At 67.2% G+C, this 110,938-nt stretch carries 113 protein-coding genes, 2 tRNA genes, 1 pseudogene and 2 riboswitches (2 of these 118 cut by a window edge); of the genes and pseudogenes, 58 read left to right on the forward strand and 58 right to left on the reverse strand.

The window, feature by feature from the left end; genetic code table 11:
- The 11 genes from BW41_RS00535 to BW41_RS00585 all read left to right on the forward strand — a co-directional run.
- On the forward strand, positions 1–638 hold the 3' portion of the coding sequence (locus BW41_RS00535) for a hypothetical protein (protein WP_037530264.1). The gene continues 349 nt to the left of window position 1, outside the view; the window shows 638 of its 987 coding nt (coding positions 350–987); the start codon falls outside the window, past its left edge; its stop codon occupies positions 636–638.
- Positions 639–691: 53 nt separating this feature from the next.
- A complete protein-coding gene (locus BW41_RS00540) occupies positions 692–1,036 on the forward strand; it encodes a hypothetical protein (RefSeq protein ID WP_037530267.1) in 345 nt (114 codons plus the stop codon).
- Positions 1,037–1,046: 10 nt separating this feature from the next.
- Positions 1,047–1,580: a hypothetical protein gene (locus BW41_RS00545; RefSeq protein ID WP_037530270.1), complete on the forward strand. Its 534-nt coding sequence runs from the start codon at positions 1,047–1,049 to the stop codon at positions 1,578–1,580.
- 20 nt (positions 1,581–1,600) lie between these two features.
- Positions 1,601–1,984, forward strand: coding sequence for a hypothetical protein (locus tag BW41_RS00550; RefSeq protein WP_081792815.1), 384 nt, complete (start codon positions 1,601–1,603; stop codon positions 1,982–1,984).
- A gap of 136 nt (positions 1,985–2,120) precedes the next feature.
- On the forward strand, positions 2,121–2,762 hold the full coding sequence (locus BW41_RS00555; RefSeq protein ID WP_051583141.1) for a hypothetical protein: 642 nt from the start codon (positions 2,121–2,123) through the stop codon (positions 2,760–2,762).
- Positions 2,763–2,882: 120 nt separating this feature from the next.
- Positions 2,883–3,257, forward strand: coding sequence for a hypothetical protein (locus BW41_RS00560; protein ID WP_037530272.1), 375 nt, complete (start codon positions 2,883–2,885; stop codon positions 3,255–3,257).
- A complete protein-coding gene (locus tag BW41_RS00565) occupies positions 3,254–3,493 on the forward strand; it encodes a hypothetical protein (protein WP_037530274.1) in 240 nt (79 codons plus the stop codon). The genes BW41_RS00560 and BW41_RS00565 overlap by 4 nt, the downstream gene beginning before the upstream one ends.
- Before the next feature lie 27 nt (positions 3,494–3,520).
- Positions 3,521–4,078, forward strand: a complete 558-nt coding sequence (locus tag BW41_RS19880) for a hypothetical protein (RefSeq protein ID WP_152542015.1) — start codon at positions 3,521–3,523, stop codon at positions 4,076–4,078.
- A gap of 18 nt (positions 4,079–4,096) precedes the next feature.
- Positions 4,097–5,572, forward strand: coding sequence for a hypothetical protein (locus BW41_RS00575; protein ID WP_152542017.1), 1,476 nt, complete (start codon positions 4,097–4,099; stop codon positions 5,570–5,572).
- A 24-nt stretch (positions 5,573–5,596) separates the two neighbouring features.
- The gene (locus BW41_RS00580) at positions 5,597–5,968 is read left to right on the forward strand and encodes a hypothetical protein (protein WP_037530278.1); all 372 of its coding nucleotides are present in this window, start codon (positions 5,597–5,599) and stop codon (positions 5,966–5,968) included.
- Positions 5,965–6,222: a hypothetical protein gene (locus BW41_RS00585; protein ID WP_037530280.1), complete on the forward strand. Its 258-nt coding sequence runs from the start codon at positions 5,965–5,967 to the stop codon at positions 6,220–6,222. Before BW41_RS00580 ends, BW41_RS00585 begins: the two co-directional genes overlap by 4 nt.
- Here BW41_RS00585 and BW41_RS00590 read toward each other — a convergent pair.
- From BW41_RS00590 to BW41_RS20760, 7 genes are all read right to left on the reverse strand, one after another.
- Entirely contained in the window at positions 6,212–6,397 is a 186-nt protein-coding gene (locus BW41_RS00590; RefSeq protein WP_037530282.1) for a hypothetical protein, read from the reverse strand. The two genes, BW41_RS00585 and BW41_RS00590, sit on opposite strands and share 11 nt — an antisense overlap.
- Positions 6,394–6,660 carry a hypothetical protein gene (locus BW41_RS00595; protein WP_037530283.1) on the reverse strand — a complete coding sequence of 89 codons (267 nt, stop codon included), beginning with the start codon at positions 6,658–6,660 and terminating at the stop codon, positions 6,394–6,396. Before BW41_RS00595 ends, BW41_RS00590 begins: the two co-directional genes overlap by 4 nt.
- Positions 6,657–6,929, reverse strand: coding sequence for a hypothetical protein (locus BW41_RS00600; RefSeq protein WP_037530284.1), 273 nt, complete (start codon positions 6,927–6,929; stop codon positions 6,657–6,659). Before BW41_RS00600 ends, BW41_RS00595 begins: the two co-directional genes overlap by 4 nt.
- Positions 6,914–7,135: a hypothetical protein gene (locus BW41_RS00605; RefSeq protein WP_037530286.1), complete on the reverse strand. Its 222-nt coding sequence runs from the start codon at positions 7,133–7,135 to the stop codon at positions 6,914–6,916. Before BW41_RS00605 ends, BW41_RS00600 begins: the two co-directional genes overlap by 16 nt.
- Positions 7,136–7,286: 151 nt before the next feature.
- On the reverse strand, positions 7,287–7,955 hold the full coding sequence (locus BW41_RS20755) for a hypothetical protein (protein WP_152542019.1): 669 nt from the start codon (positions 7,953–7,955) through the stop codon (positions 7,287–7,289).
- Between the two features lie 274 nt (positions 7,956–8,229).
- Positions 8,230–8,982 carry a hypothetical protein gene (locus BW41_RS00615; RefSeq protein ID WP_152542021.1) on the reverse strand — a complete coding sequence of 251 codons (753 nt, stop codon included), beginning with the start codon at positions 8,980–8,982 and terminating at the stop codon, positions 8,230–8,232.
- Positions 8,983–9,251: 269 nt separating this feature from the next.
- Complete coding sequence (locus BW41_RS20760; RefSeq protein WP_152542022.1) at positions 9,252–10,103, reverse strand: hypothetical protein; 852 nt, start codon at positions 10,101–10,103, stop codon at positions 9,252–9,254.
- A gap of 284 nt (positions 10,104–10,387) precedes the next feature.
- Between BW41_RS20760 and BW41_RS00620 the strand changes: the two genes are divergently transcribed.
- A complete protein-coding gene (locus BW41_RS00620; RefSeq protein WP_037530292.1) occupies positions 10,388–11,167 on the forward strand; it encodes a hypothetical protein in 780 nt (259 codons plus the stop codon).
- 26 nt (positions 11,168–11,193) lie between these two features.
- Here BW41_RS00620 and BW41_RS20765 read toward each other — a convergent pair whose 3' ends face one another.
- Both BW41_RS20765 and BW41_RS20770 read right to left on the reverse strand, forming a co-directional pair.
- Positions 11,194–12,060 carry a hypothetical protein gene (locus tag BW41_RS20765; RefSeq protein WP_152542024.1) on the reverse strand — a complete coding sequence of 289 codons (867 nt, stop codon included), beginning with the start codon at positions 12,058–12,060 and terminating at the stop codon, positions 11,194–11,196.
- 56 nt (positions 12,061–12,116) lie between these two features.
- Positions 12,117–13,337 carry a DUF6161 domain-containing protein gene (locus tag BW41_RS20770; protein ID WP_152542026.1) on the reverse strand — a complete coding sequence of 407 codons (1,221 nt, stop codon included), beginning with the start codon at positions 13,335–13,337 and terminating at the stop codon, positions 12,117–12,119.
- A gap of 311 nt (positions 13,338–13,648) precedes the next feature.
- Between BW41_RS20770 and BW41_RS19890 the strand changes: the two genes are divergently transcribed.
- Both BW41_RS19890 and BW41_RS00635 read left to right on the forward strand, forming a co-directional pair.
- A complete protein-coding gene (locus tag BW41_RS19890; protein WP_152542028.1) occupies positions 13,649–14,209 on the forward strand; it encodes a hypothetical protein in 561 nt (186 codons plus the stop codon).
- A gap of 333 nt (positions 14,210–14,542) precedes the next feature.
- Positions 14,543–15,976, forward strand: a complete 1,434-nt coding sequence (locus BW41_RS00635) for an NAD-dependent succinate-semialdehyde dehydrogenase (RefSeq protein ID WP_037530296.1) — start codon at positions 14,543–14,545, stop codon at positions 15,974–15,976.
- A gap of 37 nt (positions 15,977–16,013) precedes the next feature.
- Here BW41_RS00635 and BW41_RS00640 read toward each other — a convergent pair whose 3' ends face one another.
- From BW41_RS00640 to BW41_RS00655, 4 genes and pseudogenes are all read right to left on the reverse strand, one after another.
- Positions 16,014–16,406, reverse strand: coding sequence for an MAPEG family protein (locus BW41_RS00640; protein WP_037530298.1), 393 nt, complete (start codon positions 16,404–16,406; stop codon positions 16,014–16,016).
- A gap of 69 nt (positions 16,407–16,475) precedes the next feature.
- A complete protein-coding gene (locus tag BW41_RS00645; protein WP_037530299.1) occupies positions 16,476–17,477 on the reverse strand; it encodes an inorganic phosphate transporter in 1,002 nt (333 codons plus the stop codon).
- Positions 17,478–17,480: 3 nt separating this feature from the next.
- Positions 17,481–18,140 (reverse strand): annotated as a pseudogene (locus BW41_RS00650) (DUF47 domain-containing protein); the annotation flags it as partial.
- Between the two features lie 237 nt (positions 18,141–18,377).
- A complete protein-coding gene (locus BW41_RS00655; protein ID WP_037530303.1) occupies positions 18,378–20,510 on the reverse strand; it encodes a histidine kinase dimerization/phosphoacceptor domain -containing protein in 2,133 nt (710 codons plus the stop codon).
- 165 nt (positions 20,511–20,675) lie between these two features.
- On the opposite strand from BW41_RS00655, the gene BW41_RS00660 reads away from it, so the two are divergent.
- Positions 20,676–21,458 carry a metallophosphoesterase family protein gene (locus BW41_RS00660; protein WP_037530304.1) on the forward strand — a complete coding sequence of 261 codons (783 nt, stop codon included), beginning with the start codon at positions 20,676–20,678 and terminating at the stop codon, positions 21,456–21,458.
- A 12-nt stretch (positions 21,459–21,470) separates the two neighbouring features.
- On the opposite strand, the gene BW41_RS00665 is transcribed toward BW41_RS00660, so the two are convergent.
- The 3 genes from BW41_RS00665 to rpoB all read right to left on the reverse strand — a co-directional run bounded on the left by BW41_RS00665 (position 21,471) and on the right by rpoB (position 30,681).
- Complete coding sequence (locus BW41_RS00665) at positions 21,471–21,662, reverse strand: hypothetical protein (protein WP_152542030.1); 192 nt, start codon at positions 21,660–21,662, stop codon at positions 21,471–21,473.
- A 396-nt stretch (positions 21,663–22,058) separates the two neighbouring features.
- On the reverse strand, positions 22,059–26,348 hold the full coding sequence (rpoC, locus tag BW41_RS00670) for a DNA-directed RNA polymerase subunit beta' (RefSeq protein WP_037530308.1): 4,290 nt from the start codon (positions 26,346–26,348) through the stop codon (positions 22,059–22,061).
- A gap of 178 nt (positions 26,349–26,526) precedes the next feature.
- The gene (rpoB, locus tag BW41_RS00675; protein WP_037530310.1) at positions 26,527–30,681 is read right to left on the reverse strand and encodes a DNA-directed RNA polymerase subunit beta; all 4,155 of its coding nucleotides are present in this window, start codon (positions 30,679–30,681) and stop codon (positions 26,527–26,529) included.
- A 378-nt stretch (positions 30,682–31,059) separates the two neighbouring features.
- Here rpoB and BW41_RS21685 point away from each other — a divergent pair, with 378 nt between their 5' ends.
- Both BW41_RS21685 and BW41_RS00690 read left to right on the forward strand, forming a co-directional pair.
- Positions 31,060–32,235: a hypothetical protein gene (locus tag BW41_RS21685; protein WP_235199442.1), complete on the forward strand. Its 1,176-nt coding sequence runs from the start codon at positions 31,060–31,062 to the stop codon at positions 32,233–32,235.
- Positions 32,236–32,318: 83 nt separating this feature from the next.
- Positions 32,319–33,299 (forward strand): methyl-accepting chemotaxis protein, encoded by a 981-nt coding sequence (locus tag BW41_RS00690; RefSeq protein ID WP_037530313.1) that lies wholly within the window; start codon positions 32,319–32,321, stop codon positions 33,297–33,299.
- A 91-nt stretch (positions 33,300–33,390) separates the two neighbouring features.
- Here the strand turns inward: BW41_RS00690 and rplL are convergent, their stop codons facing one another.
- Both rplL and rplJ read right to left on the reverse strand, forming a co-directional pair.
- Positions 33,391–33,771: a 50S ribosomal protein L7/L12 gene (gene rplL, locus BW41_RS00695; RefSeq protein ID WP_037530315.1), complete on the reverse strand. Its 381-nt coding sequence runs from the start codon at positions 33,769–33,771 to the stop codon at positions 33,391–33,393.
- Between the two features lie 76 nt (positions 33,772–33,847).
- Positions 33,848–34,363, reverse strand: a complete 516-nt coding sequence (gene rplJ, locus BW41_RS00700; protein WP_037530318.1) for a 50S ribosomal protein L10 — start codon at positions 34,361–34,363, stop codon at positions 33,848–33,850.
- 411 nt (positions 34,364–34,774) lie between these two features.
- Here rplJ and BW41_RS00705 point away from each other — a divergent pair, with 411 nt between their 5' ends.
- Entirely contained in the window at positions 34,775–35,287 is a 513-nt protein-coding gene (locus BW41_RS00705; protein WP_037530321.1) for a PilZ domain-containing protein, read from the forward strand.
- Positions 35,288–35,356: 69 nt separating this feature from the next.
- Positions 35,357–36,202 (forward strand): oxidoreductase, encoded by an 846-nt coding sequence (locus BW41_RS00710; protein ID WP_037530324.1) that lies wholly within the window; start codon positions 35,357–35,359, stop codon positions 36,200–36,202.
- A gap of 566 nt (positions 36,203–36,768) precedes the next feature.
- On the opposite strand, the gene rplA is transcribed toward BW41_RS00710, so the two are convergent.
- Together rplA and rplK are read right to left on the reverse strand one after the other, a co-directional pair.
- Complete coding sequence (gene rplA, locus BW41_RS00715) at positions 36,769–37,461, reverse strand: 50S ribosomal protein L1 (RefSeq protein ID WP_037530327.1); 693 nt, start codon at positions 37,459–37,461, stop codon at positions 36,769–36,771.
- Between the two features lie 3 nt (positions 37,462–37,464).
- Positions 37,465–37,896, reverse strand: coding sequence for a 50S ribosomal protein L11 (rplK, locus tag BW41_RS00720; RefSeq protein ID WP_037530328.1), 432 nt, complete (start codon positions 37,894–37,896; stop codon positions 37,465–37,467).
- Between the two features lie 197 nt (positions 37,897–38,093).
- On the opposite strand from rplK, the gene BW41_RS00725 reads away from it, so the two are divergent.
- Entirely contained in the window at positions 38,094–40,340 is a 2,247-nt protein-coding gene (locus tag BW41_RS00725) for a S9 family peptidase (RefSeq protein ID WP_037530816.1), read from the forward strand.
- A 33-nt stretch (positions 40,341–40,373) separates the two neighbouring features.
- Here BW41_RS00725 and dinB read toward each other — a convergent pair whose 3' ends face one another.
- Positions 40,374–41,465, reverse strand: coding sequence for a DNA polymerase IV (dinB, locus tag BW41_RS00730; RefSeq protein WP_037530330.1), 1,092 nt, complete (start codon positions 41,463–41,465; stop codon positions 40,374–40,376).
- Between the two features lie 68 nt (positions 41,466–41,533).
- Here dinB and BW41_RS00735 point away from each other — a divergent pair, with 68 nt between their 5' ends.
- A complete protein-coding gene (locus BW41_RS00735) occupies positions 41,534–42,196 on the forward strand; it encodes a cysteine hydrolase family protein (protein ID WP_081792816.1) in 663 nt (220 codons plus the stop codon).
- Between the two features lie 101 nt (positions 42,197–42,297).
- Here the strand turns inward: BW41_RS00735 and BW41_RS00740 are convergent, their stop codons facing one another.
- The 3 genes from BW41_RS00740 to BW41_RS19900 all read right to left on the reverse strand — a co-directional run bounded on the left by BW41_RS00740 (position 42,298) and on the right by BW41_RS19900 (position 43,610).
- On the reverse strand, positions 42,298–42,750 hold the full coding sequence (locus BW41_RS00740; protein ID WP_235199443.1) for a hypothetical protein: 453 nt from the start codon (positions 42,748–42,750) through the stop codon (positions 42,298–42,300).
- Positions 42,751–42,774: 24 nt separating this feature from the next.
- Positions 42,775–42,851, reverse strand: a tRNA-Arg gene (locus BW41_RS00745).
- 120 nt (positions 42,852–42,971) lie between these two features.
- The gene (locus BW41_RS19900) at positions 42,972–43,610 is read right to left on the reverse strand and encodes an acyltransferase (RefSeq protein ID WP_051583146.1); all 639 of its coding nucleotides are present in this window, start codon (positions 43,608–43,610) and stop codon (positions 42,972–42,974) included.
- A 292-nt stretch (positions 43,611–43,902) separates the two neighbouring features.
- Between BW41_RS19900 and BW41_RS00755 the strand changes: the two genes are divergently transcribed.
- Complete coding sequence (locus BW41_RS00755; protein ID WP_152542032.1) at positions 43,903–44,142, forward strand: hypothetical protein; 240 nt, start codon at positions 43,903–43,905, stop codon at positions 44,140–44,142.
- Positions 44,143–44,259: 117 nt separating this feature from the next.
- Entirely contained in the window at positions 44,260–44,844 is a 585-nt protein-coding gene (locus BW41_RS00760; RefSeq protein WP_235199444.1) for a hypothetical protein, read from the forward strand.
- 173 nt (positions 44,845–45,017) lie between these two features.
- On the opposite strand, the gene BW41_RS00765 is transcribed toward BW41_RS00760, so the two are convergent.
- Positions 45,018–45,094: transfer RNA gene (locus tag BW41_RS00765), tRNA-Pro, on the reverse strand.
- Positions 45,095–45,235: 141 nt separating this feature from the next.
- Here BW41_RS00765 and pnuC point away from each other — a divergent pair.
- Positions 45,236–45,808: a nicotinamide riboside transporter PnuC gene (gene pnuC / locus BW41_RS00770; RefSeq protein WP_235199462.1), complete on the forward strand. Its 573-nt coding sequence runs from the start codon at positions 45,236–45,238 to the stop codon at positions 45,806–45,808.
- A complete protein-coding gene (locus tag BW41_RS00775; protein WP_037530335.1) occupies positions 45,805–46,329 on the forward strand; it encodes an AAA family ATPase in 525 nt (174 codons plus the stop codon). Before pnuC ends, BW41_RS00775 begins: the two co-directional genes overlap by 4 nt.
- 32 nt (positions 46,330–46,361) lie before the next feature.
- On the opposite strand, the gene BW41_RS00780 is transcribed toward BW41_RS00775, so the two are convergent.
- Positions 46,362–47,267: a CsgG/HfaB family protein gene (locus BW41_RS00780; protein WP_235199445.1), complete on the reverse strand. Its 906-nt coding sequence runs from the start codon at positions 47,265–47,267 to the stop codon at positions 46,362–46,364.
- Positions 47,268–47,439: 172 nt separating this feature from the next.
- On the opposite strand from BW41_RS00780, the gene lepA reads away from it, so the two are divergent.
- The gene (lepA, locus tag BW41_RS00785) at positions 47,440–49,263 is read left to right on the forward strand and encodes a translation elongation factor 4 (protein ID WP_037530336.1); all 1,824 of its coding nucleotides are present in this window, start codon (positions 47,440–47,442) and stop codon (positions 49,261–49,263) included.
- A gap of 261 nt (positions 49,264–49,524) precedes the next feature.
- Here the strand turns inward: lepA and BW41_RS00790 are convergent, their stop codons facing one another.
- From BW41_RS00790 to BW41_RS00805, 4 genes are all read right to left on the reverse strand, one after another.
- Positions 49,525–49,944: a hypothetical protein gene (locus BW41_RS00790; protein ID WP_037530338.1), complete on the reverse strand. Its 420-nt coding sequence runs from the start codon at positions 49,942–49,944 to the stop codon at positions 49,525–49,527.
- Between the two features lie 208 nt (positions 49,945–50,152).
- Entirely contained in the window at positions 50,153–50,443 is a 291-nt protein-coding gene (locus BW41_RS00795) for a hypothetical protein (protein WP_037530340.1), read from the reverse strand.
- Positions 50,444–50,535: 92 nt separating this feature from the next.
- A complete protein-coding gene (locus BW41_RS00800; RefSeq protein WP_037530342.1) occupies positions 50,536–50,988 on the reverse strand; it encodes a YaiI/YqxD family protein in 453 nt (150 codons plus the stop codon).
- Between the two features lie 6 nt (positions 50,989–50,994).
- Positions 50,995–52,743 carry a DEAD/DEAH box helicase gene (locus BW41_RS00805; RefSeq protein WP_037530344.1) on the reverse strand — a complete coding sequence of 583 codons (1,749 nt, stop codon included), beginning with the start codon at positions 52,741–52,743 and terminating at the stop codon, positions 50,995–50,997.
- Positions 52,744–53,153: 410 nt separating this feature from the next.
- Here BW41_RS00805 and BW41_RS00810 point away from each other — a divergent pair, with 410 nt between their 5' ends.
- The 7 genes from BW41_RS00810 to mtnP all read left to right on the forward strand — a co-directional run bounded on the left by BW41_RS00810 (position 53,154) and on the right by mtnP (position 60,223).
- Positions 53,154–54,410: an MFS transporter gene (locus BW41_RS00810; protein ID WP_037530345.1), complete on the forward strand. Its 1,257-nt coding sequence runs from the start codon at positions 53,154–53,156 to the stop codon at positions 54,408–54,410.
- Positions 54,411–54,669: 259 nt separating this feature from the next.
- Entirely contained in the window at positions 54,670–55,908 is a 1,239-nt protein-coding gene (locus tag BW41_RS00815) for an arsenic transporter (RefSeq protein ID WP_037530347.1), read from the forward strand.
- A 63-nt stretch (positions 55,909–55,971) separates the two neighbouring features.
- The gene (gene erpA, locus BW41_RS00820) at positions 55,972–56,307 is read left to right on the forward strand and encodes an iron-sulfur cluster insertion protein ErpA (RefSeq protein WP_037530349.1); all 336 of its coding nucleotides are present in this window, start codon (positions 55,972–55,974) and stop codon (positions 56,305–56,307) included.
- Between the two features lie 3 nt (positions 56,308–56,310).
- Positions 56,311–57,081 carry an exodeoxyribonuclease III gene (gene xth, locus BW41_RS00825; RefSeq protein WP_037530352.1) on the forward strand — a complete coding sequence of 257 codons (771 nt, stop codon included), beginning with the start codon at positions 56,311–56,313 and terminating at the stop codon, positions 57,079–57,081.
- A complete protein-coding gene (locus tag BW41_RS00830) occupies positions 57,078–57,875 on the forward strand; it encodes a transporter (protein ID WP_037530355.1) in 798 nt (265 codons plus the stop codon). Before xth ends, BW41_RS00830 begins: the two co-directional genes overlap by 4 nt.
- 90 nt (positions 57,876–57,965) lie before the next feature.
- Positions 57,966–59,360, forward strand: coding sequence for an amino acid permease (locus tag BW41_RS00835; RefSeq protein WP_037530357.1), 1,395 nt, complete (start codon positions 57,966–57,968; stop codon positions 59,358–59,360).
- Positions 59,357–60,223 (forward strand): S-methyl-5'-thioadenosine phosphorylase, encoded by an 867-nt coding sequence (gene mtnP, locus BW41_RS00840; protein WP_037530358.1) that lies wholly within the window; start codon positions 59,357–59,359, stop codon positions 60,221–60,223. The genes BW41_RS00835 and mtnP overlap by 4 nt, the downstream gene beginning before the upstream one ends.
- A gap of 4 nt (positions 60,224–60,227) precedes the next feature.
- On the opposite strand, the gene BW41_RS00845 is transcribed toward mtnP, so the two are convergent.
- The 3 genes from BW41_RS00845 to BW41_RS00855 form a co-directional block, all read right to left on the reverse strand.
- Positions 60,228–60,680 (reverse strand): DUF2141 domain-containing protein, encoded by a 453-nt coding sequence (locus BW41_RS00845; RefSeq protein WP_161773106.1) that lies wholly within the window; start codon positions 60,678–60,680, stop codon positions 60,228–60,230.
- Positions 60,681–60,851: 171 nt separating this feature from the next.
- Complete coding sequence (gene acnA / locus BW41_RS00850; protein WP_037530364.1) at positions 60,852–63,536, reverse strand: aconitate hydratase AcnA; 2,685 nt, start codon at positions 63,534–63,536, stop codon at positions 60,852–60,854.
- Positions 63,537–63,695: 159 nt separating this feature from the next.
- Entirely contained in the window at positions 63,696–64,328 is a 633-nt protein-coding gene (locus BW41_RS00855; RefSeq protein ID WP_235199446.1) for a L,D-transpeptidase family protein, read from the reverse strand.
- A gap of 205 nt (positions 64,329–64,533) precedes the next feature.
- Here BW41_RS00855 and BW41_RS00860 point away from each other — a divergent pair, with 205 nt between their 5' ends.
- The 6 genes from BW41_RS00860 to BW41_RS00885 all read left to right on the forward strand — a co-directional run bounded on the left by BW41_RS00860 (position 64,534) and on the right by BW41_RS00885 (position 67,543).
- Complete coding sequence (locus tag BW41_RS00860; protein ID WP_037530366.1) at positions 64,534–65,085, forward strand: hypothetical protein; 552 nt, start codon at positions 64,534–64,536, stop codon at positions 65,083–65,085.
- 79 nt (positions 65,086–65,164) lie between these two features.
- Positions 65,165–65,443 (forward strand): hypothetical protein, encoded by a 279-nt coding sequence (locus BW41_RS00865; RefSeq protein WP_235199447.1) that lies wholly within the window; start codon positions 65,165–65,167, stop codon positions 65,441–65,443.
- 165 nt (positions 65,444–65,608) lie between these two features.
- Positions 65,609–66,151 carry a helix-turn-helix domain-containing protein gene (locus BW41_RS00870; protein ID WP_081792818.1) on the forward strand — a complete coding sequence of 181 codons (543 nt, stop codon included), beginning with the start codon at positions 65,609–65,611 and terminating at the stop codon, positions 66,149–66,151.
- Positions 66,152–66,197: 46 nt separating this feature from the next.
- Positions 66,198–66,563 (forward strand): hypothetical protein, encoded by a 366-nt coding sequence (locus BW41_RS00875; protein WP_037530368.1) that lies wholly within the window; start codon positions 66,198–66,200, stop codon positions 66,561–66,563.
- A gap of 45 nt (positions 66,564–66,608) precedes the next feature.
- Positions 66,609–67,076, forward strand: coding sequence for a hypothetical protein (locus tag BW41_RS00880; protein ID WP_037530370.1), 468 nt, complete (start codon positions 66,609–66,611; stop codon positions 67,074–67,076).
- Positions 67,073–67,543: a hypothetical protein gene (locus BW41_RS00885; RefSeq protein WP_235199448.1), complete on the forward strand. Its 471-nt coding sequence runs from the start codon at positions 67,073–67,075 to the stop codon at positions 67,541–67,543. The genes BW41_RS00880 and BW41_RS00885 overlap by 4 nt, the downstream gene beginning before the upstream one ends.
- 26 nt (positions 67,544–67,569) lie before the next feature.
- On the opposite strand, the gene BW41_RS00890 is transcribed toward BW41_RS00885, so the two are convergent.
- A complete protein-coding gene (locus BW41_RS00890) occupies positions 67,570–67,755 on the reverse strand; it encodes a hypothetical protein (protein ID WP_037530372.1) in 186 nt (61 codons plus the stop codon).
- A gap of 137 nt (positions 67,756–67,892) precedes the next feature.
- Between BW41_RS00890 and BW41_RS00895 the strand changes: the two genes are divergently transcribed.
- The gene (locus BW41_RS00895; protein ID WP_051583150.1) at positions 67,893–68,294 is read left to right on the forward strand and encodes a phasin family protein; all 402 of its coding nucleotides are present in this window, start codon (positions 67,893–67,895) and stop codon (positions 68,292–68,294) included.
- A 135-nt stretch (positions 68,295–68,429) separates the two neighbouring features.
- On the opposite strand, the gene BW41_RS00900 is transcribed toward BW41_RS00895, so the two are convergent.
- From BW41_RS00900 to BW41_RS00915, 4 genes are all read right to left on the reverse strand, one after another.
- Positions 68,430–68,933 carry a GNAT family N-acetyltransferase gene (locus BW41_RS00900; RefSeq protein WP_037530377.1) on the reverse strand — a complete coding sequence of 168 codons (504 nt, stop codon included), beginning with the start codon at positions 68,931–68,933 and terminating at the stop codon, positions 68,430–68,432.
- A gap of 85 nt (positions 68,934–69,018) precedes the next feature.
- Positions 69,019–70,593, reverse strand: coding sequence for an efflux transporter outer membrane subunit (locus BW41_RS00905; protein ID WP_037530380.1), 1,575 nt, complete (start codon positions 70,591–70,593; stop codon positions 69,019–69,021).
- A complete protein-coding gene (locus BW41_RS00910) occupies positions 70,590–73,835 on the reverse strand; it encodes an efflux RND transporter permease subunit (protein ID WP_037530382.1) in 3,246 nt (1,081 codons plus the stop codon). Before BW41_RS00910 ends, BW41_RS00905 begins: the two co-directional genes overlap by 4 nt.
- A gap of 4 nt (positions 73,836–73,839) precedes the next feature.
- Positions 73,840–75,075: an efflux RND transporter periplasmic adaptor subunit gene (locus BW41_RS00915; protein WP_443027632.1), complete on the reverse strand. Its 1,236-nt coding sequence runs from the start codon at positions 75,073–75,075 to the stop codon at positions 73,840–73,842.
- Between the two features lie 171 nt (positions 75,076–75,246).
- On the opposite strand from BW41_RS00915, the gene rpiA reads away from it, so the two are divergent.
- The 6 genes from rpiA to BW41_RS00945 all read left to right on the forward strand — a co-directional run bounded on the left by rpiA (position 75,247) and on the right by BW41_RS00945 (position 81,964).
- Positions 75,247–75,927 carry a ribose-5-phosphate isomerase RpiA gene (gene rpiA / locus BW41_RS00920; protein ID WP_037530386.1) on the forward strand — a complete coding sequence of 227 codons (681 nt, stop codon included), beginning with the start codon at positions 75,247–75,249 and terminating at the stop codon, positions 75,925–75,927.
- Positions 75,928–75,998: 71 nt separating this feature from the next.
- Entirely contained in the window at positions 75,999–78,074 is a 2,076-nt protein-coding gene (gene tkt, locus BW41_RS00925; protein ID WP_037530388.1) for a transketolase, read from the forward strand.
- Positions 78,067–79,191: a transaldolase gene (gene tal / locus BW41_RS00930; protein ID WP_037530391.1), complete on the forward strand. Its 1,125-nt coding sequence runs from the start codon at positions 78,067–78,069 to the stop codon at positions 79,189–79,191. The genes tkt and tal overlap by 8 nt, the downstream gene beginning before the upstream one ends.
- A gap of 219 nt (positions 79,192–79,410) precedes the next feature.
- The gene (gene gnd, locus BW41_RS00935; RefSeq protein ID WP_037530394.1) at positions 79,411–80,394 is read left to right on the forward strand and encodes a phosphogluconate dehydrogenase (NAD(+)-dependent, decarboxylating); all 984 of its coding nucleotides are present in this window, start codon (positions 79,411–79,413) and stop codon (positions 80,392–80,394) included.
- On the forward strand, positions 80,391–81,221 hold the full coding sequence (locus tag BW41_RS00940) for a Cof-type HAD-IIB family hydrolase (protein WP_037530396.1): 831 nt from the start codon (positions 80,391–80,393) through the stop codon (positions 81,219–81,221). Before gnd ends, BW41_RS00940 begins: the two co-directional genes overlap by 4 nt.
- Positions 81,218–81,964, forward strand: coding sequence for an HAD-IIB family hydrolase (locus BW41_RS00945; RefSeq protein ID WP_037530399.1), 747 nt, complete (start codon positions 81,218–81,220; stop codon positions 81,962–81,964). The genes BW41_RS00940 and BW41_RS00945 overlap by 4 nt, the downstream gene beginning before the upstream one ends.
- A gap of 16 nt (positions 81,965–81,980) precedes the next feature.
- On the opposite strand, the gene BW41_RS00950 is transcribed toward BW41_RS00945, so the two are convergent.
- The 8 genes from BW41_RS00950 to aroQ all read right to left on the reverse strand — a co-directional run bounded on the left by BW41_RS00950 (position 81,981) and on the right by aroQ (position 89,009).
- Positions 81,981–82,712 (reverse strand): hypothetical protein, encoded by a 732-nt coding sequence (locus BW41_RS00950; protein ID WP_051583151.1) that lies wholly within the window; start codon positions 82,710–82,712, stop codon positions 81,981–81,983.
- 125 nt (positions 82,713–82,837) lie between these two features.
- On the reverse strand, positions 82,838–84,190 hold the full coding sequence (locus tag BW41_RS00955; protein ID WP_037530402.1) for a glycoside hydrolase family 27 protein: 1,353 nt from the start codon (positions 84,188–84,190) through the stop codon (positions 82,838–82,840).
- Between the two features lie 123 nt (positions 84,191–84,313).
- Positions 84,314–85,726: a type I glutamate--ammonia ligase gene (gene glnA, locus BW41_RS00960; RefSeq protein WP_037530403.1), complete on the reverse strand. Its 1,413-nt coding sequence runs from the start codon at positions 85,724–85,726 to the stop codon at positions 84,314–84,316.
- 106 nt (positions 85,727–85,832) lie between these two features.
- Complete coding sequence (locus BW41_RS00965; RefSeq protein ID WP_037530405.1) at positions 85,833–86,171, reverse strand: P-II family nitrogen regulator; 339 nt, start codon at positions 86,169–86,171, stop codon at positions 85,833–85,835.
- Positions 86,172–86,330: 159 nt separating this feature from the next.
- Positions 86,331–86,672, reverse strand: a complete 342-nt coding sequence (locus tag BW41_RS00970; RefSeq protein WP_037530407.1) for an arsenate reductase family protein — start codon at positions 86,670–86,672, stop codon at positions 86,331–86,333.
- A gap of 28 nt (positions 86,673–86,700) precedes the next feature.
- Positions 86,701–88,053, reverse strand: a complete 1,353-nt coding sequence (gene accC, locus BW41_RS00975; protein WP_037530410.1) for an acetyl-CoA carboxylase biotin carboxylase subunit — start codon at positions 88,051–88,053, stop codon at positions 86,701–86,703.
- A 3-nt stretch (positions 88,054–88,056) separates the two neighbouring features.
- The gene (accB, locus tag BW41_RS00980) at positions 88,057–88,560 is read right to left on the reverse strand and encodes an acetyl-CoA carboxylase biotin carboxyl carrier protein (RefSeq protein ID WP_037530412.1); all 504 of its coding nucleotides are present in this window, start codon (positions 88,558–88,560) and stop codon (positions 88,057–88,059) included.
- A 14-nt stretch (positions 88,561–88,574) separates the two neighbouring features.
- Positions 88,575–89,009 carry a type II 3-dehydroquinate dehydratase gene (gene aroQ, locus BW41_RS00985; RefSeq protein ID WP_037530413.1) on the reverse strand — a complete coding sequence of 145 codons (435 nt, stop codon included), beginning with the start codon at positions 89,007–89,009 and terminating at the stop codon, positions 88,575–88,577.
- Positions 89,010–89,188: 179 nt separating this feature from the next.
- Between aroQ and thiS the strand changes: the two genes are divergently transcribed.
- The 5 genes from thiS (at position 89,189) to BW41_RS01010 (ending at position 91,970) form a co-directional block, all read left to right on the forward strand.
- Positions 89,189–90,196 carry a sulfur carrier protein ThiS gene (thiS, locus tag BW41_RS00990; protein WP_081792819.1) on the forward strand — a complete coding sequence of 336 codons (1,008 nt, stop codon included), beginning with the start codon at positions 89,189–89,191 and terminating at the stop codon, positions 90,194–90,196.
- 106 nt (positions 90,197–90,302) lie between these two features.
- Positions 90,303–90,485: a CsbD family protein gene (locus tag BW41_RS00995; protein WP_037530415.1), complete on the forward strand. Its 183-nt coding sequence runs from the start codon at positions 90,303–90,305 to the stop codon at positions 90,483–90,485.
- Between the two features lie 78 nt (positions 90,486–90,563).
- Positions 90,564–90,848 (forward strand): hypothetical protein, encoded by a 285-nt coding sequence (locus tag BW41_RS01000; RefSeq protein ID WP_037530418.1) that lies wholly within the window; start codon positions 90,564–90,566, stop codon positions 90,846–90,848.
- 69 nt (positions 90,849–90,917) lie between these two features.
- Entirely contained in the window at positions 90,918–91,109 is a 192-nt protein-coding gene (locus BW41_RS01005; RefSeq protein WP_037530421.1) for a hypothetical protein, read from the forward strand.
- Positions 91,110–91,970, forward strand: a complete 861-nt coding sequence (locus BW41_RS01010; protein ID WP_037530423.1) for a type 1 glutamine amidotransferase — start codon at positions 91,110–91,112, stop codon at positions 91,968–91,970. It abuts the gene before it with no gap.
- Here the strand turns inward: BW41_RS01010 and BW41_RS01015 are convergent.
- The 9 genes from BW41_RS01015 to BW41_RS01055 form a co-directional block, all read right to left on the reverse strand.
- Positions 91,967–93,625, reverse strand: coding sequence for a thiamine pyrophosphate-binding protein (locus BW41_RS01015; RefSeq protein WP_037530426.1), 1,659 nt, complete (start codon positions 93,623–93,625; stop codon positions 91,967–91,969). The genes BW41_RS01010 and BW41_RS01015 overlap by 4 nt on opposite strands.
- A gap of 56 nt (positions 93,626–93,681) precedes the next feature.
- The gene (locus BW41_RS01020; RefSeq protein ID WP_037530429.1) at positions 93,682–94,071 is read right to left on the reverse strand and encodes a hypothetical protein; all 390 of its coding nucleotides are present in this window, start codon (positions 94,069–94,071) and stop codon (positions 93,682–93,684) included.
- 260 nt (positions 94,072–94,331) lie between these two features.
- Positions 94,332–95,315, reverse strand: coding sequence for a type II secretion system F family protein (locus BW41_RS01025; protein WP_200870314.1), 984 nt, complete (start codon positions 95,313–95,315; stop codon positions 94,332–94,334).
- 24 nt (positions 95,316–95,339) lie between these two features.
- Positions 95,340–96,314, reverse strand: coding sequence for a type II secretion system F family protein (locus BW41_RS01030; protein WP_037530432.1), 975 nt, complete (start codon positions 96,312–96,314; stop codon positions 95,340–95,342).
- Between the two features lie 10 nt (positions 96,315–96,324).
- A complete protein-coding gene (locus tag BW41_RS01035) occupies positions 96,325–97,599 on the reverse strand; it encodes an AAA family ATPase (RefSeq protein WP_037530436.1) in 1,275 nt (424 codons plus the stop codon).
- Positions 97,599–98,228, reverse strand: a complete 630-nt coding sequence (locus tag BW41_RS01040) for a CpaD family pilus assembly protein (RefSeq protein ID WP_037530437.1) — start codon at positions 98,226–98,228, stop codon at positions 97,599–97,601. Before BW41_RS01040 ends, BW41_RS01035 begins: the two co-directional genes overlap by 1 nt.
- Before the next feature lie 50 nt (positions 98,229–98,278).
- On the reverse strand, positions 98,279–99,850 hold the full coding sequence (locus tag BW41_RS01045; protein ID WP_037530439.1) for a type II and III secretion system protein family protein: 1,572 nt from the start codon (positions 99,848–99,850) through the stop codon (positions 98,279–98,281).
- Positions 99,850–100,869 carry a Flp pilus assembly protein CpaB gene (gene cpaB / locus BW41_RS01050; protein ID WP_037530441.1) on the reverse strand — a complete coding sequence of 340 codons (1,020 nt, stop codon included), beginning with the start codon at positions 100,867–100,869 and terminating at the stop codon, positions 99,850–99,852. The genes BW41_RS01045 and cpaB overlap by 1 nt, the downstream gene beginning before the upstream one ends.
- A gap of 77 nt (positions 100,870–100,946) precedes the next feature.
- A complete protein-coding gene (locus tag BW41_RS01055; RefSeq protein ID WP_443027633.1) occupies positions 100,947–101,375 on the reverse strand; it encodes an A24 family peptidase in 429 nt (142 codons plus the stop codon).
- A 90-nt stretch (positions 101,376–101,465) separates the two neighbouring features.
- Between BW41_RS01055 and BW41_RS01060 the strand changes: the two genes are divergently transcribed.
- Both BW41_RS01060 and BW41_RS01065 read left to right on the forward strand, forming a co-directional pair.
- Entirely contained in the window at positions 101,466–102,398 is a 933-nt protein-coding gene (locus BW41_RS01060; RefSeq protein ID WP_037530843.1) for an alpha/beta fold hydrolase, read from the forward strand.
- Positions 102,395–103,480, forward strand: coding sequence for an NAD(P)/FAD-dependent oxidoreductase (locus tag BW41_RS01065; protein ID WP_037530443.1), 1,086 nt, complete (start codon positions 102,395–102,397; stop codon positions 103,478–103,480). Before BW41_RS01060 ends, BW41_RS01065 begins: the two co-directional genes overlap by 4 nt.
- A 353-nt stretch (positions 103,481–103,833) precedes the next feature.
- Here the strand turns inward: BW41_RS01065 and rnhA are convergent, their stop codons facing one another.
- The 3 genes from rnhA to ispH are packed head-to-tail and all read right to left on the reverse strand — an operon-like array spanning position 103,834 to position 106,273.
- The gene (gene rnhA, locus BW41_RS01070) at positions 103,834–104,298 is read right to left on the reverse strand and encodes a ribonuclease HI (protein ID WP_037530445.1); all 465 of its coding nucleotides are present in this window, start codon (positions 104,296–104,298) and stop codon (positions 103,834–103,836) included.
- Positions 104,295–105,248, reverse strand: a complete 954-nt coding sequence (thrB, locus tag BW41_RS01075) for a homoserine kinase (protein ID WP_037530447.1) — start codon at positions 105,246–105,248, stop codon at positions 104,295–104,297. Before thrB ends, rnhA begins: the two co-directional genes overlap by 4 nt.
- Positions 105,249–105,301: 53 nt before the next feature.
- Positions 105,302–106,273: a 4-hydroxy-3-methylbut-2-enyl diphosphate reductase gene (gene ispH / locus BW41_RS01080; protein WP_037530449.1), complete on the reverse strand. Its 972-nt coding sequence runs from the start codon at positions 106,271–106,273 to the stop codon at positions 105,302–105,304.
- A gap of 116 nt (positions 106,274–106,389) precedes the next feature.
- Here ispH and BW41_RS01085 point away from each other — a divergent pair, with 116 nt between their 5' ends.
- The 5 genes from BW41_RS01085 to gcvPB form a co-directional block, all read left to right on the forward strand.
- Entirely contained in the window at positions 106,390–107,025 is a 636-nt protein-coding gene (locus tag BW41_RS01085; protein WP_235199449.1) for a hypothetical protein, read from the forward strand.
- 84 nt (positions 107,026–107,109) lie between these two features.
- Positions 107,110–107,202: riboswitch (glycine riboswitch) on the forward strand.
- Positions 107,203–107,310, forward strand: a riboswitch (glycine riboswitch).
- A 59-nt stretch (positions 107,311–107,369) separates the two neighbouring features.
- Entirely contained in the window at positions 107,370–108,575 is a 1,206-nt protein-coding gene (gene gcvT, locus BW41_RS01090; protein ID WP_051583153.1) for a glycine cleavage system aminomethyltransferase GcvT, read from the forward strand.
- A complete protein-coding gene (gene gcvH / locus BW41_RS01095) occupies positions 108,575–108,946 on the forward strand; it encodes a glycine cleavage system protein GcvH (RefSeq protein WP_037530452.1) in 372 nt (123 codons plus the stop codon). The genes gcvT and gcvH overlap by 1 nt, the downstream gene beginning before the upstream one ends.
- A gap of 49 nt (positions 108,947–108,995) precedes the next feature.
- The gene (gene gcvPA / locus BW41_RS01100) at positions 108,996–110,354 is read left to right on the forward strand and encodes an aminomethyl-transferring glycine dehydrogenase subunit GcvPA (protein ID WP_037530848.1); all 1,359 of its coding nucleotides are present in this window, start codon (positions 108,996–108,998) and stop codon (positions 110,352–110,354) included.
- Positions 110,351–110,938, forward strand: partial view of an aminomethyl-transferring glycine dehydrogenase subunit GcvPB gene (gcvPB, locus tag BW41_RS01105; RefSeq protein WP_037530455.1) — the 5' portion only. Its footprint extends 990 nt past the window's final position; the window shows 588 of its 1,578 coding nt (coding positions 1–588); its start codon is at positions 110,351–110,353; its stop codon lies off the right edge, out of view. The genes gcvPA and gcvPB overlap by 4 nt, the downstream gene beginning before the upstream one ends.

The following is a 110,938-nucleotide window of genomic DNA, read 5'->3' on the forward strand; positions in this document are numbered from 1 at the left end:
GCCTGTTCGGCTGGCACATGATCGCCAAAGGGACCGCGAGTGGTGCATCCGGCGAAGCCCCGTTCTTCGTACCGCATGATCCCGGCAAGCCGCCCCTGATCGCCATCGCAGGCACTGTCGTAATCGGCATCCTGAGTATCACGGCGGTGTCGGGTGGCAGCAACATCAAGCTCGTCGGCGGTGGTGGCGGCGTTGTGAATTGGTACGCCTTCGCGGAGTGCCGCACGGCGTCTAACTTCTCTCGCATCGCTGGCTGCCGCTGGTGGATCAACGGGCAGCTAGCGGGCGACACCTCGATCCCCTCGCTCCAGATCGTCACGGCCAACATCGTCTATTCGGGCGGTGGCTTCTCGAACGGGAATAATGGTGGCGATCAAGTAATGGAGATCGCCACGATCCCGTCTGGCCGGAAGTACGCTGCTATTATCAGCGACCCCGGCTTTCACTTCGACAGTAGCGGCAACGGCCAGGGTAACGGCCAGACGACGACGAAGATGGTCGCCGTCTACACCCAGGACAACAAGATGTACGCCAAGGGGACGGTCTACTCGACCACACCTGGCGGTGGTGCTTCTCCGACCATCAACGCACCCGGCCGCGTGCACGTCATCGACGTGACGGGCTTCGACCAGTTCTGAGTCACCCGCGCCGCGGATCGGCGCTCCTCCATCACCAGCAAAGGAACAAGACGATGGCTTTCACCGAAGCTGATCAGAAGAAGCTCGACGATCTCACCTACCGCAAGGCGTCGTCGGAATGGGCGACGCGCGAGGATGCTCGCAAGGCGAAGCTCGCCGCGGTCGGCGCGCTCGGGGATGTCTTTACGAAGGCGACCGTTCAGCCGTTCGTCGACGCGGCGAACGCTGCCCGCCCGCTGCTCGCCGCCAGCGACCCGACGATTGCAGACATGCTCGGCAACATCGTCACCGTCATGGGCTTCAGCGGCCTTCAGGTCGCGCAGTTTGTCGAGCAGCTCAGCGTCGCCGAGCCGGAGCCGACTGCGCCGGCTGACGCGCCTGCCACGTCCAGCGATTAACGGAGGCATCATGGCCAACAGCAGCTTCGCGGCACAGGCGGTCGCGAAAGGGCCGATGACGGCCGCCCCGCCGAGCTTCGATGGCCATGGCTGGCTCGTCGTGCTCAACCTCGCAGCGGCGACCTTCGCCTGCGTCGTCGCGATCATGTTCGCCGTCGACGCGGTGCGGGGGATCGTCCGCAACTGGGGGCGGGATCGGCCGAGCCATCCGGTCAGCATCTGGCGCTACGCCGGTCTATGCTTCGCGCTTGGCATCGGCATGACACGCGGGGGCACGGCGCTCGTGTTGTGGAACTGGAACCCGCGCGATCCGGCAGGGACCGGCTGGTGTCTGACGTTCCAGCGCTTCCTCGACATTCCGGCCATGTGCTTCGGCATTCTCGGCCTCGGCATCCTCTATCTCACCTCGCGCGGCATGGTGCCGCAGCTGCGCCGTCGGCCGCTGCCGATCCAGCTATGGGCCTCGCTGCCCATGCTGCGCCGACCGGCCGGCATTGCCCTCCTCAGCCTGATCGCGGCGATTGGTGTGGTGTCGACGCGATGATCTGGAAAACGGGGGCTTTGATGGGGGCATTACTTCCCGTCGCCGCGGCAGCGCTGGCGGCTGACAAGAGCGCGGTGCTCAGCCCGGCCGGGCCGTCGATCTGGTATTTCTTCGGCTATCCGTTCGAGGCTGGCAGCATGATCGCCGCGATCTGCGCCTGCATCGCCGTGCGGCTCTACGTTGCTCAGAAGGAGCGCGCGGACCATCGTTGGAACATCGATCTGCCGGTGTCCGCGCTGACGCTAATGACCACCGCGACGGCAGTCATCCGCCTGCGCCCCGACCCGGCACTCGCGCTGATCTACGGCACCGGCATCGGCGCTCTAGGCGTCGGCCTCATCACCATCGCGCTCAACTTCGTGCAATCGAAGCTGCCGGGGGGCGAGGAAAAGCCGACCCCTTAAGGTTCGGCACCTCGCCTCGCACGGGGAGGACGACAAGCGAGGTGCCGGCCGTCTCGCTCCGACGGCACCGCTCATCTGCGCCATGCGCGCCAGCCGGTCCAACCGGCATCTCGACTATCTCTGAAAGGAATATCCGATGACGACGGCTCCTGCGCCGGCGGCCGCACTCGTGTGCGCGCTCGCCAAGCCGAAGGCGTTCTTCGATCGCATCCGCCCGCTGTTCCTCGGCGGAACGATCAACGCGGCGCAGCTCGCGGGCATCCAGTGCAAGCTCGACGCCTTCGGCACGGCCGGCGCGCCGCTCGCTTATGTCGCATACGGCCTCGGTACGTCGTTCTGGGAAACGGGGCAGAAGATGCAGCCTGTCCGCGAGATCGGCCGCGGCAAGGGCAAGGCCTATGGCCGCCCCGGGCGCAACGGTGCGCAGATCCCTTACGGGCGCGGCGACGTGCAGCTGACCTGGGACGACAATTACGAGCGCGCGGATGATGAGCTTGGTCTGAAGGGCTCGCTCATCGCAAACTACGACCGCGCTCTCGAGACGGAAATCAGCGCTCGGATCATGGTCCGGGGAATGCTGGAGGGCTGGTTCACCGGCAAGAAGCTGTCGAGCTATCTGCCGACGTCGGGCTTCGCCAGTGCGGCGGACTTCCGACAGGCCCGCCGCATCATCAACGGGACCGATCGCGCCGAGGAGATCGCCACGATCGCCGGGACATTCCAGAACGCGCTGGCGGACGGCGGATGGGCGCGTCTTGTGCCTCCGCCGCGCGCCTGAGTCGCCGCCACACCGTCACCAACCATCTCGCCAGCCGAATCATGTCGGGCGTCTAGCCGCGCCGGGCTCGCTGTCGGCTGAACCAACCCGTCACCACACGTTCACGCAAGGATCGACCCCATGAAGATCAAGTTCCCCGCCTTCATCGCAAAGCTGTTCCGTTCCTCGCCCGCTCAGGAGGTCGCCGACATCGTCATCACCGAAGCGCAGCAGGTGATCGCGTTGTTGATGGCGCTGCCGATTGCCGCGGTGGTGAGAGACGACATCCGCACGATCGCGAACGACAGCCTGAGCGGACAGCAGAAGTTCGACGTCGTGCTCGGCCGGACGTTGCCGGTGCTGCTCGATCTGCTGACTGCGAAGGGTCTCAACGTCGCTGCCAAGGATATCGAAGACATCGGCCGCGGCTTCGTCCAGGCGGTCTACAACGAGTTCGCCTCCACCCGCGCCGGCACCATCGCCAAGCTCATCCTGAAGCTGTTCAACTTCGCATGAGTGGCCCCGGCCGCGTCGTCGACGTAGACGCCGGCACGGTCCCCAACACCAACGAGGCGGCTCGGCGGGTGCTGGTCGACCGCTCGACCGGCGAGTGCCTCCTCTTCTACGTGCCGATCGGCAACGATCCGCCGATTGGCAGCCTGATCGACTGGAGCGCTCGACATGCTTGGTGGCCCGGCCACCGCGTCGACAAGCTCAGCAACGAGCTCGATCCGAACCAACCCCTCCGCTGATCGTCAGTCTTCTCACAAGGAACCACCATGCCCCAACTCTCCACCGCTATCCGCAACGCCATGGGCAATGCGATCGAGGCGACGATCGGCGCGTCACCCGTCCTCGAATATCGGACCGGCCTGCCGCCGGCGTCGCCAGCCGCGGCCTCGACCGGCACCCTGCTCATGTCGGGCACGCTTGCTGCGGATTGGGCGCCAGATGCCGCCAACGGTGTGAAGTCGTTCAATGCCAACATGAAGGCCGATGCGGCTGTCGCCGCTGGCTATGCCGGCCATTTCCGGATCAAGGCGGCCGACGGCACCTATCACATGCAAGGCCTCGTGTCGGAGGCGTGGACGGCGTCCAAGCCGTATGTCGTCGGCATGCAGGTGAACCTGGGGGGCAACGTCTACCGCGCCACGGCCGCCGGCACCTCCGCCGCGAACGGCGGCCCGGCCGGCACCGGCGCGGCCATCGTCGATAACGGTGTGACGTGGGCGTATGTCGGCCCGCAGGACATGGTGCTGACCAACACCAACATCGCGCTCGGTCAGGATGGCATCACCCTCAACAGTTACCAGCTGACGATGCCGACCGGGAACTGAGCGGCTAGGAGCTAAGCAATGGCGAGGCGGCTATGGACCCCGGCCGATATGGTCGGGGTCGCGAACCATGAATATACCGACACCACCAAGGGGATCACGACGGCAGACGGCACCTTCGTTGCCGGCTCGATCGTCAACCGGCAGGACTATCAGCTGGTCGGCAGCGGGACGCCGGACTATATCTCGGCGTTCCGCGACGACTTCCGGCCGGCGCTCGACGCCATCAACGGTCAGCAGGCGATCAAGTGGGATACCGCCACTCGCCAGATGGACATCTCAAAGACCAACCTTCCACAGGGGGATGGCGATAAGTTCTGGTGGACGGTCGACGTCATCGACGAGACCCGGACGGATGATCGCTACATTTGGGGATATGGCGGCAGCAATGGTTCGTCGGTCGCTTACAAGATGCGGCAAGGTGGCGTGCCGTATTCCGACATCGGTTCGGTAGGCTATGCGATCGGCACCGCTCCCGTGAAGGCGGGCGAACTGTCGATCATCACCGAGCAATACACCAAGGCCGACACGACCAGCAAAGCGTCCTACAACGGCGGAGCTTGGTCGACTTACAAGCGAGCCCGCAACACCGCCATTTCGAACGCAGCTCGATACGGTCATTGGGCGGTCTACGGCAACGGCAGCGCGCATCGCTCGCGCTTTCGGGGCCATGGATACGGTACGCCTACCGAGGATGACTGGCAGCGGCTGCGGGGCTGGGCTTCCTGGGCTGCCGGTGCGAACGGCGCCAACCTCGTCGACGGCCATCCGTACAAGGATGCGCCGCCCTACGTCGACGAGGGCGGCGCCGGCGTGACGGCATCCGGTGGCGCCGTGCTGGGCGCGATTGGGGCGGCGGCCGGCGCCGCGCTGATGATTGCGAGCAGCGCCGCGCTTGCGCTGGCTCCGCTGTCGGTTGCTGGCGGTGGCGGCGCGGCGATCACCAGCGCCGGTGCGCAGGTGCTGGCGCCGGGCGCTGCCACAGGGGCAGGAGCAGCGACGGCCGCGGTCGCAAGCTCCGGCGCTCCGACGCTTGCGCCGATCGTCGGCGGGGGCACCGGCAGTGCTGCGCAAATCGTCAGCGCGCAGGGCAACGCTACGCTTGCCGGCTTGTCGGCCACGGGCTTCGGCTTCGCACCGGTCGCCGGCAGCGCGATCGTCGCGCTTGCTCGCGTCGCGGGCGCGGGTGTGGGCGCGGTGGGAACCGGCGCAGCCTCGACGTCGCTGCTCAGGCCGCTCACAGCGGCCGGGCTGTCATCTGCGCCGATCGTCGGTCGGGGCGGTCGCGAGCTGCTTGCGCCGTCGCCGGTGGCGCGGGCGTCGTCGCCGATCGGCGGCACCGGCGCGGCGTCCCTCGCGCCCATCGTCGGTGCCGGCACCGGCTCACCGCCGGCACCGCCGATCGTCGTCCCGCCGTCTCGGCGCTTCACGCTGGCTTCCGCGGGCAGCCGGCGGGCGACGCTCGCCAGCTCTGGCTCCCGCCGCCTCACAATCTGACATCGTCCGAGGAGGACAAACCGCATGCCACTACCGCCGAACGCCAAGGCGCTCACGCAGGCGATGGACCCCTCGGACGTCGAGGTGTTCGAGCTGACGATCGACCAGGGCGACGACAAGACGCTGATGACGGGCGAGGGTGTCGCCGACTTCAACTTCGCCGTGACAGCCGAGGCCGCCGCGGCCGGGTTGAGGATCATGGAGGAGGATGGCCGACGGCCGACCCTCACCGGCCTGCTGCTGCGCTTCTGGCTCGCGGTCGATCCGGCCCTATTCGGTGCAGCGGCCTTCTCAGGAGAGGGTATCTCGCTGGGTCTGGAGCTGACGCTGAAGACCGACTCGGTGCCCTATCGAACCAAGCAGAAAACCATCGTCGTAAAGGTAGCTCAGCAATGACCGAACAGATCACCGGGACCGTCGACAACGGCGGCCGGGCGACCGCCGATCTCGGCTTCTACAAGGGGCCGGTCGGCACCCGCACCCGCACCGGGTCCGACCTTATCGAGGTCGCCTACCGCGGCGAGATCGCGATGCCGCGGTTGCCGGCGAAAGGCACGTTGGACGGGGACGCCGTCGAGGTGCTCTCGCTGAAGCGCAGCGAGATCGACCGGCAGTTGATGCTGGCGACCGTCCGGCCAGTCAGCACGTAAGCGCCTGGCGCGCCGCGACCGCAAGTTCGCGAAACGCTGCCTGCCATGTCGCGCCGGCCTCGCTCCACGGGATATGCTCCTCGATGTTCGCGATGCGGCTATCCCATAGCTTCTCGGCGAGGTGCTCGTTGACGGCTTCAACGTCGTTGCTGGTGCAGAGGCGGCAGCGGCTCATCGTGGCTTCACCAAATCCGGATGTGGGTGGGGCTCGTCGACGTTCCACTTGCCGACGCGGGTATAGGGGGCGTCAACCAGATCGGGCTGGAGGATCACCGACTCGCTCTCTGGCTCGCCCATGATGCGAAGGACGAGATCGTCCGTCACCTCTTCGCGGGTCTGCTCGACGAGCACGTTAAGCGCTCGCTTCTGGAACGGCTTGAGGACGGTAAGGGCGACCCAGACCTGTGTCCGCAGCTGCTGGCGGGTGAGCAGCCTCACGGCTGGTCTGCCCACAGGTCGCGGATGCCAAGAGCCCGCTCCGTCAAACCGAAATAGTCGGCGAGCCGACGGTGCTCGTCGGGGCGCAAAGCGCGCGGTATGCCGTCGGTGACGAAGCGTCGCAGATAGTGCGGCGGCCGATCGAGCATGCGCGACAAGGCGGCGTAGCTGTCTCGGCTTCCATCAATTACCTTTGCGAGCGCCTCGCGCGGGTCGGGGGTGCCTTGACGGGGGCGGGCAGTGCCGGCGAGCGTCACGACGCCAGCCATGCGCTCTCCGCATCCTCCAGCGCCTCCCAATCATCGCCGCTGGCGCGTTGCGCCTGCATCCACTTGCGGGCGTCTTCAAAGGTGCCGGTGCGAGGGAAGGTGCGATCCTTGGCTGCACTATCTGCCAGCTGCCCGACGAAACCGCCGCTGCCACCTTGCTTCATCAGCCAACGGCCGAACGGCTCCCTCTCGTCTTCGTCGTGCATCGTATCCTCCGGTGACTCGCGTCATTGGCAAGATAGATGTTCTTTTTCTGTTCCGCTAGGCGGTCGGTTCGTCGAGCTGGATGACATCAAGATTAGAGGGGTCCGCAGTCCGCTCGCCCGGCAGCTGGGTGAGGTCACGTTCAAGGCGAGGTTATTTCCACTCTAGCCCGGCTGTGTCGAAGACAAATTGCTGACGCCCTTGGTGGAAAAACTCAGCCTCGATGATGGTTCTCTTGGCCTTGCGCAATCCGGCTAAGACACGACCTTCATTCGTGAAAAAGGCCGTTTCGTTGGAGCCGTCGCTTGCCCCTGTGCAGCGCATTTTTTGGATAGGGCCGTTATCAAATTTCACCGAGATTGTAGTGTTGGTATAGGAAGAGCACATAATCTGCCCCTTGCCGACTCCAAACATAACATTCAGTCCATCACTATTGCGACGTACCGTGATCGTCCCTTGTTGCTCTCCGTAAGGAAAATCCAAATCGACCGTATTATTGCTGATTAGGGTGGCATAGCGAGAGGTTGATCCCCGCATCTCATCTTTGTCTGATGAGTATTGCCACTTACTTGCTGGTGAATCTTCGTGGGCCGAGGTGGTCGAATCGGTTTGCAGGTTAGAAGGCGTCGTACCGGTAGCCGCATCGGCAGAGTTGCTATCAACGTTCGACGTCTGCTGGTCTGACTTGGGCACGACTATCATCATCAAGATGAATGTGCCGACAGCGATGCCGGCAAATTGCTTGCGCGACAGAGCGGCCACATACGGCTTTATGATGCCGACCAAAGCGGCCAGAAATATCAACGTCAGAACAGCGAACATGAACGATCCCCCCGGTTACGGACAGCTTACCTGTCCAATCGGCCTATTCAAGCCGGTCTGTTGATAAACCGTGAAGCATTCTGGCGTGCTGAGATGCGGCATGTGGGGGTGGGTGTTCGTTGCCCCCGTCACGTTAAGCCATTGATCTCCAATGATCGCGCTTCGAACGATGTTGCGGCAACCATCATTGATAACAATGGATTTTACGGCTCCACGGCTAAAGCTTCAGTTGGACCTCGACGTTGGATGCTGCCGGTCCTCGAACCCCCTTCGCCTAGAAGGGAACGTCGTCATCTAGATCTTCGTGAGAAAAACCATATCCGCCCCCGTAGCCGCCGGTTGATGATGGTGCCTGCTTAGGCGCCGCAATGGCTAGCGGAGGAGGTGCAAGCCGAGCGATCTCCGCGTCTTCTTGCTCCTTGTCTTGGCCGACCAGTGAGATGATGAAGCTAATCCCCGCCGGGATTTTTGGCGACGCAGCGATTGCCCCGGCGGTGCCCCCGATCGTGCCCATGATCGACGCCGCGATCGCCATCGTTTTGGCAAAACTGAGCCGGCGATGTTCGAGTTCGGCAAGTAATTCGTCGAGCTTGTCGTTAAGCGCTGCCCGCTTGGCAGGTGTCAGATCGGCCTCGTCGACGTATGTCCTTAACTGTTCTACCTCTTGCCGTATTTTGGCTCGTGTCACACGTCCAAGCGCTACCGAGTGGGGTTTGGCGAGGACATCGCTGCGCAGACGCGTTTTTGCCACGATGCCCGCGAGAATAACTTGGAAGCGTGTATAGTCACCGTACTCGATGGTTGGTCGTATCTCGCTCAAGCCGGTAACGCCGAGTGCTTCCGCGATGCCTTGAATGGTAGCCATAAACTGACTGCGTAACTCGTCCGAAAAGTCGCGCGCGTTTGAGTCGTCCAGCATGCGCTGGAGATTGGACTGAGCTGTCCGGACGAGCGTTACGAACTTATCTGCGTCCTCCTCCGGCAGGTTGGCGTACGTCTCTTCCGGAATAAGGTCATAGGCCGACACACTGGTCTCCTCATCAAGGTTCGGGAATAGTGCGGGACTCGTGGGTCCCATCGTTTCCTGTTTGGTCCCTTCCGGTCCGCGAAACGCCCGCCTGCCCACCCCGAAAATCGCGGTATTAGGCGGGTCTCCCGAGAGGGGGCGATTAGCTCAGTTGGTAGAGCGTCTCGTTTACACCATTGACCTCCGCTGCTCCTGTCGTACCCGTTGGCGCGGCTAAATAATAAAGTGTGCTTCGGCTTTTGGCGGCATCGTAGATGTTTCTGCGCAGCTTAAATTCGACCAAATAATTTTTGCAATTCGAGAGACCGTCGCAAATCAGCATTGTCTAAAACGACGTTGGGGACGTTCTTCTTCCACCGTGCTCCGACCATTTCGACAATCCAGATAAGTAACACTGCGCCCAAAATAAATCCGACAACGCCGGCGGGGATAATTAGCCCGGACCGCCAGCCGCTTTTCAGCCACATAGCTGTACTGCCCGCCACTAAGGTTGTCACCATCGCAGCTATGAATGCTTTATCTATTTTATCAGAGCTTAGTAACTTTTTGCCTGCTGGATTGAAGAATTTCAAGCCTTCTGGGAGTCCGATGAGCGTACCGGTAATCCGAAGATCACCATGCGTGCCGGTGTGCAAAGCCCTTATGATGATAGCATCTTTAGGCTCTAAAAAATCAAAACTTACAAGAAATTCTTTATTGTTCGTGAATTTTATTTGCGCGCCAATGACAGTGCGAGATGTGCCGTCAATTGTAACCTGTAGAAATGAACCATTGGTCAAGCGCAGTTTTAGGGGGTCTTTGTCGGCGATGTCGTTTCTGCGAAAAATGGTCGTGCCATTATTCCATATCGCAATAACCGAACTAGTAACCTGCGGAACGGCAAGCCCATTAAACGAGATTTCAAGCTGACTTTCTATTGTCGCGTGAGCAGGAGCAACCAACACAATGCTCTTGGCAGAGGTGACTACGCTAGGAACCGTCTTTTGGCGCCTATAGAAGATCCAGCCTGCGTAAAGGCCCGCAACGCCTATCACGACTGTAATAAGTAGGCCAAACCAAGGTGAATTAAGCATTGGCCAAAGTACGGAATTTCCGTCAGCCTGGGTGGGTGTCGAGCTCATTGCGTTATTCTGCGTCGCATCGGCGGTCTCAACAAGCGCATTTCACACGGAGAGCGGACGTCTGCCAATACGGCGAAATCAGTATACGAACAGGCAAGGGGCCTTCTAGGCTTGATATGCCTTGGATTGATGTCTCCGATCTCGGCACCATCGGTAAGTGACGACCGATGCGAGACCGTAGGAGCGGGAACGGGTACTGAAAACAAATGGTTTTCCAGCTTCACGGCTAAAGCAGGGTTGTTGGCACGCTTCCTTTACCGCAGGGAGTGGAGCATGCCTCTGGCATGGCTTTGATGATCGACACCAGGGAGGAGCAATTCGCGAGCGATCTCGACTTCCTCCTTCACTTCCAGAATGTCCTGCTTCGAGCAGTCGAAGGTGCACGGGACGCAGCGATCGACCAAGAATATCGCGCAATGCGCGCAGCCCTAATAGCTGATCCAAAGTATGAGCAACTAGTTCCCGAATTCGTCAACCGCCACCACGACCTTGGTAGTCTGTGGCCAACCCTCAAGAGCTTCTCTCCGCAATGGGAACCCCGCCGGGTCGAGGTGCGTCGACAGTTTAAGCCATCGATCGCCCAAGCTGACCGAGCCGACCCGTTCGCGTCGACGGCGCAGCAACAATGGCTAGGAGACCCTCCCTACGATTCGACGGCGTGGACGGGAGGGGTGACGACTGCATCGCGCTTGGCATCTGCAAAGACTTTGCTTCCCGTCGCACGCGCGGCAGTTGAGCGCCTGATCGAGAGCCTAGATGAGCCGCGGCACAACGGCGGCCCGCCTCTCGATGAGACCGTAGAAGCTATTCAATCGCTCCGTGCCCTCCACTCTTTGCTCGGCGAGATTATCGACGCTGCCGATGACGGGGCGCTCGACAGAGCGTACAACGAGGGGATGGTCGCCGAGGCTTGCCGATACGCAAAGCGCGCGGCGAAAAAGCTGCGAGATGATCCCATGCCATACGCCATGTCGGCTCTGTTGCTTGCCGTGTTCACTGCCTGTGGCTTTCCTGGCGTCGGCGGCTATCTCGGCGGTGTCGCGGCTAACGTACACCGGAAGTGATTTTCATCTTGGGTATCCTGGCAGGGTTAACTGGACGCAAAATAGGTCGCGCCCGGGAAATACTTACCAACGTTGCCGATATCACCCATATCAAACCCTAGGATTTGGTACTCGAACCGTTGCTGAGTTAAAAGGCTGGGCCCGATTTGAGGGAATGGATTGGCCATTTCAAATGTAATTGGGCGAAGCCCAGGGCGTAACTCCACGCCACTCGGCGTGGCCACCGCGAACTGCTGGAACCCAGAAACACTGGGTACGTCTGGGTCGTTCATCACCTGCCGTAAAATTTCGAGAGGGTTGACAATGGCTGGGGTCGCCTCGGTCGCCGCTTCCACGATTTTATCTAGTATTTCCGTGACTTTTGATCCGCCTGATCCCAAGGCGGCTAGCCCACCGCGTGTCACCTGAGTGAGCTCAATCGCGCTACCGACCGCGATCCCAGTCTCATCTAGATCGACGCGGATCTCGTACGCTTGAGCCGGCGCTTCCGGCCTATCTCTCCCGAAGACCAGACCATCAAACAAATGTTGATCGCTCCCGTCCCATTTGCGACGTTCGTTTACAACGATTGCTGCGCATCGCGCATAGAGCTCGGCCACTTCTACAACCGTTGGTCCATCGTCAAATTCACCGTGCACAAGCAGGTTTTGGAGACATGTGCTAGCCAACCCGTTGGCAGTCTGCCCTGCAAAGACATTCCCAGCAAACGCGAAACCCATACTGGGTAGCCGGTGCTTGTTGGTTTCAATCAACTTGCCGTGTTTGTTGAGGATAATTGGAACGCTAAAAATCTTCGGTCCAGCCTCACCAACGGTCCTCATCGCTGATCCGAAGCGCGTGTCCGCCACTACAGCGATGCCTTCCACGGTTTGCCAAGCCAGAACAAGAGTCATGAAGTCGCTTTCACTTACCTAAATTTCCGAATGCAAGATTCCAAGAGAGAAGCATTCTACTTGGATAATGCCTTTGCAAGAAGGCCTTGGAGGCCGATATCTGCTGGTCCGTCCTCTTTCACTATCCCGTCGGGCGTGGATCGGAAAAGCGCATTAAGAATTATTTGCCGGTCCGCTTCTCCAGCCGCGTTCTCACCTGTCAGCGCTAGGTAGGTCGTCGTCATCGTTGCGCGCTCTTCGGCGTCATTGCGCAGGTGGTGCTCGCTTAGGTACAACTTCGTCAGGAGCCGACCGATCCAAAACGAGAGCGTTGAAAGGAGCAGAAGCCCACCGGACACAACGACGTAGAGGGCTACAGGCGACTTCGAGTCTTTTGTATCGGGGTGATTTAGCAAAAAATAACCGGACGCGATAAAGACTACGCCAAGCACCAAAATCGTAACTGGAAAATACCAGAATAATAGATTTCTCGCGGCGGCCTCTCTGCCGGCATGCTCTGCGGCTTTACCATCCCAATACTCGACCGGAGCCTTTAAGCTCATAAACTCTCGATAAGACGCCTCGGTGGTTTGAATGCTTGAGATCGCGGCGATACTGCGGCTCTCAAAAGTTGCGACACTCTCATCAGCTGCTAGTTGCCAGCCGGACTGCGTATCGCTCCATTTACGTCGGCGTACATCAAAAATGCGGCGAGCGATGCCTCGAAGCCTATTGGTGATCTCAAGATTTGATCTTTCCCGACGCTCCATTTCCTCCTCAAGCTTCTCTTGGAGGCTCCGCGTTGCCATGCGAAAGTTAGTTCTCTCCCGCTTTAGTCGTTCGCTCCAATCAGACGAATTCCTGATATCGGGAAGCGCGCTTAAAAGCAGGCCAACAATTTCCTCCCGCGTCGTCATGTGCTGTGTGGTCAGGCGTTGTTTTATGAAGCCGTAAGCTGCGACGGCGGCGACATCTCCCGAGGTTTCTTTTATATCTAAGACCAACGATCCGTCATTCGTTGTTGATATGAGAATAAGGCTGCTGGACAGTGGTATCAAATACTCACGAGCGAATTCTAGGGACTGTCCCTGCGTTTTCAGTGACTGGATGTTTTCCAGTAGGCCGTTCCAATTGCTCTGCAATTCTGAAGCTAAGCCCCACCGATCGGTCCGTTGGTCACCTGGGACCATCCACGCCCACCGACTGCGTTCTTTTTCAATCCACCTTATCAGATCATCGTAGGACCGAACGGTGACGTCGCCATCAATGCCGATCGAGAATGTCAGCGGCTCCGACATAATCCCTCCTTGTTCGATCTGCAGGCCTAAGCTCGTCGGGTTACCATACTGCCAAGCATGTCAAATTTCGGTACCTGTGCTATCGGTCATACAGTTGCCATCAAAAACTTACGTTTGTGCCGTGTTCCCTTCACCCGCTCCATTCCCGTATCCCTGAGCGCACGCACGGTTCAGGCCCCGGCTCGAGCGCCCGCCGATGTTCGCCGTGGAGGCGAAGGCCATGCATGACAGCGCCTTAGCGGAGCGCTCATCGCACTAATTTCGTTGCCCGATCGCGGGAACCCCAGGCCGCCTCGCGGGTCGCACCGTGCATGAACCTCGTCGCGCCCGCGTTCGCCACCCTTGCCATCTCCCGTGTCATGCGGCCCGGGCACGAACAGGCGTTCGAGCCGTGGGCGGATCGCTGCGTCGCCGCGGCGCAGGCCCAGCCGCGGTTCCGCTGCGCGGTGCGGCTGGCGCAGGCGGGCGGGCTGCATCATCTGCTGCTGCAATTCGGCGACCGGACGGCGCTTGACGCCTGGACGGGGCAGGACGGCTATCGCGCGCTGTCCGACGAGGCGGACGATTTCTCGGTCGGGCTCGACCAGTCCGATGCCGGCACGCTGCTCGCCTTCACGCTGCCGAGCGAGGCGGCGGCGCGCAAGTGGAAGACGGCCTGCGTCACCTGGATCGGCGTCGTGCCGACCCTGCTGATCGTCAGCGCGGTGATCGGCTGGCTGCTGCCCGGTGCGCCCAAGGTGGTGCAGCAGATCCTGTCGTCGGTGATCCTTACCGCGGCGCTGACCTGGCTGATTCTGCCCAAGGTGCGCGGCTGGTCGCGTTTCTGGATGCTGCAGGACGAGCGCGGCCAGTTGTTGCGCAACGCCGAGTGACTCATCGTCGGCGCGCGATCACGCTCATTGTCAGCGTCTCGCCCAGCCGACGGGGATGATCGGCAGGACGGGTCTGGACGGTCGCGAGGTCTGCGTCCGCGGCGAGGGCGCCGGATCGATGCTGCCGCAGCTCGCGACCGTCGTCATGGCAAGACGGCGCCGGTCGCCATGACGAACGCCACAAGCATCCGTCGGTTGACCAAGTACGCCGGCAAGCCGCCCGCGCGCCGCTTTGCGCGGGCGCGCCGGGGCGGTAGAGGGGCCGACAGCGCCAGGGCCGCTGCCCCGTCGGCGATTGGCCCGGCGCGCTCTAGCTGACGAAAGCGAGCTGTTATGACCGACACTTCCTACGATACGCGCCTCGGCCTGTTGATCGACGGCGAGTGGATCACCGATCGCGAGACGCAACCGGTGCTCGATCCCGCCACCGGGGCGACGCTGGCGCAGGTGCCGCTGGCCACCGCCGCCGATCTCGATCGCGCGCTCGATGCCGCGGACCGCGCCTTCAAGAGCTGGCGCGCGGTCGCGCCGCAGGAGCGGGCGGCGGTCCTGTCACGGACCGCGGCGCTGGTCCGCGAGCGCGCCGACCGGCTCGCCCGCCTCGCGACGCTGGAAGAAGGCAAGCCGCTCGCCGAGGCGAAGGGCGAGGTGATGGCGACCGCCGCGCTGCTCGACTTCCACGCCGGCGAGGCGGTGCGCATCTACGGCCGGGTGCTGCCGCGCCCGGTGGGGACGCGCTCGCTGGTGCTGCATCAGCCGGTCGGCCCGGTCGCAGCCTTCTGCGCCTGGAACTTCCCGGTGATGAACCCGGTGCGCAAGCTGTCGCCGGCGATCGCCGCGGGCTGTTCGGTGATCCTCAAGCCGAGCGAGGAGACGCCGGGTGCGGCGGTCGAGATCCTGCGCTGCTTCGAGGATGCCGGCCTGCCCGCCGGGGTGGCGCAGCTCGTCTTCGGCGTGCCCGATGCGGTGTCGCGCCAGCTGCTCGCCTCGCCGGTGACGCGCAAGCTCAGCTTCACCGGCTCGGTGCCGGTCGGCAAGCATCTGCTCAAGCTCGCCGCCGATACGGTGATGAAGACGACGATGGAGCTGGGCGGGCACGGCCCGGTGCTGGTGTTCGACGATTGCGACCTCGATCGCACGCTCGACATCCTCGTCCAGCACAAGTTCCGCAACGCCGGACAGGTCTGCGTCGCGCCGACCCGCTTCCACGTCCAGCAGGGCATCTATGAGCGGTTCGCACAGGGCTTCGCCGAGCGCACCCGCGCGCTCAAGCTCGGCAACGGGCTCGAGGCGGGGACGCAGATGGGGCCGATGGCCAATCCGCGCCGGCCGGAGGCGATCGCCGGGCTGGTCGACGATGCGGTCGGCGCCGGCGCGCGGTTGCTCACCGGCGGCACGCGCGCGGAGGGGGAGGGGTTCTTCTTCGCCCCGACGGTGCTCGCCGACGTGCCGCTCGCCAGCCATGCGATGAACGAGGAGCCGTTCGGCCCGGTCGCGCTGATCGGCGCCTTCGCCACCGCCGATGACGCGATCGCGGAGGCGAACCGGTTGCCCTATGGCCTCGGCGCCTATTGCTTCACCGAAAACGGCCGGCTCCAGAACCGGCTCGGCGACGAGATCGAGGCCGGCATGGTGGCGATCAACACGGTGCGGCTGAGCTGGGGCGATGCGCCGTTCGGCGGGGTCAAGGACAGCGGCTTCGGTTCGGAAGACGGGCCGGAGGGGATCGCCGCGCATTGCATTACCAAGGCGGTGCATATCGCCTGACGGGGGCGGGGGCTGCCGCGCAGGCGGCCCCCGTCGCTCAGACGAAGCGGATCAGCATCAGCAGCAGGCCGAGCATCGCCACCACCCAGACGAGGCTGCGCACATAGGGCACGCCGAGCAGATAGAGCGGAATGTAGACGATCCGCGCGATCAGCCAGACCAGCGCACCGATCGCGCCGAGTCCGCCGGTCTGCCCCGTCGCCGCCAGCCCGAGCGCCAGCGCGAGGAAGGCGGGATAGGTCTCCTGGAAATTGGCGAGCGCACGGGCGGCGCGACCGGCGAGCACGCCGAGCGGTTTGACGTCGCCTTCGTCACGCGGTCCGGCGTTCCAGGCGAGGCCGCGATCATGCGTCGCGGTCTGGCCCTGCAGCATGATATGCACGACGAGCAGCACGATCGACGCCGCCAGCACGATCATCTCGGTCGCCATCACCCACACTCCCTCGTCATCCGCCGCAGCCAACGAGGCAGCGCGGCGAAGGCTCCGTGCAGCGCGAGACTAGCGCGACAGCAGCGCCGCGCCTTCGTAGCAGAGCGCGCCGATCAGCCCCGCCGCCGGCAGCGTCACCACCCAGGCGACGACGATCCGGCTCGCGACGTTCCAGCGCACCGCGGACAGCCGCCGTGCCGAGCCGACGCCGACGATCGCGCCGGTGATCGTGTGGGTCGAGGAGACCGGGATGCCGCCGACGGTCGCCATGAACAGGGTGATCGCGCCGCCGGTCTCGGCGCAGAATCCCTGCGCCGGGGTCAGCCGGGTGATCTTCGACCCCATCGTATGGACGATCTTCCACCCGCCCGACATCGTGCCGATCGCCATCGCCGCCTGGCACGACAGCACCACCCAGAAGGGGACGTGGAAGGCGCCGGTCAGCAGGCCCTGCGAATAGAGCAGGACGGTGATGATCCCCATCGTCTTCTGCGCGTCATTGGCGCCGTGGCCGAGGCTGTAGAGCGCGGCCGAGACGAGCTGGAGCTTGCGATAGCGCCGATCGACCCCCATCGGCGTCAGCCGCAGCGAGCTCCAGGCGACGACGAGCACGAGCAGCAGCGCGAGGATCATGCCGATCGTCGGCGACAGGAAGATCGCGCCGACCGTCTTGCCGACGCCCGCCCAGACGACGCTGTCGAACCCCGCCTTGCTGATCCCGGCGCCGAGCAGGCCGCCGATCAGCGCATGGCTGGAGCTGGACGGAATGCCATAGCGCCAGGTGATGACGTTCCAGACGATCGCACCCATCAGCGCGCCGAAGATCACCTGCGGATCGATGACGGTGGCACTGACGATGCCCTTGCCGACCGTCTGCGCGACATTGTGGTCGAAGACGGCGAAGGCGATGAAGTTGAAGAAGGCGGCCCAGATCACCGCATGATGCGGCTTGAGCACGCGCGTCGAGACCACCGTCGCGATCGAATTGGCGGCGTCGTGCAGTCCGTTGAGAAAGTCGAACAGCAGCGCGACGCCGATCAGCGCGACAAGCAGCGTGAAGGAGATGGTCATGACTCAGGCGTGATCGATGACGAGACCCTGGATCTCGTTGGCGATGTCCTCGAACCGGTCGGCGATGCGTTCGAGATGGCTGTAGATCTCGCGCTCGACAATGAAGCGCATCGTCTGGCTGTCGTCGCAGGATTTGAACAGGGCGTGCAGGCCGCGGGCGTGATGGTCGTCGACCTGCCCCTCAAGCTGCACCAGCCGGGCCGTGAGGTCGTGCAGCCGCGCGGCGTTGGTGTCGAGCTTGCGGAGCAGCGGAATGGCTTCGGCGGTGACCCGCGCCGCCTCGACGACGAGGTCGACCATCGCGCGCATGTCGGGCGCGAACTGATTGACCTCGTAGAGCGCGATCGTCGTCGCGGTCTGGTTCATCTGGTCGATCGAATCGTCCATCACCCCGATCAGGTCGGTGATCGCCGAACGGTCGAACGGCGTGACGAACACGCGGCGGACGTCCTGCAACACCTCACGCGTGATATCGTCCGCCTCATGCTCGCGATCGACGATCTCGGCGATATGCACCGGGATCGCGCCGTCGCCGCTGAACAGCTTCTGCAAGGCGTCCGCACCCGCGACCAGCGTCGCGGCATGGGCTTCGAATTGTTCGAAGAACCGACCTTGCTTCGGCATCAGCGCCTGGAACCAGGCTACCATAAGAGACCTTTCGTTGGTGGCGGGGGGCGCATGGGGCGGCGCGGCGCGCGAGGCAAGCCGAAATTGCGCACTGCACCATCGGGGGACGCCGCCGCACGCGCGCCGATCCCGCCGGCGGCGGTCGGTCGACGGGGGCGCGCGCAGGCCATGAGGCTATGCTATCACATTGCCGGCAAAAGGCTATCGCATCACGAGCAAGGCTTCCGCCGGGATCGTCGGGAGCGATCGATCCGGATCGCACCCGATGCAAAATTATATTTCGTCGATCGGCGCGGTCATGATCGCACGCAGGCCGGGATGATTGTCGCCATATTCGATCACGCCCGACAGGCGCTGGACCATCGCGTCCATCATCCGGCTGCCGAATCCCTCGCCGTCGCCCTTGCCGCGGCCGTCGTCGGCGACGATCAGCCGCAGCTTGCCGCCATGCTGTTCGAGCGCGATCGCCAGCGGTCCGGCCGCGCCGCCATAGGCATATTTGGTCGCGTTGATCACCAGCTCGGTCAGGATCAGGCCGATATTCACCGCCCGGTCGGTCGGCACCAGCACCGGCGCGAGGTCGAGCTTGATATGCCGCCCCCATTCGGCGCCGAGCGACGTCCGCATATCGGCGATCAGCTCGTCGACATAGCGGGCGAGATCGACGCTTTCGACCTGATCGTCACGATACAGGCGGCGGTGGACCAGCGCCACCGCGGCGAGTCGCGCCTGCGCCTCGGCGAGGTGATCGGCGACGACGGGGCTGTTGGCGGTCTTGGCCTGGAGGCGGAGGAACGAGGCGACCAGCTGCAGGCTGTTCTGCACGCGATGATTGACCTCCTTCATCAGGACGTCCTTCTGCGCGAGCAGCGCATCCTTCTCGCTCAGCGCGCGGGCATATTCGCGGTTGAGCGTGCGGACCTGAAGGTGCTGGCGCGCCTCATGGAAGCGGCGGCGCAGGCGATGCGCGGCCTCGATCTGTTCGAGCGTCCAGCGCTGCGAACAGCCGCGGACCGTCTCGCTATAGCTGGCGAAGGAGGTGCGCGGCGTCAGCGTCTCGCCGGGCGTGACCGCGACCGACTTGTGGGGATTGCCTGCCCATTCGATCGTCTCGACCGTCTCGGCACGCAGCCACAGCAGGATCGCATCCTCGTCGAACAGCGGCAGTGCGAGCAGGCCGCTCATCATGGTCTCATGCGCGCGCGCCATCGGGAAGAGCGCACCCAGTTCGTGCGTCGCGAGCGGCTCGCCACCGCGTTCGCGCACCCACCGGGCGATACCGGCGAGCACATTGTCGTCGGGGCAGCGGCCCGAGCGTTCGATCTGGTTGCCCGCGACCATGGCAAAGCCGTCGGCGTGCAGCATCGCGCGCAATTCGTCCTTCACCGCGATGATCGAGGCGCGCAGCGGCTCCTCGCTGTTGAGGCGCGGCACCATATGGTCCTCGTCGGCGCGCAGCGTCAGGCGCTCGCGATAGGCGGCGGCCTCCTCCTTGGCGCGAATCTGCCGGGCGAGGCCGCTGGCCAGCGTCGCCGCGGTGTTGCGGACGTCGGGCGGCAGCACGCGCGGGCTGTTGTGGTGACAGGCGATCAGCCCCCACAGCAAGCCGTCCTTGACGATCGAGATCGACGCCGACGCCTCCACCCCCATATTGCGGAGATATTGCAGGTGGATCGGCGAGACATGGCGCACCGCGACGTCGCTGAGGTCGATATGGTCAAAGGCGGCCGGGCGCAGCGGCGCCGGGTCATAGTCGACCGTCGGGATCGTCCGCGTGCGGTTGCGCACATAGAGCGCGCGCGCCTGCCGCGGAATGTCGGAGGCGGGGAAGCGATGGTTGCGGAAGGTGGCCAGCGACGGATCGCGATCCTCCGCCACCACCTGTCCGGCGTCGTCGTCGAGGAAGCGGTAGATCATCACCCGATCGAAGCCGGTGAGCATCCGGAACGCACCGGCAGCGCGGTCGTACAGCGTCTGGAGATCGGCGGCGCGCTCGAAACTCGCCGCGACCGCGTCGAGCCAGGCCAGCGTCGTCGATACCGACGCCGGCGCGCCCGCGACCGGCTCGAGCTCGACGAGCAGATGCGTGCCGCCACGATGCACCGTCGCCACGAACGATTCGCCGATTCCCGGCACGACGATCTGGCTGGTCGCGTCCAGCCCGCCCGGCAGATGGTGGAGCAGCGCTTGGATATCTTGGCCGAGCAGATCGGCGAGCGGCCGGCCCTGCCAGTGCGTCGCCAGCCGCGCCTCGATCGCCCCCGCGCCGGCGATCACCGCATGACCGGGGCCGGCTTCGGCGACCAGCAGCAGCCCGTGCGGCTGGATGGCGCCTGGGATATGAATGGGTTCGCGATCACAGGCCGTCAGGTCGAGACTCGGATCTGTTTCGAGGGGGATCGCCATTGTCACCGTATGCAACTCGTCCAGTCCAGCATGGCCTGACCCGTATGGCTTTACAAATGAACCCGTGCTGATCCAAATCAATATGTTGGCAAGTCGAGCACCCACTTGCGGCCGCCCGGATCGGCGCATTAGCAGCTTTCCGGCAGCAGCAGCGTTCGGAAAGCCATGATCACTCTATTCCACGTCAGCGATGTCCATTTCGGCGCAGAGGACCCACAGGCGATCGCCTGGTTCGGCGAACGCGTTACCGCGGAACGCCCCGATGCGGTGATCATGACCGGCGACCTGACGATGCGCGCGACGCGATCCGAGTTCGAGCGGGGCGGGGCGTGGCTGCGCAGCCTCGGCGTGCCGGTGACGCTGGAGATCGGCAACCACGACATCCCTTATTACTGGGATCCGTTTCGCCGCCTGTTCGCGCCCTATCAGCGCTATGCCGCGGTGGAGAAGATGATCGAGCGCGAGCTCGACCTGCCCGGCGTGACGATCGTCCCGCTCAAGACGATCGCGCGGGCGCAATGGCGCTGGAATTGGTCGAAGGGCCGGGTAGGGGCGGGTTCCTTACGCCGCGCGCTGGCGATGATCGACGCGGCGCCCAAGGACCGGCTGATCTTCGTCGCCGCGCATCACCCTCTTATCGAAGGCCCGACCAAGGGCACGGCCAGCACGCGCAATGGCGACGGGGCGCTGACCGCGCTGGCGGAGGCGGGGGCGCATGCGGTGCTGTCGGGCCATGTCCATGACCCCTTCGACGTTCCGGTCGCGCGCGCGGGGCGGACGATAAGGATGATCGGTGCCGGAACGCTGTCGAAGCGGACGCGCCATTCGCCGCCGGCGTTCAATGAGATCCGCGTCCATAACGGTGGCTTCGAAACGATCGCCCGGACGATGGGCGGAGACGCCGCGGTGATCGGCGATGCGACGGCCGATGTCGGGCGCCTGTCCTAGCGGCGCGGCGGCTCAGTTGAGTAGCGACATCGTCCCCCAGGATTGCCACAGCGGGTTGGAATTGGAGGATTCGCGAGCGATCATAAGCGCTTCCTCGATGCGGATCGCAGCGAGGTCGAGCCCGACCGCATCGGCGATCTGACAGGCCTCGACCAACAGCGTCTCCAGAGTCTCAAGCGGCTGCGACTGCGACGACATATTCATCATTTCATATCCCACGAGGCCAAATGCCCCGCCCCCGTGCTGATATACGGTATATGCCCGTTATCGCCAATGTGGTGCAAGTTTTAATTGTGCTCGGCAAACAGCCCGTGCCGCAATTCCCAATATCCAGTCGCGCGCGAGACACAGTTCCTGTCGCGAGTGGTTATCATCAGCAAAATACCGTCATCCCCTCCAAAGATCAGACGGAAAAGCCACCCAATCACGTCCGTTTCTTGATTTGTATCAAGAGGGACGGAGCGGCGGGCATCATTCGGTGAAATTTTTTTAAGGTGGCGTTGCGGTGCGCGCGCGGGGCCGCTGCCGGCATACGCCCAAAACAAAACCGCCGCCCGGTCACCCGGACGGCGGTTTCGTGTGCTCGGCAAGAGGCCAGGATCACTCCTGGTTGAGATACTCACCCGCGGCGGCATCGCTGCCGTCGCCCGAGGGCACGACCTCGGCGAGCGGGTCAGGACCCGTGCCGGCATCGTCGCGCACCGTGCGCTGCTGCTCCGCGGCCCGCTGTTCCGCGGCCGAGATCGGGGCGACGATCGCCGCCGACAGCGCCCGCTGCTGTGCCCGCAGCGCCGCGTCGCGCGACGAAGCGGCGACCCGCAGCCGGTTCATGCCCGCGCCGGTACCCGCCGGGATCAGCCGGCCGACGATGACATTCTCCTTCAGACCCATCAGCGTGTCCTGCTTGCCCTGGACCGCCGCCTCGGTGAGGACGCGGGTGGTCTCCTGGAACGACGCCGCCGAGATGAAGCTGCGGGTCTGCAGCGACGCCTTGGTGATGCCGAGCAGCACCGGCTTGCCCTGCGCGGGCTGCTGGTTCTTCTCGAGCTTCTCGTTCGTCGCGTCCATTTCCTCGCGATCGACCTGCTCGCCCTTGAGCAGCGTGGTGTCGCCGCCGTCGGTGATCTCGACCTTCTGCAGCATCTGACGAACGATCGTCTCGATGTGCTTGTCGTTGATCTTGACGCCCTGCAGTCGATAGACTTCCTGGATTTCGCTGACCAGATATTCGGCCAGCGGCTCGATGCCCATCGTCTCCAGGATGTCATGCGGGTTGGGCGAACCACCGATCAGGTTGTCGCCACGCTTGACGTAGTCGCCTTCCTGAACGTCGATCACCTTCGACTTCGGCACCAGATATTCGACGACCTCGCCGCCATCCTCGGGCTGGATGCCGATCTTGCGCTTCGCCTTATAGTCCTTGCCGAACACGACCCGGCCGGAGACCTTGGCGATGATCGCCGCCTCCTTGGGGATGCGCGCCTCGAACAGTTCGGCGACGCGCGGCAGACCGCCGGTGATGTCGCGGGTCTTGGCGGACTCGCGGCTGACACGGGCGAGCACGTCGCCCGCCTGCACCTCGGCATTGTCGTCGACCGACAGCACCGCACCGGCAGCGAGCATGTAGCGCGCCGCTTCGCCGTCTTCCGACGTCGTCAGGGTCAGACGCGGACGCAGATCCTCCTTCGACTTGGACGAGGTGCGATATTCGATCACCACGCGCTGCGCGATGCCGGTCGCTTCGTCGGTCTGCTCGGTGAGCGTCTTGCCCTCGATCAGATCCTGATACTTCACGATGCCCGAATTCTCGGTGATCACCGGCATGGTGAACGGATCCCACTCCGCCATGCGATCGCCCTTCGACAGCATGTGGCCGTCGTCGAACATCACATAGGCGCCATAGGGGATACGGTGCGTCGACAGTTCGCGGCCGTCCATGTCGACGATCGCGATCTCGCCCGAACGCGACAGCGTCACCCGCCGCCCGCGCTGATCGACGATCAGGCGCAGGTCGCGGAACTGGGCGGTGCCGTCGACCGGCGCCTCCAGGTTCGACTGTTCGTTGAGCTGCGCCGCGCCGCCGATGTGGAAGGTGCGCATCGTCAGCTGCGTACCCGGCTCGCCGATCGACTGCGCCGCGATCACGCCGACCGCCTCGCCGATGTTGACCGGCGTACCGCGGGCGAGGTCGCGCCCGTAGCACTTGCCGCACACGCCGATCTTGCTTTCGCAGACCAGCGGCGAGCGGATCTTCATCCCCTGGATGCCGATCTTCTCGATCTGCGCGATCATCGCCTCGTCGAGCAACGTGCCCGTCGGGATGATGACCTCACCGCTCTTGGCGTCGACCACGTCCTCCGCCGTCGTGCGGCCGAGGATGCGCTCGCCGAGCGAGGCGATGGTCGAACCGCCCTGCACGATCGCCTTCATCTCCAGCGCGCGCTCGGTGCCGCAATCCTCCTCGACGATGACGCAATCCTGCGACACGTCGACGAGGCGGCGGGTGAGATAACCCGAGTTGGCGGTTTTCAACGCGGTGTCCGCGAGGCCCTTACGAGCACCGTGGGTCGAGTTGAAATATTCGAGGACGGTCAGGCCTTCCTTGAAGTTCGAGATGATCGGCGTCTCGATGATCTCGCCCGACGGCTTGGCCATCAGCCCGCGCATGCCGGCAAGCTGCTTGATCTGCGCCTGCGAGCCACGGGCACCCGAGTGGGCCATCATGTAGATCGAGTTGATGTCCTTCTCGCGGCCCTTCATCGGCCCGTCCTCATAGTGACGGACGGCCTTGATCTCGTTCATCATCGAGTTCGCCACCTGATCGCCGCAGCGGCTCCAGGCGTCGATCACCTTGTTGTACTTTTCCTGCTGCGTGATCAGGCCGTCCTGATACTGCTGCTCGAAGTCCTTCACCTGATCGCGCGTCTCGTCGACCAGCTTGTCCTTGTCCGGCGCGATGATCATGTCGTCCTTGCCGAACGAAATGCCGGCGCGGAACGCGTGACGGAAGCCCAGTGCCATGATCGCATCGGCGAACAGCACGGTCTCCTTCTGGCCGGTGTGACGATAGACCTCGTCGATCACGTCGCCGACGTCCTTCTTGGTGAGCAGGCGGTTGACGGTCTCGAACGGCACCTTGTGGCTGTGCGGCAGGGTTTCACCCAGCAGCATGCGGCCCGGGGTCGTCTCGTAGCGCTTGAGGTACTGCTTGCCGTTCTCGTCGGTCTGCGGAACGCGGCTGACGATCTTGGTGTGCAGCGTCACCGCACCCGCGTTGAGCGCCTGATGCACCTCGGCCATGTCGCCGAGCAGCATGCCTTCGCCCGGCTCGCCTTCCTTCATCATCGACAGATAATAGAGACCCAGCACCATGTCCTGCGACGGCACGATGATCGGCTTGCCGTTGGCGGGCGACAGGATGTTGTTGGTCGACATCATCAGGACGCGCGCTTCCAGCTGCGCCTCGAGGCTCAGCGGCACGTGCACGGCCATCTGGTCGCCGTCGAAGTCGGCGTTGAACGCCGAGCAGACCAGCGGGTGGAGCTGGATCGCCTTGCCCTCGATCAGCACCGGCTCGAACGCCTGGATGCCGAGCCGGTGGAGCGTCGGTGCGCGGTTGAGCATCACCGGATGCTCGCGGATCACCTCATCCAGGATGTCCCAGACTTCCTTGCGCTCCTTCTCGACCCACTTCTTCGCCTGCTTGAGCGTCATGCTCAGGCCCTTGGCGTCGAGGCGGGCGTAGATGAACGGCTTGAACAGCTCGAGCGCCATCTTCTTGGGCAGGCCGCACTGGTGCAGCTTCAATTCCGGGCCGGTCACGATCACCGAACGACCCGAATAGTCGACGCGCTTGCCGAGAAGGTTCTGCCGGAAGCGGCCCTGCTTGCCCTTGAGCATGTCGGACAGCGACTTCAGCGGACGCTTGTTGGCGCCGGTGATCGTCCGGCCGCGGCGGCCGTTGTCGAACAGAGCGTCGACCGCTTCCTGCAACATGCGCTTTTCGTTGCGGACGATGATGTCCGGCGCACGCAGCTCCATCAGGCGCTTCAACCGGTTGTTGCGGTTGATGACGCGGCGGTACAGGTCGTTGAGATCCGACGTCGCGAAGCGGCCACCGTCGAGCGGCACCAGCGGGCGCAGTTCGGGCGGGATGACCGGCACGACTTCGAGGATCATCCATTCGGGACGGTTGCCCGATTCGAGGAAGCTCTCGACGACCTTGAGCCGCTTGATGATCTTCTTCGGCTTCAGCTCCGACTTGGTCGTCGCCAGCTCTTCGAGCAGCTGCGTCTTCTCGCCCTCGAGATCGAGGCTTTCGAGCATGATGCGCACGGCCTCGGCGCCGATCCCGGCGGAGAAGGCGTCCTCACCATATTGGTCCTGCGCCTCGAGCAGCTCGTCCTCGGTCATCAGCTGGAACTTCTCCAGCGGCGTCAGGCCCGGCTCGATGACGATATAGGCCTCGAAATACAGCACGCGCTCGAGCTGCTTGAGCTGCATGTCGAGCAGCAGGCCGATGCGCGACGGCAGCGACTTGAGGAACCAGATGTGCGCGACCGGGGCGGCGAGCTCGATATGGCCCATCCGCTCGCGGCGGACCTTCGACACGGTGACTTCGACGCCGCATTTCTCGCAGACGATGCCCTTGTACTTCATACGCTTGTACTTGCCGCACAGGCATTCGTAATCCTTGATCGGACCGAAGATGCGTGCGCAGAACAGGCCGTCACGCTCGGGCTTGAACGTGCGGTAGTTGATGGTTTCGGGCTTCTTGATCTCGCCGAACGACCACGAGCGGATCTTGTCAGGCGAGGCGATGCCGATCTGGATCTGGTCGAAGGTTTCGGGCTTGGCGATCGGGTTCGCGAAGTTGGTCAGTTCGTTCATGAACCTGTCCTCTTAAAATCTCTGTCTCCTCTCCCCTTGTGGGAGAGGAAGGGGCCCGCTGCCGAAGGCAGTGGGAAGGTGAGGGGGAAGCGATGCGGCTGCCGTGCCGCACTGCCCCTCACCCCGCGCCGCGTTCCGCGGCTTGCCCCTCTCCCACAGGGGGAGAGGGGACTTGAGGTCACTCCGCGGCGATCGCGATGCCGTCCTCGTCGACCTGGTCCTGCATCGTCTTCAAGTCGACGTTGAGGCCCAGCGAGCGCATTTCCTTGACGAGCACGTTGAAGCTCTCGGGGATGCCGGCCTCGAACGTGTCGTCACCCTTGACGATCGCCTCATAGACCTTGGTGCGGCCGACCACGTCGTCGGACTTCACCGTCAGCATCTCCTGCAAGGTGTAGGCGGCGCCATAGGCCTGCAAGGCCCAGACCTCCATCTCGCCGAAGCGCTGGCCGCCGAACTGCGCCTTGCCGCCCAGCGGCTGCTGGGTGACGAGCGAGTAGGGCCCGATCGAACGCGCGTGGATCTTGTCGTCCACCAGATGGTGCAGCTTGAGCATGTAGATGATGCCCACCGTCACCTTGCGGTCGAACTTGTCGCCGGTGCGTCCGTCGAACAGCTCCGACTGGCCCGACGTGTCGAGACCCGCCAGCTCCAGCATCGCCGACACGTCGCTTTCGCGGGCGCCGTCGAACACCGGGGTGCCCATCGGAATGCCGGTCCGGATGTTCTGGACCAGCTCGGCGATCTCTTCCGGCTCGCGGCTCTGGATGTCGTCGGCATAATGATCGCCATAGACCTCGACGAGGCGCGAACGGACCGCGTCGGGCATCTCGCCCGCCTTGGCGTCCGGATTCGCCTCGCGCCAATCCTCGAGCGCGGTCGCAACCTGCATGCCCAGGTTACGGGCAGCCCAGCCGAGATGCGTTTCGAAGATCTGCCCGACATTCATGCGCGACGGCACGCCCAGCGGGTTGAGCACCAGATCGACCGGCGTCCCGTCGGCGAGGAACGGCATGTCCTCCTGCGGCAGGATGCGGCTGATCACGCCCTTGTTGCCGTGACGGCCGGCCATCTTGTCGCCCGGCTGCAGCTTGCGCTTCACCGCGACGAACACCTTGACCATCTTGAGCACGCCCGGCGGCAGCTCGTCGCCACGCTCCAGCTTCTCGCGGCGGTCATGGAACTTGTCCGTGATCCGCTTGGCCGCCTCGTCATACTGCTGCTTGACGGCTTCGAGATTGGCCTGGACCGCATCGTCCTGCACCGCGAACTTCCACCACTCGTGGCGGTCGACGCTGTCGAGCAGGTCCATGTCGATCGTCGAGCCCTTCTTGAGGCCCTTCGGAACGGCGGTGGCGACCTGGTCGAGCAGCATTTCGCGCAGGCGGCTCCACGTCGCCCGGTTGAGGATCGTGCGCTCGTCGTCCGAGTCCTTCTTGAGGCGCTCGATCTCCTCGCGCTCGATCGCCATCGCGCGCTCGTCCTTGTCGATGCCGTGGCGATTGAAGACGCGCACGTCGACGATCGTCCCGGCGACGCCCGGCGGCAGGCGCAGCGAGGTGTCGCGCACGTCGCTCGCCTTCTCACCGAAGATCGCGCGGAGCAGCTTTTCTTCCGGCGTCATCGGGCTTTCGCCCTTCGGCGTGATCTTGCCGACGAGGATGTCGCCCGGCTCGACCTCGGCACCGACGTAGACGATGCCCGCCTCGTCGAGGTTGCGCAATGCTTCCTCGCCGACGTTGGGGATGTCGCGCGTGATGTCCTCGGGCCCGAGCTTGGTGTCGCGGGCCATCACCTCGAACTCGTCGATGTGGATCGACGTGAACACGTCGTCCTTCACGATCCGCTCGGAGATGAGGATCGAGTCCTCGTAGTTGTAGCCGTTCCACGGCATGAACGCGACGAGCGCGTTGCGGCCGAGCGCCAGCTCGCCGAACTCGGTCGACGGACCGTCGGCGATGACGTCGCCGGCGTTGACCACGTCGCCCACCTTCACCAGCGGACGCTGGTTGATGCAGGTCGACTGGTTCGAGCGCTGGAACTTCATCAGCGTGTAGATGTCGACACCCGACTTGGCCGAATCGACCTCACCGGTGGCGCGCACGACGATGCGGCTGGCATCGACCTGGTCGACGATGCCGGCACGCTTGGCGGCGATCGCGGCGCCCGAATCGCGCGCCACGGTCTCTTCCATGCCGGTGCCGACGAACGGCGCCTCGGCCTTGACCAGCGGCACCGCCTGGCGCTGCATGTTCGAGCCCATCAGCGCGCGGTTGGCGTCGTCGTTCTCGAGGAACGGGATCAGCGACGCGGCGACCGACACCAGCTGCTTGGGGCTGACGTCCATCAGCGTGATCGTCTCGGGCAGCGCCATCAGGAACTCGCCCGCCTGACGGGCCGACACCAGCTCCTCGGCGAAGCTGCCGTCGTCCTTCAGCTCGGCCGAGGCCTGCGCGATCGTATGCTTGGCCTCTTCCATCGCCGACAGATAGACGACGTCGTCAGTGACCTTGCCGTCGACGATCTTGCGGTACGGCGTCTCGATGAAGCCGTATTTGTTGACCCGGCTGAACGAGGCGAGGCTGTTGATCAGACCGATGTTCGGGCCTTCCGGCGTCTCGATCGGGCAGATGCGGCCATAATGCGTCGGGTGGACGTCGCGGACTTCGAAGCCCGCGCGTTCCCGCGTCAGACCGCCCGGCCCGAGCGCCGAGACACGACGCTTGTGCGTCACTTCCGACAGCGGGTTGGTCTGGTCCATGAACTGCGACAGCTGCGACGAGCCGAAGAATTCCCGCACCGCGGCGACCGCCGGCTTGGCGTTGATCAGGTCGTTCGGCATCACTGTCGACACGTCGACAGAGGACATGCGCTCCTTGACCGCACGCTCCATGCGCAGCAGGCCGACGCGATACTGGTTCTCGAGCAGCTCGCCGACCGAGCGGACGCGGCGGTTGCCGAGATTGTCGATGTCGTCGATCTCGCCCTTGCCGTCCTTGAGGTCGACCAGCGTCTTGACCACGGCGAGGATATCCTCGGTGCGCAGCGTCGTCACCGTATCCGGGCAGTCGAGGTCGAGGCGCATGTTGAGCTTGACGCGGCCGACCGCCGACAGGTCGTAGCGGTCCGGATCGAAGAACAGGCCGGCGAACAGCGCTTCCGCAGTCTCCAGCGTCGGCGGCTCGCCGGGGCGCATGACGCGATAGATGTCGCTCAGCGCCTGCTCGCGCTCCTCGGCCTTGTCGGCCTTGAGCGTGTTGCGGATCCAGGCACCAGTCGAGACGTGATCGATGTCGAGCAGCTCGATCGTGTCGATGCCGGCCTTGTCGAGCGCCTCGAGATTCTCGGCGCCGATCTCATCGCCCGCCTCGACGTAGATCTCGCCGGTCTGCTCGTTGATCAGGTCATAGGCCGAATAGCGGCCGAAGATCTCTTCGGTCGGGATCAGCAGCTGGGTGAGGCCGTCCTTGGCCGCCTTGTTGGCCGCGCGCGGGCTGATCTTCTGCTGCGCGGCGAACACGACTTCGCCCGACGAGGCGTCGACGATGTCGAACAGCGGCTTGACGCCACGCCAGTTCTCTGGCGCGAACGGGATGATCCAGCCGCCTTGGCCGCGCACATAGGTGACGCGGTTGTAGAAGTGGTTGAGGATGTCCTCGCTGGTCATGCCGAGCGCATAGAGCAGCGCCGTCACCGGCAGCTTGCGCTTACGGTCGATGCGGACGTTGACGATGTCCTTGGCGTCGAACTCGAAGTCGAGCCACGAGCCGCGATACGGAATGACGCGGGCGGCGAACAGATACTTGCCCGACGCATGCGTCTTGCCGCGATCGTGATCGAACAGCACGCCCGGCGAGCGGTGCATCTGGCTGACGATGACGCGCTCGGTGCCGTTGATGAAGAAGGTGCCGTTCTCGGTCATGAGCGGCATGTCGCCCATGTAGACGTCCTGCTCCTTGATATCGATGACCGACTTGGCCTCGGTATCCGGATCGACCTCGAACGCGGTCAGGCGCAGCGTGACACGCATCGGCGCGGCATAGGTGATGCCGCGCTGGCGGCATTCCTCGACGTCGAACTTCGGCGGTTCGAGGACGTAATCGTCGAAGTCGAGATAGGCGGTGCCGGCGAAATCCTGGATCGGGAACACGCTGCGCAGCGTCTTCTCGAGTCCCGAGACGTGGCCGATGCTCTTGTCCGAACGGAGGAACTGCTCGTAGCTCTCGCGCTGAACCTCGATCAGGTTCGGCATCTGGATGACTTCGTGGATGTCCCCGAAGATCTTGCGGATGCGCCGCTTCGCGGTGCTGCCCTGGATCGCTTTGCTGGCCATGGTGTTATGCCCTCAGTCGTGGCCCGCCAGCGGACACTGGCGACGGCCGGAATATCGTGCCCGGGAACCCCCGGAGCGGGACGCGAGGTGCGACGCAAAAAAGCCGATCGCATCCAAGTGCGTCGGCCTTCAGCGTCTTTGAAACCAGAACCCTCTATCCGTACGGGGCGCTGCGCGACGGCGCCCCATGTCCCGAAAGCTTTGGTGAACCGCCGATATAGGCGGCTTGCCCCGCCGTGTCAAAGGGGTGGCGGCGGCGGGCGGCGCGGCCGTGCCGTTCGCTCCGTCGCCATAGCGGGGCAGTTCGTCGCAGCGGGGGTGGCGGTCGTCAACCGTTCACTAAGGAGCGCGCAAGGGTTTTGGGTGAGATCAGAGTACATGACCATGATGCGGGGCGCGCGGCTGGGCGCGATCGCCCTTTCGGCGGCGGCTCTGGCGGGGACGCCGGGGCTCGCGCAGTCCAATACGAGCGCGCCGCAGACGATCCCGGGGCTCGACAATTTCAGCCTGTCGCCGTCGCGCCCGGCCACCCCCGCGCCGGTCGTTCCCGAGCCGACGCCTGCACCCAGCCCGACGCCGGCTCCGACCCCGACTCCGCGTGCAGTCCCGACCCCGCGGACTACGCCCACGCCGCGCGCCACACCGACGCCGCGTGCGACGCCGACCCCGGCCGCGACGCCCACCGTCGCACCCGCGCCCAGCATCGCGCCGCAGCCCGCCGCAACGGCGCCGACGACGCCGGCGGCGCTGCCGACGGACGAACCGTCCGCCACCCCGCTCGCGACGCCGAGCCCGACCCCCACACCGGTGGCTGCACCCGCGGCTGCCGGGGACGGATCGAATCTCTGGTGGCTGATCGCGGTCGCGGTGATCGCAGCGGGCTTGGGCGGTTGGTGGTGGCTACGCCGTCGCTCGCGCGAGGCGGTCGATGAAGCGCCTGCGGTCGCGCCGGTTGCGCCACCGCCACCGGCGCCACCTATGCAGGATCGTTTGCCCACGCCAGCGGCAACGCCGACGACGGCCCCGACCCCGGCGATGTTCGAGCCGCCCGCGGCGCGCGCCCGGCTCGCGCTCGCGCTGCATCCGCGCCGCGCCGGGCTCAACCTGCTCAGCGCCACGGTCGAGGCGGAACTCGACGTCCGCAATGCCGGGACGGCGCCGGCACAGGCGATCCGCATCGCCGCGACGCTGACCGGCGCCGGACCGGGGCAGGAGGGTGATGTCGCCGCCATCTATGCCGCGCCGCCGGGACGCACCGCGGTGCCACCCTTCGCGCTGGCGCCGGGGGAGTCACGCCGCGTCCGCGTCGTCGTCGCCCTGTCGCGCACGGAGATCCGCCCGCTCGAGGCGGCGGGGCGGCCGATGTTCGTGCCCGTCGTCGTCGTCAACGTCGTCTATGATGCCGGTGGCGGCGAGGGGCAGGTCGGCAACGCCTTCGCGGTCGGCGTCGAGCGCGTCGACTCGGCGAAACTGGTGCCGTTCTGGCTCGATCAGCCCGCGCGGATGTACGATGTGCTCGGCGTCCGCCCCTATGCCGCTGCCGTGGAGCGGTGAGCGGCGCAATTCGCGCTTGATCCGCATCGCAGGTTGTCGCTAACCGTGTCCAAAGTGGTCCTTTCTCGGGGCCGGGAGACCCCATGGCAGGCGAACGTCACGGTGCCGCGATCTGGGCGGCGATCTGCCGCACGACCAATGTCGCGCATTTCGATGCCGCCGGCCATGTCGTGTGGGCGAGCGAGCGCTATTGCACGACCTTCGGCTATCAGCTCGAAGACCTGCTCGGCATGCCGCACCGCGCCTTCTGCTCGCCGGAGGTGCGGGCGTCGGCCGACTATCGGCAATTGTGGCTCGACCTCGCGCTCGGCCGCGCCGTCTCGCTCGATTGCACGCGGATCGGCCGGGACGGACGCGAGCTGCGGCTGCACGCCGATTACGATCCGCTGCTCGACGATGACGGCGCGGTCTGCGGCTTCGTCAAGGTCGCCAGCGAACGGACCGCGCCACCGTCCGATGACGAGACGCGCGACGCCCGCCTCGTCGCGCTCGACCGCAGCCATGCGGTCATCGACTTCACGCCGGACGGGATCATCCTCGACGCCAATGCGCGGTTCCTCGCGCTCACCGGCTATGACCGCGACGATCTGATCGGCCGCCACCATCGCATCCTGTGCGATCCGGTCGATGCCGGTGCGCTGGCCTATACCGCCCTCTGGGCGAGGCTCGCCGCCGGCGAGAGCGAGGCGGGGGTCCTGGCGTGGATCGACAGCAAGGGGGCGCCGTTATGGCTGCAGGCAAGCTATACGCCGGTCGCCGACGCGGACGGCACGCCGCAGCGCATCGTCGCCATCGCCACCGACGTCACCCGCCGCGTCCGCCTCGACCATGATGTCGCCGCGCGCCACGACGAGGTGCGCCGCCACCAGGCGGCGATCGCCGACAAGACGGGGGAGATGCAGGCGACGATGACGCAGCTCGCCGCGCTGGTCGACGCGATGACCGCGATGAGCCGGCAGACCGAGCTGATGGCGATCAACGCCGCGATCGACGCGGCGCGTGCCGGCGAGCCGCCGGCGACGGTGATCCGGCCCGAGTCCTGGCGTCCCGCACGCCGGCGGTGACGCATAACGAAAGGGGCGACCTCCTCGCGAAGGCCGCCCCATCCGTTGCACGATCCGCCCGACGCCGTGACGCCGGACGGTTCGGACCAGCTTACTTAAGTTCGACGGTCGCGCCGGCGTCTTCAAGCTGCTTCTTGACCTTCTCGGCCTCGTCCTTGTTCACGCCTTCCTTGACGGCCTTCGGCGCGCCTTCGACGAGCGCCTTGGCTTCGGTCAGGCCGAGACCGGTGATGGCGCGGACTTCCTTGATGACGTTGATCTTCTTGCCACCGTCGCCGGTGAGGATCACGTCGAACTCGGTCTTCTCTTCCGCGGCCGGGGCACCGGCGCCCGCGCCACCGGCGGCGGGAGCCGCGGCGACGGCAGCGGCGGCCGAAACGCCCCACTTCTCTTCGAGCATCTTCGAGAGCTCGGCGGCCTCGAGGACGGTCAGTTCGCTCAGCTGGTCAACCAGCGCGTTCAGGTCTGCCATGATACTTCCTTCATATGCCGGGGCGGAACGCCCCTAAGTGTCAGTTGAAAATCGCTTGTCCGAAAGCGCCTGAAGCTCAGGCGGCTTCCTTCTCGGCGTAGGCCGACAGCACGCGCGCGATCTGCGCCGCGGGAGCCTGGGTGATGGTCGCGAGCTTCGTTGCCGGGGCAACGATGAGGCCGACGATCTTCGCCCGGAGTTCATCCAGCGAGGGCAGGGTGGCGAGCGCTTGCACGCCGGCAACGTCGAGAGAGGTCGCACCCATCGCACCGCCGACGATTTCGAACTTGTCGTTCGTCTTCGCGAATTCGACCGCTACCTTGGCAGCGGCGACGGGGTCGATCGAGGTGGCAAGGCCGACCGGGCCGGTGAGCAGGTCGCCCACAGAGCCGTAATCGGTGCCATCGAGTGCGATCTTGGCAAGCTTGTTCTTCGAGACCTTGTAGGTCGCGCCGGCGTCCCGCATCGCGTTGCGCAGTCGGGTCGACTGGGCAACCGTCATTCCGTTGTTGCGGGTGACGACCACCACGCCGACCTCGGAAAAGGTGCGATTCAACTCGGCAACGGCCGCGGCCTTTTGAGCACGATCCATGCCATTCTCCACGTTTTGAGAGCGCCGCACGAAGCGACCCTCCCGGTTACAAACCGGAGGGGAAAACCCCGCCGGGGTTGTCCATCGATGGGGAAGGCACCCGTGAAGGGCGGCAGACCGGCGCGACGGAGCGCTCCGATCGTTCGAAATCCTGTCCCCGTCTCGGCAGGGCATTAAGCCGTGGCAAATCCGCGGCACCTGCTGTCTTGGACGGATGCGCGGCGGGCGGACCCACCGGCAAGCGCGGGCCTTTACCGCAGTTACGTGCGAAGTCAACCATGCCCTTCGGTGCGCGGCGGCAAGCACCGGAATTATGTCAGAAACTGATACGTCTATTACGGACGTTTAACATTTGCGTGGTAGGGCAGCGATGATGTCCGACCTTTTCTCCGCGCCCGACCGGCCCGCCCGATGAAAAAGCGCGAACCCCGCGTCAAGGTGCTGGTGCGCGCGCGCATGCGGGCGGGATCGGAATGGACCGACGTGGTGATCCACAACATGTCGTCGCGCGGCCTGCTCGCCACCGCCGAGCCCGCCTGCCGGCCGGGAACGGTGATCGAGATCCGCCGGATCCATCATGTCGTCGTCGGCCGCGTCGTCTGGCAGAACGGCGCCTTCTTCGGCGTGCGGACGCAGGACCCGATCGACATCGACGGCATCGTCTCGGCCAAGCCGCCCGCGCACAAGCCGCAGCGCGGCGACGCGCCGGGCGCGGATCGGCGCGCCGAACGCCGCGTGCCCCCCGCCGAGCGCGAGGCGCAGAGCCGTCGCTTTGCCGCCGCCTTCCAGTTCGTCGCGCTGCTCGTCGCGATCGGCGTCGTCGGCATCTTTGCCGCCCGTCACGTCGGCGCGATCCTGTCGCGGCCGCTCGCCTCGGTCGGCGCCGCGCTCGACGGCAGCGCAGGGGCGACGCCGCCGAAGTGATGTCAGCGCGGAACCCGGCTCGCGCTGCCGCATTGCTCCGGTTTGCTCCCGATCGCACCGAGGTTCCCGATGACACTGCCTTCCGCCCCCGTCTGGTTCATCACCGGTTGCTCGACCGGTTTCGGTCGCGATCTGGCAAAGCTGGTGCTGGCGCGCGGCTGGCGTGTCGTCGTCACCGCGCGGGATGCGGAGCGCGTCGCCGATCTGGCGGCGGAGGCGGAGGACCGCGCGCTGGCACTGGCGCTCGACGTCAACGATGCCGGTCAGGTGGCGGCGGCGGTCGCGGCGGCGGAGTCGCGTTTCGGCCGCATCGACGTGCTCGTCAACAATGCCGGCTATGGCTATCAGGCGAGCATCGAGGAAGGCGAAGAGGCGGCGATCCGCGCGCAGTTCGATACCAACGTCTTCGGCCTGTTCGCGCTGACCCGCGCGGTGCTGCCGCTGATGCGCGCGCAGCGATCGGGTCACGTTATCAATTTCACCTCGGTCGCGGGGCTGATCGGCTTTCCGGGCTCGGGCTATTATGCCGCGTCCAAACATGCGGTCGAGGGCTGGTCGGACAGCCTGCTCGCCGAGGTCGCGCCGCTCGGCATCGCCGTCACCTGCGTCGAGCCGGGGCCGTTCCGCACCGACTGGGCCGGTCGTTCGCTCCAGCAGACGCCGGTACGGATCGCCGACTATGCCGACACCGCAGGCAAGCGGATGGAGTCGACCAGGCAGATCAGCGGCGAGCAGGCGGGCGATCCGGTCCGCGCCGGCCAGGCGATCATCGCCGCCGCCGAGGCGGAGACGCCGCCGCGGCATCTGGTGCTCGGCAAGTTCGGCTATGAGGCGGTGACGGCCAAGTTGCGGGAGCGGCTGGCGGAAATCGAAGGCCTGCGCGACGCCGCGCTGGGGGCGGACTTTCCGGAATAGCCGTCGCGGTCCGTGTTTGGGGTGAGGCAAGCGGCGGCGTTCGCGCTCCACCGGAGTGTTGGCGTGACGCGAGGATGATCGCGCGAAGACGCGAAGACGCGAAGATGTTGCGATCCGGCACCGGTCCGGCCTTACTCGAGAGCACGGCAAGGCGAAGTGCCTCTGTCCATATAGTCTCTCCGCGCCTCCGCGCCTCCGCGTGAACGCTCTTCCTCGCGGCTTCGCGCCTTCGCGTGAATCATCATCGCACGGGCCGCCCGAGGATTTGCGTTCGCGCGGAGGCGCGGAGGCGCGGAGGGTTGTCGAGGCGATCAGTCCTCCGTGACCTGAAGGTGAAGGTCTCCCGGCGAGGCGATGACTTTCGACGAAGTCGCCCAGCGCTCCGCAAAACACCAGTAGTCTCGCGCAGGCGGGAATTTAGTGGCCAGGCAGAACAGCGGCCTGCGGCGAAAAGAAAACTGGACTTCCGCCTCCGCGGGAGCATTGTCTAGGCCGGAGTAGCACCCATAGAAAAAGGGCCGGGATCGCTCCTGGCCCTTCTCCTATTCACTGCAAGCGGGCGACGCTTACGCGCCGGCCACCTCGGCGGTGTCGACGCGGATGCCCGGGCCCATCGTCGAGCTGACGGCGACCTTGCGGACATACTTGCCCTTGGCGCCCGACGGCTTGGCCTTGACCACCGCATCGACCAGCGCGTCGAAGTTGCGACGCAGGTCTTCCTGCGTGAACGACGCCTTGCCGATCCCTGAGTGGATGATGCCGGCCTTCTCGACGCGATACTCGACCTGACCGCCCTTGGCGGCCTTGACCGCTTCGGCGACGTTCATCGTCACGGTGCCGAGCTTCGGGTTCGGCATCAGGCCCTTGGGACCCAGCACCTTACCGAGGCGGCCGACGACGCCCATCATGTCCGGGGTCGCGATGCAGCGATCGAATTCGATCGTGCCGCCCTGGATCGTCTCCATCAGGTCTTCCGCACCGACGACATCGGCGCCGGCGGCGCGCGCTTCGTCAGCCTTGGGGCCGCGGGCAAAGACGCCGACGCGCACCGTCTTGCCGGTGCCGGCGGGCAGCGTCACGACACCGCGGACCATCTGGTCGGCGTGGCGCGGATCGACGCCGAGGTTGAGCGCGACCTCGATCGTCTCGTCGAACTTGGCGGTGGCGTTCTGCTTGGCGAGCGCGATCGCCTGGTCGACGCCGTGCAGCGTCTCCGACGAGATGGTGTTCGCCTTCTGCTTCTTAGTCAGCTTGGCCATCTATCAGCCCTCCGTCACTTCGAGGCCCATCGCGCGGGCGGAGCCTTCGATGATCTTGGTCGCAGCCTCGATGTCGTTGGCGTTCAGATCCTTCATCTTGGTCTGGGCGATCTCGGTCAGCTTGCTGCGCGCGATCTTGCCCGCGACGACCTTGCCCGGCTCCTTCGAACCCGACTTCAGGCCGGCGGCCTTCTTGATCAGGAACGACGCCGGCGGCGTCTTGATCTCGAAGCTGAACGAACGATCGGCATAGACGGTGATCTTGGTGGGCAGCGGCGTGCCCTTGTCCATGTCGGTGGTCTGCGCGTTGAACGCCTTGCAGAATTCCATGATGTTGACGCCGCGCTGACCCAGGGCCGGGCCGATCGGCGGGGCGGGCTTGGCGTCGCCTGCAGGAACCTGCAGGTTGATGTAACCTGTGATCTTCTTTGCCATGTCACTCTCGTTTCAAGTTTAGCGGTCCCAGCGGGCGTCTCCGCCCTCCCGCAAGCATCCAGCCGAGGCGTGGAAGCGGCGGCCGTTAGCGGAAAGCGCAAGCCGAAGCAAGCGACCGCCATCCGGCGAGGAGCGTATACGATCGGCCGGAGGTGATATAAGCAGGCGGTTCCTGGAGGAGGGTTGATTTGAAGACGATGCGCAGCGCCCTGATGTTCGCCGGTCTCGCGGCTCTGGTTCAGCCCGGCCTCGCCGCCGGACAGTCCGCGCCGCTCACCGTGGAGCGCATCTTCGGCAGCAATCCGATCCCGACCGATACCGTCGAAGGCGGGGAATGGACCGCGGACGGCAAGGGCTTCGACGCGATCGAACGGTCGTCGGCGATCGCCGGCGGCACCGACCTCGTCCGCTACGACGTCGCGCGGAACGGGCGCACCGTGCTGGTCGCGGCACGCGATCTCGTCGTGCCGGCGACGGGCAAGCCGGTCGAGATCCAGCATTACGCCTGGTCCGCCGACGGCAAGCGGCTGCTGATCCTGACCAACGGCCAGCGCTTCCGCCGCACGCGCGCGCTCGGCGACTATTGGCTGTTCGACCTGACGACGCGCAAGCTGCGGCGGATCGGCGGCGATGCCCCGGCCGCCAGCCTGCTCTATGCCGAATTCTCGCCCGACGGCAGCCGCATCGCCTATGTCCGCGGCAACAACCTCTATGTCGAGCCGACCGCCGGTGACGCGCCGCCGCGCCAGTTGACCCGTGACGGCAACGACCTGATCGTCAACGGGCTCGGCGACTGGGTGTACGAAGAGGAATTCTCGCTGCGCAAGGCGTGGTCGTGGAGCCCGGATTCGAAGACGATCGCCTTCTGGCGCTTCGATACCGCCGGCGTCGGCACCTTCTACCTCATCACCAACACTGTCGGCCAATATTCGCGGCCGATCCCGCTGCAATATCCCAAGGTCGGCACGACCAATTCGGCGGTGCGGGTCGGCACCGTCGACGTCGCCAGCGGCGCGACGCACTGGATCACGCTCGCCGGCGATCCGCGCCAGAATTACGTGCCGCAGATGAGCTGGGCCGGCAGCAGCGGCAAGGTCTTCCTGCAATATGCCAACCGCCTGCAGAACAGCTATCAGCTGCTGCTCGCCGATCCGGCGACCGGTACGACGCGACCCGTGTTCACCGAGCGCGACGCCGCCTGGGTCGAGGCGAATGACGATCCGACCTGGCTCGACGATGGCAAGCGCTTCACCTGGCTGAGCGAGCGTGATGGCTGGCGGCACCTCTATATCGCTTCCGCCGACGGCAAGACGATGGACCTGCGCACCCCGGGTAAGTTCGATGTCGTCAGCCTGCTGCGGGTCGACGCGGCGCAAAACGCCGCCTGGTTCATCGCCTCGCCCGACAATCCGACGCAGCGCTACCTGTATCGCGCGACGCTGACCGGCGCGCCGCACGTCGAGCGGGTGACGCCGGCGGGGCAGGCGGGGACGCACAGCTACGACATCGCGCCCGGCGCGCATTGGGCGCGGCATACCGTCTCGGCATTCGATCGGCCGCCGGTGACCGAGATGATCGACCTGACCACGCAGGCGCCGGTGCGCGTGCTGGCGCGCAACGCCGCGCTCGCCGACGAAGTGGCGCACGAGCCGCTCGCGCCGGTCGAGTTCACCCGGCTCGATCTCGGCAAGGGCGTGTCGGTCGATGCGTGGCTCCTCAAGCCCGCGGGCTTCGACCCCAAGAAGCGCTATCCGGTGCTGTTCCAGGTTTATGGCGAACCCTGGGGGCAGACGGTGGCGGACGTTTGGGGCGGCAACACCGCCCTGTGGCACCGGATGCTCGCCGAACGCGGCTATATCGTCGCGAGCATCGATCCGCGCGGCACCAACACGCCGCGCGGGCGCGACTGGCGCAAGAGCATCTACCGCCGCCTGGGCGTGATCGGACCGGAGGATTATGCCGCGGGGGTCCGCAGGCTGATCGCCGAGCGGCCTTATATCGACGCGACGCGGATCGGCATCTGGGGCTGGAGCGGCGGCGGGTCGAGCACGCTGCACGCGATGTTCCGCTTTCCCGACCTGTTCCGCACCGGCATCGCCGTCGCGGCGGTCTCCGACCAGACGCTGTATGATACCGTCTATCAGGAGCGGTACATGGGCCTGCCGTCGGACAATGAGGCGGGCTACAAGGCGGGATCGCCGATCACCTATGCGGACGGGCTCAAGGGTAATCTGCTGATGATCCACGGCACCGGCGACGACAATGTCCATTACCAGAATCTCGAACAGCTCGAAGACCGGCTGATCGCCGCGAACAAGCCGTTCACGATGATGGCCTATCCCGACCGTACCCACGGCATCTACGAGAAGCCGGGCACCAGCCTGCACCTCTATTCGCTGATGACGCGCTATCTCGAGGCGAACCTGCCGCCCGGCGGGCGGTGAGCGGCTCCCCCGCCGGACCGGTCGCGCGCCGCGCTAGAGCGGCAGGCTCGCCTGTTCCGCCGCCGCCACCTCGCCGTCGCGCACGATGCCCGAGAGCGTCAGGCCGAGCAGTCGCACGCCGTCCGGCACCGGCAGCAGCGCGTCGAGCAGCTCCCCGCCGATCCGCAGGAAGGCGGCGGGATCGCCGACCGTCGCGGTGAGCGAGCGGGCGCGGGTCAGTGTGCGGAAATCCGCATGGCGCAGCTTGAGCGTCACCGTCCGTCCGCGCGCGCCCGACCGTTCGATGCGGACCCATGCCGCCTCGGCGACGCGCGCCAGCGCCGCATGCAGCTCGGCGCGATCGGTCAGGTTGGTCTCGAACGTCCGCTCCGCGCCGACCGACTTGGCGACGCGATGCGAGCGGACCGGGCGGTGATCCTCGCCGCGCGCCGCGGCATAGAGATACTGGGCGTAGGAGCCGAAATGCGCCTGGAGGAAGGGCAGCGGCCGGTCGCGCAGATCGGCACCGGTATGGATGCCGAGCTGCTCCATCCGCGCGGCGGTGACGGGGCCGACGCCGTGGAAGCGCTTGACCGGCAGCGACGCGACGAAGGCCGCGCCCTTGTGCGGCGGGATGACGCAGATACCGTCGGGCTTGTTCTGGTCGGAGGCGAGCTTGGCGATGAACTTGTTGTAGCTCACCCCGGCGGAGGCGGTGAGGCCGGTGTCGGCTCGGATGCGCGCGCGGATCTCCTCCGCGATCGCGCTCGCCGACCCCAGACCGCGCACGTCGGCCGTCACGTCCAGATAGGCCTCGTCGAGCGACAGCGGTTCGACGGCATCGGCATAATCGGCGAAGATCGCGCGGATCTGCTGCGAGACCGCGTGATAGACCTCGAACCGCGGCCGTACGAAGACGAGATCGGGACAGCGGCGGATCGCCGTCACCGACGGCATCGCCGATCGCACCCCGAAGGCGCGCGCCTCGTAGCTCGCCGCTGCGACAACGCCGCGCGCGCGCGATCCGCCGACCGCGACCGGTCGGCCACGCAGCGTCGGATCGTCGCGCTGTTCGACCGACGCGAAAAAGGCGTCCATGTCGACATGGATGATCTTGCGCTGCGGAACCGGTTCGGCATCGGCCATGATCCCGTTTCGTTCCAAAATCATGACAGATCAAGGCGGCGTGCGACGAATGGGAGTAGGGGACGGTCATGGCCCAACCCCGATTGCCCGCCGCCGCGGGCCACACCGCCCTCGTCATCATCGACATGGTCAATGCGCTCGACTTCGACGGGGCGGAGCGCCTGCGCCCGGCGGCGGAGGCGGCGGTCGCCCCGATCCTGGCGCTTCGCGATGCGGCGGATCGGGCGGGGGTGCCGGTGATCTACGTCAACGACAATGACGGCCAGTGGCATTCGCAGCGCGACCGGCTGGTCGAGACGGCGCTGTCGCGCAACACGCCGGGGCGCACGCTGACCGAGGCGCTGCGCCCGCGCGACAGCGATTATTTCGTCATCAAACCGCAATTCTCCGGCTTCTACGCGACCAACCTGCCGGTGTTGCTGCCGCAGCTCGCCGCGAGTCGGCTGGTGCTGACCGGTGTCGCCGCCGACATCTGCGTGCTGTTCACCGCCGCGGATGCGCATATGCGGCAATATGAGCTGTGGGTGCCGGCGGACGGCGTGGCGGGCGACGATCCCGATCGCACCCGCTGGGCGCTCGAGATCATGAAGAACAGCATGCAGGCGGAAACGCGGCCGACCGACGCCTTCACGCTCGACGCATGGATCGCCGCCGCGAACCGACACGATTGTCCGTCGTGCAATCGGGGTGACCGAGGTTGCAATTGTCGCGGAAATCCAGCGGCGACATAGGCCTGTCGACGCCGCGATCCCGCGGCATCGATGGGAAATCGCCGTGTTCAGCCTGATCGTCCAGCTCGTCTCGCTCCGCCGCGCGCGCTGACGCGTCGCGCCTATTCGGCGTCGGCGAGTGCCGCCCGAACCTCCTCTTCGCTGACTCCGAACGCGCCGGCCAGTCCGGCGACCGACGCGCCGCGCTTGGCGAGTTCGCGCATCCGCGCGACATCGACCACCGTCGTGTAGCCACGCGTATCGCGCTGTTCGCGCACCACGTCCTTGCGACCGGATCCACGACGCCGCTGCGCCGCGGCGGCATGCGGATCGCCCTCGGCGAGCTGCTGCTCCGCCACGCGCCGCTCTTCGCGCGCGGCCTCTCGGGCGCGGGCGTCTTGCTCGCGGGCGGCGGTGCGGTCCTTGAGCCGCTGTTCGCTCTCACCCGCACGCGCCTGCGCCCGCGCCTCGCGGGCGGCGGCGCGTTGGGCGGCGCGATCGTCGAGACCGAGATTGCTGCGTACCCGCAGCCCGGCAGGCGAGGGCGTTCCCCAGCTCTTGTCGACCACCGACATGGCTCCGCTATGACAAGTCAGAAATGGCGCGCCCGGAACGATTCGAACGTCCGACCCTCAGATTCGTAGTCTGATGCTCTATCCAGCTGAGCTACGGGCGCTTGGGGCTGCGGCAGATGCCGCAGCCGATCGGGAAGTCATGAACCACCGTGCCTCCCGAAGACAGGGTGTGCGAGCGGCTTTGGCCAAAGCGCCGCGGTTATGCAAGCGCGAAATGCGCGTCAGGCGACGCGGCGGACTCCTTGACCCGCGAATGTGCCGACCGGCTCATGCGCCGGCTGCCTGGGCTGCGCGGGTGCCTTGCCGTCGCGCCATGACGGATCGCTGCGGTTCGCGAGCGTGCGGAAACGGCGGGCGCGGACGGTGCCCGAGGCGCTGGCCATGTTGAGGTAGAGGCCGTTGGGCTCGGTATCCTCGGTGACCAGCGACTTGGCGCCGATGATGCAGCCAGGCGCGATCGTCACGCCGGGATTGATCGTGCAATCCGCCATCACCCAGGTGCCGGCCTTGATCGTGATCGGCGCGACCTCGATCGACGGCGACGAGCGGCGCGCCGGATCGCCGCTATGCGGATGGCTGCTCGCGGTGAAGGTGCAGCGCGCCGCGACGCGGGCGCCGTCCTCGATCGTCAGCGTGTCGCCGCCGTCGAAATAGGCTTCGTTGTTGAGCATCGCATTGCGCCCCATGACGAGGTCGGCGGAGGCGAGCCAGCAGGAATGCCGCACCGTCGCCGTCGGATGGATGCGGGCACCGGCGAAGTTGAGCAAAGCGCGTCGCATCCGGTCGGACAGGAAACGCGATCCCTGTACGCGAAGGATGACGGAGCGCAGCTTCGTCCGTTTCCATTTCGTCTCGGGCATGAGGCTTTCGCTCCCTATGGCGCCAGAAGGAATCTTGCTGTCGCTCAGACAGCAAGGCTGACATATAGGTTAATGAACGATTTGTCATTCAGTCGTTCCCCCACTCGCCCCGCGAATCCACCGATCGACCGTCCGGGTGGCGGTGCCCGCCGAAACGGGGTGTGATCCGCCAATACGAAGGGATCGGTAAGCGCCGCGATGCCACCTGCGGGTGTATTACTGATATGGCACGCTTATCGCATGGCGGATCGCGATGACCATCGTCCACCGGTGGCCTGTCGGGGAGACGATCATGCCTTATGACCAGATGCCGATCCTGATGCTGGCACTGACGACAGCCTTGTCGCCGGTGGACGCCCATGCCGATGCCCGCGCCTATGCCGTGTCGTACAAGCCGGCGCGCGACGTCTATTGCATCCGCTTCTTCTCCGACACGATGCGCGATCCGCGGCCTAATACGCCGGCGCCGACCTGCATGACGCGGGCGAAATGGGCGCGGCAGGGTGTCGGCATCGTGCACCGGCGGCGCTGATCGTCCCGCGGCGGCGGTGGCCTGCAATAGGGCCGGACCGGCTTGGCACAATCGCCGACATCGTTACACTCGCCGCCGCCGGATCGGGCAGACTCGACCGGGACAGGGAGAAGGATGATGATCGGAACATTCGCGATGTTCGTCGCCGGTCTGGCGTCGGGTGCGCCTGACCAGGCCGTGCCGGCCCCGGCACCGGCGGCGCAACCCAGCATCTTCGACAAGGCGGTCAATGCGCCGGGGATCGGCTGGATGCCCTACGGCCCCAATCAGTCCGCACGACAGGTCGCGGCGGCCGAGGTGCCCGGCGGCAATGCGGTGCAGATCAAGGTGGCCAAGGCCGGCGCCAACGTCTGGGACAGCGGCGCGAATTATCCGACGATCAAGCCGATCGCGGCGGGCGATACGATGATGGTGATGATCTTCCTGCGCGCACCCAATGCCACCGACGCCGCGCCGATCACGATCCCGGTCGGGGTCGGCGGCGCCGCACCGCCCTATACACCGATCACCAGCGAGCCGATCAAGGTCGGTCCGACGTGGAAGCGCTATTATGTGTCAGGCGTTGCGAACGAGGCCTATGCGCCGGGCAAGGCGAACCTGTTCGTGCAACTCGCGGGTGCCAAGCAGGTGATCGAGGTCGGGCCAGCCTTCCTGATCGACCTCGGGCCGAACTTCGATCGATCCAAGATCCCGCACAATTGAGTCGCTCGACAGAAGGGGCGGGGGCGCGGCGTCGCTTCCGCCCTGACGGTGTCCAGCGGAATCCCCATAATTCCCAAACACGCGAGCGTCCCGCGCCGCGCTGGCTTTCGTAAGGTTATATCTAAGAAGGGAGGCTGCGGCCCCGTATGGGGGGATGTTCGCGGCTTAGAAAATGGTCGGGAAGAGAGGATTCGAACCTCCGGCCCCTGCCTCCCGAAGACAGTGCTCTACCAGGCTGAGCTACTCCCCGACGGAGTCCGTCCGGTGCCCTTCGAAAGGGTCCGTCCGTGCTTGGAGGCGCGCCTATAGCCAGCGTCGAAGGGGGATGCAAGCGCCGGATTCGCATGCTTGCGAAATCGTCGCACGAGGCTCTAGGGGCGGCGACGTGAACATGGTCGAAGCGCTCGCCGCTGCCCTCGTCATCGTCAACGTCGCGCTGGTCGCGCGGCGCAGCGTCTGGAACTATCCGGTCGCGCTGGTCGCGGTGGCGATCTACGCCTGGGTCTTCGCGACCGCGCGCCTGTACAGCGATGCGCTGCTGCAGGGCGTGTTCTTCGCCGCCAATCTCTACGGCTGGCGCAACTGGGCGCACAGCCGCGCGACGGCGGGGACGGTGATCGTCACGCGACTCGCACCCGTCGCGCGGATCGGCTGGCTCGTGGCGATCGTCGCCGTGGCCTGGGGCTGGGGGCTGCTGATGCACCGGTTCACCGATGCCGCTTATCCGTGGTGGGACGCGGCGCTGGCGATCGCCTCGGTCGCGGCGCAATGGTTGCAGGCCCGGCGCGCGATCGAGAGCTGGTGGCTGTGGATCGCGGTGGATGTCGGCAGCGTGCCGCTCTATGCGGCCAAGGCTCTGTGGATCACCGCGGCGCTCTACGCCGTGCTGCTCGGCCTGGCGATCTGGGGGTGGATCGACTGGCGCCGGGCGGCAGTGCGGCAAGAAGGAAAGGTTCGCGCATGATTCCGCGCTCGATCTGTCTGCATGGCCCGGAAAGCACCGGCAAGTCGACGATGTTGCCGCGTCTGTCGCAACATTTCGGCGGGGCGCCGTGCGTCGCCGAGTTCGGCCGCGCCTATACCGAGGCGTTCGGCACCGACCTGACGATGGCCGATCTGGTCGAGATCGGCAAAGGCCATGACGCCAAGGTCCGCCATGCCCTCGCCGACCGCAATTATCCGGTGATCACCGACACCGACCCGCTGATGACCGCGGTCTGGGCGGAGATGCTGTTCCACCGCCGCGACCCCTGGTTCACGACCTGGACCAACACCGCCGACATCTACCTGCTCTTCGACATCGACCTGCCCTGGGTCGAGGACGGCACGCGGATGTTCGGCGACGAGGCGGCGCGCCGCAAATTCTTCGAGCTCAGCAAGGCAGTGCTGGAGGAGCGCCGGCTGCCCTGGGCATTGGTTTCGGGTCAGGGTTCGGCGCGTTATCTCAGCGCGCTGCGCGGGATCGAATCGCTCGCGCAGGGCTGAGGGTGGGGGAGCGTGGCGCTCCCCCGGTCGGATCAGCTCGACGGTGCCAGCTTGGTGTTGAGCACCCAGCCGACATTGTCATTCTCGTCGGCGACCTCCCACCACAGGCCGTCCTGCTTGCCGGTCGGATAGACGATCGCGCCCACCGGCAGCGCGCGCAGCACCTTGCCCGCGGGCGTCGCGGTGGCGCGCAGCGCGACGGGGGCCTGGGCGGTGAAGGTCTTCTTGGGCGTCGCCTCGGCGGTACCGGCCGATCCCGGCGTGACGAGACCGAGCCCGGTGACGAGCTTGCTATACGCCTGGATGAACGACAGCGTGACGATCCGCCCCATGTCGGTATTGTCATAGCCGCCGCCCGCCGCCCCGGCGACCGACAGGAAGCCAATACCGCCGAAGCTGAGGTTGTTCTTGGCGGCATAGCCCTTCTCGGTCGCGACCGTTTCGGTGGTGCGGACGTTGGTCAGCGACAGGACGGTGTTCGCCTCCATCTTCTTGCTCTTGAGCCCGCCGAGCAGGCCACCGATCGCGCCGCCGATCAGCCCGCCCGCCGCGCCGGCGACGCCGTTGCCGCTGACGTTGCTGTTGGCGCCCTGGATCTCGGCGACGAGCACGTAATCGGCCGCCTTGATCTGGCCCTGGCCGACGTTGGCGCCGCGCTGCAGGCCGAGATTGCCGCCGATGTTGCGTTCGATCTGCGCGGCGTTGAGCCCGGTGCCGCGATCGACCAGGTTGAAGCAGCCCGAACGCTGGACGAGCACCTTGAGCAGCTTCGACGGCGGCGCGAGATCATATTGCGTCCACCAGCGCGGATCGTCGCCGTCGACGATCGCCAGCGTGCCGAGCTTGCGCAGGCAGTGCGGCACCTCGGCGGCGGTCTTGTCCTGAAGCTTCTGACCGACCGATTCGCGCGCCAGTTTCCGCGCATCCGCGCTGGACACGACCAGGCACACGCCGGTCAATGCGGCGATAAGCTGTTGCTTCCTAACTTTTCTGATTCTCCCCAAGCGTTGATCATGCTCGGGACACCGCCACAGGAGCCCCCTTTGATCGGCGTCGCGGAGCCTTCGGCATCTAGCACCCGGGCGGATCGTGCGCTAGGCGCGGGGCCTTATGACGACCTCCCCCGACACCATCCGTAACTTCTCGATCATCGCGCATATCGATCATGGCAAGTCGACGCTCGCCGACCGGTTGATCCAGCGCACCGGCGGCCTCTCCGACCGCGAGATGTCGAGCCAGGTGCTCGACAATATGGAGATCGAGAAGGAGCGGGGGATCACCATCAAGGCGCAGACCGTGCGCCTGTCCTATCCCGCCAAGGACGGCGTCACCTACACGCTCAACCTGATGGACACGCCCGGCCACGTCGACTTCGCCTATGAGGTGAGCCGCAGCCTCGCCGCCTGCGAGGGCGCGCTGCTGGTCGTCGACGCCGCGCAGGGCGTCGAGGCGCAGACGCTCGCCAACGTCTATCAGTCGATCGAGCACGACCACGAGATCGTGCCGGTGATCAACAAGATCGATCTGCCCGCCGCCGAGCCCGAACAGGTCCGCAAGGAGATCGAGGACGTGATCGGCATCGACGCGTCGCAGGCGGTGCTCGCCAGCGCCAAGTCGGGGATCGGCATCGACGAGATCCTCGAGGCGATCGTCACCCGCATTCCACCGCCCAAGGGCGATGCCGACGCGCCGCTGAAGGCGATGCTGGTCGACAGCTGGTATGATCCGTATCTCGGCGTCGTCATCCTCGTCCGGGTGATGCAGGGCGTGCTGCGCAAGGGGCAGCAGGTCAGCTTCATGCAGGCGGGCACGACGCATCTGGTCGATCGCGTCGGCTGCTTCCGGCCGAAGATCGAGCAGCTCACCGACCTCGGCCCGGGCGAGATCGGCTTCATCACCGCGCAGATCAAGGACGTCGCCCAGGCGCGCGTCGGCGACACGCTGACCGACAGCAAGCGCCCCGCCGCCGAGGCGCTGCCGGGCTTCAAGGAGGTCCAGCCGGTCGTCTTCTGCGGCCTGTTCCCGGTCGACGCCAACGACTTCGAGAAATTGCGCGAGAGCATCTCCAAGCTGCGGCTCAATGACGCGTCGTTCAGCTTCGAGATGGAGACCAGCGCCGCGCTCGGCTTCGGCTTCCGCTGCGGCTTCCTCGGCCTGCTGCATCTGGAGATCATCCAGGAGCGGCTGACGCGCGAATATGACCTCGACCTGATCACCACCGCGCCGTCGGTGGTCTATCAGATCGAGCTGACCCATCCCGATCCGGCCGGCATCACGCAGATCGACCTGCACAATCCCGCCGACATGCCCGACGTCAACAAGATCAAGACGATCAGCGAACCGTGGATCAATGCGACGATCTACGTGCCCGACGAATATCTCGGATCGATCCTCAAGCTGTGCCAGGACCGCCGTGGCATCCAGAAGAATCTGACCTATGTCGGCGGCCGCGCGCAGGCTACCTACGAACTGCCGCTCAACGAAGTGGTGTTCGATTTCTACGATCGGCTGAAATCGCTGTCGAAGGGCTATGCCAGCTTCGACTATACGCAGATCGGCTATCGTGAGGGCGACCTCGTCAAGATGAGCATCCTCGTCAACGAGGAGCCGGTCGACGCCTTGTCGATGATCGTCCACCGCGGCACGGCCGAGGTGCGCGGCCGCGGCATGGTCGAGCGGCTGAAGGAGCTGATCCCGCGGCATCTGTTCAAGATCCCGATCCAGGCGGCGATCGGCGGCAAGGTGATCGCCCGCGAGACGATCAGCGCGATGCGCAAGGACGTCACCGCCAAATGCTATGGCGGCGACGCGACCCGCAAGCGCAAGCTGCTCGAGAAGCAGAAGAAGGGCAAAGCCAAGATGCGCGAATACGGCAGCGTCAGCATCCCGCAGGAAGCCTTTATCGCTGCGCTGCGCATGGGTGACGAAGGATAGGGGCAGGCGGCCCAGGCTCTGGCGATCCGAAGACGCTTTGACCATGAGACCGGCGACCGGCCGGTACAGGTCGTCGGCGGCCCGTGCAGATTGGCGACGGCGGATTAGAAACTCAAAATGTGATACGCCAGACCCGGTACGGCGTGTCGACCATGGGCGAAATGCGCTAACCCAATTCCGCCGGAGCGGCGGGTGCGGGGACCGCGGGTCGCGTGGCGGTAAACGCCACGCGTCACGTCAAATGGATATCACCGCCACCGATCACATATAGCTGGCAGGGTTGGGGCTCGGCATCTTGCACGCGCGCGACTTGCCGCGCTTGCATGCCGCGACCTGATCGCGCCAATCGGCCATCGCCATCGCATAGGCGCGCTCGCGATCGGCTTGCAGCGCGGTGTCGGCCGCGATCGTCTGCCGACGGGCGCGCATCGCCGCGCGATACCGCCGCACGTCGCGCTGATAGCGCGCCTCATTGGCGGCGTTCACCGCGGTGACCGCCCCCGTATCGAACCGCGCGACCGCATCGACATGCTGGTTGGCCGCGGCGGTTTCCGGCGCGGTCTGCGCCGCGACGGCATCGTCGCGCTGCTGCTCGGCGGTGGAGGGCGCGGATGTCGTCGTCTGCGCGGCGACGGGAAGGGCGGCGATCAGCGCGACGCCGATCAGGACGGAACGAACCATGGCGAATACTCCTCGCAAGATGCCCGCGATAATGGGCGGCGGGGAGGTTGGTTCCCGTAACGGGGGCGGTACGATCGTGGGGAGATCGGCTAAGCGACCCGCTGGGCTCGGGTCACGGCATGATGACAACGACCCCCCGATCCACCGAAGCACCGTCGATCCGTCGCCGAAAACATTCGTCTCTAGCGGTTTATCTCGAACCCGGTTGTTAACCTGCTGCCAACACACGCTTGATGGCTTCCCGTATCTCTTGCTCGATGCTTTCCCGCTCACTCTTTGGCAGAGCGGCGAACTGCTCTTTGGTGAAATGGTGGCGGGCGAGAATGTTATCCCTGATCCGGTCGAAAGGCGTCTTCTTCGCTTCCTTGAGAAAGGCGGCTGCCCAATCATCCGCGCGAGAGAATGCATTGGCCACCGCAAGCGGAGCGATAGCCGCCCGGATGCCAATGGTTTGAACAACATTTGGCGTAGTGCCGCCAATATGCAGAGGATAGGACATCGCAGCCTTCTCGACCTAGAACGTCTTTGCTACGTCTGATTATAGACAGAGCGTCGGCAGAACCGTTCAGCCTAGAAGCGTCGCAGGCGATGTCACCGCGTCAACCGCACCAACGCCGTGTCCAGCGCCTGCAGGAACCGGCTGCGGTCGGCGGCGGCGAAGGGCTTGGGCCCGCCGACCTGGTCGCCGCCGGCGCGCAGGTCGGCCATGATCGCGCGGGTGGCGATCGCGCTGCCGATCGAGGCGGTGGTGAATGGCTTGCCGGTCGGCGCCAGCACCGTCGCACCCGCTTTCAGGCAGCGGTCGGCGAGCAGGATGTCGGCGGTGATCACCACCGCCTGCGCATCCGCCGCCGCGGCGATCCAGTCGTCGGCGGCGTCGAAGCCGTCGCCAACCACGATGCGGGTGATCAGCGGATGCGCGGGAATGCGCAAATGGCTGTTGCTGACGATCGTCACCGGCACCGCGCGGCGCCAGGCGACCTTGTAGACCTCGTCCTTGACCGGACAGGCGTCCGCATCGACCAATATGCGCACGCCCGTCATCGCCGCTTAGCCGCGCGGGCCCTTGCGGTACGGCTTGGCCTGATGCCGCGCGGGCGCGCCGCCGGGGGCGGTGCGGCTGCGCGGGGCACCCGTTCCGCTGCGCGGCGCGCGCTCCGCCCGGTCGGCGCGGTCGCGGCCGCCCGCCTCACGCGGATTGCCGGTGAACGGGACGATCTGCAGGCTGCCCTCGTCGCTTTCCGGATTGGCGGTACGCTGCACGCTGGCGAGCACACGGTCGGCGACGGTGCGCGGCACCTCGAAGATCGTGTCGTTCGGGTTGATGCGGATCGCGCCGATCTCCGCCTTGGTGATATGGCCGCGGCGGCAGATCAGCGGCAGCAGCCAGCGCGGGTCGGCATTCTGGCGACGGCCGATGTCCATGCGGAACCAGACGGTATCCTCGAAGCCGGGGCGGTGGCCCTGCGTCCGGTCGGACTGCTGCGGCGCGGCGCTGTCGAGCAGATCCTCCGCCTGCGGCATGGCGGCGCGATGCGCGTGGACCAGCGCGGCGGCGATATCCTCCGGGCTCTTCTCGGCGATCAGGCGCGCGGCGAGCGCGCGATCCTCCTCGTCGAACTCGATCGGCGCGAGCAGCGTGGTGATCAGCCGCTCGCGATCCTGCGCGCGGATATCGTCCGCGGACGGCGCCTTGATCCAGTCGCAGGCGATCTTCGCCTGCTTGAGCATCATGTCGACGCGGCGGCGGCGCGGATAGGGCACGATCAGCACCGCCGTGCCCTTCTTGCCGGCGCGGCCGGTGCGGCCCGAGCGATGCTGGAGCGTCTCGGCATCGCGCGGCAGCTCGACGTGGACGACGAGGCTGAGGCTCGGCAGGTCGATGCCGCGCGCGGCGACGTCGGTGGCGACGCAGACGCGGGCGCGCCGGTCGCGCAGCGCCTGCAACGCCTGGTTGCGCTCGTTCTGGCTGTGCTCGCCGGACAGCGCGACCGCCGCGAAGCCGCGCTCGACCAGACTGGCGTGGAGGTGGCGGACGTTGTCGCGCGTCGCGCAGAACAGCATTGCCGTCTCCGCCTCGTGGAAGCGCAGCAGGTTGATGACGGCATGTTCGATGTCGGCGGGCGCGACGGTCACCGCCTGATAGGCGATGTCGCCATGGCCGCGATCCTCGCCGACCGTCGAGATGCGCAGCGCATCGCGCTGGTAGCGCTTGGCGAGCGCGACGATCGGGCGCGGCATCGTCGCCGAGAACATCAGCGTTCGGCGCTCGTCGGGCGAGGAGTCGAGAATCTGTTCGAGATCCTCGCGGAAGCCCATGTCGAGCATCTCGTCCGCCTCGTCGAGCACCGCGACGCGCAGGCTGGCAAGGTCGAGCGCGCCGCGCTCGAGATGGTCGCGCAGCCGGCCGGGCGTGCCGACGACGATATGCGCGCCGTGGCTCAGCGAGCGGCGCTCCTTGCTCGCGTCCATGCCGCCGACGCAGGTGGCGATGCGGGCATGCGCCTCCTTGTACAGCCACATCAGCTCGCGGCTGACCTGGAGCGCGAGTTCGCGCGTCGGCGCGATGATGAGTGCGAGCGGCTTGCCCGGCGGCGGCAGCGTGCCGTCCGCCATCAGCTCGCCGGCCATGGCGAGGCCGAAGGCGACCGTCTTGCCCGAACCCGTCTGGGCGGAGACGACGAGATCGCGGCCGGCGGCCTCGGGTTCGATCACCGCGGCCTGGACGGCGGTGGGCGCTTCATAGCCGCGCGCGACGAGCGCCTGGCCGAGCAGGGGGGGAAGGGAGGAAAAGGGCATTGGGGCAACCTAACGGAAAGCGGCGCCCCGACGGCTTGGCACGAGGCCAGAACCGGGGCGCGGCAGAGGACAGTACAATCGCGATGTTGAAATCGCGGGCCAATCGCGGGCGGCAATACGGACGCAATGTGGCGCTTGTAACGCGCGCATCATGGCCGTTTCCGTGACCCCAGAGACCCTGCACCGCCTAATCCGCGAAGCCGAGGCCGAGCGAGGCCGCACCGCATCCCCTACTCTGAATCGGTGCTTCGCGCAACTCGCTGCCGCCTATCGGCTCGAATTGCAGCGTCTTGTCCCCGATCGGCCATGACGGATAACATTTATCGGTCCGAAGCGGGATCAACTCGCACCGCGTCTCGTTGAGCGGCAACGCGTAGGCCTCGGGTGGCTGGACGCGGTGGAGACCGCCGATGGCCAGCCTAGCCCCTTCCGCCGCCACCGGCGGCCGCAACGCCAGACCGGCCGACGCCGGGCGGGCGCTCGATGCGCTCAACTTCTTCCTGGCTGATGTGCGCGATGGGCTCGGGCCGTATCTCGCCATCTATCTGCTCGCGGTGCGCGGGCCGGCGCATGGCTGGAACGAGGCGACGGTGGGCGTCGTCCTGACCGTCGCGGGGATCGTCGGGCTGGTGTCGCAGACGCCCGCCGGCGGCCTGATCGACCGCAGCCGCAACAAGCCGCGCATCGTCATCCTGGCGGCGCTGCTGGTGACGCTGAGCAGCATCTCGCTGCCGTTCGTCCATGGCTTCGCGATGGTCGCGACGACGCAGTCCGTCGCCGCCGTCGCGGGCGCGGTGTTCGCACCGGCGATCAGCGCGATCACGCTGGGGCTGGTCGGCCCGAAGCTGTTCTCCAAGCGGGTCGGGCGCAACGAGGCGTTCAACCATGCCGGCAACGCCGTCTCGGCGGCACTCGCCGGGGCGCTGGCATGGAAGTTCGGGCCGGTCGTGGTCTTCTGGCTGATGGGCGGGCTGACCGTCGCGAGCATCTTCGCGGCACTGCGCATCCGCAACGACGATATCGACAATGCCGTCGCCCGCGGACTCGACTGTGAGCCGGACGAGGGCTGCGAGCAGCCCGGCGGCTGGAAGGTGCTGGTCGAAAACAAGCCGCTGCTGCTGTTCGCGGTGATCGCCTTCCTCTTCCACCTCGCCAATGCCGCGATGCTGACCTCGGTGAGCCAGTTGCTCGCCAAGACGGTCGGCAAGGATTCGGCGACCTCGCTGACCGCGGCCTGTATCGTCGCGGCGCAGCTGGTGATGGTGCCGGTGGCGGTGCTGGTCGGCCGGAACGTCGATCAATGGGGCCGCAAGCCGCTGTTCCTGGTGGCGTTCGCCGTGCTCGCGGCGCGAGGGGCATTGTACACCCTGTCCGACGATCCGTGGTGGCTGGTCGGCGTGCAGGCGCTCGACGGCGTCGGCGCCGGCATCTTCGGCGCGCTGTTCCCGGTGGTGATCGCCGACCTGACCAAGGGCACCGGCCGGTTCAACGTCAGCCAGGGTGCGGTCGCCACCGCACAGGGCCTCGGCGCGGCGCTGAGCGCGACGCTGGCGGGGACGATCATCGTCGGCGGCGGCTATGCGGCGAGCTTCCTGACGCTCGCCGCGGTCGCCGGCGTCGGCCTCGCACTCTACGCGCTGGCGATGCCAGAGACGAAGCCGGCGTGAGGGCGGGCAGGGCGGCGGCGCCACCATCATCCTCCATTCCTCATCCCTCCGCATGCGGGGATCCATGCCCGCGGTCCTTTCGAACCTCGGGCAGGCCGACGCGTCTGGATCAGCGCCTGCGCGGGGATGACGAGCGGGGCAAGGCGTCTTTCTATGATGGCAGGATAAAGCCCGCCACCGCTTCCATTCTTCGGCTTAGACACCGCCGACCGGCAGGAACCGACATGATGACCACCCTCGACCCAAGACCCGTCGCGCGATGATCGCCACCGCCGCGATCTGCGCCGCCGCCACCGCCGGGGTGATCGTCCGCCCGTTCCGCTGGCCCGAGGCGGTCTGGGCGGTCGGCGGGGCGCTGCTACTGCTCGCCTTCGGGCTGATCGCGCCGGCCAATGCCTGGGCGGCGGTGCTCAAGGGCAGCGACGTCTATCTGTTCCTGATCGGCATGATGCTGCTGTCCGAGGCGGCGCGGACGCACGGCGTGTTCGACTGGGTCGCGCATCGCGCCGCGGCGGGGGCGAAGGGATCGGCGGTGCAGCTGTTCACGCTCGTCTTCCTCGTCGGCGTCGCGGTCACCACCTTCCTCTCCAACGATGCCACCGCGGTGGTGCTCACCCCCGCGGTCTATGCGGTGGCGCAGCGCGCCAAGGTCAAGCCGTTGCCGCTGCTGTTCGCCTGCGCGCTCGTCGCCAATGCCGCGAGCTTCGTGCTGCCGATCTCCAATCCCGCCAACCTCGTGCTCTACGCCAGCGACCTGCCGCGGCTCGGCGCCTGGCTCGCCGCCTTCGCACTGCCGTCGCTGCTCGCGATCGGCGCGACCTATGCGGGGCTGCGCTGGCTGTTCCGCAGCGATCTGTCGGGCAGTGCCGAACAGGGCGAGAGCGTCGCGCTGGAGGGCAATGGCCGCGTCGCGCTCGCCGGCATCGGCGCGACGGCGGTGCTGCTGACCGTCGCCTCGGCGCTCGGATGGGATCTCGGCTGGCCGACCTTCGGCGCCGGCGTCGCCACCGCGCTCGCCGTGCAGCTGCGCGCCCGGCAGTCGCCGCTGCCGCTGGTCAAGGGCGTGTCGTGGCTGGTGCTGCTGCTCGTCGCCGGGCTGTTCGTGATGGTCGAGGCGCTCGCCGAGACCGGGCTGATCGGCTGGCTCGCCGGGCAGCTCTCCGCGGCGGCGGCGCAGGACCCGCGCCTCGCCGCGGCGGGGGCGGGCGGGTTGCTCGCGGTCGGCGCCAATCTCGTCAACAACCTCCCCGCCGGCCTGATCGCCGCGCAGACGATCGCGGCGGCGCACCCGCCGGCGCTGATCGTCGATGCGTTGCTGATCGGCGTCGACCTCGGTCCCAATCTGTCGATCACCGGCTCGCTCGCGACGATCCTCTGGCTGATCGCGATCCGGCGCGAGGGCGAGGACGTCACCTTCGGGCAATTCCTGCGCGTCGGCGTGCTCACCACCGTGCCGGCGCTGATCCTCGCCATCGGGGTGCGCGTGCTGATCGGGTGAGGGGGCGGCGCCGGCACGCGGAGCGAACTTGCCCCGCCACGATCGCGCGCCTATCTCCGCCCCATGGCCACGTCACCCGACATCCTGCTCACCCCTGCCGCGGCGCGACGCGTCGCGACGATCGCCGGCAAGCAGAACAAGCCGGCGATCCTTCGCCTGTCGGTCGACGGCGGCGGCTGTTCGGGCTTCCAGTACAAGTTCGGCTTCGCCGACGCGCCCGACGGCGACGACGTGATCGCCGAGACGGACGGCGTGCGGCTGGTCGTCGACAGCGTCAGCATCGACCTCGTCCGCGGCTGCCAGGTCGATTACGTCGAATCGCTCGGCGGTGCGGCGTTCCGCGTCGACAACCCCAACGCCGCCTCGGGCTGCGGTTGCGGCTCCAGCTTTGCGATCTGACGGTTGAAGCTCGTCACCTACAACGTCAACGGGATCAAGGCGCGCCTGCCCCGGTTGCTCGAATATCTCACCGAACAGCAGCCCGACGTCGTCTGCCTGCAGGAGATCAAGAGCAGCGACGATAGCTTCCCGCATGCCGATATCGAGGCGCTGGGCTATGGTGCGGTCTGGCATGGCCAGAAGGGGTTCAACGGCGTCGCGGTGCTCGCGCGCGGCCAGGTGCCGGTCGAACGCCAGCGCGGTCTCGCGGGCGAGGCGGAGGACGAGCACAGCCGCTATCTCGAATGCGAGGTCGACGGGCTGGTCGTCGCCTCCATCTACCTGCCCAACGGCAATCCGCAGCCCGGCCCCAAGTTCGACTATAAGCTGCGCTGGATGGAGCGGCTGGCGACGCATGCCCGCACGCTGCTCGACGCCGAGGTGCCGACGGTGCTGATGGGCGATTATAACGTCATCCCCAACGACGACGACACCTTCTCGGTGCGCGCGATGACGAGCGACGCGCTGATGCAGCCCGAAAGCCGCGCCGCCTATCGGCGGCTGCTCGCGCAGGGGTGGACCGATGCGCTGCGCACCCGCCACCCGACCGGCGGCGTCTGGACCTTCTGGGACTATCAGGCCGGGGCGTGGCAGCGCGACGCGGGGTTCCGCATCGATCACCTGCTGCTCAGCCCGCAGGCGGCCGACCGTTTGGTCGATGCCGGCGTCGACAAGGAGTATCGCGGCCGCGACAAGGCCAGCGATCACGCACCGACCTGGGTGCGGCTGACGTGAGGCGGATCGCCGCGGCGGGGGGCGTCGCGCTGACGGTGGTCGCCACCCCCGCGCTGGCGCAGCGCAGCTATTGCCCCGAACGGCCGGGGCTGGATACGCCGGCCTGTATCATCGATCGCGGCAAGGTGTCGGTCGAGACCGGCGTGGTCGACTGGACGCTCGATCGCCAGCCCGACAGCCGCACCGATACGGTGCTGATCGCGGATACGCTGGTCCGCGTCGGCGTCACCGACCGGATCGAGGCGCGGATCGGCTGGACCCCCTTCGGTCACGAACGTCAGCGCGATCGCCAGACCGGTCAGATCGATCGCTTCGCCGAGAGCGGTGACGTCTCGCTCGGGTTCAAGGCCGGACTGCTCCATCCCGACGGCAAGGGGCTGGCGGTGGCGGTGCTGCCGTTCGTCACGCTGCCGGTCGGCGGCAGCACGATCGGGTCGCGCGTCGCCGGCGGCGGCGTGCTGCTGCCGGTGACCTATCGGCTCAATGATACCGTCCAGCTCGACGCGACGCCGGAGATCGACGCCCAGCCCGACGAGGAGCGCGCCGGCCGCCATCTGCGCTACAGCAGCGCCGGCGGCACGACGATCAAGCTCAACAAGACGGTGGCGCTGTCCCTCGAGGCGCAGGTGATCCGCGACGAGGATCCGGACGATAGCGCGACGCAATGGCTGAGCGCCGCGTCGCTCACCTGGCGACCCAAGAAGGACTGGCAATTCGACGTCCAGTCGACCTTCGGCCTCAACCGCGCCGCGCCGGACATGGAGCTGGCGGCGGGTATTTCGCGGCGGTTCTGATACCGTCAGCCCCTCCGCCAAAGGGGAGGGGCTAGTACAGCGCGGCCGCCACCGCCTATACCTCGCGCCTTCACGGGAGGGAGGGACCCAATGAGCCTGTTGCGTCGCAAGACGATCCAGCCACAGCCGCCCGGCCAGCAGCTCGCGCGGACGCTCGGCTGGCCGCATCTCGTCGCGCTGGGCGTCGGCGCGATCGTCGGCACCGGCATCCTGACGCTGATCGGCGTCGGCGCCGACCGTGCCGGCCCGGCGGTGATCGTCGCGTTCGTCGTCGCCGGCGCGATCTGCGCCTGTGCCGCGCTCTGCTATGCCGAGATGGCGACGCTGATCCCCGCCTCGGGCTCGGCCTATACCTACAGCTATGCGACGCTGGGCGAGGTGTTCGCCTGGGTGGTCGGCTGGAGCCTGATCCTCGAATATTCGCTCGTCGTCTCGACCGTCGCGGTCGGCTGGTCCGGCTATGCCGTCGGCTTCCTCAAGGGGCTCGGCGTCACCATACCCGCGGTGCTCGCCAATGGTCCGGGACTGGGCGGTGTCGTCAACCTGCCGGCAGTGGCGATCATCGCGCTGGTCGCCGGGCTGCTGATGCTCGGCACGCGCGAGAGTGCCCGGATCAACACCGTGCTGGTGCTGCTCAAGATCGTCACGCTCGCGCTGTTCGTCGGGGTGGCGCTGCCGCATTTCGATGCGGCCAACCTCCACCCCTTCGCGCCTTATGGCTATGGCAGTCCGACCGGCGCGGGCGGCGTCAAATATGGCGTGATGGGCGCGGCGGCGATCATCTTCTTTGCCTTCTACGGCTTCGATGCGATCTCGACCGCCGCCGAAGAGGCGAAGAACCCCGAGCGCGATCTCGCCATCGGCATCGTCGGATCGATGCTCGCCTGCACCGTCATCTATATGGTCGTCGCCGCCACCGCGGTCGGCGCGCTCAGCTACGCGCGCTTCGGCAGCAGTCCGGAGCCGCTCGCGCTGATCCTGCGCGAGCTCGGCCAGCCCAAGGTCGCGACGGTGGTCGCCGCCGCCGCCGCGGTGGCGCTGCCGACGGTGTTGCTCGCCTTCCTCTACGGGCAGAGCCGCATCTTCCTCGTCATGGCGCGGGACGGCTTCCTGCCGCCGGCGCTCGCCACGGTGAACAGGCGCGGCACGCCGGCGCGGATCACGGCGATGACCGCGGTGTTCGTCGCGATCATCGCCGGACTGGCGCCGCTCGACGTCATCGCCAGCCTCGCCAATGCCGGCACGCTCTGCGCCTTCGTCGCGGTGGCGGCCTGCGTGCTGGTCTCGCGGCGTCGCGATCCGGAGGTGCGGCGGCCGTTCCGTACGCCTGCGGCCTCTATCGTCGCGCCGCTCGCGATCCTCGGTTGCCTGTATCTGTTCACCAGCCTGCAGATCCGCACGCAGCTCGCCTTCCTCGGCTGGAACGGTTTTGGCCTGCTCGTCTACCTGCTCTACGCGCGCCGGCGGGCGGAGATCGCGGCATGAGCACGGGCTGGCATATCGGCATCATCGGCGGTTCGGGCCTCTACGATGTCGAGGGCGTCGAGGACGGCCGCTGGGTCGAGGTGACGACGCCCTGGGGGGCGCCGTCGGATGCGATTTTCAGCGGCCGGGTCGGTCCTGTCGCGGTGTCGTTCCTGCCCCGGCACGGGCGCGGCCATCGCATCAGCCCCGATGCGATCAACGCCCGCGCCAATATCGACGCGCTGAAGCGGATCGGCGTCACCGATGTGCTCGCGGTCTCGTCGGTCGGCTCGCTGGTCGAGGCGCGGCCGCCGGGCAGCTTCACGATCGTCGACCAGTTCATCGATCGCACCCGCGGCCGCGCGGCGAGCTTCTTCGGCAGCGGCTGCGTCGCGCACGTCTCGATGGCCGACCCGGTGTGCCCGCGGCTCAGCGCCTTCGCCGCCGATGCGGCGGGGGCGGGGACGGTGCGTGGCGGCACCTATCTGGCGATGGAGGGGCCGCAATTCTCGACGCGCGCGGAGAGTCACCTCTACCGGCAATGGGGCTGTCATGTCATCGGCATGACCGCGATGCCCGAGGCGAAGCTCGCCCGTGAGGCGGAGCTGCCCTATGCCCTGGTCGGCATGGTCACCGATTACGACTGCTGGCGGGCCGATACCGAGGCGGTCGACGTCGCGCAGGTGATCGCGCAGCTCGGCGCCAATGCCGCCCGCGCCCGCTCCATGGTGATCGACCTGCTGCGCGCCTTGCCCGCGCAACGGCCGCCGTCGCCGATCGACACCTGCCTCGACCAGGCGATCATCACCGCCAAGAGCGCGCGCGATCCGGTGCTGGTCGAGAAGCTCGACGCGGTGGCGTGGCGCGCGCTGGGGCTGCGCTAGCGCTCTAGCGATCGGGGCCGATGCTGAAGCCGTGGCGATAGTTCATCGTCACGGCGATCCGGCTGATCCCGCTGCCGACCGGCACCGCGACCTGCGCGAAGGCCGGCTTGAGCCGCAGCAGCGACAGCGCCGGGTCGCGCGAGAAGGCGCCGCCGTCGCCGCCATCGGACTTGCCGTTGCCGTTGGCGTCGTGACGCACGGCGATGCCATAGGTCCCCGGCCGCGGCACCGGCACGCACAGCTCGACGCTGCGCCGCGAGTCGCTCGGGACCTCGACCCGCGCCAGCCAGCGGCCTTTCTGGAGGAAGCCGGGTTCGTCATACAATTGCACGCGCAGATCGCCGCCGCCGGTCCGCAGCCCCCGCACCGTGACGATCAGCCGGTGCGGCGTCGCCGCGGTACAGCCGGCGGTGACATGCTGCGCCGACGCCGACGCCGGCACCACGAGGGCCGTCAACAGGAGCGGGTATAGGCGGGTCATGCGGCGGTAAGTCTCCGTAAAACGGTGATTATACCGCTGGATGTGGCGAGGGTGTGGCGCGCGCGGGAAGGCTGCCCCGGCCCGAATGCAAGCGGGGGCGACACCTCGCGGTGCCGCCCCCGTCGCATCCGTCGCTACGTCGCGGAATTACGCCGCGAGGTTGCGCAGCACGTACTGGAGGATGCCGCCGTTGAGAAAATATTCCAGCTCGTTGACGGTATCGATCCGGCAGCGCGTCGCGAACGTCTCGACCGTCCCGTCGGCGCGGGTCAGCGTCACATCCACCGTCTGGCGCGGGCGCAGGTTGGCGACGCCGGTGATGGTGAACGTCTCCGACCCGTCGAGGCCCAGCGTCTGCCGCGTCACGCCCTCGGCGAACTGCAGCGGCAGCACGCCCATGCCGACGAGGTTCGAGCGGTGGATACGCTCGAAGCTCTCGGTGATGACCGCGCGCACGCCGAGCAGGTTGGTGCCCTTCGCCGCCCAGTCACGGCTGGAACCGGTGCCATATTCCTTGCCGGCGACGATGACGAGCGGCGTGCCCTTCTCCTTGTGGCGCATCGCCGCGTCGAAGATCGGCATCACCTCGCCGTCGAACTTGGTCATGCCGCCTTCGATGCCCGGCACCATCTCGTTCTTGATGCGGATGTTGGCGAAGGTGCCGCGGACCATGACATGGTCGTTGCCGCGACGCGCGCCATAGCTGTTGAAATCGGCGCGGCTGACCTGCCGCTCCATCAGCCACTTGCCCGCCGGGCTGTCCGCCTTAATCGATCCCGCCGGCGAGATGTGGTCGGTGGTGATCGAATCGCCGAGGATGGCGAGCGGCTTCGCCTCGATGATGTCGGTGACGGGCTTCGGCGTCATCTCCATGCCCTCGAAATAGGGCGGGTTGGCGACATAGGTCGAGCCCGACGGCCAGGCGTAGGTGTCCGACTGGGTCACCTCGATCGCCCGCCACTTGGCGTCGCCGGCATAGACGTTGCCGTAGCGGTTGCGGAACATCGTATCATCGATGTTCGCCGCCATCACGTCGGCGACCTCCTGGTTGGTCGGCCACACGTCCTTGAGGAAGACGTCCTGTCCGTCCTTGCCCTGGCCGAGCGGCGTCTCGGTCATGTCGAGCGTCACCGTGCCCTTGAGCGCGTAGGCGACGACGAGCGGCGGCGAGGCGAGGAAGTTGGCGCGCACGTCGGGCGAGACGCGGCCCTCGAAATTGCGGTTGCCCGACAGCACCGAGGCGGCGACGATGTCATTGCCGTTGATCGCCCTCGAGATCGGCTCGGCGAGCGGACCCGAATTGCCGATGCAGGTGGTGCAGCCATAGCCGACGAGGTTGAAGCCGATCGCGTCGAGATCCTGGCTCAGCCCCGCCTTGTTGAGATAGTCGGTGACGACCTGCGAACCGGGGGCGAGCGACGTCTTGACCCACGGCTTGGGCTTGAGACCGAGCGCGTTCGCCTTGCGCGCGACGAGGCCGGCGGCGACCAGCACCGACGGGTTCGACGTGTTGGTGCAGCTGGTGATCGCCGCGATCACAACGTCGCCGTCGCCGATGTCATGGCCGCGATCGGCGACCTCGACGCGCTGCGGGCGCTCCTTGTGGTAAATCTTGAACAGATCGCCGTTGAACACCTCGTCGACCTTGCCGAGGCTGACGCGGTCCTGCGGACGCTTGGGGCCGGCGAGGCTGGCGGTGACGGTGCCCATGTCGAGTTCGAGCGTGTCGGTGAACACCGGCTCGGGCGCATCGTCGTGGCGCCAGAAGCCGTTCGCCTTGGCATAGGCCTCGACCAGCGCGATATTCTCCTCGGACCGCGCGGTCAGGCGCATATAGTCCATCGTCTTGTCGTCGATCGGGAAGAAGCCGCAGGTCGCGCCGTACTCGGGAGCCATGTTGGCGATCGTCGCGCGGTCGGCGAGCGTCATCGACGACAGGCCCGGACCGTAGAACTCCACGAAGCGGCCGACGACGCCCTTGGCACGCAGCATCTGCGTGACGGTGAGCACGAGGTCGGTGGCGGTGATCCCCTCGCGCAATGCGCCGGTCAGCTTGAAGCCGACGACTTCGGGGATCAGCATGCTGACCGGCTGGCCGAGCATCGCCGCTTCCGCCTCGATGCCGCCGACGCCCCAGCCGAGCACGCCGAGGCCGTTGATCATCGTCGTGTGGCTGTCGGTGCCGACCAACGTGTCGGGATAGGCGATCGGCGTACCGTCGCCATGGTCGCCGACGCTCGGCGACGACCAGACCGCCTGGCCGATATATTCCAGATTGACCTGGTGGCAGATGCCGGTGCCCGGCGGCACGACCTTGAAATTGTCGAGCGCGGCCGATCCCCATTTGAGGAACTCGTAGCGCTCGCCGTTGCGCTGATATTCGAGGTCGACGTTATCCTCGAACGCCTTGGGCGTGCCGAACTCGTCGACCATCACCGAATGGTCGATGACGAGGTGGACGGGCACCTGCGGATTGATCTTGGCGGCGTCGCCGCCGAGCTTGGTGATCGCGTCGCGCATCGCGGCAAGATCGACGACGCAGGGCACGCCGGTGAAATCCTGCATCAGCACGCGCGCCGGGCGATACTGGATCTCGCGATCCGAGCGGCGCTCCTGCTGCCAGTCGATGATCGCCTGCACGTCGGTCTCGGTGACGGTCTTGCCGTCCTCGAAGCGGAGCATGTTCTCGAGCAGCACCTTCATCGAGAAGGGCAGGCGGCTGATGTCGCCGAACTTCGCCGCCGCCTTTTCGAGGCTGAAATAGGCATAGCTCTTGTCGCCGACGGTGAGCGTGGAGCGGGTGTTGAGGCTGTCCTGGCCGATGGCGGTCATTATGATCCCTTCTGGTAGGCCCAGGGCGCTCGGGGAGGCGGCGTGGAGCCGCGCGGGCGCGCGAGAGCGCTTCTAGCGAAAGCTTATGGTGGGGCGGCCTTAGCAAGGGTGACCCGGCGGGGGAAGCCTATGCTGCACGTGCGTTGCCGCCGGCGGCGATCAGGTCGCGGCCGGCAGGATCGCCTCGCCCGTCGCCAGCGTCTTGCCGCGCGTGATGATCACGCGATCGCCGACTTTCGCCTCCCGGAACAGCAATTTGGCAAAGGCGGTCGGCACGCCGATGCAGCCGTGGGTGGCATAGCCCCAGGCGACTTCCGTGCCGTGCACCGCGACGCCGTCGTTGGTCAGCCGCATCGTATAGGGCATCGGCGCGCCGTACAGGCTGGAGACGTGGTGCGCGTCCTTCATCAGGATCGGAAAGGTGCCGAGCGGAGTCGGCTTGTCGTCGGCGCCATAGAGGATCGCGGTCGCGCCGATCTCATAGCCGTCGCGGAACACCGACAAGGTCTGCGCGGCGAGATCGACGGTGACGATCAGCGGCCCGGCAGGGACGCCCTTGTCGTCCCAGGCATAGTCGCCGAACTTGATCGGCCCGATCGCGAGTACGCGCTTGACCGCGAGCGGATTGGCTGTCGGCGTAGGGGCGGGCGCGGGGCGGACGGCGACGGGGGTCAGGGCAGGGGCGCGGGTCGCGCTCACCGGCGACACCTTCGCCGTCATCGGCCGCAGCGACGGTGCCGCGGCAACCGCCACCGCGCCGATCGCCGCGACGGCGAGGATGAGCTTGGCCACCAAGGGCCGTCGTGCCGGCATGATCCGCTCCCGCTGCTCTTGGCCGCATGCCCCGGCGGCGGGCATTTGGCTAGGTCCCGCAAGGGCTTGTGCCGCGACGGGACGAAGCGCGACGGCGTCAACCTTGGGGCTGGACCGACGCCGCATCAGGCCGGAAGCCCGGCACAGGCAACCCGATGGCCCCGGTGCCGGTTACCCTGCCGAGATGGCCAAGCTCAAAGTCTTCCGCACCCCGATCGGGTTCCACGACGCCTATGTCGCGGCCACCAGCCGCAAGGCGGCGTTGAAGGCCTGGGGCAGCGAGCGCGATCTGTTCGCGCGCGGTTCGGCCGAGGAGGTCATCGATCCGTCGCTCACCGCCGAACCGCTCGCCCAGCCCGGCGTGGTGATCAGACGCTCGCGCGGCAGCGCCGCCGAACAGATCGCCGCGCTTCCCGAGACCCCTGCGAGGCCGCCCCGTCGCGCGACACCAGAGCCGGCCCCCGCCACGCCGTCCGCCAAGCCGAAGCCACGGGCGATCCCGCCGAAGCCGGACCGGGCCGCGCTCGACGCCGCCGAACAGGCGCTCGCCGAGGCGACCGACCGTCAGCGCGGCGAGGCGCGGGCGCTGCGGGCCGAGGAGGCGACGCTCGCCAAACGCCGCCGGGCGATGGAGCGGGAGCATGAGGACGAGCAGCAGGCGCTCGCCGCCGCAAAGGAGGGGGCGGCCGATGCTTATGACCGCGCGATGCGGCTGTGGCGGGCCGCGTCGCGCTGACGCTCGCTGCGGCCGAGGCGTTGCGCCTGCGGAACATTGCATCGCGCCATGGGGTTGGATCGGCCAGAAAGGATCAGCCATGTCCCATATCCCCAGTTCCGCGATGAAACATGCCGGCCCAGTGCATCACGACGAGGCCGCGCCGCCCAAGCCGGCGCCCAAGCCCAAGCCGCCGCGTCCGCAGCCGGGTGGCCTCGGCACCGCGGCTTGGCTGGCGATCGGCGGAACGATCCTGGTCGGCGCCGCCGCGGCGATCGCGGTGCCGTTGCTGCGCGCCGAGGCGACCCCCGTCGCCACCCGTCGCGGCAAGAAGGCGAACAAGCCTGGACGCAAGAAGGCCAAGCCGGCGCACGAGTGACGGCCGCCCCGCCGCGGGGCGATTCGCTCCGCGGCACCCTATTAAATTACCCCCCACACCCAATGCGTTGAGCGGACGTGACCGTCCGGCCACCGTGGCGCACGAAATCGCCGCGGCCGCCAAGCAAGCGCTTGCGTCGCCGCGCGTCCCGCGAGACAGGGGAGTGTGACTGACGCTATTCCGTTCCACCGCCTGACGCGCCGCCACCGCGAATGCCTTCGCGGCGTGCGTGAACTCAAGGGGTCGAAGGAGATCGCCGAGGAACTCGGCATCGAAAAGAGCACCGTCGACAAATATCTGACCGAGGCGGTCAAGGTGCTCGGCGCGCGCAATCGCCGCGACGCCGCGCTCCAGCTCGCCGCGCATGAAGACGCCTCCGACACGCCCGCCGACGCCCCCGATAAAATGGGGGGGCATTCTGCACGGCTAGCCGATCCCCCCGCCGATCCGCCAATGCCGGTGACGCCGGACGACAGGATCGTCAGGGCACCGGGGGGTTCCGGGGAGCGATTGCCAGCGCAGCGCTTCCCGGGACTATCGATGCCCATCCGGCGGAAGGGACAGCGGGGCAATGATCTGACGATCGGCGGCCGGTTGATCTGGATACCCGCCATCGCCATCAGCATCGCCATCGGGTTCGGCATGTTGATGACCGGGCTCCAGGTCCTCACCGGCCTGATCGCGGCGATCACGCAGCGCCTGTCCTGACCTACAGCAGGCGCCCCGACCGGGGTGCGCAGGGGGAAGGGTGGTCATGTCGCAGAACAATCCCGTCTATGCCAATGCCGAACTCGCCGCCGATGCGGTCGCCGCCTTGTTGTGGCGGCTCGAAACGCAGCTCGACGAGGCCTTCGCCACCGGCGGCGAACTGCTCGCCGCCTTGCCCCGCGCCCGCAGCGCCGCCAGACTGCCGGCGATCGCCGGGCAGCAGGCGTTCGAGGTATTCGGCCAGGCGATCCTCGCCATCGGCGCAGCGCGCGGCCATACGGTCGCCGGCCATCGCGTCATCGAGAAACTTGGTCGCCAGATCGGGTATGAGACCAGTTTCGGCGATGAACAGCCGAAGCCGGATGTCATCCCGTCGGGCGTCGATGCCAGTCATCTGCGCGTCGCCGCCTGAGTGTCATGGCTTGGCCACCAGATCGCTCCTTTGGCCGGCCAAGTCATGACACATATCCTCGTCTTCAATCTGATCCTGTTCGGTGCGTGCCTCTATGCCCTGGCGGCGGGGGGCGCGCCCGAACGCTGGACCGCGGCGGTCTTCCTGGGGGGCGCGACGATGACCTTCCTGCTGCCTTTCCAGCCCAACGTCAGCTATCACACCGTGCATCTGCGCATCCTGGCGATCGACTGTCTCGTCCTGCTCGCGCTGGTCGGCATCGCGCTGCGCGCCGACCGCTTCTGGCCGCTCTACGTCAGCGCGCTGCACCTGCTCACCATCGCGATCCACGGCGTCAAGGCGCTCGATCCCACGCTCGTGCCGTGGATGTATGCCGGCGCGAGCGCCAAGATCGCCTATCCGATGCTGGTGCTGCTCGCGCTCGGCGTGATCCGCCACCGCCACCGTCTGGCGCTGTTCGGCAGCGATCGCGACTGGTCGCCGGTGCGGCCTGCGGACGCTGAGTCGCAATGACGCCGGATATCCGTCTGTGGCGCTGGCCCGAACGCGACCGCGAAAGCCATGAACGGCTCGCCGCTGCGATTTCGCGCCTGCGCGCGCTGGTCGCGCTGGGGCGCGGCGAGATCGTCGCCACCGCCCTCACCGGACCGGAGGAGCCCGACGACGCCGAACGTGCCCGCGCGCTGCTTGCCCAGCGTCGCAGCCGCAATGCGGCGGCCGGCTCGCTCGCCGAACTGTTCGGCGAGCCGGGATGGGACCTGCTGCTGATCCTGTTCATCGCCTATGAGGAAGGGCGGGTGATCGACGGCCGTACCCTGCTGGCCGAGGCGGGGGTGCGCCACACCGTCGGCCGGCGCTGGCTGCTCGCGCTCGCCGCGCGCGACGTGATCCGCTGCGACCCGCATGCGCCCGAAGCCTGCCCGGTCGCGCTCACCGACGAAGGGGTGATGCTGACCCTGCGCTGCATCGCCGCGGCCTAGCCTGGGGCGGCGCGCTATGCCCGCTCCTATCCCTCGCCGAGCAGCCGGTCGGCCTCTTCGCGCATCATCTCGACGCCCTGGCAGACGTGCAGCCCGGCGACGGTCAGGCCGAGATCGTCGGACAGGCGGATGAGCTCCTCGCCGAGGCCGATCGCGCGTTGCAGCAGTTCCGCGCGGATCCGGGGCGGGATGGGGTCTTGATTCGTCGACATACGCCTTGCCTTCTGCCGACGCGCGGATACGCCAACACGGGTCGCGGCGCCGGAGCCAAGCTCCCTATCACACGTTCACAGACTGGTAACTGAACGGACGACCGATCCGTCGTCCCAAGATGAGAGGATTGCGACTGATGGCCGAGGATAATGCAGGCGCGGGCGCCGCGCAGGGTGCCGATGCGATGCGTGATGCCGCCGAAACCGCACGCGCCGGCTTCGCCGAACATGTCATCGATCCCGCCCGTCGCGCCGGCGAGGCGATGCGCGCCTCGGGCCAGAAGGCCGCCGACAATGGCGCGGCGATCGGCCTCAAGATCATCGAACAGGCCGAGCAGAATTCGCGCGAGGCGTTCGACGCGATGCGTGAAGCCGCCAAGGCCAAGGACCTCAGCGAGGTGATGCGCATCCAGGGCGAATATCTGCGCGAACAGGGCCAGCGATCGATGAACCAGGCGCGTGAGATGGGCGAGTTGATCATGCAGTTCGGCCGCGAGGCGGTCGCACCGCTGCGCGGGGGCAAGCCCGACCAAGGCTGAGTTTCGCGTTATTCCCGGGGGGCAAGCTTCGCACGGCTTCGCCTCCTCGGGTGAATGTCTGCTCCGGCCCCGCCGGGCGGGCCGGGGTATCGGCCACCTGTCGGCAAAAGCGGAAGGCCGCCCTCCGCGGCGATATCAGGCCGTCGGCACCGCCCGCGCCAGGATCAGCAGGTCATGGGCGACGCCATCGCGACCTTTGACATGATCCGTGAGCAGCGCCTCGCGTCGGAACGCCAGCCCCTCGAACAGCGCGATCGAGGCGGTCTGGTCGGGCGTCATCGTCGCGCTCAGCTTGGCGAGGCCGTGCGCATGGGCGATCGCGAGCAGCGCCTCGAGCAGGTCGCCGCCGAGCCCCGCGCCGCGGCGGTCGGGGGCGACGAGCAGCCGGATCTCGCCGACATGGCCGCTCCACCCGAGCGGATCGCGCACCAGCGCGCCGGTCGCGACGATCCGCCCGTCGTCCTCCGCGACGAGGCTGTCGATCCAGCCTTCGCCCACCGCCTGCTGCCATGCCTCGATGACGCGCTCGTGGCGCAGGTCGCGGCCAAGGAAGAGCAGATCATGTTCGGGCAGCGTCGCGGCGAAGGCGAGCATCGCCGCATCGTCGGTCGGGCGGAAGCGGCGGATCGTATGGCTCATCGGGAACGCTCCGGCTGGATCAGGCCGCGTCTATATGCCTGATACAGCCGGATTGTCGAAAGGCGATTGCACCGTCGGCGAGGGATCAGTCGGGTCGCGGCACACCGGTCGGAGTCACCGGCACCGGGCCGCTCGCCCGCGCGTCCAGTGTCGAATCGCCGCCGAGCACGCGGTACAGCGTCACCCGGTTGCTCGCGCCGGTCAGCGTCGTCGTGATCAGCGTGCGCTGCGCGGTGTAGAGCGAGCGCTGCGCGTCGAGGCTCGACAGGAAGGTGTCGATGCCGCCCTGATAGCGCGCGTTGACCAGTTGCAGCGTATCCGCCGCGGCGACCTGGAAATTGGTCTGCGCGCGCAACTGGTCGGCGATCGTGCCCTGCCGCGCGAGCGCGTCGGCCGTCTCCTGGAAGGCGGTCTGGATCGTCTTTTCGTAGGTGGCGAGCGCCGCGTCGCGCTGCGCCTGCGTATAGCGGACGTTGGCGCGGCCCGCGCCCGCCTGGAAGATCGGGTAGCTGATAGACGGCGCCGCCGAATAGCTGAACGCCCCGCCGGCGAAGAGCGTGCGCAGCGCGGTGCTCGCGAACCCGACCAGCCCGGTCAGCGAGATACGCGGGAACAGCTCCGCCCGCGCCGCGCCGATCTCGGCATTATAGGCGCGCAGCGTATATTCCGCCTGCACGACATCGGGTCGACGCAGCAAGACGCCGCTGTCCAGCCCCGCCGGCAATGTCGCGATCGTCGCCTGCGCCTGATCGATCGATGCCGGCAGCAGCGCGGGGTCGATCGGCGCGCCGACGAGCAGTTGCAGTGCGTTGACGTCCTGCGCCACCAACGTCCGCTGCTCGGCGAGATCGGCGTTGGCGGTTTCGAGGATCTGTTCGGCCTGACGCACGTCGGTGCGGGCGCTGATCCCGCCCTCCAGCCGGGCGCGGGTGAGGCGGACGCTGGTCTGCGCGCTGGTCGCGGTATCCTGCGCCACCTTGAGCAGGCTGCGATCGGCGGCATAGGTCAGCCAGGCGTCGGCGATGTCCCCGACCAGCGTCAGCCGTGTCGCCCGCGCCGCGGCCTCGGTGGCGAAATAGCGATCGAGCGCGGCGCGCGACAGCGAACGGACGCGGCCGAACAGATCGAGCTCGAAGGCCGTGACGCCGAGCTGCGCGGAAAAGGCGCTGTTGCTCGAACTGGTCGTCGTCACCGTTCCGGTCGATCCCGTCCCGGTGCCGACCCCCGTGCCGGTTCCGGTCCCGGTGCCCGTATTGCCGGTGCTCGTGCCCGTGCCCGTGTTGGTGCTGCCGCTGCTCGCGGTATTGCGCACGCCATTGCCGCCGCCCGACAGCGAATAGCGCCCGGTCGCATCGACCGCGGGGAACAGGTCCGCGCGCTGGATGCGATATTGCGCGCGCGCCGCAGTGATGTTGGCGGCGGCGACCCGCAGGTCGCGATTGTTGACCAGCGCCTGATCGATCAGGGTCTGAAGCCGCGGATCCTTGAAGATGTCGCGATAGGTGAAGGCGGGAAGCGCCGCTTCGCTCTGCTTCAGGTAGACGTCGCCGACCGGCCAGGAGGTCGGCACCGGCATCTCCGGCCGGACGTATTTGGGCTCCATCGAACAGCCCGCGAGTGCGGTCGCGGCGAGCGCCGCGGCGAGGATCGGGCGGCTCATCGGGCAGGCTCCGGCTCGGCGGGCGGCATCGGCGGGGCAGGCGGTTCCTTGTCGACCTTGCCGCCCTGATGCCCGGTCGGACGACCACGCATCTTGGCGAGCCCGTCGCGCACGCCGCGGCGGACCAGCACGAAGAACAGCGGAATGTAGAAGATCGCGAGGAAGGTCGCCGAGAGCATCCCGCCGATCACCGCGGTACCGATCGCGATGCGGCTGTTCGCGCCCGCCCCGGTCGAGATCGCCAGCGGCAGCACGCCGAAGATGAAGGCGAAGCTGGTCATCAGGATCGGCCGCAGGCGGATCTTCGCGGCTTCCAGCGCCGCGTCGAACACGCGCGCACCCTTGCGTTCGGCCTGTTCGGCGAACTCGATCATCAGGATCGCATTCTTGGCGGCGAGACCCATCGTCGTCAGCAGTCCGATCTGGAGATAGACGTCGTTGGTCAGCCCGCGCAGCGTGACGAAGGCGATCGCGCCGATCAGCCCGAGCGGGATGACGAGCAGCACCGCGAACGGGATCGACCAGCTCTCATACAAGGCCGCGAGGCAGAGGAAGACGACGAGGATCGACAGACCGTAGAGCAGCGGCGCCTGCCCCGACGACAGCCGTTCCTGATAGGACAGGCCGGCCCAGCTCACCGAGGTGCCGGGGATCTTCGCGGCCAGCTCCGCCATCCGCGCCATCGCGTCGCCCGAGCTTTTGCCCGGCGCCGCCGAACCCTGATATTCGAACGACGAAATGCCGTTGAAGCGGGAAAGCGTCGTCGGCGCGGTCGCCCAGCCGGTGCGCGAGAAGGAGGAGAATGGCACCATCTGGCCGTTCGAACCGCGGACGAACCAGTCCTTCAGATCCTCGGGCTCGGCGCGATACTGTGCGTCGCCCTGGACGTAGACGCGCTTGACGCGGCCGCGGTCGATGAAGTCGTTGACATAGGTACCGCCCCAGGCGGTGGTCAGCGTCGCATTGGCGTTGCTCTGGGTCAGGCCGAGCGCCGACAATTTCTGCTGGTCCATGTCGACGCGCAGCGTCGCGATGTCGGGCAATTCGGTGAGACGGACCGAGGCGAGCACCGGATCGGCATTGGCCATGGCGAGCAGTTTGTCGCGCGCGTCGTTGAACTGCTGCTGCGACAGGCCGCCGGTGTTCTGCAACTCCATCGTGAAGCCGTCCGACTGGCCGAGCCCGCGCACCGCCGGCGGCACCAGCGCGAACACCTGCGCATCGCGCAGCCCGCGGAAGGCGGCGGAGGCGCGGCCGGTGATCGCGTCGGCGGTGTTCTCCTTGCCCTTGCGTTCCGACCAGTCGACGAAGTTGAGGAAGCCCTGGCCGGTATTCTGCCCGGCCGAACCCGAACCGCCGCCGGCGACGGTGAACAGCACGGAGCTGTTCTTGCCCTCGTTCTGGACGAAGTAATTCTCGACCTGCTTCTGCACCTGGAGCGTCCGCGCCTGTGTCGCGCCGGCCGGCAGGCGGAACTGGACGATCGCCGACCCCTGGTCCTCGGTCGGCAGGAAGCCGGTCGGCAGCCGCAGGAAGAGGATCGCCAACAGCGCGACGACGCCGACATAGATCAGCAGGAACAGCCACTTGCGATCGACCACCGCGCGCACCGCATTGGTGTAGCGCTCGACGCCGCGATCGAAATTGGTGTTGAACCAGTGGGAGGCCTTGGTCCCCCAGCCGGCGACGCGCGGAAACCGCCGCTTGAAGCCCTGTGCCTCGTCGGCCTCCTGCGCCTTCTGCTTGAGCAGCGAGGCGGTGAGCGCCGGGCTGAGGATCAGCGCGACGAGCACCGACAGCACCATCGCCGCGACGATGGTCAGCGAGAATTGCCGGTAGATCACCCCGGTCGAGCCGCCGAAGAAGGCCATCGGCAGGAACACCGCCGACAGCACCAGCGCGATGGCGATCAGCGCGACGGTGATCTCGTTCATCGACTCGATCGTCGCTTCGCGCGGACTCATCTCCGGATTCTCTTCCATCAACCGCTCGACGTTCTCGACGACGACGATCGCGTCGTCGACGAGCAGGCCGATGGCGAGGACGAGGCCGAACAGGGTCAGCGTGTTGATCGAGAAACCGGCGAATTTGAACACCGCGAAGGTGCCGAGCAGCACCACCGGCACGGCGATCGTCGGGATCAGCGTCGCGCGCCAGCTCTGCAGGAAGACGAACATGACGATGACGACGAGGATCACCGCCTCGATCAGCGTCTTGACCACCTCTTCGATCGACAGCTGGATGAACGCGGTGGTGTCGTTGGCATAAGCGACCTTGAGGCCGGGCGGGAAGGTCTTGGCGACGCGCGCCACCTCCGCCTTGACCAGTTCGGCGGTCGCCAGCGCGTCGGCGCCGGGGGCGAGCAGCACGGCGATACCCGCGCCGGGATGGCGGTTGATCCGGCTGACCGAGGCATAGCTTTCCGCGCCGAGCTCGATCCGCGCGACGTCGGACAGGCGCACGGTGGCGCCGGTCGGCAGCGTCTTGACGATGATCTGGCGGAATTGCTCGGGCGTCTGGAGCCGCGACTGGGCGGTGACGGTGGCGTTGAGCATCTGCTCGCTGCTCGACGGCAGGCCGCCGATCTCGCCGGCGGCGACCTCGGTATTCTGGTTCTGGATCGCGGTGGTGACGTCGCTCGGGATCAGCGAATAGCTCGCCAGCCGCGCCGGATCGAGCCAGATGCGCATCGCATATTGCGAGCCGAAGACGTTGACGTCGCCGACGCCCTGCACGCGCCCGAGCGGGTCCTGCAGATTGGAGACGAGATAGTCTGACACGTCCATGTTGGTGCGCTGGTCGGTCTCGTCATAGACGCCGACGATCAGCAGATTGTCCGGGTTGGACTTGCGGACGACGAGACCCTGTTGCTGCACCTGCTGCGGCAGGCGCGCGACGCCCTGCTGCACCTGGTTCTGCACCTGGACCTGCGCGATGTCGGGATCGGTGCCCTTTTCGAAGGTCGCGGTGATCGTCACCTGGCCGCGGCTCGACGAGGAGGAGCTGAAATAAAGCAGGCCGTCGATGCCGGTCAGCTGCTGTTCAATGACCTGCGTCACCGAATTCTGCAGCGTCTGCGCGTTCGCGCCGGGGAAGGTCGCGCGGATCGAGACTTGCGGCGGCGCGACGTCGGGATATTGCGCGATCGGCAGGCTGAGGATCGAGCCGACGCCGGCGAGCATGACGATGATCGCCAGCACCCAGGCGAAGATCGGGCGATCGATGAAGATGCGACTGATCACGGGGTCAGCCCGCCTTGCTTTGGGTGTTACCCTGCTGTGCGTCCTTGCCCTGCGGCGGCTTGACCACCTGCGGGCTGTTCGCCGGCACCGCCTTGACCTGCGCGTTGGGCTTGAGGTTGTTGAGCCCCTGCGTGATGATCTTGTCGCCGGGGTTGAGCCCGCTCGTCACCACCCAATAGCGTCCCTGCGTGCGCGACGCGGTGACCGACTTCTGCACCGTCTTGTTGTTCGGTCCGACCAGCATCACCGTCGCATTGCCCTTGGCGTCGCGGCTCAGCGCCTCCTGCGGCACGAGGAAGGCGCGCTGGTTGATCGCCTGCGCGAACTTGGCGCGGACGAACATGCCGGGCAGCAGCAACCCTTGCGGATTGGGGATGCTGGCGCGCAGCGTCACCGTGCCGGTTTCGGTGTTGACCAGGGCTTCGGAGAATTCGACGCTGCCGGTCTGGCCATAGTCGCTGCCGTCCTCGAGCGTCAGGCGGACCTGCGCGCGCGTCGGGACGATGCCGTTCTGCGACAGGCTGCGGCGCAGCGCGAGCATGTCGGCGGCGGATTGCTGGATGTCGACGAACATCGGATCGAGCCGCTGGATCTGCGCGAGCGGATCGGTCTGGCTCGCCGAGACGAGCGCGCCCACGGTGAACAGCGACCGGCCGATCCGGCCGCTGATCGGCGCCGGCACGGTGGTGAACTTGAGGTTGATCCGCGCCGTCTCCAGCGCCGCGCTGGTCTGCGCGACCGAGGCGGTCGCCTGTCGCGCGGTGGCGACGGCGTTGGTATATTCCTGCTGCGACACGGCCTGGATCGCGGCGAGCGGCTTGTAGCGTTCGGCCTGCACGCGCTGCGCTTCCTGATTGGCGCGCGCGCTTTGCAGATTGGCCTGCGCCTCGTTGACCGCGGCGCGGTAGAGGCGGGGGTCGATCTCGTAGAGCGGCTCGCCGCGCTTCACCAGCGAGCCTTCGGTGAAGAAGCGGCGGCGGATGATGCCGTTGACCTGCGGCCGGACGTCCGAGCTTTCATAGGCGTTGGTACGCGCCGCCAGTTCGGTGACCATCGCCGCCTGCGTCGGCTGGACGACGACATAGCCGACCGTGGTCGGACCCTTGCCGGGACCGCCTGCGCCGCCCTTGCCCTTGGCGTTCGAATCACCGCCCCCGCCGCAGGCGGCGAGGCTGAGAATCACTGCGGCGACCGCCGTGCCGGCACCCAACCGGCGGCCCCGAAACGCAAATGTCGTCAAGTATGTCACCCGGATGGTATCTCGGCTCGCGCAGCCGGGACCAGCGCGACAATGCGCGGCCCGACGATTGGTTGCTCTTGCTGGCCCATTGGCGGCGAACGCGGCGGAAATGCAACCCGAGTGCCGCGTTATTAATGTCGCAAATTGTCGCAGTGCGGGAAGGATCGGGACATGACGGATGATCGGGACAAGGCGCTTGCCGGCGCGGCGGCGGCGGCCGAGGTCGTCGACGGCATGCTCGTCGGGCTCGGCACCGGCTCCACCGCCACCCATGCGATCGAAGCGATCGGCGCGCATGTCGCGCAGGGGCTGCGCATCCACGCCGTCGCCACGTCGCGCGCCAGCGAGGCGCTTGCCCGGCGGCTCGGCATCGCAATGCTCGACTTCGCCGACGTGCCGCGGCTCGACCTGACCATCGACGGCGCCGATGCGATCGACCCGCGGTTCTTCGCGATCAAGGGCGGCGGCGGCGCGATGCTGCGCGAGAAGGTGGTCGCCGCCGCCTCCGACCGGATGGTCGTCATCGCCGACGGCAGCAAGCGCGTCGCCGCGATCGACGCAGGGCCGCCGGTGCCGGTCGAGATCTTGCCGTTCGCGCGCGCCTCGGTGCTCGCGGCGCTGGGCGCGGGGGCGGTGCTGCGCGGCGGTGAGCATGAGCCCTATGTCACGGATAACGGGAATTATATTGCCGACTGCCGGATCGATCTCGGCGATCCGCGCACGGTGGCGTCGCGTTTGGCGGCGATCCCCGGCGTGCTCGGCCACGGCCTGTTCCTCGACGAAGTCGATGCCGCCTATTTTGCGCAAAACGGGACCGTTTCGCGGCTGGAACGGGGGGATTACTCCGGCTAAGGCCTGCCGTACCGCAACAGATCGGGCGTGCAGGCGTTCGACGCAGGGTAAGAGCGAGGGCCTTTAATCCCATGACCGATACCAACACCGCGATCCACGAAGACGGTTCGCTGGAACGCCTCACCATCGATACCATCCGCACCCTGTCGATGGACGCGGTGCAGAAAGCCAATTCGGGTCACCCCGGCACGCCGATGGCGCTCGCCCCGGTCGGCTACACCCTCTGGTCGCAATTCCTGCGCTACGATCCGGCCAAGCCCGACTGGCCCAACCGCGACCGCTTCGTGCTGTCGGTGGGCCACGCCTCGATGCTGCTGTACAGCCTGATCCACCTCGCCGGGATCGAGGAGATCGACGCGGACGGCAACAAGACCGGCCGCCCGGCGCTCAGCCTCGACGATCTCAAGGGCTTCCGCCAGCTGTCGTCGCGCACGCCGGGCCATCCCGAGTTCCGCCATACCACCGGTGTCGAGACGACGACCGGGCCGCTGGGTGCGGGTTGCTCCAATTCGGTCGGCATGGCGATCGCCGAGCGCTGGCTCGCCGCGCGCTACAACCGTCCCGAGTTCACGCTGTTCGACCATGACGTCTATACGCTGTGCGGCGACGGCGACATGATGGAGGGCGTGGCCGCCGAGGCGGCCAGCCTCGCCGGTCACCTCAAGCTGTCCAATCTCTGCTGGATCTACGACAGCAACCATATCTCGATCGAGGGCGGCACCGATCTCGCCTTCGACGAGGATGTCGGGCTGCGCTTCCAGGCCTATGGCTGGAACGTCATCCACCTCGACGATGCCAACGACACCAAGGCCTTCGCAAAGGCGATCGAGACGTTCAAGGCGACCGACGACAAGCCGACCTTCATCGTCGTCCATTCGGTGATCGGCTGGGGCAGCCCCAAGGCGGGCAGCGAGAAGGCGCATGGCGAGCCGCTCGGCGAGGATAACGTCCGCGCCACCAAGAAGGCCTATGGCTGGCCCGAGGACAAGGATTTCTACATCCCCGAAGGCGTCGCCGAGCATTTCCACGACGCGATCGCCGGGCGCGGCGGCGCGCTGCGCGAGGAATGGGAAGCGACCTTCGCGCGCTATCGCGAGGCCAATCCGGAGCTCGGCGCCGAGCTCGCGCTGATGCTCAAGGACGAGCTGCCCGAGGGCTGGGATGCGGACATTCCCGACTTCCCCGCCGACGAAAAGGGCATGGCGAGCCGCGATTCGGGCGGCAAGGTGCTCAACGCGCTCGCCAAGCGGGTGCCGTGGCTGATCGGCGGTTCGGCCGATCTCTCGCCGTCGACCAAGACCGACATCAAGGGCGCGCCCTCGTTCGAGGCGAACAATTACGGCGGCCAGAACTTCCACTTCGGCGTGCGCGAGCACGGCATGGGCGGCGTCGTCAACGGCATGACGCTGTCGCACGTGCGCGGCTACGGCTCGACCTTCCTCGTCTTCGCCGATTACATGCGCGCGCCGATCCGCCTGTCGGCGATCATGGAGCTGGCCAGCGTATGGGTGTTCACCCATGATTCGATCGGCGTCGGTGAGGATGGCCCGACCCACCAGCCGATCGAACATCTCGCGACGCTGCGCGCGATCCCCGGCCTCGACACGATCCGTCCGGGCGATGCCAACGAGGTCGCCTACAGCTGGCGCGCCGCGCTGGAGGACGCCAGCCGCCCGACCGCGCTCATCTTCTCGCGCCAGGCGCTGCCGACGCTCGACCGCAGCAAATATGCCTCGGCCGAGGGCACGCTCAAGGGCGGCTACGTCCTCGCCGATTGCGAAGGCACGCCCGAGGTGATCCTGATCGCGACGGGCAGCGAATTGTCGCTGGTCGTGCAGGCGCACGAAAAGCTGTCGGCGGACGGCATCAAGAGCCGCGTCGTCTCGATGCCGAGCTGGTATCGCTACGAGCTCCAGTCGGAAGACTATAAGGAAAGCGTGCTGCCGTCGTCGGTGCCCTCGCGCCTCGCGGTTGAGCAGGCGGGCGAGATGGGCTGGCATCGCTATGTCGGCCTCAAGGGGCGTACGATCACCATGTCGACGTTCGGCGCCTCCGCCCCCATATCGAAGCTGCAGGACAAATACGGCTTCACCCTCGACAATGTCGTCAAGGTGGCGCGCGAAATGCTGGAGAGCAACAATGGGTAAGCTCAACGACCTGAGCGCCGCGGGCACCGCGGTCTGGCTCGATTTCGTCGATCGCAAGTTTCTCGAGGCCGGCGGCCTCGAGACGTTGGTCAAGGAGGATTCGCTGACCGGCGTCACCTCCAACCCGTCGATCTTCGAAAAGGCGATGGGGCATGGCGATGCCTATGACGAGACGCTCGCCGCCTTCGACAAGGAGAATCCCGGCGCGGCGACGATCGATCGCTACGAGCATCTCGCCATTCAGGACATCAAGGCCGCGGCCGAGACGCTCAAGCCGGTGTATGACCGGCTCGACTCGAAGGACGGCTATGTCAGCCTCGAAGTCTCGCCGTACATCGCCGACGATACCGACGCGACGATCGCCGAGGCGGAGAAGCTGTGGCACGCGGTCGACCGCGCCAATCTGATGATCAAGATCCCCGGTACGCCCGCCGGCGCGCCGGCGATCAGCGCGACGATTGCCAAGGGCATCAACGTCAACGTCACGCTGCTCTTCTCGCAGGAGGCCTATATCCGCGTCGCCGAGGCCTATGCCACCGGCCTCGAAGAGCGCGTCCGCCAGGGCCAGCCGATCGACCGCATCGCCAGCGTCGCCAGCTTCTTCGTCAGCCGCATCGACGCGGTGATCGACAAGGAGATCGACCGCCGCGTCGCCGACAATGATCCCGAGGCGGACACGCTGAAGGGGCTGCGCGGCAAAGTGGCGATCGCCAATGCCAAGATGGCCTATCAATGGTTTCTCGACTTCGAGAAGTCCGAGCGCTGGCAGGCGCTCGCCGCCAAGGGCGCGCAGCCGCAGCGGCTGCTGTGGGCCTCGACCGGGGTCAAGGACAAGGCCTATCCCGACACGCTCTACGTCGACACGCTGATCGGCCGCGACACGGTCAACACCATGCCGCCGGCGACGATGGACGCCTTCCGCGAACGCGGCACCGTCGCGCCGACGCTCGAACAGGATGTCGACGACGCCCGCCGCGTGCTGGCCGAGGTCGACCGGCTTGGCCTCGACCTGACCGGCGTGACCGATACGTTGGTCGAGCAGGGCGTCGCCTCCTTCGCCAAGGCGTTCGACGATCTGCTCGGATCGATCGCCGCCAAGCAGCCGGCAACGGCATGATCCGCCGCCCCGTCCTGATCCAGGGCGGGGCGACCGCCCGGTGCGGATACACCGGTTTCCCGCACAGCCACTGCCCGACGTCGCCGCGATATGGTCGCGGCGCGGCGGCAGGGCTGTGATCGGCGGCGAGCTTCGGCGGCGTGCGGCAGGTTGCGCAACGCAACTCATCCTCCACCGCTCCGTTTAACCGACATCACAATCAGTGTCAGGACAGCAAGCATGAAGATCGGACTGATCGGCCTCGGCCGCATGGGTGGCAATATCGCGCGCCGGCTGATGCACGCCGGCCATGAGGTGGTCGCCTATGATCGCAGCGCCGAAGCGGTGACGGCTCTCGCCAAGGATGGCGCGGAGGCGGCGCATTCGCTCGACGACGTGCGCGCCAAGCTCGGCAGTCCGGCGATCTGGTGGGTGATGTTGCCCGCCGGCGGCCCGACCGAAGAGACGATCCAGGCGATCGGTGCGGGCGCAAGCGACGGCGATATCATCATCGACGGCGGCAACACCTTCTACAAGGACGACATCCGCCGCGCCAAGGCGCTTGCCGACAAGGGCGTCCATTATGTCGACGTCGGCACCTCGGGCGGCGTCTGGGGGCTGGAGCGCGGCTATTGCATGATGATCGGCGGCGACGTCGAGACGGTCAATCTGCTCGATCCGATCTTCGACGCGCTTGCGCCCGGCTATGGCTCGATCCCGCGCACGCCGGGGCGCGTCGCCGAGGCGGTCGATGCCCGGGCGGAGAAGGGTTATATTCATGCCGGTCCCGCCGGTGCCGGCCATTTCGTCAAGATGATTCACAACGGCATCGAATATGGCCTGATGCAGGCCTATGCCGAGGGCTTCGACATCCTCAAGTCGAAGAGCAGCGACAAATTGCCCGAAGACGAGCGCTTCGACCTCAACCTGACCGACATCGCCGAAGTCTGGCGGCGCGGCAGCGTCATCTCGTCGTGGCTGCTCGATCTCACCGCGATCGCGCTCGCCAAGGACGGCATGCTCGAAGGCTTTTCGGGCAGCGTCGCCGATTCGGGCGAGGGCCAGTGGACGATCGACGCCGCGATGGAAGAGAAGGTGCCGGCCAACGTCCTCACCGCATCGCTGTTCGCGCGCTATCGCAGCCGGGTTGACCATACGTTCGGCGACAAGGTGCTGTCGGCGATGCGCTTCGGCTTCGGCGGCCATGTCGAGATGCCGCAGTGAGCCGTGAGGCACCGCCGATCCGGCTCGTCGTGTCGGACATCGACGGCACGCTCGTCGACAAGAGCAAGCAGGTCACGCCGGCCACCGTCGCGGCAGTGCGCCGGCTGGAGGAGGCCGGGATCGGCTTCACCGTGATCAGCGCGCGGCCGATGTCGGGGATCATGCCGATCGCCGAAAAGCTGGCGATCGACGCGCCGATGGCGGCGTTCAACGGCGGCATCATCTTCCGGCGGGACGGCAGCATCGCCGAGCAGCATCGCGTCGATGCGGCGGTGACGCGCGGCGTGATGGGGATCGCCGCCGACAGCGGCGCCGACATCTGGGTCTTCGCCGACGACCTTTGGTATGCCTCGACCGACGTCGGCGCGCATGTCGACAGCGAACGGCGCGCCTCCAATCAGGAGCCGATCGTCGCCGACGATTTCGATGCGCTGCTCGACCATGCCGACAAGATCACCTTCGTCAGCGACGACGAGGCGATGCTCGCGCGCCTCGCCGAACGCTGCAAGGCGGCGCATGGCGACGATGCGACGATCGTGCAGAGCCAGGTCTATTATCTCGACGTCACCGCCCGCGCCGCCAACAAGGGCGCAGGGCTGGTCGCGCTCGCCAAGACCTTCGATCAGCCGCTCGAAGCGATCGCGGTACTCGGCGACCAATATAATGATGTCCCAATGTTGGAACGCGCCGGCCTTTCTGTCGCGATGGGAAACGCGCCTGATCCGGTAAAGTCTATTGCTCATGCGGTGACGAGCGGCAATGACGCGGACGGCGTCGCGCACGCCATCGACACGATCATCTTTCCCCGTATTGGAGCTGTTGCATGAAACAACTGGTTGCCTTCGACCTCGACGGAACGCTGGCCGAGAGCAAGCAGCCCTTGCAGGAGCCGATGGGGGAGGCACTCGCCGACCTGCTCGGCGTCGCGCATGTCGCAGTGATCTCGGGTGGCGACTGGCCGCAGTTCCAGAAGCAGGTCGCGAGCCGCCTGCCGGCGCGCGCCGATCTCAGCAAGCTGTGGCTGATGCCGACCACCGGCACCAAGCTCTACACCTATCGCGACGGCAGCTGGAACACCGTCTACGCCGAGCTGTTCGACGACGAGACCAAGGCCAAGATCCTCAAGGCGTTCGACGAATCGCTCGCGGCGACGGGTTTCACCCCGGAAAAGACCTGGGGCGAGCGGATCGAGGATCGCGGCAGCCAGATCACCTTCTCCGCGCTCGGCCAGGAAGCGCCGATCGCCGAAAAGGAGCATTGGGACCCCAAGTTCGAAAAGCGCAAGGTCATCCAGGCCGATCTCAAGCAGCGCCTGCCGGGCCTGTCGATCAACATGGGCGGCGCCACCTCGATCGACATCACGCGCGAAGGCGTCGACAAGGCCTATGGTCTCAAGAAGCTGCGCGACGAGAGCGGTATTCCGCTGGATAGCATGATGTTCATCGGCGACGCCATCTTCCCGGGCGGCAACGATTATCCCGCCAAGGAACTTGGCCTCGATACGGTCCGCGTCCGCGACCCGGAAGAGACGATCTCGGTCGTCACCGCGATCGTCGCCTGCCAGAAGTAAATAGGTACCGGGCGGCTCAGGCGATGGCCTCGAGCCGCTCGATTGTCGCGCGCCACTCGTCGGCGCAGCGGCGATCCTCGCCGAACGGAATGACGCAGGTGCGGACCGGTCCGTTGCGGTCGAGCTGGTAGCGGATTTCGAGGAAGGCGGTCTCGATTGTCGTGCTCACCGACCGCGACTTGCCGCCGAACGTATAGCCGCCGAACAGGCCGCCCGAAACGCCGCCGAGCGTCAACCGACCGCCCTCCCGCGTATCGGTATAGACCGTCGCCTCGCGTTCGACCGTGGCGTGGACGATCTGGTCGCGGCTCAGCCAGAGCTGGTGATAATCGGTGTCATAGTCGGTGATGACGACATGCCCCCCGCGGGTGATCGCTGCGGCGCCGGGCGTATCCTGCCACCAGCTGATCGACAGATTGGCCGGTTCGGGAAGCGAATCGACCTGTCGCATCAGCGTCTGCGCCGCGGCGCGATAGCGGAACCTGATCGTCGGACGAAGGAAAAGACGCGTCACAACCGCGATGATCAGTCGCGAAATCAGATAGTTGATGACGCCGCCAAAGAGGGCCCAGCCAATCGAACCGTGCAGTAGGGCGCTGAGCACCGGGACCGCGACGAAGACGATGATGATCCCCCGCGGCATCCATAGCGCGATCTTCTGGACGTGCTGGACCGTCGCGCGGACATCATCATTGGGCGGCGCGATCCGCTCCGGCCTGAGACTGGATTGTTCTGCAATGGCATCCATGATCGCCCCCCGATCGATTTGCGACGATCATGCAAAGGCGATTCGGTCAGGTCCAGCGCGGCCGCGTATCGCGTTGATTCGGCGACGGCCCGTCCGTTGGTGGGGGCCGGCGACTCGGGAGCGGCTCAGCCGAGCCGGTACAGGCCCGCGCCGTGCGACGGGATCGTCTGGCGGAATTGGTCGCTGGCGGTGCCGACCGACCGGCCGCTCCACAGATCGACCGCCGCCGCCGATCCGGCGAGGCCGAGCATCGCCAGCGGCACCGCCACCTCGCGCGCCTTGTCGGTGGTGTTGAACAGCGCGACGTAGACGCCGCTGCCCGTGATCGGGCGGGCCGACCAGATGCGCGTGCCGTCCGCGACGAAATGCGGGCGGTTGTCGCGGCTCGCCTGATTGACCGCCAGCACCGCCCGATTGGTCAGCAGCGCCAGCGTCGCCGCATCGAGCCGACGCAGATCGCCGCCCATGATCAGCGGCGACCGCGCGATCGACCACAGGGTCATCAGCGTCCGCTGCTCGTCCGGAGTGAATTTGGTCGCCCGTGCGCCGAGCGCCAATTGGCCGAGCGGCAGCATGTCGGCATCGGGCCAGCCCCCCGTCGTGTCGACCGCATGCCAGTTTTCGAGGCGCGTGAACTGCGCCTCCAGCATCGGCCATTCGTCCCAGAAATCGTCGCTGATCCGCCACATCTGCGCATGGCGGCGGACGTGGTCGGCGCGCGCCACCGGCGTTTCGCCCGGCGACAGGCTGAGCACGATCGGCCGGCCGCTATGCTGGATCGCGGCATGCGCCGCCTCGATCTCGGCCGCATGGGAATCATAGGGGCGGCTCATGTCGTCCATCTTGACGAAATCGACACCCCAGCCCGCGTAGAGCGCGAAGACGCTGTCATAATAGGCCTGCGCACCGGGCTTGCGCATGTCGACGCCATACATGTCCGGGTTCCACGGGCAGATGCTCGCCGTGTCGGCAATGTCGCGGGCGCGATAGCGGGTATTGAGCACGGGCAGGTTGCGCTCGACCGCCAGCCGCGGAATGCCGCGCATCAGGTGGATGCCGAACCTGAGCCCCATCGCATGGACGTCGGCGGCGAGCGGCGCGAAGCCCTTGCCCCCCGCGCTCGACGGAAAGCGATTGGGGGCAGGGAGCAGCCGGCCATAGCCGTCGAGCGTCGGCTGCGGCCTGGTGCTGTACGTATAGCTCGACGCACCCGGCTCATACCATTGGATGTCGATGGTGAAGACGTCGTAGCCGAAGGGCAGCAGCTGCGTGCGCATGATCGCCGCGGTCTCGCGCGCCTGCGCCTCGTTGATCGTCGTCGCGAAGCTGTTCCAGCTGTTCCACCCCATCGGCGGTCGCGGTGCGAGCGTGGCCGGGGCGGGCGGTTCGGCCGTTGCGCGCGCGGCGAGGGCGGTCGTGGCCGCGAGCGCCGTGCCGGCGCCGATCAGCGTGCGACGGTCGATAGATGTACGGCTCATGATCCCCCCGGACAGCAAAGGCGCCCGTGCGTTGCGGGCGCCTTCTGGTAGACGATCCGGACGGGCCTGTCCGCCCTTTTGCGCCGCGGCGGGGGTCGGCCCCACCGCGGTGCGGGTCAGCGGTCAGGCGCTATAGTACATGTCATATTCGACCGGCGACGGCGTCATCTCCCAGCGGGCGACCTCGCCGCGCTTGATCTCGACATAGGCCTCGATCTGATCCTTCGAGAAGACGTCGCCCTTGAGCAGGAAGTCGTGGTCCGCTTCCAGGCTGTCGAGCGCCTCGCGCAGGCTGCCGCAGACGGTCGGCACCTGGGCCAGTTCGGCGGGCGGCAGGTCATAGAGGTTCTTGTCCATCGCCTCGCCGGGGTGGATCTTGTTCTGAATGCCGTCCATCCCGGCCATCATCAGCGCCGCATAAGCGAGATAGGGATTGGCCATCGCGTCCGGGAACCGCACCTCGACGCGCTTCGCCTTCGGACCGGTGCCGTAGGGGATGCGGCACGAGGCCGAGCGGTTGCGCGCCGAATAGGCGAGCAGCACCGGCGCTTCGTAACCCGGCACCAGCCGCTTGTAGCTGTTGGTGGTCGGGTTGGTGAAGGCGTTGATCGCCTTGGCGTGACGGATGATGCCGCCGATGAAGTAGAGGCACATGTCCGACAGGCCGGCATAGCCCTCACCGGCGAACAGCGGCGTCTTGCCGTTCCAGATCGAGAAGTGGGTGTGCATGCCCGAGCCGTTATCTTCCTTGATCGGCTTGGGCATGAAGGTCGCCGACTTGCCATAGGCATGGGCGACCTGATGCACGACATATTTGTAGATCTGCATGCGGTCGGCGGTGGTGGTCAGCGTGCCGAAGGTCAGGCCGAGCTCGTGCTGCGCAGCGGCCACCTCATGGTGATGCTTGTCGCAGGGCAGGCCCATTTCGAGCATGGTCGAGACCATCTCGCCGCGGATGTCGACGGCGCTGTCGACCGGCGCGACCGGGAAATAGCCGCCCTTGGCGCGCGGCCGGTGGCCGAGGTTGCCGCCCTCATATTCGCGACCGGTGTTGGTCGGCAGCTCGATATCGTCGATCTTGAAGTAGGACGACGCATAATTGGTGTCGAACTGGACGTTGTCGAACATGAAGAATTCGGCTTCCGGGCCGACGTAGACGGTGTCGCCGATCCCGGTGGTCTTGAGATAGGCCTCGGCGCGCTTGGCGGTCGAGCGCGGGTCGCGCGCATAGAGTTCACCGGTCGACGGCTCGACGACGTCGCAGAAGACGATCAGCATCGGCGTCGCCGAGAAGGGATCGGTGTAGACCGCGTCGAGATCGGGCTTGAGCACCATGTCCGATTCGTTGATCGCCTTCCAGCCCTCGATCGAGCTGCCGTCGAACATCAGGCCGTCGGTCAGCTCGTCCTCGCCGATCAGGCCGGCGACCATCGTCAGATGCTGCCATTTGCCCTTCGGGTCGGTGAAGCGCAGATCGACCCACTCGATCTCTTCGTCCTTGATCTTGTTGAGGATGTCGTTGGCGGTCGCAGCCATATCAGGTCCCTTGCTCTGCTACGTGGCCCGGGCGATGCCGGGCAGGAAATTGCGTCGCGGCGGCGCATTCACATGGAATGTTGCGCCGCGTCAAATGACGATGCTGTCAGATCGCCGCTTCGTCGCGCTCGCCGGTGCGGATGCGAAGCGCTGCCTCGACCGGGATGACGAAGATCTTGCCGTCGCCGATCCGGCCGGTCTGCGCGGCATTGGCGATCGCCTCGACGACGCGGTCGGCGAGGGCGTCTTCGACCACCACCTCGAGCTTCACCTTGGGCAGGAAGTCGACGACATATTCGGCGCCGCGGTAGAGTTCGGTATGACCCTTCTGGCGGCCGAAGCCCTTGGCCTCGGTCACGGTGATGCCGCTCACGCCGATCTCGTGCAGTGCCTCCTTCACCTCATCCAGCTTGAATGGCTTGATGATGGCTTCGACCTTCTTCACCGCGATACGCCCCCTGAAAATCCCGCGCGTCTGGCGCGGGCGGTGCAGTAAACGTGCCAGTCCTGACCCTTCGGGGCAACCGGGATTCGAAGCGATTTGCTGCTTGTTAAACGGGCAGGTCAGGCCGGCTTGCTGCTTGGGCGGGCAGGCGGGCGCTGGCTACAGGATCGTCCGCACCGCCTCTGGCGGCCGGGCCAACACGACGCCCTTGTCGGTCTCGACCAGTGGGCGCTGGATGATGATGGGGTTGATCGCCATCGCCTCGAGGATCGCCGCGTCGTCCGCCTCGCTGTCGGCGAGTCGCTTGCCGTCCGGCTCGCTGAGCCGCAGCCCGTCGCGCGGCGTAAGGCCGGCACGGGCGTAGAGCCGCGACAGGTCGGCGACGGTCGGCGGCCGTTTGAGATATTCGATCACGGTCACCGTCGCGCCCGCCTCCTCGAGCAGGGCGAGCGTCTTGCGCGAGGTGCCGCAGCGCGGATTGTGATAAATGGTCGCAATCATCGCGCTGCGGCTCCGGTTCAGAGGATGATCAGGCGTCCTGCTTGGCCAGCCATTCCTCGAGCCATTTGATCGTATAGCTGCCCGCCTGGAACTCGGGATCGTCGAGCAGCGCCTGATGCAGCGGGATGGTTGTCGTCGGGCCCTCGATCACGAATTCCTCCAGCGCCCGGCGCAGGCGGCGCAGCGCGCCCTGACGCGTCGTGCCGTAGACGATCAGCTTGGCGATCATCGAATCGTAATAGGGCGGCACGCGATAGCCGGCGTAGAGGCCGCTATCGACGCGGACGTGCATGCCGCCCGGTGCGTGATATTGCTTCACCAGCCCCGGCGAGGGGGCGAAGGTGCGCGGGTCCTCGGCGTTGATGCGGCATTCGATCGCATGGCCGCGGAACTGGACGTCCTCCTGCCGCAGCGTCAGCGGATGGCCTTCGGCGACGCGGATCTGTTCGCGGACGAGGTCGAGGCCGGTGATCATCTCGGTCACCGGATGTTCGACCTGCAGCCGGGTGTTCATCTCGATGAAGTAGAACTCGCCGTCTTCCCACAGGAACTCGATCGTGCCGGCGCCGCGATAGCCCATGTCGGCCATCGCCTTGGCGACGATGCCGCCCATCCGCTCGCGCTCCTCGGCGGAGATGATCGGCGAGGGCGCCTCTTCCAGTACCTTCTGGTGGCGGCGCTGCAACGAACAGTCGCGCTCGCCCAGGTGGATCGCGTTGCCATTGCCGTCGCCGAACACCTGGAATTCGATATGCCGCGGATTGCCCAGGTATTTTTCCATGTAGACGGTGGCGTCGCCGAACGCCGCCTTCGCCTCGGTCCCGGCCTGCTGCATCAGCGTTTCGAGATGCTCGGGGCCGGTGCACACCTTCATGCCGCGACCGCCGCCGCCGCTCGCCGCCTTGATGATGACCGGATAGCCGATCGCGTCCGCCAGCACCTTGGCCTCGGCGACGTCGCTGATCGCGCCGTCGCTGCCGGGAACGAGCGGCAGGCCGAGCGCGCCGGCGGTGCGCTTCGCCTCGACCTTGTCGCCCATCGTGCGGATATGTTCGGGCTTGGGGCCGACGAATAGCAGGTCGTGCATCTCGACGATCTCGGCGAAGCGGGCATTTTCGCTGAGGAAGCCGTAGCCGGGGTGGATCGCGTCGGCGCCGCTGATCTCGGCGGCCGAGATGATGTTGGGGATGTTGAGATAGCTGTCGGTCGCTGCCGGCGGCCCGATGCAGATCGCCTCGTCGGCGAGGCGGACGTGCATCGCCTCGGCGTCGGCGGTCGAATGGACCGCGACCGTCGTGATGCCCATCTCATGGCAAGCACGGTGGATGCGCAGCGCGATCTCGCCGCGGTTGGCGATCAGCAGCTTCTTGATCGGGCGCATGCCTTACTCGACCACCACGAGCGGCTGGTCGAATTCGACCGGCTGGCCGTTCTCGATCAGGATCTGGCGGACGATGCCGGCGGTCGGCGCGGTGATCGGGTTCATCACCTTCATCGCCTCGACGATCAGCAGCGTGTCGCCGGCCGACACCGCATTGCCGACCGCGATGAACGGCTTGGCGCCAGGCTCGGCGGACAGATAGGCGGTGCCGACCATCGGCGACTTGACCGCATTGGCGGCGGCGAGCGTCGGCGCCATCGCACCGGCCTCGGCGGCGGCCGGCTGCGGCGCTGCCGCGGCGGGAGCGGGCGCCGCCGCCGGCGGGGCGTAATGGAGCGGTGCGGCGGCAGCGGCGGCCTTGCGCGCGACGCGGATCTTGCGATCGCCTTCCTCCACCTCGATCTCGGTGAGGTGGGTGGCGTCGAGCAGTTCGGCGAGCTGGCGCACGAGGTTGACGTCAACCTGCATGCTCTGCGCAGGGGCCCCGGAGTTGGTCTGGTCGGTCATGGGGGAGCCTCCTGTCAGAAGCGCGCCGCCGCTTCAAGCGCAAGGGTATAGGACAGCGCTCCGAATCCGGCGATGGTGCCTTTCGCCGCACGCCCGACGAAGCTGGTGTGGCGGAATTCCTCGCGGGTGTGGGGGTTGGAGAGGTGAACCTCGATCACCGGCGTGCGGATGCCCTTGATCGCGTCGTGCACCGCGATCGACGTGTGCGTGAAGGCGCCCGCGTTGAGGATCACCGCCTTCGCGCCGCGCGCCTGCGCCTCGTGCAGCCAGTCGACCAGATGGCCTTCGTGATTCGACTGGCGCATGTCGATCTCCAGCCCCAGCACCTGGGCGCGATCCTCGAGCTGGCCGGCAATGTCGTCGAGCGTGTCGGCGCCGTAGATCTCGGGCTCGCGCGTGCCGAGCAGGTTGAGGTTGGGGCCGTTGAGGACGAAGATGGTGTCGGTCATCGGGTCGCTTTCGGTTGAACCGGAGAGATCGTGTGCCTAGGTGCGGCGCATCACCCTTAGTCCGTTCGCCCTGCGCTTGTCGAAGGGCAGCTCTCCTCTGTCGCACCGGGCCGAAGGGGAGAGCGGGGCTTCGACCGGCTCAGCCCGAACGGATGGGGGCGTGCGCCTCCTGCAAGCTTATGCCCCATAGCGACGGAACGGTATCGATCACGGTCAACGGCGCGCACAAGCGCGTCAACGCGGGGCTGAGCCTCGCCGAACTCGCCGCCGAACTGGGGCTGGTGCCGGAGAAGGTGGCGGTCGAGCGGAATCTCGAGGTGGTGCCGCGCTCGACGCTCGCCGAGGTGTGGGTCGAGGACGGCGACGATATCGAGATCGTCCATTTCGTCGGCGGTGGCGACCACCCGCGGACGGTGGCCGACGACAGCTGGACCGTCGCGGGCCGGACCTTCCGCTCTCGCCTGATCGTCGGCACCGGCAAATACAAGGATTTCGCGCAGAACGCCGCCGCGCTCGAAGCATCGGGGGCGGAGATCGTCACCGTTGCGGTGCGTCGCGTCAACGTCAGCGACCCCAATGCGCCGATGCTGACCGACTTTATCGATCCCAAGAAGGTCACCTATCTGCCCAACACCGCCGGCTGTTTCGACGCCGAGAGCGCGATCCGCACCCTGCGGCTGGCGCGCGAGGCGGGCGGCTGGGATCTCGTCAAGCTTGAGGTGCTGGGCGAGGCGAAGACGCTCTATCCCGATATGCACGAAACGCTGCGCGCGACCGAGATCCTCGCCAACGAAGGCTTCAAGCCGATGGTCTATTGCGTCGACGATCCGATCGCGGCGAAGCGGCTGGAGAATGCCGGCGCCGTCGCGATCATGCCGCTCGGCGCGCCGATCGGCTCGGGGCTCGGCATCCAGAACCGCATCACGATCCGGCTGATCGTCGAGGGTGCGGGCGTGCCGGTGCTGGTCGACGCCGGCGTCGGCACCGCCTCCGACGCGGCGGTGGCGATGGAATTGGGCTGCGACGGCGTGCTGATGAACACCGCGATCGCCGAGGCGAAGGACCCGGTGATGATGGCGGCGGCGATGCGTGCGGCAGTCGAGGCGGGGCGGCTCGCCTATCGCGCGGGACGCATGGGACAGCGGCGCTATGCCGATCCGTCGAGCCCGCTCGCCGGGCTGATCTGACGCCCCCTGACGGATTTGTCACGGAACCGGTCCGGTCCGAACCCGTTGTATTGTCGTAGATCAAGCGGCCCGGCTGGCGGGCTGACGATAACGGCAGGAGGTCCTGATGGGCGAGCTCACCGACAAGATCAAAGGCACCGTGAACGAAGCGATCGGCAACGCCAAGGAAGCGATCGGCAAGCACAATGACGACCCCAGCCTCGCCGCCGAGGGTCGGGCCCAGCAGGCAGAAGGCAAGGGCGAGAAGTTCAAGGGCAGCGTCAAGGGCGCGCTCGGCGACAATATCTGATCGCCTGATCGATTGCCGGCAAAGGGCCGTCCCGCAAATTCGGGGCGGCCTTTTCCATATGGAAAAAGGGAGATGCATATGAAGACGACGATGATGGCGCTGGCCGCGGGTGCGATGGCGCTGTCGCTGGCAGCGTGCGGCGGCAAGGGTGACGACAAGCTCGGCAGCGAGGTCAAGGCCGCCGCCGACAATCGCGCCGATGCGATGGAGAGCGCCGCCGACAATCTCGAGGATCAGGCCAAGGCGGAGCGCAAGAGCGCGGCGCAGCAGGCCGATGCGATCGACGACGCCGACGTCAATGCCGCGGCGATGTCGAGTGGCGAGAAGGCCGCACTGATCAACGGCAGCGACAAGCTGCGCTGATCCGCGGCGGGCACCGGGGACTATTTGCTTCGGCGGGAAACATCGTTTGTCGTGAGTGGTTTACGGCCAATGACCCCGCCCTATAGCCAACCGTCCTCGGTCACCCACGACCAAGGTGAGATCATCGTCGACGGACCCGACGGCGTCGCCGTTTCGCTGACCCCGGAGGCGGCGCTCATCACCGCCGGCCGATTAGAGACCGAGGCGATCGAGGCCCTGCTCGAGCGGGGCAAGACCGTCGTCACCAAGCCGGTCGGCTGAGTGGCGCCACTCCGGCTGCTCATCGCCGAAAGTGAGCCCCCCGCTGCCCGCGCCGAACGCCGCGACAGCGTCGGCCGCAGTTCGGGCGAGACCTTTTGCAAGCGGCTCACCGGGCTGATGCCGGAGGCGCGGTGCGAGCGGGTCAAGCCGGCGGACGCCGATGCCGGGATCCCCGCCGGGCTCGGCGGCTATGATGCGGTGTTGCTGACCGGATCGCCGCTCCATCTTTATGAGGATACGCCCGAGGCGCGGCGCGAGATCGCGTTCATGCGCGCGGTGTTCGCGTCGGGCACGCCGGCGTTCGGATCGTGTGCCGGGCTTCAGGTCGCGGTGGTCGCCGCCGGCGGGCAGGTGCGGGCGATGGGGTCGCGGCGCGAGATCGGCTTCGCGCGCCGCATCTTCCGGCAGCCGGACGGCGTCGATCACCCGCTGCTCGCCGGGCGGCCGCCGGTGTTCGACGTGCCGGCGATCCACGGCGACGAGGTCGAGACCTTGCCGGACGGCGCGACGCTGCTCGCCTCCAACGGCGTCACCCACGTGCAGGCGGCGGAAATCCGGCACGACCGCGGCGTCTTCTGGGGCGTGCAATATCACCCCGAAATCTCGCTGCGCGAGGTCGCGGCGGCGCTGCGGCGGCAGGCGGAGGAGTTGATCGACCTCGGCATGGCGCGCGACCGGCTCGACGTCGAACAGCAGGCGGTGCTGGTCGACGCCCTCCACCGCGAGCCCGAGCGGCGCGATCTCGCCTGGCGGCTCGGACTCGACGAACAGGTGCTCGATCCGATGATGCGGATGACCGAGCTGCGCAACTTCCTCGACCGGCTGGTGCTGCCGACCCGCGCCGCGCGTGGGCGGGGCTAGGCGGACCGCCGCGCCGCCATCGCTTCCAGCGTCGTCGCATTGCTGATCACGGCGATGTCGGTGCGCAAATGGAGCAGGCGGACCCCGCGTCGGTCGAGCGCCCGCGCCAGCGCCGGGGCGAAATCCTCGGTCCGCTCGACCGTCTCCGCCCAGCAGCCATAAGCGCGGGCGAGCGCGGCGAAGTCCGGGTTGGTCAGCGTCGTCGCCTGGAGGCGGCCGGGATATTCACGCTCCTGGTGCATGCGGATCGTGCCGTAGCCGCCATTGTCGATCACCAGCACCAGCATCTGCGCATCGTGTTGGACCGCGGTGGCGAGTTCCTGCCCGTTCATCAGGAAACAGCCGTCGCCGGCGAGCGCGACCACCTGCCGCTCGGGAAAGCGCAGCGCGGCGGCGACCGCGGCGGGGACGCCATAGCCCATCGCGCCGGCGGTCGGGGCGAGCTGCGTGCCGGGCGCCGTATAGCGCCAGTAGCGGTGCCACCAGCCGCTGTAATTGCCCGCGCCGTTGCACAGGATCGTGTCCGCCGGCAACGCCGCTTGCATCGCCGCGACGCAGGGGCCGAGATCCATCGCCACGCCGTCGCGGGGTGCGGGGGTCGACCAGGCCAGCCATTCGGCATGCGCCTCGGCGCCGCCGGGATGCGGCGGGCCGTCGATTGCCGCGAGCGCCTCGGCGAACTCGGCCATGCCGGCGCAGATCGCCAGATCGGTGCGATAGGTCATCCCGAGTTCGGTCGCATCGGGATGGACGTGGATCAGCCGCTGGCCGGGATGATCGGGGGTGATGAGCGTATAGCCGTCGGTCGTCGCCTCGCCGAGCCGCGCGCCGACGACGAGCAGCAGGTCGGCGGCCTTGACGCGCGCGACCAGCGCCGGATTGGGGCCGTAACCGAGATTGCCCGCATAAGCGGGGCAAGCGTTGGGGATCGCATCCTGCCGGCGAAAGGCGGTGGCGACGGCGATGCCGGTGCGATCTGCCCAGGCGGCGAAATCCTGCGCCGCGACATTGTCCCAACCGCCGCCGCCGACGATCGCCAGCGGCCGTTCGGCGGTGGCGAGCAGATCGGCTAGCTGCTCCAGCCCCGCCTCGTCGCAGCCCTGCGACAACCGTTCGACCCGTGGCCGGTCGGCGACCTCGGCGCTGTCACGCAGCATGTCCTCGGGCAAGGCGAGCACGACCGGACCGGGCCGGCCGCTCATCGCCACGGCATAGGCGCGTGCGACATATTCGGGGATGCGCGCCGCATCGTCGATCCGTGCCGCCCATTTGGCGAGCGGCGCGAACATCGCGGTCATGTCGACTTCCTGGAACGCCTCCCGGTCGCGGGTGCCGCGATCGACGTCGCCGACAAACAGGATCAGCGGCTGCGAATCCTGCCGGGCGACGTGCACGCCGATCGCGGCATTGGTCGCGCCGGGGCCGCGGGTGACGAAGGCGATGCCGGGCCGGTGGCCGAGCGTGCCGTCGGCGCAGGCCATGAACGCCGCGCCACCCTCCTGTCGGCAGACCACCGTCGCGATCTCCGGCGTATCGTGCAGCGCGTCGAGCACGGCGAGGAAGCTTTCCCCCGGCACCGTGAAGATCCGCTCACAGCCTTGGGCGAGCAATTGCGCGACGAGGATCTGGCCGCCGGTGCGTGGGGTGGTGTCCATACCCCGATCCTGCCCAATCCCTCCGGAGAAGTCGAGCGATCCGAGGCAGATGGGCGTTAGCGGCGGGTGGTCGGACCGAAATCGAACCAGCCCGGGCGGCTGCCCGCGGGATAGGCAGGGCGGACGGTGCTGACCGGGCGGACGCGGCCGGTGATGCGCTCGCCGAGCGTCGGCGCGGCGGCGACCGGCGCGGCGGGGGCGGCGACCGGCGCGGTTTCTGCGGCGCGGGCGAGGCGGTCGTTCTCGCGCTCCAGTTCGGTGATGCGCCGGTTGGCCTCGGCCAGTGCGGTATCGCCCTGCTTGCGATAGCCGGCATGCGCCTCGCGCTCGTCGGCATAGCGCGTCTTCCACTTGCGCCCGCCGCTGCTGCTGGCGAGGCCGAAGAACCAGCCTGCGACAAGGCACAAGGCCAAAGCGGCGAATTGCGTCGTAGTGGTGAACAGCATCCGAGCCTCCCTGTTACGCAAGCATAACGAGCGCGATGGCGCTTGGTTCATCGTCGTCCGCAGCGAAAGCGGCGTGACGTCCGGCGACGAACATGGACAAGTTGGACACCTTCATCGAAACGATCAGGCCCGACCGTTTCGGATTTTGCGCTGATCGATCGACGATGAGACAGAGCCGCGGCGAGATAGCGCCGCCCGCGCGGTGAGGACAGCGGTCCTCATTTCGCGCGGCGGTGCAGGCGCTTGCCCGTGCCTCGGTCCTAGAAGGCGTCGCTGATCGAGCAGGCGGCGGGGCCGAGGATGACGATGAACAGCGTCGGCAGGATGAACAGGATCAGCGGGATCGTCATGATCGCCGGCAGCCGTGCCGCTTTCTCCTCGGCGCGCATCATCCGTTCGTTGCGGAATTCGGCCGACAGCACGCGCAGCGCCGAGGCGAGCGGCGTGCCGTATTTCTCGGTCTGGATCATCGTGGTGACGACGCCGCGGATCGCGTCGAGGTCGACGCGGCTGGCGAGATTCTCGAAGGCCTGACGCCGTTCGGTGAGGAAGCCCAGTTCGATCGCGGTCAGCGTGAATTCGTCGCCGAGTTCGGGATAGGCGCGGCCGAGCTCGCGCGCGACGCGGTGGAAGGCGGCGTCGACGGTGAGGCCCGCCTCGGCGCAGATCACCAGCAGGTCGAGCGCGTCGGGCAGCCCCTTGCGGATCGCGTCGCTGCGCTTGGTGATCTTGTTCTTGAGATAGAGGTCGGGCGCCTTGTAGGCGAGGATGAAGGTCACCGCGACCAGGGCATAGCGTTTGAACGCCGACCAGTCGGGAAAGTAATCGAGCCCGTAGACGAGCAGCACCATCAGCCCGCCGAACACGATCGGCAGCGCGAGCCGGCCGAAGATCACGCCGACCGCCCATTCCTTGGAACGGATGCCGGCGCGCATCAGCTTGAGCTGCGCGTCCTTGACCTGGCTGTCCTGCAACACCTTGAGCGAAGAGAGCAGGCCGCGCATCCAGTCGGTAGTGTCGTTGCGCTGGACGAGCTTGGCGCGCCGCTTGGTCGAGGCGGTGATGCCCGCCTTGAGCTGTTCGCGGCGCTCGTTGAGCACCTTGACGCGCTTGTTCATCGGATCGGTGACGGTGCGCATCACCGTGTAGAGCGCGAGCATCACCGCAAAGGCGGCGACGCCCGACAGGATGGTCGCGACCCAGAGCACGTCGATGCCCATCAGCGTCGGTCCGGAAGGCTGCATGTCTCGTTTCCCGCCCTGGCGCCGCTAGATTTCGAAGCTGACCATCTTGGCCATGATGAACACGCCGATCCCCATCCACAGCAGCCCGCCGATGCCGGCGATCATCAGCCGCGGTTCGGAGAAGAAGCCCTGCATATAGCCGGCGTTGATCATCCAGATCATGCCGAAGACGATGAACGGCAGCGATCCGACGATATAGGCCGAGGCCTTGGATTCGGACGACATCGCCTTGATCTTGAGCTTCATCTGACCGCGCTGGCGCAGCACCGTGGCAAGATTGGCGAGCGTTTCGGCAAGGTTGCCGCCGGTTTCGCGCTGGATGGCGATGGTGATGACGAAGAACTGGAATTCGGGCGTGCCGAGCCGGTCGGCGGTGTCCTGCAACGCCGCGTCCATCGACTTGCCGATCTTCATCTTGTCGGAGACCATGCGGAATTCCTCGCCGACCGGGCCTTCCACCTCCTGGCCGACGACGCCGATCGTCTCGGTGACCGGCAGGCCCGAACGCAGGCCGCGGACGAGCAGTTCGATTGCATCGGGAAATTTGGCGGTGAAGCGCGCGACGCGGCGGCGGATGAAGAAGCCGACCAGCCAGTGCGGCAGCCCCGCGCCGACCGCGAGGCCGAACAGCAGGGCGAGCAGGATCGGCGCGCCCTTCAGGATCAGCAGTCCCGCGACGACGACGATCAGCCCGCCGCTGATCATGCCGTAGCGGCCGACGCTCCAGTCCTTGCCGGTCATCGCCAACCGCTGGGCGAGCTGCGCCGGATTGGGCAGCAGCCGGCCGAAGGCGAGATCGGTGCGGGTCTGGACGCGCCCGGCGGCGATGCGGCGCATCTGCGTGTCCGCCACCGTCGCGGCATCGCCATGCCGGGTGCGGACCGACGACAGCCGCCGCGCCTGTGCGCGCTGCGCCGACGGGCCGGCGAGCGCGATGACGATCAGGCCGATCGTCATCACCCCGCCGAACGCCACCATGATCAGGGGAAGCAGGTCCATCGCCGCGCCGTTATTTCTTGGCGCGCTTGCTGAGCAGCGCCGAGAAGCCGCCGATCAGCGACTTGCGCTTGGCGGTCGCCTTGCCCTCGCTGCCGGTGGCGACCAGTTCCTCGCCGACGTTGAGGACGTGGCGGGTCAGTTCGATCAGCGGCGCCACCGTCTTGGTGTTCTTGCCCGCCTCGGCGATCGGCTTGCCGAGCTTGGCGGCCTGCGCGGCGAGCTTCTGGTCGAAGGGGATGAGGAAATCGATCTTGCGCTCGATCGAGCTTTCGAAGTCCTTGCGGCTGATCTCGAGCTGCGCGGCGGGGTGGACGCGGCTGGCGACGACGGTGAGGTGCGTCTGCGGCGCGTTGGTCTTGAGCCACGACAGCACCCGGATCGTGTCGCGTGCCGCGGCGAGCGTCAGGTCGGTGACGATCACCGCCGCCTGGATGTCGCTGATCAGATGCGGATGCTGGACCAGCATCGCGCGCGGCAGGTCGACCACCGTCGCCTCGAAGGCGGCGCGCATCTCTTCCTGCAACTGGTAGAAGGCGGCACCGTCGGTGACGAGCGGCGCGTTGATCGGCGCCTCGGCGGAAAGGACGGCGAGCTTCTCGGTCGCCTTGACCATCGCGCGTTCGATGAACAGCCCGTCGATGCGGCTCGGATTCTCGATCGCGTCGGTCAGGCCGCGGCCCGGTTCGAGATCGAGGGTGAGCGCGCCGGTACCGAAATGGACGTCGAGGTCGAGCAGCGCGACGGTGCGCTTCTCGCGCTCGGCGAGCAGCCATGCGGTTGAGGTGGCGACAGTCGAGGCGCCGACGCCGCCGCGCGTGCCGATCACCGCGATCGCACAATGCGGCCGGTCGACGTTCGCCTCGGCGAGCTTGGGGGCGTTGAGCATCGCCTGGGCATGGCCGAACGCCTCGCGCATCGCATCGGGATGCAGCGGCTTCAGCAGATAGTCCTGGATGCCGCTGGCGATCAGGTCGCGATACAGGCGCACGTCGTTGACCTGCCCCGCGGCGATCACCACCGTGCCGGGCTCGCACACCTCGGCGAGGCTGTTGATGTCGTTGAGCGGATCGCCCGATTCGGCGAGGTCGACGAGCAGGATCTGCGGGCTCGCCGAGACCGACAGCGACTGGACCGCATTGCGCAGCCCGCCCTTGTGGACCTTGTCGACCGACCAGCCGAGCTCGGCGGCGATCGGCCGCAGCAGTTCGGCGGTGGTGTCGTCGCAGACATAGGCGGCGAAGGGTTCGCGCTGCGCGGCGCCGGCGGGTTTCCAGGGCGCGTTCATCAATTGCCCCCCTTGGTGCTCGTCGCCTGGAGCGTGCCGGCGCCGGTCGGCGCCTTCTTGATATAGGCGTCGATCGCTTTGCGGTTGACGGTAGTGTCGGCGAGCGTCTGCGGATCGGCGCCATGGACCAGATCGCTCGGCCGCGCGATCATCGCGGCGAGATTGGTGTTCACCGCACAGCCGTAGTTGGACGAGGTGTTGGCGTCGAACTCGTTGCTCGAATTGCGGCTCCAGTCGGGGCAGCCGGGGACGGAGGCGTGCATCCGGCTGATCACCACGCGCACCGTGCCCGGCGTCACCGGCGCATCGGTGACCGGACGGTCGTCGGAGAGCAGCAGGCCGTAGCTCGCCACCACCGCTGCGACCTCGTCGCGCGCCGCGCCGGCATAGGCCGCCTCGTCGATCGCGACGCGGTCGCCGAAGCCGAGGTGCATCGCGTCCATCCAGCCGGCGAGACGGCGTCCCTCACCGGGCGCGAGGCCGCGGCCGCCGGTGGCGAGATCGAGCGCATAATCGTTGCGCGCGACGACCGGCTGATGGACCGATTCGAGGCCGCGATTGGTGGTGCCCATGCAGCCGCCGAGCAGCAGCGCGGGCAAAGTGGCGAGGAGGAGCGAACGCTTGGTCATCGACGCGAGGTCCTTGATCGGGGACGCAGGAGTGGGGGATGCGGGGGCCATCAGTCGGAGAAGCCCGGGGCGGGCGCGGCGCCCTTCTTCTTCGACGCGGCGCGCGGATCGGCGGCGGGCACCGGCTGGCGCTGCGGCACCGGCGGCACCGCGGCGGCGGCGCCGAGCGTCGGCGGCACCGGCTGGCCGCCGGGCACCATCACCGGCACCGGCCGCTGCCCGCTGCCGCCGCCGCCGACCTCGCCGAGCAGGATGCGCTCGGCATCGCCCGGTGCGCGATAGCCGTCGTGCGGCAGCGCGACCTGCGCCGGATTGTTGATCGGCTTGACCAGATAGGGGGTGATGATGATCACCAGCTCGGTCTCGTTGCGCTGGAAATTGGTCGAGCGGAACAGCGAGCCGATGATCGGCAGGTCGCCGAGGAACGGCGTCTTGTCGATATTGTTGCCGTGCGTGTTCGACAGCAGGCCGCCGATCATCATGCTCTGGCCCGAGCCGAGCTCCAGCGTCGTCTCGGCGCGGCGGGTGGTGATGCCGGGGACGCGGGTGCCGCTGACCGTGACCGCGCTGGCATTGTCGATCTGCGACACCTCGGGACGGACGCGCAGCGAGATGCGGCCGTCGGACAGGACGGTCGGCGTATAGGCGAGGCTGACGCCATATTGCTTGTATTCGACGGTGACGGTGCCGAGGCCGCCGGACAGCGGGATCGGGATCTCGCCGCCGGCGAGGAAGGTCGCAGTCTCGCCCGACAAAGCGGTGAGATTGGGGTTGGCGAGCGTCGTCACCTGACCCAGCGTCTCGCCGAGATCGACCGCGGCGAGCAGGTCGACCCCCAGCAGCTTGCCGGCGAGCCCAAAGGTGGCAGCGTTGGCTGCCTGACTGATACCGCTATAAGCTGGCTGCGTGAAACCCGTCGAGAGAGGGCCGCCGGGTACAAACTGGGTGCCGGCCCCTCGACCTTGCGCGACGCCGAATTGAAATCCGCCCGACGAGTCGCGGCTTTGCAGATTGACCCCGACGTTCTTGATGAACGTCCGGCTCACTTCCGCAATCCGCACCTGGAGGTTGACCTGCAACGGCGTTGCGGTGCGCAGGCGCGAGAGCACCTTGGTCGAGTCGCCGACATAGGCCTGGACCAGCCGCTCCGCCTCGGCGGCGTCGCCCGGGCCGGCGACGGTGCCGGTGAGCAGCACCAGCCCGTTCATCGGCGTCGCGGTGAGATGCGCCTCCGGCATCGCCAGCTGCAGCATCGCCGCGATCGAATCGAGATTGTTGCCGACGCGGACGGTGGTCGCATAGACGACCGCGCCGCCCTTCGTCGTCGCCGAGATCGTCGTCTCGCCGGTCTTCTTGCCGAAGATGTACAGCTGGGTCGGCGAGCGGACCTGGACGTCGGCGACCGAATCGTCGGCGACGAACACGTCGCTCATCGGCCGCGACAGCGTCACCAGCCGGCCGCGGCCGGTGTTGACCTGGACGATCGAAGAGCTGCGCGCGACGGTGGCATCGGGCGCCCGCGCATCGGCGGCGCCGAGCGGCAGCGCGACGCTGCTCGCCAGCATCAGGCCGAGGGCGGCGGCGCGACGGCGCGACGCGCGGAAGGTCTGCGACGAAGCCATTAGTTTTTCCCTCCGACCGGTACGACGGTCACGCTGTTGCCGCGCGCGACGCGCACGACCGGCCCCTGGATGACGACCGCACCGGGGGTGCCGGGCGTGCCGGTTGCCGCGGTGGCGGTGGTCGGCGTGCGCGGCGGCACGGTGCTGCGCTGGAAGCGCGAGACGTCGGCGCCGGTCGCGTAGGTGCTGCCGCCGGTCTGCGGCTCGCTCGCGACGCGCAGCATCATCGCCTTTTCGGCGCGGGCATCGCCGTCGGGCACCTTGACCGCGCCGCTGGCGATCGCCTCTTCCAGCTGGGTCGAATTGTCGGCGAGCGCGCGCAGCGACAGCGACAGGTCGCCGATCGTCCGCGCCACCGCGATCTTCTCGGCCATCTTGGGCGTCGCCTCCAGCGTCACGGTCGAATAGGTGCTGACCTTGGACTTGCCGTCCTCGCCGACGACATTGTCGGTGCGCTGGTCGGTGGCGAGCACGCGGACGTTGCGCATGATCGTCTCGGACACCTTGAGCGGCTGGCCATCGCCGCCGCCCGGCACCGTCTGCGTCAGCACGAGGTCGATGCGATCGCCCGGGAAGACGAAGCCGGCGACCGCCGCCTGGCTCGACACGCTCACCGTCACCGCGCGCATCCCCGGCGCGAGCGCCGCGGCGAGGAAGCCGCGATCGCCCGGCGAGACGAGCGCGCCGCGCGTCACCGGCTGGCCCGCGGTGATCGCGTTGCGGACGACGGTGCCGGTCAGCTTGCTGAGATCGGTGCTCGGCTTGAGGTAATAGGCGTTGTCGACCAGCTCGCGGGGCCACGGCTGGAACTTGAGCGCGGTGGCATCGAGGATCGTGCCGACCGGCAGCGTACGGGTGGCGACCAGCACCTCGGGGCCGTTGGCGACGACCGGGGCGGGGGCGCCCATCGCCATCGCCTGCGGCGCCGACGAACCCGCGATCAACGTGCGGGCAAAGAATGCCGTGATGCCGGCGACGAGCAGGGCGCCCACCAGCAAAACGATCTTGCGACTATCCATGTTCTCAACGGGCCTTTCAGCACACCGGGGGCAGTGGCCGGACTATGAGCCGAGACTGGTTAAAATCCGGTTCGTCTTCAAAGCGCTGGCATTGTAGCGGGTAAGGCGAGCAGCGCCGCGGCGGCGATGGCGACGCCATAAGGCACCTCGACCTGGCCGATGCGGCGCTGCCAGCGCCGCTCGATCATCATCGCGATCGTGATCGCCCCGCCGAGCACCGACATCACCATCAGCATCTGCAACAGCCCGCCGAGCGGCAGCCACAGCGCCAGCGCGCCGATCATCTTGACGTCGCCGCCGCCCATCCAGCCGCGCGCGAAGGCGCCGACGAACAGCGAGAAGACGATCGCCGCGACGAGCAGCTGCACGCCGACCTCCGCCCAGCCGAGGCCGAGCGCCCACCACCACAGGGGGGCGAGCAATGCGATCGCGGCATTCTTGACGTTGGCGATCTCTCGGGTACGGGCATCCTCGATCCCCGCGGCCACCAGCAGTGCGCCGAGCATGACGGCCAAAGCCGCGACCAGAAGATTATCCCACCCCATCGTCATGCGTAGGTAGACGGGATGGCTTGCGAAAACGTAACCAGCGCGACGATGACCGAGCAAGACGAGCTGCGCCGCCAATGGCCCGCCGAATCGCGCCTGTCGCTATGGCGTGCGCCGGACGGCTGGCAGCACCGCCGCTTCGACTGGCCGCATCCCGCGCCGCGCGGCCGCGTGCTGGTGCAGGGCGGGCGCGCCGACATCATCGAGAAGTTCATCGAGACTTTCCGCCACCTGCATGCGCACGGCTGGTCGGTGACCGCGTTCGACTGGCGCGGGCAGGGCGGATCGGGCCGGCTCGCCGGCGATCGCCACGTCGGCCATGCGGCGAGCTTCGCGCCCTGGGTCGCCGATCTCGCCGCCTTCTGGCAGGACTGGCGCGGCGAGGCGGCGGGGCCGGCGGTGCTGCTCGGTCATTCGATGGGCGCGCATCTCGCGCTGCGCGCGATGCTCGACGGGGGAGTGACGCCCGATGCGGCGGTGCTGGTCGCGCCGATGATCGGCATCCGCTCGCCGCTCGGCAGCCGGATCGGCGCGCTGGTTGCCGCGGCGGCGACGCGGTTCGGCGATCCGGCGCGGCCGGTGTGGAAGACGCGGCCCGGCGATGCCACCTCCGGCCATCGCCAGCAAAGGCTGACCCATTCGCTCGAACGATATGGCGACGAGGCCTATTGGTATGGCCGCGACCCCGATCTGCTGCTCGGCCCGCCGAGCTGGGCCTGGGTGCGCGAGGCGTTCGTCTCCGGCGCGCGACTGCTCGCCGACCCGCGGCTCACGCGGCTTGCGGTGCCGGTGCTGATGCTGGTCGCCGACCACGATCAGCTGGTCGACAGCGCCGCCGCGCGCCGCCTCGCCGCGCGATTGCCCGATGTCGAGCTGATCCGCTTCGGCGCGGAGGCGGCGCATGAGATCCTGCGCGAGGCGGATGGCGTGCGGCTGCGCGCGTGTCGGGCGATCACCGACTTTCTGGAGCGGCGGACGTGATCCACGACGTGGCCATCGTCGGCGGTGGCATCGCAGGGGCGGGGCTCGCCGCCGCGATCGTCGGCGCGGCGCGCGTGCTGCTGCTCGAGGCGGAGGCGCAGCCGGGCTATCACAGCACCGGGCGGTCGGCGGCCTTCTGGTCGGAGACCTATGGCGGCCCCGGCATCCAGCCGCTGACCAGCGCCTCCGGCCCGGCATTGCGTGACGGCGGCTTCCTGGCGCCGCTCGGCTCGCTTCACGTCGGTCGGGCGGCGGATGCCGCGCAGGTCGATGCGTTCGTCGACTCGTTCGCCGGTACCGCGGTGGCGCTGGATCGGGTCGATCCGCACCAGCGGGTGCCGGGGCTGCGGCCCGACTGGACACTCGGCGTGATGGAGGCGAGCTGCGCCTATATCGATGTCGCGGCGCTGCATGCCGCCTATCTCGCCGCGTTCCGGCGGGCCGGCGGCGTGATCGCCACCGATGCCGCGCTGATCGCGGCGCGGCGCAAGGCGGGGGTGTGGACGATCGACACGCCCGCCGGGACGTTCCGGGCGCGGCTGCTCGTCAATGCGGCGGGGGCGTGGGCCGATACGGTCGCCGGGCGGGTCGGCGCCGCGCCGCTCGGCATCCAGCCCTATCGGCGGACGATGGTGCAGCTGCGCACCGAACCATCCGCGCCGGCGGGGATGCCGCTCGTCGCCGACATCGCCGGGCGCTTCTATTTCAAGCCCGAGGCGGGGCGGCTGTGGCTCAGTCCCCATGACGAGACGCCGGTCGGTCCGCATGACGTCGCGCCCGAGGAGGTCGACGTCGCGCAGGCGATCGACCGGCTCGAATCGGTCGTCGACTGGCGGGCCGTCGCGGTCGAGCGACGCTGGGCCGGCCTGCGCAGCTTCGCGCCCGACCGGCTGCCGGTCTATGGCTTCGACGCGCGGGTGCCGGGGCTGTTCTGGTGCGCGGGGCAGGGCGGCTTCGGCATCCAGACCGCCCCCGCCGGCGCGGCGGTGGCGGCGAGCCTGCTGCTCGGCACGCCGTTGGCGGCGCCCTATGCGGGGATCGACGTCGATCGTTATGCGGCGCGGCGCTTCCTGCCGGGCTGACCGGGGGCAGGCTTGGCGCAGGGGTGCAGAGGGAGCATCCACGGCGCAGCCGCCGTCCCGACACCGCCGAGGTGACAGCGCCGCCGCCGCGCCACTTCCAAACTCTCCGCGCCTCCGCGCCTCCACGTGAACAAATCTCTTCGCGTGTCCGCGTCTTCGCGTGATCAAAGCTGCCGACCATCAGGCGGAGAGGTCTGGGGAGGGGCAAGGATGGTTCACGCAAAGCCGCGAAGAAGAGTGCTCACGCGGAGGCGCGGAGGACGATCGGGACGGGCGGCTGGCTCCCTTTACCAGATTGTCCTGATCGCCGCTGGCGCGGCGGGGGTAGGGCTCTGCGTCTTCTGCGCGAATCCTTAAACGGCAGGCCGGCTCGCTGCGAGGGCGGCGTCGCTGGCCAGTTTGTCGACGCGTTCGTTGTCGGCGTCGCCGTTGTGGCCCTTGACCCAGACCCATTCGATCTCGTGCTTCTGCGTCTCGGCGAACAGCGCCTGCCAGAGTTCGGCGTTCTTCACCGGCTTCTTGTCGGCGGTGCGCCAGCCGTTCTTGCGCCAGCCGTGGATCCAGCGGGTCAGGCCGTCCATGACGTATTTGCTGTCGGTCGACAGGCGGATCTTGCACGGCCGCGTCAGTACGCGCAGCGCCTCGATCGCCGCGGTCAGTTCCATGCGGTTGTTGGTGGTCAGCCGCTCGCCGCCGGACAATTCCTTCTCGTGGCCGCCGAAGCGGAGCAGTGCGCCCCAGCCGCCGGGGCCGGGATTGCCCTTGCAGGCGCCGTCGGTGGCGATCTCGACGAGCGGGGCGGCGGCGGGGTCGGTCATGCAAAAGCCTCCGGATGGGCGTCATACCAGTCGAGCCGGCGCAGATAGGCGAGAGGGTCCTTGCGCGTCACCAGCGCATCGGCCGGCGTGTTGAGCCAGTCCCAGGCGCGGGTGAGCAGGAAGCGGAGCGCCGCGCCGCGCGCCAGCACCGGCAGCGCGGCGCGCTCCGCATCGGACAGGCCGTGCTCGGCCGCATAGCCGGCGAGCAGCGCCGCGCCGACGCCATCGAGCGGCTCGCCGCGCGGATCGAAAGCCCAGGACCCATGCATCACCGCGACGTCATAGGCGCGCAGATCGCGGCAGGCGAAGTAGAAATCGATCAAACCGGTCACGGAGTCGCCCAACATCAACACGTTGTCGGGGAACAGGTCGGCGTGGATGACGCTCGTCGGCAGATCGTGCGGCCAGTCCGCCTCGACTGCGGCGAGCGCGCCGTCGACGCGCGCGTACAGGCCGGGCGCGATGCCATCGAGGTCGCCGCCGCAGCGTTCGAGCAACGGCCGCCAGTCGGCGATGCCGAGACTGTTGGCGCGTGTGCCGCTGAAATCCGCGGCGGCGCGGTGCAGCGCGCCGAGCGCCGCGCCCGCGGTGGCGGCCTGCGCCGGGGTGGGGCGGGTCACCGACACGCCGGCGAGGAAGCGGATCAGGCAGGCGGGGCGGCCCTCGAGCTGCTGCACCGCGACGCCGTCGCGGTCGCGGATCGCTGGGGGCACCGGTAGTCCGCGCGCGGCGAGGTGATCGAGCAGGTCGAGGAAGAAGGGCAGGTCGCCGGCATCGACGCGCTTTTCGTAGAGCGTCAGGATAAAGCGCGCGCGATCGGTGTCGACCAGATAGTTGCTGTTCTCCACCCCCTCGGCGATGCCCTTGGCGGAGACGAGCGCGCCGACGCCGTCATAGCGGCGCAGGAAGGCGGACAGCGCCTCCGCCGAGACATGGGTGTAGACGGCCATGTGTTCCTCCCCCGATTGCCGCGCCCCCGGGCGCGGGCCGGGGAAGCGGGCGGCTATGCCGCGGCGTCGAGCCCGCGTGGCAGCTTGAACGCGATCGTCTCGCGCGTCGTCTCTTCCTCGCGCTCGGTGACGTCGAAGCGGGTCGAGAGCAGCTCGACCAGCTCGCGCACGAGCAGCTCGGGCGCCGAGGCGCCGGCGGTGATGCCGAGCGTGCCGACGCCGTCGAGGAAGCGCCAGTCGAGGTCGGCGGCGCGCTGGATCAGCCGCGCCGGAATCCCCTCGCGCTCTGCCACCTCGACCAGCCGCACCGAGTTGGACGAATTGGGCGCGCCGATCACCAGCATCGCATCGCACGCCGCGGCGATCGCCTTGACCGCCGCCTGCCGGTTGGAGGTGGCGTAGCAGATGTCCTCGCCGCGCGGCGGCAGCATGTTGGGGAAGCGGCGCTGCAACACCGCGACGACCGCGGCGGTATCGTCGACCGACAGCGTCGTCTGGGTGAGGAAGGCGAGATTGTCGGGATCGACCGGCGCGAAGGTCTCGGCATCGGCGGCGGTCTCGATCAGCGACATCGCGCCGTCCGGCACCTGTCCGAAGGTGCCGACCACCTCGGGATGGCCGGCGTGGCCGATGAAGATGATGTGGCGGCCGGTCGCGACCAGGCGTTCGGCCTGGCGGTGCACCTTCGACACCAGAGGGCAGGTGGCGTCGAGATATTCGAGCCCGCGGCTCTGCGCGTCGGCGGGCACCGATTTGGGCACGCCGTGCGCCGAGAAGACGACCGGCGCGCCGTTCGGCACCTGATCGAGCTCCTCGACGAACACCGCGCCCTGAGCGCGCAGCGTGTCGACGACGAACTTGTTGTGGACGATCTCGTGGCGGACGTAGACCGGCGCGCCGTGTTTCTCGATCGCGAGTTCGACGATGCGGATCGCGCGGTCGACGCCGGCGCAAAAGCCGCGCGGCGCGGCGATCAGCAGATCGAGGACGGGCTTGCCGCCGTCCGGCTGAAGAAGAGAGGCCATGGCGGTCGCTCTACGCGATTGCTTGCACGCGGGAAAGGCGCTTCCTATGGTGCGCGCCGTACCGCCGGGCCGCCGGCGACTGCGTCACTGACCGTTCGACAAAGGTATGCGTCCCCGTGAAAACCACGATTCTCGGCCTGTCCGCCCTCGCGCTGATCCTCTCGGGCTGCGCCAGCAAGGGCGAGATCGTCGAAGGCGGCATCTCGGCGGTGCGTTCGGCCTGTCCGACCGTCGGCGTCGCGGCGGGGACCGGCGACATCACCCTGTTCGACCCGGCGACCAGCCGTGACGAGAGCGCGATCGACGTCGTCGCCAACATGACGCACGTACGCGGCGCCTGCAACGACGCGGGCGACCAGATCGTCACCAGCGTCACCTTCGACGTGCTGGCGCGGCGCACCCGCGCCGATGCGGCGCGCGACGTGGTGCTGCCCTATTACATCGCCATCGTCCGCGGCGGCACCGCGGTGACCGCCAAGCGCAAGGGGGCGGTGACCGTCCATTTCGACGCCGGCCAGACGCGCGCGCAGGCGAGCGGCACCGCCTCGACGCAGATCGCGCGCGCCGCGGCGACGCTGCCCGACGAGGTGCGCGACCAGCTCACCCGCAAGCGCAAGGCGGGGGACGAGGATGCCGCGACCGATCCGCTCGCCCGGCCCGAGGTGCGCACCGCGGTGCTGCGCGCGACGTTCGAGGCGCTGGTGGGCTTCCAGCTCACCGACGATCAGCTGAAGTATAACGCGCAGCGCTGATCCGCGGCGGATGCGGGCCTTTCCGCATTGACTAAGCCCTTGCGGGACGCCAGAGCATCGCACGTCGATGCCGGGCGACCGGCATGGGCGGGCGCGGGAGAGAGCCTCTTCACAAGGAGGCCGCCGAAGGAGCAACCACCCCGGAATCTCTCAGGCATAACGGACCGCGCGCTGCCTTATCGACACTCTGGAAAGCGTTCCTTTGAGGAGCCACCGAAGGGGTAAGCCCGCCGCCTGTTATGCGCCGGGTGAAAGCTCTCAGGTCACCGTGACAGAGGGGGTATGACGAGATCGGATGCGGCTGGCCCGCGACCCGGATCGTGTGCCTTTTTTGGAGACGGTTGATGAGCGACACGCTGCCGGACACCCTGCCTGACCCGCTCGACGAGCTCGACGGCGACGAACCCGCCATCCAGTTGCTGCCGCTCGACGCGTGGCATCGCGCCCGCGGCGGCCGCATGGTGCCCTTCGCCGGCTATGAGATGCCCGTCCAATATGAAGGCATCATGGCCGAGCATCTGTGGACGCGTGAATCGGCGGGTCTGTTCGACGTCAGCCATATGGGGCAGGTCGGCCTGACCGGCGACGGCATCGACGCCGCCGCGGTCGCCGCCGCGCTCGAACAGGTGCTGCCCGGCGACGTCGCGGGCCTCGCGCCGACCAGGATCCGCTATTCGCTGCTGCTCAACGACGAGGGCGGCATCCTCGACGATCTGATGGTGACGACGCTGCCGGAAGAGGGCGCGCATCCGTTCGGCGCGGCGAGCCATTATGTCGTCGTCAACGGCGCGACCAAATATGACGATCTCGCCTATCTGCTCGACGTGCTGCCCGATGACGTGACGCTCAACCTGATGGAAGATCAGGCTCTGCTCGCGGTGCAGGGGCCCAAGGCGGTCGCTGCCGTCGCGCGGCTGGTCCCCGGCGTCGAGGCGCTGGTGTTCATGACCGCGGGCGCGTTCGCGTGGAACGGCCATGCGCTGTGGATCAGCCGTTCGGGCTATACCGGCGAGGATGGTGTCGAGATCTCGATCCCCGCAGAGGCCGCCGCCGCCTTCGCCGATGCGATCTGCGCCGAGCCGGAGGTCAAGCCGATCGGCCTCGGCGCGCGCGATTCGCTGCGGCTCGAAGCCGGGCTGCCGCTCTACGGCCACGACCTCGATCCCGAGACGACGCCGGTGATGGCCGATCTCGGCTTCGCGCTGTCGAAGCGCCGCCGCGAGGCCGCCGACTTTGCCGGTGCGGCGCGCATCCTTGCCGAGCGCACCGACGGCCCCGCGGTCAAGCGCGTCGGCCTGTCGGTCGCCGGGCGCCAGCCGGTGCGCGAGGGGGCCAGCGTCGTCGACGCCGATGGCGCGGTGATCGGCCGCGTCACCAGCGGCGGCTTCGCGCCGAGCGTCGGCGCGCCGATCGCCATGGCCTATGTTCCCGCAGCGCTGGCGGAGGCGGGCACGCCGCTGCGCCTCGTCCAGCGCGGCAAGATCCATGAGGCGGTGGTCGCCCCGCTGCCCTTCGTTCCCCACCGCTATGTCCGCGCAGGAGGCAAGTGATGAGCCGTTATTTCACCGAAGATCATGAATGGGTCGATGTCGACGGCGACACCGGCACGGTCGGCATCTCCGACTATGCGCAGGGCCAGCTCGGCGACATCGTCTTCGTCGACGTGCCCGAGGCGGGCAAGCAGCTCGGCAAGGGCGACGAGGCGGCGGTCGTCGAGTCGGTCAAGGCCGCGTCGGACGTCTATGCGCCGGTGTCGGGCACGGTGACCGAGGGCAATGCCGCGCTCGCCGACGATCCCAGCCTGGTCAATTCGGACCCGGAGGCGGAGGGCTGGTTCTTCAAGATCACGCTCAGCGACCCGGCCGAGCTCGAGACGCTGATGGACGAAGCGGCCTACGCGGACTTCGTCGCGAAGCTGTGACCTATCTTAGCCCCTCCCCGGAAGGGGTGGGGCTTCCAAGGGAATGATGATGCGCTATCTGCCGCTTACCCAGCCCGATCGTGATGCGATGCTCTCGGTCATCGGCGCGGGATCGATCGACGATCTGTTCGTCGACGTGCCCGAGGCCGCCCGCCTGTCCGGGCCGATCGCCGGCCTGCCGGGCCATGCCTCCGAACTCGCGGTCGAGCGGCACATGACCGCGCTGGCGCGCAAGAACGTCGTCGCCGGCGAAGTGCCCTTCTTCCTCGGCGCCGGGGCCTATCGCCACCATGTGCCGGCGAGCGTCGACCATCTCATCCAGCGCGGCGAATTCCTCACCGCCTATACGCCCTATCAGCCGGAAATCGCGCAGGGCACGTTGCAGATGCTGTTCGAGTTCCAGACGCAGGTCGCGCGGATGCTCGGGACCGACGTCGCCAATGCCTCGATGTACGACGGCTCGACCGCCTGCTGGGAGGCGATCGGCATGGCGCGGCGCATCACGCGCAAGGGCAAGGCGATCCTGTCGGGCGGGCTCCACCCGCATTATGTCAGCGTCGCCAAGACGATGGCCAAATATACCGGCGACCAGTTGGAGACCGCGACGCCGGCGCTGAGCGCCGAGACCGACGTCGAGGCGCTGATCGCGGCGATCGACGCGGACACGTCGTGCGTCGTCGTGCAATATCCCGACATCCTCGGCCGCATCACCGACCTCACCCCGCTCGCCGATGCCTGCCACGCCAACAAGGCGCTGCTGATCGCGGTCGTCACCGAGCCGGTGGCGCTCGGCGCGATCACCGCGCCGGGCGAGATGGACGCCGACATCGTCGTCGGCGAAGGCCAGTCGCTCGGCGTCGGCCTGCAGTTCGGCGGCCCCTATGTCGGGCTGATGGGCTGCAAGGAGAAGTACATCCGCCAGATGCCCGGCCGCTTTTGCGGCGAGACGGTCGATGCCGACGGGCGCCGCGGTTTCGTGCTGACGCTGTCGACGCGCGAACAGCATATCCGGCGCGAGAAGGCGACGAGCAACATCTGCACCAACTCGGGGCTGTGCGCGCTCGCCTTCTCGGTGCACATGACCTTGCTCGGCGAGGCGGGGCTGCGCCGGCTTGCGGCGATCAACCATGCCGCCGCCTGCCGCGCCGCCGACCGGCTGTCGCAGGTGCCCGGCGTGGAGCTGGTCACCGAGAGCTTCTTCAACGAATTCACCGTCAGGCTGCCGGTCGAGGCGCGTCCCGTCGTGCGCACGCTCGCCGATCGCGGCATCCTCGCGGGCGTGTCGCTTGGCCGGCTCTATCCGGGCGAGGCGGCACTCGCCAACGGGCTGATCGTCGCGGTGACCGAGACGACCAGCGCGGAGGACATCGAAACCCTTGCCGCCGCACTCGAGGAGGTTCTGGCATGAGCATCAATCAGAGCGGCTGGCGTCCGCAGATGACCGCGGGCGACGGCAAGCCCGCCGCACCGACCGCCACCGGCAACAAGGCGCTGATGCTGGAGGAAGCGCTGATCTTCGAGATCGGCGACACGCAGACCACCGGCGTCGACTTCACGGGCATCGATGCGGCGGCACCGGCGTCGCGCCTCGGTGGCCTCGCGCGCAAGGCGGCGATCGGCCTGCCCGGGCTCGCCGAGCCGGAGGCGGTGCGCCATTACACCCGCCTGTCGCGCCAGAATTATGCGATCGACCTCGGCCTGTTCCCGCTCGGCTCGTGCACGATGAAGCACAATCCGCGGCTCAACGAGAAGATGGCGCGACTGCCCGGCTTCGCCGACGTGCATCCGTTGCAGCCGGTCGATACGGTGCAGGGCGCGCTCGAGGTGATCCATCAGCTCGCGCACTGGCTGGTGACGCTGACCGGCATGACCAGCGTCGCGATGAGCCCCAAGGCGGGCGCGCACGGCGAATTGTGCGGCATCCTCGCGATCAAGGCGGCGCTGGAAGCGCGCGGCGAGGGGCATCGCAAGATCGTGCTGGTGCCCGAATCG

The organism is Sphingomonas sp. RIT328 (genome assembly GCF_000632225.1).
Taxonomy (GTDB): Bacteria; Pseudomonadota; Alphaproteobacteria; order Sphingomonadales; family Sphingomonadaceae; genus Sphingomonas; species Sphingomonas kyungheensis.

Excerpts from the sequence above, each read along its gene's own strand:
- BW41_RS00540 (WP_037530267.1), top strand. The coding sequence starts at position 692 with ATGGCTTTCACCGAAGCTGATCAGAAGAAGCTCGACGATCTCACCTAC.
- BW41_RS00545 (WP_037530270.1), top strand. The coding sequence starts at position 1,047 with ATGGCCAACAGCAGCTTCGCGGCACAGGCGGTCGCGAAAGGGCCGATG.
- BW41_RS00550 (WP_081792815.1), top strand. The coding sequence starts at position 1,601 with ATGGGGGCATTACTTCCCGTCGCCGCGGCAGCGCTGGCGGCTGACAAG.
- BW41_RS00555 (WP_051583141.1), top strand. The coding sequence starts at position 2,121 with ATGACGACGGCTCCTGCGCCGGCGGCCGCACTCGTGTGCGCGCTCGCC.
- BW41_RS00560 (WP_037530272.1), top strand. The coding sequence starts at position 2,883 with ATGAAGATCAAGTTCCCCGCCTTCATCGCAAAGCTGTTCCGTTCCTCG.
- BW41_RS00565 (WP_037530274.1), top strand. The coding sequence starts at position 3,254 with ATGAGTGGCCCCGGCCGCGTCGTCGACGTAGACGCCGGCACGGTCCCC.
- BW41_RS19880 (WP_152542015.1), top strand. The coding sequence starts at position 3,521 with ATGCCCCAACTCTCCACCGCTATCCGCAACGCCATGGGCAATGCGATC.
- BW41_RS00575 (WP_152542017.1), top strand. The coding sequence starts at position 4,097 with ATGGCGAGGCGGCTATGGACCCCGGCCGATATGGTCGGGGTCGCGAAC.
- BW41_RS00580 (WP_037530278.1), top strand. The coding sequence starts at position 5,597 with ATGCCACTACCGCCGAACGCCAAGGCGCTCACGCAGGCGATGGACCCC.
- BW41_RS00585 (WP_037530280.1), top strand. The coding sequence starts at position 5,965 with ATGACCGAACAGATCACCGGGACCGTCGACAACGGCGGCCGGGCGACC.
- BW41_RS00590 (WP_037530282.1), bottom strand. The coding sequence starts at position 6,397 with ATGAGCCGCTGCCGCCTCTGCACCAGCAACGACGTTGAAGCCGTCAAC.
- BW41_RS00600 (WP_037530284.1), bottom strand. The coding sequence starts at position 6,929 with ATGGCTGGCGTCGTGACGCTCGCCGGCACTGCCCGCCCCCGTCAAGGC.
- BW41_RS00605 (WP_037530286.1), bottom strand. The coding sequence starts at position 7,135 with ATGCACGACGAAGACGAGAGGGAGCCGTTCGGCCGTTGGCTGATGAAG.
- BW41_RS20755 (WP_152542019.1), bottom strand. The coding sequence starts at position 7,955 with ATGTTCGCTGTTCTGACGTTGATATTTCTGGCCGCTTTGGTCGGCATC.
- BW41_RS20760 (WP_152542022.1), bottom strand. The coding sequence starts at position 10,103 with ATGAGCTCGACACCCACCCAGGCTGACGGAAATTCCGTACTTTGGCCA.
- BW41_RS00620 (WP_037530292.1), top strand. The coding sequence starts at position 10,388 with ATGGCTTTGATGATCGACACCAGGGAGGAGCAATTCGCGAGCGATCTC.
- BW41_RS20765 (WP_152542024.1), bottom strand. The coding sequence starts at position 12,060 with ATGACTCTTGTTCTGGCTTGGCAAACCGTGGAAGGCATCGCTGTAGTG.
- BW41_RS20770 (WP_152542026.1), bottom strand. The coding sequence starts at position 13,337 with ATGTCGGAGCCGCTGACATTCTCGATCGGCATTGATGGCGACGTCACC.
- BW41_RS19890 (WP_152542028.1), top strand. The coding sequence starts at position 13,649 with ATGAACCTCGTCGCGCCCGCGTTCGCCACCCTTGCCATCTCCCGTGTC.
- BW41_RS00635 (WP_037530296.1), top strand. The coding sequence starts at position 14,543 with ATGACCGACACTTCCTACGATACGCGCCTCGGCCTGTTGATCGACGGC.
- BW41_RS00640 (WP_037530298.1), bottom strand. The coding sequence starts at position 16,406 with ATGGCGACCGAGATGATCGTGCTGGCGGCGTCGATCGTGCTGCTCGTC.
- BW41_RS00645 (WP_037530299.1), bottom strand. The coding sequence starts at position 17,477 with ATGACCATCTCCTTCACGCTGCTTGTCGCGCTGATCGGCGTCGCGCTG.
- BW41_RS00655 (WP_037530303.1), bottom strand. The coding sequence starts at position 20,510 with ATGGCGATCCCCCTCGAAACAGATCCGAGTCTCGACCTGACGGCCTGT.
- BW41_RS00660 (WP_037530304.1), top strand. The coding sequence starts at position 20,676 with ATGATCACTCTATTCCACGTCAGCGATGTCCATTTCGGCGCAGAGGAC.
- BW41_RS00665 (WP_152542030.1), bottom strand. The coding sequence starts at position 21,662 with ATGAATATGTCGTCGCAGTCGCAGCCGCTTGAGACTCTGGAGACGCTG.
- rpoC (WP_037530308.1), bottom strand. The coding sequence starts at position 26,348 with ATGAACGAACTGACCAACTTCGCGAACCCGATCGCCAAGCCCGAAACC.
- rpoB (WP_037530310.1), bottom strand. The coding sequence starts at position 30,681 with ATGGCCAGCAAAGCGATCCAGGGCAGCACCGCGAAGCGGCGCATCCGC.
- BW41_RS21685 (WP_235199442.1), top strand. The coding sequence starts at position 31,060 with ATGACCATGATGCGGGGCGCGCGGCTGGGCGCGATCGCCCTTTCGGCG.
- BW41_RS00690 (WP_037530313.1), top strand. The coding sequence starts at position 32,319 with ATGGCAGGCGAACGTCACGGTGCCGCGATCTGGGCGGCGATCTGCCGC.
- rplL (WP_037530315.1), bottom strand. The coding sequence starts at position 33,771 with ATGGCAGACCTGAACGCGCTGGTTGACCAGCTGAGCGAACTGACCGTC.
- rplJ (WP_037530318.1), bottom strand. The coding sequence starts at position 34,363 with ATGGATCGTGCTCAAAAGGCCGCGGCCGTTGCCGAGTTGAATCGCACC.
- BW41_RS00705 (WP_037530321.1), top strand. The coding sequence starts at position 34,775 with ATGAAAAAGCGCGAACCCCGCGTCAAGGTGCTGGTGCGCGCGCGCATG.
- BW41_RS00710 (WP_037530324.1), top strand. The coding sequence starts at position 35,357 with ATGACACTGCCTTCCGCCCCCGTCTGGTTCATCACCGGTTGCTCGACC.
- rplA (WP_037530327.1), bottom strand. The coding sequence starts at position 37,461 with ATGGCCAAGCTGACTAAGAAGCAGAAGGCGAACACCATCTCGTCGGAG.
- rplK (WP_037530328.1), bottom strand. The coding sequence starts at position 37,896 with ATGGCAAAGAAGATCACAGGTTACATCAACCTGCAGGTTCCTGCAGGC.
- BW41_RS00725 (WP_037530816.1), top strand. The coding sequence starts at position 38,094 with ATGCGCAGCGCCCTGATGTTCGCCGGTCTCGCGGCTCTGGTTCAGCCC.
- dinB (WP_037530330.1), bottom strand. The coding sequence starts at position 41,465 with ATGGCCGATGCCGAACCGGTTCCGCAGCGCAAGATCATCCATGTCGAC.
- BW41_RS00735 (WP_081792816.1), top strand. The coding sequence starts at position 41,534 with ATGGCCCAACCCCGATTGCCCGCCGCCGCGGGCCACACCGCCCTCGTC.
- BW41_RS00740 (WP_235199443.1), bottom strand. The coding sequence starts at position 42,750 with ATGTCGGTGGTCGACAAGAGCTGGGGAACGCCCTCGCCTGCCGGGCTG.
- BW41_RS19900 (WP_051583146.1), bottom strand. The coding sequence starts at position 43,610 with ATGCCCGAGACGAAATGGAAACGGACGAAGCTGCGCTCCGTCATCCTT.
- BW41_RS00755 (WP_152542032.1), top strand. The coding sequence starts at position 43,903 with ATGCCTTATGACCAGATGCCGATCCTGATGCTGGCACTGACGACAGCC.
- BW41_RS00760 (WP_235199444.1), top strand. The coding sequence starts at position 44,260 with ATGATCGGAACATTCGCGATGTTCGTCGCCGGTCTGGCGTCGGGTGCG.
- pnuC (WP_235199462.1), top strand. The coding sequence starts at position 45,236 with ATGGTCGAAGCGCTCGCCGCTGCCCTCGTCATCGTCAACGTCGCGCTG.
- BW41_RS00775 (WP_037530335.1), top strand. The coding sequence starts at position 45,805 with ATGATTCCGCGCTCGATCTGTCTGCATGGCCCGGAAAGCACCGGCAAG.
- lepA (WP_037530336.1), top strand. The coding sequence starts at position 47,440 with ATGACGACCTCCCCCGACACCATCCGTAACTTCTCGATCATCGCGCAT.
- BW41_RS00790 (WP_037530338.1), bottom strand. The coding sequence starts at position 49,944 with ATGGTTCGTTCCGTCCTGATCGGCGTCGCGCTGATCGCCGCCCTTCCC.
- BW41_RS00795 (WP_037530340.1), bottom strand. The coding sequence starts at position 50,443 with ATGTCCTATCCTCTGCATATTGGCGGCACTACGCCAAATGTTGTTCAA.
- BW41_RS00800 (WP_037530342.1), bottom strand. The coding sequence starts at position 50,988 with ATGACGGGCGTGCGCATATTGGTCGATGCGGACGCCTGTCCGGTCAAG.
- BW41_RS00805 (WP_037530344.1), bottom strand. The coding sequence starts at position 52,743 with ATGCCCTTTTCCTCCCTTCCCCCCCTGCTCGGCCAGGCGCTCGTCGCG.
- BW41_RS00810 (WP_037530345.1), top strand. The coding sequence starts at position 53,154 with ATGGCCAGCCTAGCCCCTTCCGCCGCCACCGGCGGCCGCAACGCCAGA.
- BW41_RS00815 (WP_037530347.1), top strand. The coding sequence starts at position 54,670 with ATGATCGCCACCGCCGCGATCTGCGCCGCCGCCACCGCCGGGGTGATC.
- erpA (WP_037530349.1), top strand. The coding sequence starts at position 55,972 with ATGGCCACGTCACCCGACATCCTGCTCACCCCTGCCGCGGCGCGACGC.
- BW41_RS00835 (WP_037530357.1), top strand. The coding sequence starts at position 57,966 with ATGAGCCTGTTGCGTCGCAAGACGATCCAGCCACAGCCGCCCGGCCAG.
- mtnP (WP_037530358.1), top strand. The coding sequence starts at position 59,357 with ATGAGCACGGGCTGGCATATCGGCATCATCGGCGGTTCGGGCCTCTAC.
- acnA (WP_037530364.1), bottom strand. The coding sequence starts at position 63,536 with ATGACCGCCATCGGCCAGGACAGCCTCAACACCCGCTCCACGCTCACC.
- BW41_RS00860 (WP_037530366.1), top strand. The coding sequence starts at position 64,534 with ATGGCCAAGCTCAAAGTCTTCCGCACCCCGATCGGGTTCCACGACGCC.
- BW41_RS00865 (WP_235199447.1), top strand. The coding sequence starts at position 65,165 with ATGTCCCATATCCCCAGTTCCGCGATGAAACATGCCGGCCCAGTGCAT.
- BW41_RS00875 (WP_037530368.1), top strand. The coding sequence starts at position 66,198 with ATGTCGCAGAACAATCCCGTCTATGCCAATGCCGAACTCGCCGCCGAT.
- BW41_RS00880 (WP_037530370.1), top strand. The coding sequence starts at position 66,609 with ATGACACATATCCTCGTCTTCAATCTGATCCTGTTCGGTGCGTGCCTC.
- BW41_RS00885 (WP_235199448.1), top strand. The coding sequence starts at position 67,073 with ATGACGCCGGATATCCGTCTGTGGCGCTGGCCCGAACGCGACCGCGAA.
- BW41_RS00890 (WP_037530372.1), bottom strand. The coding sequence starts at position 67,755 with ATGTCGACGAATCAAGACCCCATCCCGCCCCGGATCCGCGCGGAACTG.
- BW41_RS00895 (WP_051583150.1), top strand. The coding sequence starts at position 67,893 with ATGGCCGAGGATAATGCAGGCGCGGGCGCCGCGCAGGGTGCCGATGCG.
- BW41_RS00900 (WP_037530377.1), bottom strand. The coding sequence starts at position 68,933 with ATGAGCCATACGATCCGCCGCTTCCGCCCGACCGACGATGCGGCGATG.
- BW41_RS00905 (WP_037530380.1), bottom strand. The coding sequence starts at position 70,593 with ATGAGCCGCCCGATCCTCGCCGCGGCGCTCGCCGCGACCGCACTCGCG.
- rpiA (WP_037530386.1), top strand. The coding sequence starts at position 75,247 with ATGACGGATGATCGGGACAAGGCGCTTGCCGGCGCGGCGGCGGCGGCC.
- tkt (WP_037530388.1), top strand. The coding sequence starts at position 75,999 with ATGACCGATACCAACACCGCGATCCACGAAGACGGTTCGCTGGAACGC.
- tal (WP_037530391.1), top strand. The coding sequence starts at position 78,067 with ATGGGTAAGCTCAACGACCTGAGCGCCGCGGGCACCGCGGTCTGGCTC.
- gnd (WP_037530394.1), top strand. The coding sequence starts at position 79,411 with ATGAAGATCGGACTGATCGGCCTCGGCCGCATGGGTGGCAATATCGCG.
- BW41_RS00945 (WP_037530399.1), top strand. The coding sequence starts at position 81,218 with ATGAAACAACTGGTTGCCTTCGACCTCGACGGAACGCTGGCCGAGAGC.
- BW41_RS00950 (WP_051583151.1), bottom strand. The coding sequence starts at position 82,712 with ATGGATGCCATTGCAGAACAATCCAGTCTCAGGCCGGAGCGGATCGCG.
- BW41_RS00955 (WP_037530402.1), bottom strand. The coding sequence starts at position 84,190 with ATGAGCCGTACATCTATCGACCGTCGCACGCTGATCGGCGCCGGCACG.
- glnA (WP_037530403.1), bottom strand. The coding sequence starts at position 85,726 with ATGGCTGCGACCGCCAACGACATCCTCAACAAGATCAAGGACGAAGAG.
- BW41_RS00970 (WP_037530407.1), bottom strand. The coding sequence starts at position 86,672 with ATGATTGCGACCATTTATCACAATCCGCGCTGCGGCACCTCGCGCAAG.
- accC (WP_037530410.1), bottom strand. The coding sequence starts at position 88,053 with ATGCGCCCGATCAAGAAGCTGCTGATCGCCAACCGCGGCGAGATCGCG.
- accB (WP_037530412.1), bottom strand. The coding sequence starts at position 88,560 with ATGACCGACCAGACCAACTCCGGGGCCCCTGCGCAGAGCATGCAGGTT.
- aroQ (WP_037530413.1), bottom strand. The coding sequence starts at position 89,009 with ATGACCGACACCATCTTCGTCCTCAACGGCCCCAACCTCAACCTGCTC.
- thiS (WP_081792819.1), top strand. The coding sequence starts at position 89,189 with ATGCCCCATAGCGACGGAACGGTATCGATCACGGTCAACGGCGCGCAC.
- BW41_RS00995 (WP_037530415.1), top strand. The coding sequence starts at position 90,303 with ATGGGCGAGCTCACCGACAAGATCAAAGGCACCGTGAACGAAGCGATC.
- BW41_RS01000 (WP_037530418.1), top strand. The coding sequence starts at position 90,564 with ATGAAGACGACGATGATGGCGCTGGCCGCGGGTGCGATGGCGCTGTCG.
- BW41_RS01005 (WP_037530421.1), top strand. The coding sequence starts at position 90,918 with ATGACCCCGCCCTATAGCCAACCGTCCTCGGTCACCCACGACCAAGGT.
- BW41_RS01015 (WP_037530426.1), bottom strand. The coding sequence starts at position 93,625 with ATGGACACCACCCCACGCACCGGCGGCCAGATCCTCGTCGCGCAATTG.
- BW41_RS01020 (WP_037530429.1), bottom strand. The coding sequence starts at position 94,071 with ATGCTGTTCACCACTACGACGCAATTCGCCGCTTTGGCCTTGTGCCTT.
- BW41_RS01025 (WP_200870314.1), bottom strand. The coding sequence starts at position 95,315 with ATGCAGCCTTCCGGACCGACGCTGATGGGCATCGACGTGCTCTGGGTC.
- BW41_RS01030 (WP_037530432.1), bottom strand. The coding sequence starts at position 96,314 with ATGGACCTGCTTCCCCTGATCATGGTGGCGTTCGGCGGGGTGATGACG.
- BW41_RS01035 (WP_037530436.1), bottom strand. The coding sequence starts at position 97,599 with ATGAACGCGCCCTGGAAACCCGCCGGCGCCGCGCAGCGCGAACCCTTC.
- BW41_RS01040 (WP_037530437.1), bottom strand. The coding sequence starts at position 98,228 with ATGACCAAGCGTTCGCTCCTCCTCGCCACTTTGCCCGCGCTGCTGCTC.
- BW41_RS01045 (WP_037530439.1), bottom strand. The coding sequence starts at position 99,850 with ATGGCTTCGTCGCAGACCTTCCGCGCGTCGCGCCGTCGCGCCGCCGCC.
- cpaB (WP_037530441.1), bottom strand. The coding sequence starts at position 100,869 with ATGGATAGTCGCAAGATCGTTTTGCTGGTGGGCGCCCTGCTCGTCGCC.
- BW41_RS01055 (WP_443027633.1), bottom strand. The coding sequence starts at position 101,375 with ATGCTCGGCGCACTGCTGGTGGCCGCGGGGATCGAGGATGCCCGTACC.
- BW41_RS01060 (WP_037530843.1), top strand. The coding sequence starts at position 101,466 with ATGACCGAGCAAGACGAGCTGCGCCGCCAATGGCCCGCCGAATCGCGC.
- rnhA (WP_037530445.1), bottom strand. The coding sequence starts at position 104,298 with ATGACCGACCCCGCCGCCGCCCCGCTCGTCGAGATCGCCACCGACGGC.
- thrB (WP_037530447.1), bottom strand. The coding sequence starts at position 105,248 with ATGGCCGTCTACACCCATGTCTCGGCGGAGGCGCTGTCCGCCTTCCTG.
- ispH (WP_037530449.1), bottom strand. The coding sequence starts at position 106,273 with ATGGCCTCTCTTCTTCAGCCGGACGGCGGCAAGCCCGTCCTCGATCTG.
- gcvT (WP_051583153.1), top strand. The coding sequence starts at position 107,370 with ATGAGCGACACGCTGCCGGACACCCTGCCTGACCCGCTCGACGAGCTC.
- gcvH (WP_037530452.1), top strand. The coding sequence starts at position 108,575 with ATGAGCCGTTATTTCACCGAAGATCATGAATGGGTCGATGTCGACGGC.
- gcvPA (WP_037530848.1), top strand. The coding sequence starts at position 108,996 with ATGCGCTATCTGCCGCTTACCCAGCCCGATCGTGATGCGATGCTCTCG.